Here is a 115343-nt window from a genome sequence, read left to right as displayed (position 1 = left end):
CGGGCAGGCTGAACAGCACCTCGTGCAGGAAGCGCTCGTAGTGCTTCATGTCCGGCACAGTCACGTTGAGGATGTAGTCGGCGGGCCCGGTGGCCGACACGCAGCGAATGATCTGCGGGCTCGCGGCCACGGCTTCTTCGAAGCGTTGCACCATCGCCTCGCTGTGCCGGTCGAGGTTCACTTCGGCCACGGCCGACACATGCAAACCCACCAATTCGGGATCGACGAGCGCGGTGTAGCCGCGAATGACGCCGGCCGCTTCCATGTCCTTGATGCGCTTCCAGCAGGGCGTGGGCGACAGGCCCACGGCCTCGGAAATCTGCTGCACGGTCTGCCGCCCGTCATGCTGCAGTGCAGAAAGAATCTTGAGGCAATGCTCGTCAAGAGAAACAGAACCGACGTTCATCGTGATTTTCGAGTGGATTCTTCTTCAAACAAGGGTCTGCGCCAGTGTATTGAAGAAACACTTACTCGGGGGGCGGCAGAACAATTCCGGGCATGAACGCCCCACACCCAGCGACCGCACTCAGACGGCCCGACTACCAACTGTCCGACAACCTCTGGGCCAATGCCGGCTCGGTCTTCCTCACCGGCACGCAGGCGCTGATCCGCATCCTGGTGATGCAGAAACAGCGCGACGCGGCGCGCGGCCTGCACACGCAGGGCTTCGTGAGCGGCTACCGCGGCTCGCCGCTGGGCATGGTCGACCAGGCCATCTGGAAGGCCGGCGAGCGCTTCAAGCAGACCGGCATCCGCTTCGTGCCCGCGGTGAACGAGGAGCTCGCGGCCACGCAGGTGCTCGGCACGCAGCGTGTGGAGTCCGACCCCGAGCGCACCGTCGATGGCGTGTTTGCCATGTGGTACGGCAAGGGCCCGGGCGTGGACCGCGCGGGCGATGCGCTCAAGCACGGCAACGCCTATGGCTCGTCGCCGCACGGCGGTGTGCTGGTGGTGGCGGGCGACGACCACGGCTGCGTGTCGTCGTCGATGCCGCACCAGAGCGACCATGCCTTCATGGCCTGGCGCATGCCGGTGATGCAACCTGCCAGCGTGGCCGAGTACCTGGAATTCGGCTTGTATGGCTACGAGCTGTCGCGTTACTCGGGCGCGTGGGTCGGCATGGCGGCGCTGTCCGAAATCGTCGAAAGCGCGGGCACGGTGGACCTCGACGCGGTGAACGCACGCGTGGCCGCCTGGGAAGACGCCGATGCCGTGCGCGCCGCCACCGGCCACGCCGCGCCGCCCGACGGTCTGCACTACCGCTGGCCCGATCTGCCGTCGCTGCGCATCGAGTCGCGGCTGGAAGACAAGCTCGCGGCCGTGGCCGCGTTCACCCAGCGCAACAGCATCGATCGCCACGTCATCGTGAGCCCGCACGCGAAGGTCGGCATCGTCACCTGCGGCAAGGCGCACCACGATTTGATGGAGGTGCTGCGCCGGCTCGAACTCTCGCCCGAGCAACTCGCGCGCGCGGGTGTGCGGCTGTACAAGATCGGGCTGAGCTTTCCGATCGAGCAGACGCGCCTCAAGGAATTCGCGCGCGGGCTCCACGAGATCCTCGTCGTGGAAGAGAAGGGCGCGGTGGTCGAGACGCAGCTACGCGACATCTTCTACAACGCACCGCCCGATGCGCGCCCCGTGCTCGTGGGCAAGCACGACCACGCGGGCCAGCCGCTGGTGTCGGCGCTCGGCGAGCTGCGGCCTTCGCGCCTCATCGAACTGGTCGCGCACTGGCTGGCGGTGCATTTTCCCGAGAACCACGACCTGGGCGATCACCTGCAGCATGTGCGCGACTTCACGCCGCCCGAGCTGCTCGGCAACGCGAGCGATGCGGTCAAGCGCGTGCCGTACTTCTGCGCCGGCTGTCCGCACAACACCAGCACCAAGGTGCCCGAAGGCTCGACGGCGCGCGCGGGCATCGGCTGCCACTTCATGGCCAACTGGATGGACCGCAGCACGGCAGGCCTGATCCAGATGGGCGGGGAGGGCGTCGACTGGATCTCGCACGCCATGTTCACCAAGACGCCGCACGTGTTCCAAAACCTGGGCGACGGCACCTACTACCACTCGGGCTACCTCGCGATCCGCCAGGCCGTCGCGGCCAAGGCCACGCTCACCTACAAGATCCTGTTCAACGACGCGGTCGCGATGACCGGCGGGCAGCCGGTCGACGGCGTCATCAGCGTCGACGCCATTGCGCGGCAGGTGGAATCGGAAGGCGTCACCAAGGTGGTGGTCGTGAGCGATGCCATCCATCACTACGATGCCATCAAGAACAAGTTTCCGGCCGGCACCGAGTTCCACGACCGCGCCGCGCTCGATGAGGTGCAGCGCCGCCTGCGCGAAATGCCCGGCGTGACCGTGCTCATCTACGAGCAGACCTGCGCCGCCGAGAAGCGCCGTCGCCGCAAGAAGGGCGAGCTGGCCGATCCGCCCAAGCGCCTCTTCATCAACGAGGCCGTGTGCGAAGGCTGCGGCGACTGCACGGTGCAGAGCAACTGCGTGGCCGTGCTCCCGCACGAGACGTCGATGGGCCGCAAGCGCAAGATCGACCAGACCAGCTGCAACAAGGATTACTCCTGCGCCAAGGGCTTCTGCCCCAGCTTCGTGGGCGTCACCGGCGGCAAGCTGCGCCGCAAGAGCGGGGCGCTGGCGGCCGGGCGCGATGCGTTCCTGCACCGCGTGGGCGCGCTCGCGCATCCCGCGCCGCACGCGTGGACCGGCCCGTACGACCTGCTCGTGACCGGCGTGGGCGGCACCGGCGTGGTGACGGTGGGCGCGGTCATCGCGATGGCCGCGCACCTCGAAGGCAAGTCGGCCAGCGTGCTCGACTTCATGGGCTTCGCGCAGAAGGGCGGCTCGGTGCTCAGCTTCGTGCGGCTGGCCGACACGCCCGAGCGGCTGAACCAGGTGCGCATCGACACGCAGCAGGCCGATGCCATTCTCGCGTGCGACGTGGTGGTGGGTGCTTCGGCCGATGCGCTGCAGACCGTGCGGCACGGGCGCACGCGCGTGCTGGCGAACATCCACGAGATTCCCGTGGCCGAATCACTGCGCAACCCCGACGCCGACCTGCACGTCGACCTGCTGCTGGAGAAGATGCGCTTCGTCGCGGGCGAGGAACAGGTCGAGACCTTCGATGCGCAGAGCCTCGCGGAAGAGTTCCTCGGCGACACGCTGGCCGCGAACATCGTCGCGACCGGCTACGCGTGGCAGCACGGCCTGGTGCCGCTGAGCCTCGAGGCGCTCATGCATGCGATCGAACTCAACGGCGTGGCCGTGGCGGCCAACCAGTCGGCGTTCTCGCTGGGGCGGCTCGCGGCCGGCGACGCTGCGGCGCTCGATCAACTGCGCGCAGCGCCGGTCGAGGCAGCCGCGCATCAGGTCGACGACCGTCCGTTGGACGCGCTGCTGGCCGATGCGCACCGCCACCTCACCGGCTACCAGAACGCCGCATGGGCGCAGCGCTTCGACCAGCGCATTCGGGCACTGCAGGCGGTCGAGTCCGCATTGCCGGGCGGCGACGCGAGCCTGCCTTTCACGCGCACCGCAGCGCGCAGCCTGCTGAAGCTCATGAGCTACAAGGACGAGTACGAGGTCGCGCGCCTGTACACCGACGGCGCGTTCCTGCAGAAGCTGAAGGACCAGTTCGAAGGCGACCTGAAGCTCGAGTTCCACATGGCCCCGCCGCTGCTCTCACGCCCTGCGCACGGTCAGGCGCCGGCCAAGATTCGCCTCGGTGCGTGGATGCTGCCGGCGATGAAATGGCTGGCCCACGGCAAGCGCCTGCGCGGCACGCCCTTCGACCTGTTCGGCCACACGGCGGAGCGCCGCACCGAGCGCGAGCTGATCGATCACTTCGACCGCTTGCTGCAAGAGATGGCCACCGAACTGACGCCCGGCAACCAGTCGACCGCCGCACGCATCGCGGCCCTGCCGCTGTCGGTGCGTGGCTTCGGCCATGTGAAGCTGGCGAACCTGGATGCGGCGCGCATCCGCGAGGCCGAGCTGCTGCACCGCTTTGCGCCAACGCGCTACGCGAAGCCGGTGGATGCGCCCAGCGCCGGGCAGATCCGCGGCATCGCCATCGTGGCCAGCGCGCGGTAGCGGGGGCGCGCGGTCGGGCGGAGAAGGGGCTTCGCTCGGCTACGATCCTTGCCGAAGCACCCACTCCCGCCACACCCCGACGACCCCCGACATGCGCACCTTCTTCTACTACGCTCTGATGCTCCTGCTCGGATACGCTTGGTACAGGGCCGGCCAGAACCTGCTCCGCAAGGGGTACCGCGACGAGAAGGGCGAACTCACCCAGGGCATCGTGGGGCCCGTCGGATTCCTGATGGCCGGTGGCGTCACCTGCTACCTCTTCTTCGCCATGCTGCGCGCCTTGGTTCGGGGCGAAATTCCTTGCGTCGGCAAAGGCTGCGCGGGGCAGGTCTACACGCTGGCGGCGCATGCGGGCGACTACTGGGCCAACCTGTTTTTCATCGCGTGGTGCGTCCTGGGCCTGGGCTACGCGATGTACGTGACGCTCAAGGTCTGGTTCCGGGCTTAGCGCGCGCAGTGCGCGCAGCCGGCTCCCGCGCCAGCATCTCGACCACCAGGGCAATGAACCACTGGTGCAGCGCCGAAGTCTCGTGCCGCTCGTGCCAGGCCAGCTCGACGGTGCGCGCCGGCGCCGCGAGCGGTGGCGCCACGCGCTTCAGGCCCGTCATGCGCACCGTCTCCAGGCCCTCGGACCAGGGCAGCACGGCGATCAGGTCGGAGCGGCGCACGGCTTCGTAGGCCGCCGAATAGTGGCTCACCGTAGAGACCAGGTTGCGCTGCAGGCCGCGGCTTTGCAGCACGCGGTCGTAGATGCCGCCGACGCGGCCCGCCAGGCTCACGTCGAGGTGGCGTGCGGTCAAAAATTTCTTCAGCGGAATCTTGTCGAGCTTCGCCAGCGGATGGTCGTTGCGCATGAAGCAGGCGAAGTCGACGGACCACAGCCGGCGTGAGCGCATGAAGCCGGGGCGCTGCACGTCGTCGTTGTAGGCGCCGATGGCGAAGTCGGCCCGGTTGTCGTCCAGCGACTGCCCGAAGTCCACCACCGTGCCGGGGTGCGTGTGCAAGCGCATGCCCGGCGCAAGTTCGCCGAGCCGCTCGAGCAGGCGCGGGGCGACGATGCAGGCCACGTAGTCGGTCATCGAGACCGTCAGGCGCGCGTCGCTTTGCGAGGCATCGAAGCTCTCGCCCTCGAGCGTGCCGCGGATGGTGCGCAGCGACCGCGCCAGCGGCGCCCACAACTCCGTCGCGCGCCGCGTCGGTCGGATGCCCGCGCCGTTGCGCACGAACAGCGGGTCGCCGTAGGTCTCGCGCAGCCGGCGCAGCGCATTGCTGACCGTGGGCTGCGTGAGCGACAGCTTCGACGCTGCGCGCGTCACGTTGCCTTCGTTCATGAGGGCTTCGAAGACCTTCAGCAGGTTGAGATCGGCGTTGCGGTAGTTCATGGGCGGGGGGCTGAAACCATTCACGCGGTCAATGGAGTGGATTCAGCATATAAATTTTTCGGAATTGTGACGCGATCCTACGATCCCGTCATTCCTCACCGCCCATGCCCCGGAACCCGGCAGACAGACTCCATGACCCAGACCATCCTCGTCAAGAACGCCCGCCTGCTCGATCCGCTGAAGCCCGAGCTGCAGGACCGCCATGACATCCTGATCGAAGGCGACACCATCCGCGAGGTGTCCGACCGGCCGATCGTGGCGCGCGATGCACGGGTCATCGACGCTGCCGGCAAGACCGTGATGCCCGGCCTGATCGACCTGCACGTGCACGTGGTGGCCATCGACCTGAACCTGCAGCGCCAGGCGCAGATGCCCAATGTGCTGGTGACGTTGCGCAGCCTGCCGATCCTGCGCGGCATGCTGCGCCGCGGCTTCACGACCGTGCGCGACGCGGCCGGCGCGGGCGACGCGTTCAAGCAGGCGGTGCAGTCGGGGCTGGCGCAGGGGCCGCGCCTGTTCGTCTCCGGCCGCGCGCTGAGCCAGACCGGCGGCCATGGCGACGGCCGCGCGCGCTCCGACTACCTGATCGCCAACGGCGTGTGCCCCAGCTGTGCCCGCGTGGGCATGCTGGCTCGCGTGGCCGACGGCGTGGACGCCGTGCGCAAGGCCGCGCGCGAAGAACTGCAGATGGGCGCCGACCAGATCAAGATCATGGCCGGCGGCGGCGTGGCATCGCCCACTGACCCGGTCGACGCGCTGGGCTACAGCGAGGACGAGATCCGCGCCATCGTCGGCGAAGCAGCGGCCCGCAACACCTACGTGCTGGCCCATGCCTACACCCCGGCCGCGATCCAGCGCGTGGTGCGCTGCGGCGTGCGCACGATCGAGCACGGCAACCTGGTCGACGCGCCCACCGCAGCATTGATGGCCGAGCACGGCGCCTACGTGGTGCCCACGCTGGTGACCTACGACGCGCTCGCCAACGAAGGCGCGGCCCTGGGGCTGCCGCCGGCCAGCGTGGTCAAGGTGGAAGACGTGCGCGGCGCCGGGCTGCGCTCGCTCGAGATCTACAAGTCGGCCGGCGTGAAGATGGGCTTCGGCACCGACCTGCTGGGCGAGTCGCACCGCCTGCAGAGCGACGAGTTCCGCCTGCGCGCGCAAGTGCTGTCGCCGGCCGAGATCATCGCCAGCGCCACGCTCATCGGCGCCGAGGTGCTGGGCATGAGCGACCGGCTCGGCCGGTTGATCCCGGGCGCGCTGGCCGACCTGCTGCTGGTCGATGGCGATCCGATGCGCAACCTCGATTGCCTGATGGGGCAGGGCGAGCGCATTCCCCTGGTGATGAAGGCCGGCGTGGTCGAGTTCGACGCGCTGTAGCCCGCACCCCCGAGCTGGTCAGAACACAACCCGCCGGAGGCCTCCGGCTCTTTCAAGGAAACGACACATGCCCAAGCTGACGCAAGCCGTCTGGCGGTACCGCCACGACCAGATGGTCCGGTTGATGGACGAACTCGCCGTCGATGCACTGGTGTTCAAGACTGCGGATTTCTTTCAGTTTGCGACCAACTTCCACACCGACGTGCAGCCGTGGGAGCGACCGATCTTCGCGGTGGTGCCGCGCCAGGGCGAGGGCTTCCTGGTCATGAACGAGCTGTCCACGAACCACATGCGCTTCTCGATGGAAGCGCACAAGGTGTGGATCACCGACGTCACCTTTTATGCCGAGCATCCGATGGTGAGCAACCGCCTGCCGCTCGTGTCGCAGCTCCCCGAAATCCTTGCCGAGCGCCTGAGCCGCGCCGGCCTGCGACGTTCGCGCATTGCGCTGGATGCCGGCAGCGGCGTGATGGCCGCCGTGCAGCGCCTGCTGCCCGATCTGAACGTGCGCGTCGCCACCACGGAAGTGCGCAGCCTGCGCTGGCAGAAGCATGCCGAGGAACTGGCCGTGATGCAGGCCATGGCCGGGCTCACGGACTGGCTGCAGGACCGCTACCGCGAAGCCATCAAGCCCGGCCGCCTGGTGCAGGAGATGGACTGCGCCATGGCCAGCCTGTTTGTGCAGGAGGCCGCCGAGCGCTTTCCCGGCGAGCAGTTCGAGGTCGTGCGGTGCTGGACGCTCAGCGGCCCGGCGTCGGCCTTGCCGCATGGCGACGGTGCCTCTTGCGGCGCGCGCATCAAAGAAGGCGACGTGCTCGTCAACATCATCATTCCCCGGCTCAACGGCCTGACGATCGAGAACGAGCGCACCTGGTTCTGCGGGCGTCCCGACGACCAGAAGAAGGCGCTGTGGACGGCCGCGCGCGACGCGACCGATGCGGCCATCGGCGCGGCCGTGACAGGCCGGCCCGTGTGCGCGATCGACGCCGCTGCGCAGGCCGTGATCGAGCGCGCCGGCTTTGCCGACTGCATCCGCCACCGCACGGGCCACGCCATCGGCATCGTGCACCACGAGTACCCGGAGGACATGGCGTTCAGCCAGCGCCCGCTGCTCGACAACGAGGTCTATTCGGCCGAACCCGGCCTGTACGTCTACGGCGTGGGCGGCTTTCGCATCGACGACACGGTCGTGGTGGGCGCGACGCCGCGCGTGCTCACCGCCACGCCCAAGTCGCTCGAGTACGCCACCGTGGGTTGAGACCGCCCACTCCTGCTTTCGCAACCCATCGAACTGACCTCCCCATGACCACCCGCCGCACCATGCTTTCCGCGCTGGCCGTTGCAGCTTCGCTGCTCGCCGCACCCGCCTTCGCGCAGGGCTTTCCTTCCAAGCCGATCAAGGTCGTGGTTCCGCAGCCGGCCGGCTCGGGGCCGGACACCTTGGCGCGCACGCTGGCCGACGTGCTCGGCAAGAGCCTGGGGCAGAGCGTCGTGGTGGAGAACCGCCCGGGCGCCAACGGCACGCTGGCTGCGGCCTACGTGCTGTCGCAGCCCGCGGACGGCTACACGCTGTTTTTGGCCGGCGTCTCGAACATGTCGTGGAACCCGCACCTGTACAAGTCGCTGGGTCACCAACCGGCGCGCGACTTCACCGGCGTCGCCGTCATTGCCAACACCCCGTTCGTGACCGTCGTGTCGCCGAGCCTGGGCGTGAAGACGCTGCCCGCCCTCATCAGGATGGCCAAGGCCGAGCCGCAGCGGCTCAGCTTCGCATCCGCTGGCATCGGCAACTCCACGCACCTGGCGAGCGAGCTGCTGAAGTCGCGCACCGGCATCCAGATGCAGCACGTTCCCATCAGCGGCGCCGGTGGCCCCAACGCGCTGACCAGCGTGATGGCGGGCGACACGCCGGTGATGACGACCGTTCCCGTCGGCGTCGTGCCGTTGGTCAAGGGCGGCAAGCTCGTGCCGCTGGCTGTCACCGGCGAGCGGCGGCTGCCGCAGTTGCCCGACGTGCCCACGTTCAAGGAGCTGGGCATCGACATGGACGTGCCGGGCTGGTACTCGCTGGTCGCGCGCACGGGCACACCCGGCGACGCGGTCGCGCGGCTCAACGCCGAGATCAACAAGGCCCTGGACACGCCCGAGATGAAGGAGCGCCTGGCCGGCCAGATGCTGATCGCGGTCAAGTCGGCGCCGGCCGATGTCCTGAAGTTCACGCAGCGCGAGTCGGCTGCTTGGGGGCCCATCATCGACAAACTGGGCATCGCGCAGTGAGTGACATGGCGCAGGTTTCCTTCGAGGCCCTGGACCACGCGTTGCGGCGGTCTCCGGGGCACCGGCTTTTCACCGTGCTGGCGATCGACCCCGGCCTTGCGGTGTCGCGGCGCCTGTACACGAGCGACCCCGTGGCCTATCCGTGCGGCGGCACCAAGCCGCTGCACCACGACAACGACTTCTTTCGCGAGGTGGTGCAGGGCGGTCGCGCGCGCATCTGCTCCGATCAGGAAGCCTGCCGCCGTGCGTTTCCCGACCACGCGCTGATCGACACGCTGGGCTGCCGGTCTGCCATCAACGTGCCGATCCGGCACGGCGGCTGCACCATCGGTTCGCTGAACCTGCTGCACGAGGAACACTGGTACCAAGCCAACATGGTCCCCGCGTTGATGCGCTTTGCCGAACAGGCTGCGCCCTTGCTTCTTTCGCTCCGATACGTTGAGATGCCCGCATGACGATCCCTCGCCGAACCTTCGTGCTGAATGCCGCCGCGTCTTTGTGTGCGGCATCGCTCGCCACCGCGGCGCGCGCGGCCGGGCCGGGCTATCCCGGCAAGCCAATCACCATCGTGTTTCCCTACGCGGCCGGCGGCGCCACCGACGCCATGACGCGCCAGATCGCCGACCTCATGGCCAAGGCGCTCGGTCAGCCGGTCATCGTCGACGCGAAGCCGGGCGCCGGTGGATCGATGGCGTTGCAGCAGGTGGTGCGCGCCCCAGCGGACGGACACACGCTGGTGCTCATGGCCAGCGGAACGATGGCCGTCAACCCTTATCTCTACGACCTTAAGTACAAGCCGGTCGAAGACCTGGCGCCGATCACGATCCTGGTCGACATTCCTTTCGTGGTCGTGACGAAGCCGGACTTCCCCGCGCGCACCCTCAATGAGTTCATCGCGCATGCCAGGGCGAACCCGGGGAAGGTTTCGTTCGCGAATGCGGGCGTCGGCACGCAGGCCCACCTGACGCAGATGATGTTCATGAAGGAGGCCGGCATCTCGGCCAACGTCGTTCCCTACAAGGGCGGCACCGGCGCCATCGCCGACCTGCTCGGCGGCCACATCGACGCCATGATCGACAACGCCGCCGCGCAGGTTGCGAACGTGCAGGCCGGCAAGGTGCGTGCGCTGTTCGTCACGACGCGCGAGCGCAGCGAATCGCTGCCCGGCGTGCCGACGGCGCAGGAGGCAGGGCTGCCCGGCTTCGTGACCTCGGGGTGGTTCGGGCTGGCCGCGCCCAAGGGCACGCCGCAGGCCATCATCGACAGGCTCAATGCGGTGATCGTGCAGGGCATGGCGCGGCCTGAGATGCGGAAGAGGTTGATCGATGCGGGGTGGATGCCGATGGGCAGCTCACCCGGCGAGGCGCTGGACCGCGCCCGGTCGGACCTGGCGCGCTTCGGGCAGATCGCGCAGCAGATCGGACTGAAGAAGGAGTGACGGCCTGCGTGGCCCCGCCTTCGAGCGTCTAGTCGGATGACCGCAGGCCGTCGAGCGACAGCACCTTCAACCCGCCGTACTCCACGCGGATCAGGCCCTTCTTCTGCAGCGCGGCGAGCGCCGTGTTGACCCGGGGGCGCGACAGGCCCGCGATGGACGCGAGTTCCTGCTGCGTGATGCGCAGCATGTCGCCCACGCCGGGATACAGCACCGGATTGAAAAGCGCGCTGAGGCTTCGGGCCACGCGCGCGTCGATGTCGGTCATGCGGTCGATCTCCAGTGCGCCGATGAACTGCCCGAGCCGCTCGTTGAGTTGTCCCATCACGAAGCGGTTGAACCCGATCGAGTGATCCAGCAGCCAATGGAAGGTGTCGACAGGAAGCGCTCCGACCAGGCTCAATCGCAATGCCAGGGAATCGTAGCGGTAGGGCTCCCTCTTGATCATCGTGCCTTCGCCAAACCATCCGCCCGGCGGAACGCCGAGGAAGGTCATGGTCTGGCCGGCCTTGTTGTTGCTGCTCATCTTGAGCAGGCCGTGCAGCACGCCGAACCAGTAGGTCGCCGGACGGCCGAGGCGGCACACGTGCTCGCCGGGAAGAACCTCTCCGACCACCAATTCGGCCACCGCGCGCTCGCGCTCCGCCGCCGACAGCGACGGCAGCCATGGGATGCCTTGCAGTTCTGCTGTGGTGGCAGGACGCCGTCTTGCGGGGAGACTTTTGCTGGTGCTCATGAGAGATGGGGACGTACGGATAGGGAACTTCCCTTGGATTGTTATCGGCATGACAAGTCCCCGTCAAAGCGGTTTCTACCATCGGCCCGAATTTCGATGCGCAGGCACTTCGCGCCATCGAGATCTCGCAGATCCGGTACCCAGGTACTTCACAAGGAGACAGCCATGACACTGAAATCGCTCGCACTGACCACCGCCTTGCTCGCCGGCGCCTTCGGCAGCGTGCTCGCAACGCCGCCCGCGCATGCGCAAGCCAAGGAGCAGTTCTTTCCGCTGCTGGTCTACCGCACCGGCCCCTATGCACCCAATGGCACGCCCCTGGCCAATGGCAAGCAGGACTACATCAAGCTCGTCAATGCCCGCGACGGCGGTGTCAACGGCGTCAAGCTGACCTACGAGGAATGCGAAACCGGCTACGCGACCGACAAGGGCGTGGAGTGCTACGAGCGGCTCAAGGGCCGGCCCGGTGTCGCGCTCTTCGAGCCGCAGACAACGGGCGTCACCTTCGCCTTGACCGACAAGGTGCCCGCCGACAAGATGCCGCTCATCACGCCCGGCTACGGCCTCTCGATCTCTCAGGATGGCCAGTCCTTCAAATGGAACTTTCCGCTGATGGGCAGCTACTGGACCGCGGCCGACATCATCGTCCAGGGCCTGGGCAAGAAGGAAGGCGGCATGGACAAACTCAAGGGCAAGAAGATCGCACTCGTCTATCACGACTCGCCGTTCGGCAAGGAGCCGATTCCTCTGCTGCAGGAGCGCGCGAAGATGCACGGCTTCGAGCTGCCGCTCATTCCTGTCACTGCGCCGGGCATCGAGCAGAAGTCGGCATGGCTGCAGGTGCGCCAGCAGCGGCCCGACTACGTGATCCTCTGGGGCTGGGGCGTGATGAATTCGGCCGCGCTCAAGGAGGCTGTGGCCACGGGCTATCCGCGCGAGAAGATGTACGGCGTGTGGTGGTCGGGCGCCGAGCCCGACGTCAAGGACGTGGGGCAGGGCGCGAAGGGCTACAACGCCCTCACGCTGCATGCCTCGGGCCAGCAACTGAAGGTCATGCAGGACATCCTCCAGAAGGTGCACGACAAGGGCAACGGCAGCGGGCCGCGGGACGAGGTCGGCTCCGTGCTCTACGTGCGCGGCATGCTGATGCAGATGCTCGCCGTCGAAGGCGTGCGCCGCGCACAGGAACGCTTCGGCAAGGGCAAGGTCATGACCGGCGAGCAGGTGCGCTGGGGCCTGGAAAACCTGGCGCTGGATGCGAAGCGCCTGGAAGCCCTGGGGCTGGCCGATGTCATGCGTCCTCTTGCCACCAGTTGCGCCGATCACATGGGTTCGGCCTGGGCACGCGTTCAGACGTGGGACGGCGGCAAGTGGAACGCCAGCTCGGAGTTTGTTCAGGCGGACGAACAGATCATCAAGCCGCTGGTCAAGGCGAATGCCGACAAGTACCTGTCGGACAAGAAGATGACGCGCCGCGAAGCGGCCGATTGCCAGTCGTGACCCGATCCGCTGCGCCATGAAAACGCCCGAGCACACGAGGGGTGGCGACACCATCGCGATGTGCTTCGTGCGCGAAGCGCTGCACGACGCCATGCAGCGCGGTGTCGACATCGGCGCCATCCTCGGCGCGGCCGGCATTCCGCTCGGACTGCTTCACCAGGACCAGGCGCGCGTGTCCCCGGAAAGCTATGGCCGCATGTGGCACGGGGTGGCTGAAAGAACGGGCGATGAATTCTTCGGCATGGACGCCCATCCGGTGCGCTACGGAAGCTTCGCGCTCGCATGCCGCTGCGCGATGGGCGCGAAGAACCTGGAGCAGGCGCTGCGCCGGATCATGCGGTTCTACGGCGGCGTGATGGATGACATGCAGCCTTCCATCGAGCGGCAGCCGCACGAGGCCGCATTCCGGTTGAACGAGCGGCCCGGCGCGCAGCGCCTGTTCGCGCACGGCACGATCCTGGTGATCTTCTTCGGCGTGGCCTGCTGGCTGGTCGGCAGGCGCATCCCCATCCTGCGCGCCGAGTTCTCGCCCGAGGCGCCCGACAGCCCCGAGGAATACCGCCTGCTGTTCGGCCAGGAAATCCGCTTCGGCGCCGACCGCACGGCGCTGGTGTTCGAGGAGCGATTTCTCGACCTGCCGGTGGTGCAGAACGAAGAGACGCTGCAGCGCTTCCTGCGCGGCGCACCCACGAACTTTCTCGTCAAGTACCGCGACCAGGACAGCGCCGCCGCGCGGGTGCGCAAAGTCCTGCGAGGCACCGACGCGTCGGCGTGGCCGGATCTGCCAGACATGGCGCGAAAACTCCGGCTCGCCGAGAGAACGCTGATACGGCGCCTCGCGATGGAAGGCGAGCCCTTCCAGGCCATCAAGGACACGCTGCGGCGCGATCTTTCGATCAGCCTGCTGAGCGATTCAGGCCTCAGCGTCAGCGAGATCGCCGCCAGGGCCGGGTTCGCCGAGCCCAGTGCGTTCCATCGCGCCTTCCGCAAATGGACCGGGGCCAGCCCTGGGGCCTACCGAGCCACGCTGCCCGAATAGCCCGCTGCGCGCGCGGACATGGCAAATCCCGCCAATCACATTGGCGGGAACGCGCAATGCGCAATCGAAACCCGCGGCATAAAGTGCGGCCGAATCGGCCTCTCAAGCGCCGCATGAACACCACGAGAGACAAAGGACGCACCGTGCCATCGCCCCATTCTTCTTCGCCAGTCGCCGCCCCGGACTACGCGTCCTTCGTCGAGGCCTTCGACCTCGAAGACTTCAAGACATCGTTCGCAGGCAGTTTCGAGCACGGCATCAACGCCTGCGTCGAGGCCTGCGACCGGCACGTTGCGCCGGGCCGCATCGCCCTGCGCTGGGAGGACAAGGACGGCAACACCTGCGAGCTCAGCTACGAGGAACTGCAGGCTCAATCGGCGCGCTTCGCCAACCTGCTCGCAAGCCGGGGCGTCAAGCCCGGCGACCGGGTCGCGGGCCTGCTGCCGCGGATTCCCGAACTGCTGGCAGTGATCCTCGGCACATGGCGTGCGGGCGCGGTGTACCAGCCGCTGTTCACGGCCTTCGGCCCGAAGGCCATCGAGCACCGCGTCACGGCCTCCGAAGCGGTGCTGATCGTCACCGACACGGCCAACCGCCACAAGCTCGACGACAGCGCGACGTGGCCGGGCATCGTCACGATCGCGCGCGGCGCGGACGACCACCTGCCGCCGGGCGATGTCGACTACCTGCGCGAAATGGCGCGGCAACCGCCATCGTTCGAGCCCATCATGCGCGGCGGCGACGACGCCTGCATGATGCTGTTCACCTCGGGCACGACGGGCCTGGCCAAGGGCGTGGCCGTGCCGCATCGCGCGTTGATGGCCATCGGCATGTACATGCGGCTCGCCGTGGACCTGCGCGACGGCGAGTCCTACTGGAACATCGCCGATCCGGGCTGGGCCTACGGGCTCTACTTCGGCGCCATCGGGCCGCTGCTGAGCGGCAACACCACGCTCTTCTACGACGGCCCGTTCTCCGCAGAGACCGCTTACCGGCTGATCGAAAAATACGAGATCACCAACCTCGCCGGCGCGCCGACCGCCTTCCGCCTGATGATGGCGGCCGACCCGCAACTGGCCGCACGCATTCGCGGCAAGCTGCGCGTGGTCAGCAGCGCGGGAGAGCCGCTCAACCCCGAGGTGATGCGCTGGTTCCGCGACGCACTCGATTGCCCGATCGGCGACCACTACGGCCAGACCGAGATCGGCATGGTGGTGTGCAACTTCCATGGGCTGAAGCACGCGGTGCATCCTGGCAGCGCAGGCTTTCCGTTGCCGGGCGTGCGCGTCGCGGTGCTCGACGACGAGGGCAACGAACTCGCACCGGGCGTGCCGGGGACGCTGGCCATCGACCGCAGCCGCTCGCCGCTGTATTACTTTCCAGGCTACTGGAAGCAGGCGACGCAATCGTTCACCGGCGTCTACTACCTGACCGGCGACACCGTCGAGCTGAACGAGGACGGCAGCATCAGCTTCGTCGGGCGCGGCGACGACATCATCACGTCCGCCGGCTACCGCATCGGCCCCTTCGATGTCGAGAGCGCGCTCATGGAGCACCCAGCCGTCGCGGAAGTGGCCGTCATCGGCAAGCCCGACCCCGAGCGCACGGAGATCGTCAAGGCCTTCGTCGTCCTGCGTGCCAAGGTGCAGGCGAGCGAGGCGCTTGCGGGCGAGCTGCAGCAACTGGTGAAGCGCCGGCTGGCCGCGCATGCGTATCCGCGCGAGATCGCGTTCATTGCCGAACTGCCGAAGACGCCGAGCGGCAAGATCCAGCGGTTCATCCTGAGAAAGCAGGAAGCCGATCGGGCTTCGGCCTAGGAGCGCGGAACATGCTGCCCCGACTGCATCGCCATCGCTGGATGGACGAAGAAATCGACGCGTTCCGCGACCAGGTGCGCCGCTACATCGCCGGCGAGCTGTCGCCGCATCTCGACGGCTGGCGCCGCCAGGGCTTCATTCCGCGCGAGGTCTGGCGACCGTTCGGGCAGATGGGTTTCCTGCTGCCCGAACTCGATGAAGCCTACGAAGGCGCCGGTGCCACGCTGGCCCATCAGCTGGTCGTGCAGGACGAGCTGGCCAGGGCCGAGTTTCCGGCCAACGTGGCCGTGCATTCGATTGCCGCGCACTACATCCTCGACTACGGCACCGAGGCGCAGAAGCAGCGCTGGCTGCCCCGGCTCGCCAGCGGCGAGCTGCTGGCCGGCATCGCGCTCACCGAGCCCGGCTGCGGCTCGGACCTGAAGGCGCTGCGCACGCGCGCCCGGCGCGAAGGCGGCGACTACGTGATCGACGGTGCCAAGACCTTCATCACCAACGGCTTCACCGCCAACCTGCTGGTGGTGGCGGTGCGCACCGGCGATGCCGGCAGCCGCGGCGTGTCGCTGGTGGTGCTGGAAACCGAAGACCTGCCGGGCTTTCGCGTCGGCCGGCGTCTCGAGAAGCTGGGGCAGCATGCGTCGGACACGGCCGAGCTGTTCTTCGACGGCATGCGCGTGCCGGCTGACCAACTGCTGGGCGAAAAGGAAGGCGACGGCTTCGTGCAGCTGATGAGCCAGTTGCCCTTCGAGCGTTTGCTGCTGTGCGTGCCGGCGGCGGCCGTGATCGAGCGCGCGCTGGAGCTGACGGTGGCGTACACACGGGAGCGCAAGGCCTTCGGCCAGACGGTGTTCGACTTCCAGAACACACGCTTCAAGCTGGCGGAGTGCGCCACGATTGCGCATGTGGTGCGCAGCTTCGTCAACGACTGCACCCAGCGCATGCTCGACGGCATGCTCGACAACGAGGCCGCCTACATGGCCAAGTGGTGGTGCACCGAGCAGCAGGGCAAGGTCGTCGACGAATGCCTGCAGCTCTTCGGCGGCTACGGCTACATGGCCGAGTACCCGATCGCCCGCCTGTACGCCGACGCGCGCATCCAGCGCATCTACGGCGGCACGACGGAAATCATGAAGGACCTGATCGCGCGGAAGCTGGCCGCCTGACGCCGCGGCCTGCGAAGCCAACCGCCGATCCCCCGCCCGCGGCAGCTTGCGCGCCGGCGAGTTGACTTTCGTCACTATCAGCCGGCGCCGCATGACCCTAACATGCGCGCCATGAGCATTCCTGTGTCGACCCGGGCATCAGCCATCCTGATCGTGGACGACCACGACCTGGTGCGCCTGGGTGTGCGTGCCTTGCTCCAGGCGCAGGCCTCGCCCCACGGGCCTGCGGTCGAGGTCTTCGAAGCCAGCAGCATGGCGCAGGCACTGGCTGTGTATGAGCGCTCTCAGGAGCGCATCGGGTTGGTGTTGCTCGATCTGGGACTTCCCGACACACGAGGTCTGAGCGGCGTGTCCGTTTTTCTCGAGCGTTATCCCCAGGCCCGCGTGGTCGCGCTGTCGGGCGCCGGCGCCACCGCGCTGGCCCAGAACGCCATTGCCCAAAGTGCGTTGGCCCAGGGCGCCAGCGCGTTCCTGCCGAAGTCGGCCAACCTCAAGGAGGTGGTGAGCTTCATCCGTGCCTGCGGTCTGCTCGGAAGGGACGTGGTCGATGGCCTTCCACGTGCTTCCAGGTGGGTCGACCGGGCGCCCCGCCGTTCCGCCAGCGGTGGCCTGGGCGCCCTGACAGGAAGCCAGGCGCGTGTGCTGCAGATGATTCTCGAAGGCAAGTCCAACAAGGAGATCGCCCAGTTGGCCGAGTTGCGCGAAGGCACGGTGAAAAACTATGTGTCGACGATTCTCTTGCTGTTCGGCGTGCAATCGCGGGCGGAACTGATCAGCAGCCTGCGTTGATTCACCGGGGGAGGCGCAACGCGATCACCGAAGCAAAACGAAGGAAGGGGCCCAACTCATGAATGACGCTGCGCGATCGGTGCATCAGGCCACGGCGGCCACCGATATGGACCAGCGGGTGCTCCGCGAACACGTGGCCTCGGTGTATGCCGCGCACACGACGGCCACCTGTGCGCACATCGGCTTCGCCATTGCGATCGGCATCTTCGGCTACCTGAACATCGATTCGAACCACCACCTGCTGGTGATCGGCATGGTCGCCGCCGTCGTGTCGATGAACCTGTATGCCTTGCTCGCGCCGCGGTGGACGCCGGAAGTCCCCTTGTCCGAAAGCCGCGATTGGGCGCGCCGGTACACGTGGATCGTCACGCTGGTCAGCGTGACCACAGCGCTGCCCTGCGCCTTGTTCCTTGTGCTCATCCAGAGCCCGGCGATGACGACCGTGGTGATCGTCGTGATCATGGTCAGCTGGACCCGGGCCATTCAGGCGCGTTGGCCGATCAAGGGAGCCATGTTCGGCTGCGGCATCCCCGTGATGGGCGGGCTGATCCTTGCCTTGATCTGGCACGGCGGCACGCTGCACTGGTTCCTGGCGCTTTTCAGTTTTGCCAATCTGGTCCTGACTCTGCACGAAGGCGTGAAGCAGAACAGGCGGCTGACAGCCTCCTTGATGCTGCAGTTCGAGAACGAGATGCTGGCTGCACAGTTGCGCGAACGCATCGCCGCCGTGGAGCGAGCCAGCGCAGAAAAGACCCGCTTTCTTGCCGCGGCCAGCCACGACCTGCGCCAGCCCATGCATGCCATTGCACTGTTCGGCGCGGCCATGGAAACCGCACTGCACGACCATCCTGAAAGAACGAATGCCAAACGCCTGATGCGCGCCGTCGATGCGCTCGGCGCGTCGCTGGACACGATGCTCGACGTGTCGCATCTGGACGCGGGCGTTGTCGTGTCCGAGCCGCAGGCACTGGAACTCGATGCGCTGCTTCTTGTCCTCAACCAGACCTTCACCCCCTACGCGGAACAGAAGGGTCTGCAATTGCGCATCCGTGCCAGTGGCATGTGGGTGCGCAGCGACATTCAGCTGCTGTTTCGCCTGCTTTCCAATCTGGTCGACAACGCCTTGAAGTACACCCATGAGGGCGGCGTGAGCGTGGTCGCCCGGCGGCGGGGAGACAAGGTGTGGCTGGAGGTTCGCGACACCGGCGTCGGCATTGCACCGGAGCAGTTGAGCCGCATCTTCGAAGAGTTCTATCAGATCGACAATCCGGGCCGCGACCGGGCGCGCGGACTCGGGATCGGGCTGTCGATCGTCAAGCGCCTGTCGCACCTGATGTCCCACCCGATCGAGGTGCACTCGCGGCCGGGGCGCGGCACGCATTTCCGCGTGGTCCTGCCGCAAGCCGATGCAGCGCTGGCGCCGCCGGCCGAACTGTTGCTCGATGAACTGGAGATTCCCGCGCATCGCAGCCTTGCCGCGCCGAACCTGCACGGGCCCGTGCTGCTGATCGATGACGAAGCGGAGATTCGCCTGGCCATGGCGGCACTGCTGCGTGCACACGCCGTCGATGTCGTGGCGGTGACCGACGAATCGCATGCGGTCGAAGCCCTGACGCACCCGGATGCGAGAAGCCGTCCGTTCTCGATGCTCTTGTGCGACTACCGGCTGGCCGACGGGGGAGATGGACTCGAGGTCGGCCTGCGCCTGCTCGAGCGCTTTCAGCTCGACATTCCCCTGCTCCTGATCACGGGCGAGACGGCCCCGCAACAGCTGCGGCGTGCGCAGTCATCGGGGGTGCCGATGCTGTTCAAGCCGGTGAGCGCCGCCGCGCTTTTGCAGGCGATGGCGGAACTGACATCCGTCACCGGGAAGGGCCGGATTTTTTCTCCGGCGACCCGGTACTTCAGGGACCCATCGCCGGTTCCCTGAGTGCCTGCCGCGCCATTGCCGTTGCCGTTGCCACCATCCCGTCTAGAAGGTGCCGCGCAAGGTCACCATGGCGCTGCGCGGTTCGCCGTAGACATTGCCCCAGGCCGGCGCGCCGACGGTCTGGTAGTAGGTCTTGTCGAACAGGTTGTTCACGTTCAGCGCGGCCGACCAGTTGCGGTTGACCTGGTAGGAGACACGCGCGCTCCAGACGGCGTACGAGGCCTGCTCCAGCTTGATGGAGCCCGTGGTGCGCGAGCTCGCGGTCTGGAAGTTCACGCCGCCGCCCAGTGTCCAGGCGTTCAGTTCGCCGGGCAGGCGGTATTCGGTCCACACGCGCAGCATGTGCTTGGGCGAGTACGTGCTGGCGAAGTCGATGCCGGCGTTGGCCGTGTCGTTCATGTACTTGAAGTGGTTGAACGTGTAGCCCGCGAACACCTGCCAGCCGCGCGCCACTTCGCCGCTGATCTCTGCGTCGAGGCCTTCGCTGCGCACCTTGCCGGTCGACATGTAGCAGTAGGTGCTCCGCGTGCAGACGTTGACCAGGTCTTCCTGCGCCCGGTTGTTCTGGTCGAGGCGAAACAGCGCCACCGAGGCGTTGACCTTGCCGTCGAGCAGCTCGCCCTTCAGGCCCGCTTCGAAGTTGCGGCCCTTGACGGGCGGCAGCATGTCGCCGGCGGCGGTCATCGCGTTCTGCGGCTGGAAGATGTCGGCATAGCTCACGTACGCCGACCATTGCGGGTTGAGCGCATAGATCAGTCCGCCGTAAGGCGTCAGCACGCCGTTCTCGCGGTACGGCTCGGTGGCCGGCTCGCCGGTGATGCGGTCGCGGTCGTTGGCCCTGTAGCGCGTGACACGTGCGCCGGCGACCAGCGTCAGCGGGTCGGTGAGGCTCAGGCGTGCCACGCCGTAGGCGCCCGATTGGGTGATGCTTGTTTCGGTGTCGCCGCCGCGATAGCGCCTGGCGACGAAGGTCGCGTCGCTCGGTTCGGGGATCGCCGAGACCGGACGGAAGACGTTGTTGGCCACGCCCGGCAGCTGCATCAGCGAGAAGTCGCTGTGGTTGAACATGCGCCCGGTGTTGGCGCCGAAGCTCACCGCGTGCCTTCTGCCGAAGGCGTCGAACTTGCCGTCGACGGCGAGGTCGAGCGTCTTGTTGTCGGTCTTGAAGTCGAACAGGCCGCCGTACATGACATTGCCGGCCCCGGTCACCGGGTTCACGGCCCCGAGCGGAAAGGCGTACTTGATGTCCTGCGCCTCGCGCACATAACCCGCCGTGACCTTGAGCGACCAGTCGGCGTCGAAGCGGTGCGCGAGTTCGGCAAACGCGGAGGTCTGCGCGCTCTTCCAGCGGTTCCAGTCGGCTGCCAGGTAGGTCGACCGGCGCAGGTGCAGGTCGGCGCCGTTGCTGTAGCTCGGCAAGCCCTGGAAGAACGGCGTGGCGCGCAGCGTTTCGTGGCTGGCACCGATGGTGAGCACGGTCTTCGGCCCGAGGTCGGCGGCGAGCACGCCGTACAGCACGCCGGTGCGACTCTTCGCGGTGTCGTAGAAATAGTCGCGGTCGTTGCCGCTGGCGACGACGCGGCCGCGCAGCGTGCCGGCTTCGTTGAGCGGTCCGCTGGCGTCGATCTCGGTGCGGTAGTTGTTCCATGAGCCCGCACTGGCCGACACCTGCAATTGCTTGTCGGCCGTCGGGCGCTTGCGCACCATGTTGATGGTGGCGCTGGGCGAACCTGCCCCTTGCAGCAGGCCCGTGGCGCCGCGCACCACCTCGACGCGGTCCAGCGTGGCGGCATTGCTCGTGAAGCTGTTGGCCTGGGGGTAGTAGAAGGCGCGGTTCACGCCGTCGAACTGGTAGGTGTCGACGCGAAAGCCCCGGGAGTAGACATAGCGTCCGCCCATCGGGCTGTCGTACATCGTGATGCCGGTGGTCTGGGCCAGCACGTCGTCGACGGTGTAGAGGTTCTGGTCGTCCATCTTCTGGCGCGTGACCACCGTGACGGATTGGGGAATCTCCTTGAGCGTCTGCTCGCCCTTGCCGACGGTGACGATGCGGCTCGCATACGACCTCGAGCCCTCGGTGATCGCGCTGCGCTCGGCCTGCGCGGTCACGCGCACTTCGCTGAGCAGGTTGCTCTGCGCGTCTGCCGGTGCGGCAGAGGTGGCCGCGTTGGGCGCCGGCTGGCGCAGCGTGTAGCCGCCGCCTGCGCGTGCGACCGCTTCGAGGCCGGTGCCCGCGAGCAGCCGCGAGAAGCCTTCGCCGACCGCGTGCGTGCCGCGCAATCCGCCGGTGCGGCGGCCTTCCGTCAGCGAGGGTTCGAAGGACAGCGTGACGCCGGCCTGTGCGGCGAAGCGCGACAGCGCGGGGCCCAGCGCGCCGGCGGGGATGTCGTAGGCCGCGGTGGTGGCTGCCGGCGGGTTCGCCTGTGCGGTCGCGGCGCCCGAAGCGGCGAGCGCGAAGGCCAGGCAGAGGGTGCGCACGCCTTGGCTTACGGCGCTCGGGCGCGGGGGCATGCAAGGGGAAAGTGGGCGCAGGCGCGCGGTGCGGGAGGAGGGCAATGCCATGGTTCGGTGGTCCTGTTCTTGCCGTACTCACAGCACGGCTCCATGGCTTGCCCGACGAAGCTTCAAAAAGGGACAGGGATTGGCGAGAAATTTCTGCGTCAGGCCGGCACCACCGTCACCCACCAGCGCGTGCGCGTGAGCACCTGCACGGGCAGCGTGGTAGCCACCATCGAGAGCACGTAGTCGGTGTCGCGCAGCTGGAACGCACCGGAGATGCGCAGGTTCGCCACCTCCGGGCTGCAATGCAGCAGGCCGGGTCGGTAGCGCGACAGCTCGGTGCAGAAGTCGGCCAGGCGCATGTTCTCGGCATACAGCACGCCTTGCGTCCACGCCTGGCTCTCGGGCGAGACGGCGGCCAGCGTCGAGGCACCCTGGGCGCTCAACACGGTCTGCTGGCCGGCCGGCACGATCCCCGCGGGCGACGACGCGCCGCGCAAGGTGATCTCGACCGCGCCCTCGGTCACGGCCAGTCGCACATCGGGCGATGCGCTCTCGAGCGCGTCGTGGTCCTGGCGCACCGTGAAGCGCGTGCCGAGCGCACGCAGCCGGCCCTGCACCGTCTCCACGATGAAAGGCCGTGCATCGGCGGCGGTCGTGACGCGGATCGCGCCCGCGCGCAGCCGCACCGTGCGTTGCGTGCCGTCGATGCGCACATCGATCGCGCTGCCGGTGTCGAGCAGCACGCGGCTGCCGTCGGCCAGCTGCACGTCGCGCCGTTCGCCGGTGGCGGTGGCGTGGTCGGAAGCCCAGCTGTCCCACGGCGCCAGGCGCCAGCCGATCCAGGCGGCCGGTGCGGCCGTCGCCAAGACCGCTAGCGTGCGCAGCGCGGCCCGTCGGTTGCCGCGCGCCTGCCGGGCCAGCACCGGCACGCCGACGCTCGCCGGCACGGCGCCGAACTTCTGCGAGAGGCGTTCAGCACGCTGCCATGCGCGTTCGTGCGCCGGGTCCGCATGGCGCCAGGCTTCGCAGGCCGCGCGGTCCGCTTCGCCTGCGCGGCCGGAGTGCAGCCGCACCAGCCATTGCGCGGCTTCGCGCAGCACGGCGGTGTCGGGTGCGGGTACGGGTGGCAGTGCGCTCATCATTCCACCAACGCCAGGCAATGCTCGAAGCCCAGGGCCATGTGGCGCTTGACGGTGCGTTCGCTGATCGCCAGGCGCTCGGCGATCTGTGCGTAGGTCAGGCCTTCGAGCTGCGACAGCACGAAGGCTTCGCGCGCCTTGTGCGGCAGGCCGTCCAGCATCGCGTCGATGGCGTCCAGCGTCTGCAGCAACTGCAGGCGCTCTTCAGGCGACAGCGCCAGCGCCTCGGGCGCCAGCGCGAGCGCCTCGATGTACGCGCGCTCCAGCGCCTGGCGGCGCCAGTGTTCGCTGACCACGCCCTTGGCCAGCGTCGTCAGGTAGGCGCGCGGCTCACGCAACGTGGGCAGCACCTGTGGGCGCAGCAGCACGCGAACGAAGGTGTCCTGCGCCAGGTCGGCGGCGCTGTGCGCACAGCCCAGGCGCCGGCGCAGCCACGTGCTGAGCCAGCCGTGGTGCTCCGTGTAGAGCGCCTGCACGGTGCGGGTGTCGGCGGAAGGCATGAAGAGGGGAAGCGATGCAATTGAGAATTACTCGCATTTTAAGAGCATCGCGGCCTGGCGTGCTGCGCGAGGGTTCGGCAGGCTGCGCAACGCAGCGGGGTGTCTTCCAAAGGGCTGATCGCGACCTCCGCGATCCGCCTGACCTCACCGCAACCCCGACTGCCGATCCGCCGCCCCCACCAGCTGCACCAGCCCCGGCCCGATCGTGTCCAGCAACTGCGACCTCTTCCAGTGAAACCCCGGCACCGCGCAGTTGAACAGCAGCCGCCGCGGCCCGTAGCGAACCCGCGCCGCCACACCCGCGGCAAGCACGCCGAACCCTGAATCGCCCAGGTTGATCGCGAAGCCGCGCTTGCTGTAGTTCGCCACGCTCTCGCGCACGCCCTCGAGGCAACGCGCGTGCTCTTCGGGCCGCTCGCGCTTCACGCGGGCAAGGAACTCCTGGCGCTCACCGGCGGGCACTTGCGCCAGCCACGCCCGGCCCATGGCGGTTTCGACGATGCCGCGCACGGCGCCGACGCCGGGGCGCTTGAGGGTGCCGCCTTCGTGGGCACAGGTTTCCAGGTAGACCACGTCGAGATCGCTGGTCACGCCGACCGACACCGCGCCCTCGATGCGGTCGGCCAGCTGCTGCATGGCCGGGCGCAGCATGGCAAGCAGGGGCGTGTTGATGACGTAGGGATAGCACAGCGCGACGGCGGCGGGGCCGATGAAGTAGCGGTCGAGCCGTTCGTCGTGGTCCAGGAAACCCATGGCCAGCAGGGTGCGGCACAGGCGCGAGACGGTGGGGCGCGGCAGGCCCAGCTTGGTGGCGAACTCGCTGTTGGCGTGCGCGCGCGGGTCGCTCACAAAGGTCTGCAGGATGAGCAGGCCTTTGGCCAGGGTGCCGGCAAAGTACGGGTCTTCGTCCCGTACCCGGCGCAGGTCGTCGGAGTCCTTCATGGGATGGCGGCGATTCTGGACAGGGCGGGGCATGGGTGTGAATCGCAGTTTCAATAATTGAAATTCAGTGCCGGTGATTGTGGACCTGCTTCCTACAGTCGCGCTCACCATGATCCGAGACACCCCCCACTTCGAGGCCCTGCGGGCCGACATCCGCGCCTTCGTTCGCGAACGCTGGCATCCGCTGGAAGAACAGGTCAGCCGCGAGAACGACATCCCGCCCGATGTGGTCGACGAGCTGCGGCGCAAGGGCTACTTCGGCTGGAGCATTCCCGAGGCCTACGGCGGCCTGGGCCTCACGACCGAAGAGCTGGTGCTGTGCGCGATGGAGCTGTCGCAGTCGTCGGTGGCGCTGCGTGCCCGCGTGGGCACCAACACGGGCATCGGTTCCGAAGCGCTGGTGGCCGACGGCACCGAGGCGCAGAAGCAGCGCTGGCTGCCGCGCATGGCGACCGGCGAACTCACCGGCTGCCTGGCGCTCACGGAGCCCGAGGCAGGCTCGGAGGCGAGCAACGTGCAGACCACCGCGCGCCGCGAGGGCGACCACTATGTGCTCAACGGCAGCAAGCGCTTCATCACCAACGCGCCGGTGGCCGATGTGTTCACCGTCATCGCCCGCACCGAAGAGGGCTCGAAGGGCAGCAAGGGCGTGTCGGCGTTCCTGGTCGAGCGCGGCCCGGGTCTCACGACGGGCGAACCCTACCGCATGATGGGCCAGGCCGGTTCGTTCGTGTCGGACGTGCATTTCAACGAGTGCCGCGTGCACGCCGACCAGCTCATCGGCGGGCGCGAGGGCGCGGGCTTTCAGACGGTGATGAAGGTGCTCAACAAGCAGCGCCTGCATCTGGCGGCGCTGTGCACGGGCCCGGCGATCCGCATGCTGGACCTGGCCATGGCGCACACCAGCAGCCGCAACCAGTTCGGCCAGGCGGTGGCCGACTTTCAGCTGGTGCAGGCCATGATCGCCGACAGCCGCACCGACATCTACGCGGCGCGCTCGATGATCCTCGAAGCGGCGCGTGCACGCGATCGCGGCGAGGACGTGGCCCTGTCGGCCTCGATGTGCAAATACTTCGCGTCGGAGATGTGCGGTCGCGTGGCCGACCGCGCGGTGCAGATGTTCGGCGGCTCCGGCTACGTGGCCGACTTCAGCCCCATCGAGCGCTACTACCGCGACGTGCGCCTGTTTCGCCTGTACGAGGGCACGAGCCAGATCCACCAGCTCAACATCGCCAAGCTGGCATTGCGCGAAGCGGGCACGCGATGAACCTGCACGCGGACCTCATGGAACGGGTGCGCGACTTCGTCGAGCGGCACTGCATTCCGCTCGAATCGAACGCCCATGTGCACGATCCGTTGGCACTGGACGCCGTGCTCTCGCAACTGCGCCCCGCCGCACGCGAGCTGGGCCTGTACCTGCCGCAGATGCCGACGGAGGAGGGCGGGCTGGGCCTGTCGTGGGTCGAGCGCGCCGCGGTGTTCGAAGAGGCCGGACGCAGCTACCTCGGCCCGGCCGCGCTCAACTGCGCGGCGCCCGACCAGCCCAACATGATCAGCCTGCTGCGCCGGGGCACGCCCGCGCAGCAGCAGCGCTACCTGCGGCCGCTGGCCGAGGGCCGCATCCGCTCGTGCTTTGCGATGACCGAGCCGGCGCCCGGCGCGGGCTCCGACCCGTCGATGCTGCGCACCACCGCGCGGCGGGAGGGCGATGGCTGGGTCATCGACGGCCACAAGTGGTTCATCACCGGCGCGGTGGGCGCGGCCTTCTGCATCGTGCTGGCGCAGACGGACGAAGGGCCCACGCAGTTCATCGTGGACATGGACCACCCGGGGCTTTCGCTGGTGCGCGCCATCAAGGCCATCGATCCGTTCGCCGTCGGCGGCCACGGCGAGTTGCGCTTCACCGCCTGCCGTGTGGGCGGCGACGCGGTGCTCGGCGAGGTGGGCTCGGGCTTCGCCGAAGCGCAGCAGCGGCTGGAGCCTGCGCGCCTGTCGCACTGCCTGCGGCTCATGGGTCGCGCGCGGCGCGCGCTCGAGATCGCGCAGGCCTACGTGTGCGAGCGAACCTCGTTCGGCGATCGGCTGGCCGACCTGCAGCAGATCCAGGCGATGGTGGCCGACTGCCACATCGACCTGCATGCCAGCCGGCTCATGAGCCTGGATTGCGCGCGCCGCATGGACGAGGGCGTGTCGGTGAAGACCGCGTCGGCGATGACGAAGGTGTTCGTCTCCGAAGCCCTGAACCGCGTGGCCGACCGTGCGGCGCAGATGTGCGGTGCGCTGGGCATGTCGGAAGACGCGCCCATCGCCCTCATCGTGCGCGAGCTGCGGCCGTTCCGCATCTACGACGGCGCCTCCGAGCTGCACCGCGCCACGCTTGGCCGTCGCTTCCTCGCGCACTGACGCGCTGAATACACACACAGAAACCGGAGACTGACGATGACGCCCTTGACCAAGAAACTTTCACACGTGGCCGCAGCCCTTGCGCTCGGCCTGGCCGGCTCGCTGGCCGTGGCTGCCTTCCCCGACCGCCCCGTGAAGCTGGTGGTGCCATTCCCCGCTGGCGGCAGCACCGACCTGGTGGCGCGCGAGGTCGCGCTGGAACTGGGCCAAGCCCTCGGCCAGCCGGTCATCGTGGAGAACAAGCCCGGCGCCGGCAGCCTCATCGGCTCCGAGCTTGTCGCCAAGTCCACGCCCGACGGCCACACGCTGCTCATGGCGGGGCTGACCAACATCTTCCTGCCCTACGTGCACAAGGGGCTCAACTGGAACCCGGTGGACGACTTCGTGCCCGTGGGCCTGGTGGCCGACCTGCCGAACGTCATCGCGGTCAACGCGAAGACGCCGTACCAGAAGCTGTCCGAGCTCATTGCCGCCGACAAGGCCAAGCCGGGCCAACTCGCCTTCGGCTCCGCGGGCCCGAGCACGCCGTCGCACCTGGTGTGCGAAATGATCAACCACCAGGCCGGCATCAAGATGCAGCACGTGCCCTACAAGGGGAACGCGCCGGCGGTGAACGACCTGATCGCCGGCCACATCCCCGTGATGTGCAACAACCTCGGCGGCACGCTGCCCTACATGAGCAGCGGGCAGATCCGCATCCTGGCGCAGACCGGCCGCACGCGCTCGCCCTCGGCGCCCGACGTGCCCACCTTCGCCGAGCTGGGCCTGCAGGGCTTCGACAGCGGCCTGTGGGTGGGCATCGTCGCGCCCAAGGGCACGCCTGATGCGGCAATGCGACCGCTGCGCGCGGCGCTGGCCAAGGCCTTGCCTGCGGTGAAGGACAAGCTGGCCAAGCTGGGTGCGGCCACGCTCGATCCGTCGCTGCCCGCCTACGGCCAACGCATCGCCGCCGACCGCAAGCTGTGGGACCCCGTCCTCAAGCGCGTGGACCTGAAGGGCAACTGATGAACTTGCACGCTGACCACGCCCCCTTGCACGGGGTGCGCATTCTCGACATGGCGACCGTGCTCGCGGCGCCGTTCTCGGCCACGCTGTGCGGCGACATGGGCGCCGACGTCGTCAAGCTCGAGCTGCCGGGCGGCGGTGATCCGCTGCGCGGGCTCACGCCGGTGCACGAAGGCCATCCGCTGTTCTGGAAGACCGCGAACCGCGGCAAGAAGGGCATCTCGCTGGACGTGCGCAAGCCCGAAGGCCGCGCGCTGTTCCTGCAGCTCATCGCCGGCTTCGACGTGCTGGTGGAGAACTTCCGCACCGGCACGCTCGATGCGTGGGGCCTGGACATCGCCACGTTGCACGCGGCCAACCCGCGCCTCATCGTGCTGCGCCTCACGGGCTTCGGCCAGACCGGGCCGTATGCGCGACGTCCGGGCTTTGCGCGCATCTTCGAAGCGATGAGCGGCTTCACGCACCTGACCGGCGAACCCGGGGGGCCGCCGCAGCACATGAACTATCCGCTGGGCGATGTGGTGGCCGGGTTGTTCGGTGCCTTTGCCATCAGCACCGCGCTGGCCGAGCGCAACGCGTTGCCGCGCGAACAGCAGCGGGGCGCCGAGATCGACCTGTCGGCCACGGAGGCGATGTCGCGCCTGCTCGATCCGCTGGCGGCGGAGCACCGCATCGGCGGCGTGGTGCGCGAGCGCACCGGCTCGCGCGCCACCTACACCGCGCCGTCCAACGTGTTCCGCGCGCTCGACGGCGTGTGGTTCACGCTGGTGGGAACGGGCGGGCCGATCTTTGCGCGCATCTGCCGCGCGATCGGTCGCGAAGACCTGCTCAGCGACGTCCGCTTTGCCGACAACGCCGCGCGCATCCGCCACCTCGAGGCGCTCGACCGCATCATTGCCGACTGGTGCGCCAGCCTCCCGTTCGCGGAGCTGGTCGTGCGGCTGGACCGCGAAGACGTGCCCTACAGCAAGGTGTATTCGATCGCCGACCTGCAGGCCGACCCGCACATGCAGGCACGCGGCGCCTTCATCGACGTGCCCGACGAACAGTTCGGCACGGTGCCGGCACCGGCGGCGGTGCCGCGCTTCGTGGGGCGCGAAGGCGTTCGGCCGGCCGGCACGGGGCCGCGCACCGGGCAGCACAACGCTCAGGTGTATGGCGAACTGGGCTTGGGCGAGGCGCAGCTCGCGGCGCTGCGTGACGCGCAGGTGATCTGAAGCGCGCCTGCGCTGTCGCCTTGCCTGTCGCCTGCCCTGTCAGGTAGTCGTTTTGTCATGCCCGCCCCCGCGCCGTCGCGGGGCGCCTGACTCCCCCAGAAAAGGGCGCTCCGCTCATGTGCGGACGCGGCCCGGTTCCTACAGTCATCCCCATGCCGAACGCTTCTTCCCACGCCGGGAAGGCCAGCGGTTTCGGCCGGTCACCACCACCGGGGAAGTCGCATGGAACCGCTCGAAGTTCTGCCGAGAACCGCCCTGAGCCTGCTGCGCGAAGACGCCGGCATGTCGTTCATGGAGTTCGCGCTGATCGGTGCGCTGGTGATGGTCGTGGCCCTTTTGCTGGTGCTCGCCTTGCGGCGCAGCGCCTGAACACGGGGAGCCCGCCATGCAGGAATTCAACGCTCTCCTGGAACTGCTCGCGATGCTGGCGACCGACGTGCGCATGCTCGTGCTTCTCGCGCTGCTCGCCACGGCCGCCTTCAACGACTGGCGCTTCTATCGCATTCCCAACTGGCTGACCTTCGGCGGCGCGTTCTTCGCGATCGTCTACGGAACCATGGCGGCACGCACGCCGTCGTCGGGCGCACTGAGTGCGTTCGGTGGCCTGGCCGTCGGCTTCGCCGCGATGCTGCCCTTCTATGCGCTCGGAATCATGGGCGCGGGCGACGTCAAGCTGATGGCGATGACGGGCGCGTTCCTCGGGCCCCAGCAGACGCTGATGGCCTTGCTCTTCACTTTCATTGCAGGCGGTGTCGCGGCGCTGGCCTTCGCGATCCATCGCCGCCGCCTGGTTCACATGCTCGGCAACGTCAAGGCCGCGGCGCAGGGCATGGTCATTTCCAGCATCGCGGGCGTTCGGCCCGACGGGCGCCTGCAGGCGGGCCAGTCCGTGGGCAAGTTGCCCTACGGCATCTGCATCGCGGCGGGCACGGTGGTCCAAGTGCTGGCGCACCAGCTGGGCTTTGTCTAGCTCCTACATGTTTCACCCCTGGCGGAGGTTGGTATGAAGAACATCAAGGCGATCGGGCTGATCTTTCTGGCCCTGCTCTTCGGGCTGGCGGCCGCGGTCTACGCGACCGGCTGGGTCTCGCGGCAAAGCGGCATCGCATCCAACAAGGTTGTGGTGGCCGCCGTCGACATCGACCTGGGCAGCCGCGTCAACGCGCAGATGCTGTCCACGGTCGACTGGCCCAGCGGCTCGATACCGAACGGCGCTTTCAGCGACATCAAGGCGCTGAACGACCGGGTGGTGAAGGTCGGCGTGTTGCGCGGCGAAGCGCTCATGGAGGGCAAGCTGGCGCCGGTGGGCACGCAGGGCGGGCTGTCGGCGGTGATCGCCAGCGGCAAGCGGGCCATGACGGTGCGCGTCAACGACGTCGTCGGCGTCGCCGGCTTCGCACTGCCGGGCAACTACGTCGACGTGATGGTCAACGCCCAGCAGGACAAGGGGCGCGGCGAAGACGGGCTGCAAATCAGCAAGACCGTGCTCGAGAAGGTGCTGGTGCTGGCCGTGGCCCAGGAGGCCAACCGCGACGACACCAAGCCGAAGGTCGTGAGCGCGGTGACGCTCGAGCTCTCGCTCGAAGACTCCGAGAAGCTCGACCTGGCACGCAGCGTGGGCACCCTGTCGCTGGTGCTTCGCAACCAGATGGACAAGACCACGGTCGCCACCCTGGGCATCACCAAGGGGCAGCTGTTCGGCGAGAAGAAGGATCTCGTGCAGGTCTCCACCGCAGCGGCACCGGCCCGTCCGCGTGCACGGCCGGCAGGACCCGCCACGCCGCGAGCCTCCGAGTGCGTGGAAGTGATCCAGCACGCCGGCCGTTCGCTCACCTGTTTCTGATCGATCGCCAGGAGGAACACCAAGTGCGCCCACTCACAACAACCATCGCCCGTCTGCTGGCGACCTTCGCGACAGTGGCGACCCCCGCCATGGCCGCGGACGTCGTGGCAACCGCCCCGGTCACGGCCGCCGCCATGCCTGCGCCTGCGGCACTGGCTGCGGCAGCGCCTGCGGCCCCGGCCAGCCGGCGCTGCACCGCCATCATCCCGGACAGCGAGCCGACCTATGCCGTGCTCGGCAAGTCGGTGGTCATTCCGTTGAGGGTGCGTGCCGTGCGCATCGTGGTCAGCGGCCAGCCTCAGGGCCAGGCGGCCGCGCAGGCGGCAACGCCGCAGGGCGCGGCGGCGCCCCCCGTGCCCAAGAGTGAAGGCGTCGGCGACATCGAGGTCACGCTGCTGAGCCCGACCGACCTGTTCTTCCGCGGCCGCCAGGCCGGCTCGATGAACGTGGTGCTCCAGAGTGCCGACGGCACCTGTCACATCAAGGACGTGATCGTCACCATCGATCCCGGCGCGCTGCAGGCCAAGCTGGCCGAGTTGATGCCCGAAGAGCGTGGCATCCGCGTGCGCAGCGCCGAGCGCTCCATCGTGCTCACCGGCGAGATCAGCGACGCGCTGAAGCTGGACGACGTGATGAGCCTGGCCTCGGCCTACGGCGCCGACGGCAAGAAGGTGGTGAACCTGCTGCGCGTCGGCGCACCCCAGCAGGTGATGCTCGAAGTGAAGATCGCCGAGGTCAGCAAGACCCTGCTCGATCGGCTGGGTGCGCGTGTCGGCATCTCGCGCATGAGCGGCGGCGGCCTGCACAACTACTCGCTGATCTCCAACTTCCTGAGCGCGGGCGGCGGCCTGGTCGAGGCGCTGCGCATCGGCCGCGGCGCGGTGACCATCGACGGCCAGAAGGACGACGGCCTGGTGCGCGTCCTGGCCGAGCCCAACATCATGGCCATCAGCGGCCAGAACGCCAGCTTCCTGTCGGGCGGCAAGATCTTCATTCCGGTGTCGCAAACCGGCAGCGGCGCCAACGGAAGCACCATCACGCTGGAAGAGAAGGAGTTCGGCATCGGCGTGAAATTCATGCCGACGGTGCTCAACGGCGACCGCATCAACCTGAAGATGGTGTCGGAGGTGTCGGACCTGACGCAGACCGGCTCGCCCTTCACCACGGTCGGCGGCGTGACGTCCGTGCTGCCGTCGCTCACGGTGCGGCGCGCCGACACCACGGTGCAGCTCAACGACGGGCAGAGCTTCGTCATCGCCGGCCTGATCAAGAGCAACGCGACGGAGGCGGTCAAGCGCTATCCGGGCCTGGGCGAAGTGCCGGTGATGGGCGCGCTGTTTCGCAGCACCGAGTTCCAGAACGAGCAGACCGAGCTGATGTTCGTCATCACGCCGCGCCTGGTGCGTCCGCTGGCCGAGCCGCCGCGCGTGCCGACCGACAACCACGTGCTGCCCAGCCGCGCCGAGATGTACCTGAACGGCGCCCTCGAAAGCAGCACCCCGGCCCCGGCCGCCCCGGCCAGCCAAACCCCGTGAGGAGCCCCGCCATGTTCATCCGATCGACACCCCTCGTGCTCGCATGCCTCCTGGCAGCCGGCTGCTCGAGCGTCACGCCCCACTACGACGCGCGCTTCGGCGACGCCGTGCGCGACGCCAGAAAGAAGATGACGCTCAACCCGAACGCCGGCAAGAACGGCGATCCGGTCACAGGCATGGACGGCCGCGCGTCGCGCGAGTCGATGGTGCAGTACCACGAGTCCTACAAGAAGCCACCACCGGCAGTCAATGTCATCAACATTGGCGGGCAGATCGGTGGCCAGGGCGGCGGCTCGGGGAAATGAAAGACCGCGACTTTGCGGACCCGTTCCACATCAGCTTCCACATGGAAAGGAGAACGCCACGACACGCATGACATTCGATCTCCCTGTTTTTTCTCAATCTGATTTTTTGTAGTCCATCCCTTGAAAGGAAAGAGCCATGAACAAGTTTTTCAAAACCATCGGGAAGTCCGCGAGCGGTTTGCTGCGCGACGAAGAAGGCGCTCAGGTCGTCGAGTACGCCCTGATCATCGCGGTCGTTTCGATCGCACTGGTTGTTGCCCTGAAGGCCCTCACGGCCGACGACGGCAGCTTCGGGACCTTCATCGAGCGTGTCGGACTCTGCCTGACGTCGACGGACGGCGGCTGCGTCTGAAGCGTGTGGGGAGGGCGGAAGAAGGTGGGCTTTACCTCGAGGCTTGCTTTCTTCCGCAATTCCGATGCCTTGCGCAATTTCCGTCCACAACGAAATGGGGTCATCACCATGTTCAAGTCATTGCTGACAGATGAGGACGGCGCTCAGGTGGTCGAGTACGCCTTGATCATCGCCGTCATCTCCATCGTGCTGGTGATCGCGCTGCAACCGGCCACGATCGCGGCGAGCATCGACGGCTTGCACGTGCGGTTGGTCGCCTGCCTGAGCGGCAACGGCTGCGCCTGACGCATCCGGTGTTCTCATTTTTTATCGTCCATCCCGAGGACCCACCATGAAAGCCAGCCGCACCCCTCGCCACCAGCGCGGCGCGATGATCATCACGGTCGCGCTGTTCATGCTGTTCCTGCTCGGCTTCATGGGCATCGCGCTCGACTTCGGCCGCCTCTTCGTCGCCCGCACCGAACTGCAGACGGCGGTGGACAGCTGCGCGCTGGCCGCCGCGAATGAACTCAACGGGGAAAGCACGGCCATCAGCAGGGCGCAAAGTGCGGGTCAAACCGCCGGCAATGCCAACAACGTGAACCTGCAGTCGGCCACCTGGAGCGGCCAGGGCAAGCTCATAGCGGCCGACATCACGTTCCGCGATGCGTCCTACGTGGTCACCACCGCGTCGGCCAACGCACGCTATGCGCAGTGCACCCACACCCAACCCAACATCCAGATCTGGCTCATGAAGGCCATGGGCGCGTTCTCCGGCGATTACGCCGGCAACCCGTCCACGCGCAGCGTCGCGGCCAACGCCGTGGCAACCCGTGGCAGCGCCCAGACCACGTGTCCCATTCCGGTCCTGGTCAAGCCCAGGCCCGGTGGGACCGCACCCGACTACGGCTTCGTCCGGGGCGAGTGGTTGACGTTGATCAGGGCCCAGAACGCCGCGGTCGGCGGCCAGATCGGCTGGGCCAACCTCAACGGCACCAACAGCGCCGACGAAACCCGGGATGAATTGAGCGGCAACGACTGCGAGACCCGGATCGGCGACCCGATCGGCACGCCCGGCGTCCAGGCCGTGATTGCGGAAGTGTGGAACCAGCGCTTCGGTGTCTACAAGAACAGCGGCGGTCCGAGCGCGGGGCGTCCGGACTACACGGGCTACGCCTACACCACGACCAACTGGCCCGCGCGTTCGGACGGTTCGCCACCCAATGCCTACGACGGCAGCCCGCCTGCCGGTGCGCCCACCAGCGCGCAGAACTTCGTGACCAAGCGCGCGGCCTTCGCGTCGTGCGACGACACCGGCATCAGCCTGGGCGGCTGCGAAGCGCGCACGGGCCTCACGCTCAACAGCTTCCAGAAGCTCGCGGCGCCCGGCAATGTGGCGGGGGGGCACAGGCAGTACGGCATGGACCGCCGCATCGTCACGGCGCCTGTGGTCGATGGTTCTTCTCACGTCATCGACTACCTCTGCTTCCTGATGCTGCAGCCGCTACAGATTCCCATGGGCGACACGCAGCTCGAGTACCTCGGCAACGCCGGCGTAGTTTCGCCGACGGCGAGTCCCTGCACCACCAGCGGTCTGCCCGGTGGTTCGGTGGGCCCGCTGGTTCCGGTCCTTGTGAGGTGAGCGCCATGACGAAGAAGACAACCTCTCTTCACCGGCAACGCGGCGCCGCGCTGATCGAGCTGGCGCTGATCATGCCGCTGCTGCTGCTGCTCACCTTCATCACCACCGAGTTCGGGCGCGCCATGTACGAATACAACACGGTCACCAAGTCGGCACGCGACGCGGTGCGCTATCTCTCGGTGCAGACGCCCGGCACGAACATCGACCAGGCGCGCAACCTGATCGTGTACGGCAACACCGCCGGCACCGGCGTGCCGTTGGCGCGCGGCCTGACCCTGGCGAACGTGCCGGCCGGCAGCTGCTGCACCTGGCAACTGGCGGGGGCGGACCCGATCATCAACACGGTCACGGTGCGCATCAGCGGCTACACCTTCCACTCGCTGTTTCCGTCGGTGTTCGGCGTGCAGTTCGCCGATGCCAACGGCAACATCGTCTTCAGCACCATCACCGCCACCATGAGGGCGCCATCATGAGACACCACGTCAAGGGCGCGACCACCATCGAGTTCGCGCTGGGCCTTCTGATCTTCCTGATGCTGGTGCTGGGCATCGTGGACTTCGCCCGCATGCTGTTCACCTGGAACGCGGCCAACGAGGCGACGCGCGCCGGCGCGCGCTATGCCGTGGTGTGCGACGACACCATGCAGCAGGCCCTCGTGCTCGCCCGGATGAAGGCCCTGCTGCCGCAGGTGCAGACGGTGAGCGTGGCGTGGGTTCCCCTGGACTGCACGGCGAGCACCTGCCAGGGTGTCACGGTCAGCATCACCGGCCTGAACTACCAATGGATCTCCCCCATCGTGGGGGCCGTGGCGCCGCTCATCCCGATGCCGGGCTTCTCCACCTTCCTGCCCCGCGAGGTCATGCGGCAAGACCCGCACAGCGCGGACATCTGTTCCTGACAGCACACCGGACACGACCATGAAGATCGCCATCGTTTCTCCCAATCCGAACCACCTGCAGGACATGCGCAAGGTGCTGGAGCCGCGCGGCCATGCCGTGTCGCTCTTCGAAGGCGGCAAGAGCCGCATGCAGGCGGTCGTCGAGAAGGTCGCGCCGGACCTGATGCTGGTCGACGGCATGTGCTGCGACCCGCAGGAGCTCTCGTTGGTGGAGGCGCTGACCTTGCGGCATCCGACCGTGGCGGTGGTGCTGCTGTGCGCGATGCAGACGCCCGAGTTCCTGATCCATGCGATGCGCGCGGGCGTTCGCGAGGTGCTGCCGTCGCCGTCCGACACCGCCGCGCTCGAGGCCGCCGTCGACCGCATTGCCCTCAAGATGGCCGGCTCGCAGGCGCGCAGTCCGGGGCGGGTGGTGGCGTTCATGCCCTGCAAGGGCGGCAGCGGCGCGACCTTTCTCGCGACCAACATCGCGCACCAGCTGTCGCGCGAGCGCTCGGTGCTGCTGATCGACCTGAACCTGCAGTTCGGCGATGCGCTGTCGTATGTGAGCGACCTGCGCCCGACCGCGACGATGGCCGACGTGGCGCGCGACATCGCGCGCCTCGATGCCTCGTTGCTCGCGGCGAGCGTGGTGCGCGTGTCGCCAAGCTACAGCATCCTGCCCGCGCCGGAGGACTTGGCGCGCGCGATGGACGTCAAGGCCGAGCACGTCGATGCCATCCTGCAGGTGGCGCTCGCGCAGTACGACTTCGTGATCTTCGACCTCGGCACGCGCATCGACACGCTCACGCTGCGCGTGCTCGACCGCGCCGAGCGCATCTTCCCCGTGCTGCAGGCCAGCCTGCCGCACATCCGCAACGTGACGCGCCTGGTGCAGGTGTTCAAGTCGCTGGGCTACGCGCCCGGCAAGGTCGAACTGCTGGTGAACCGCAGCACCGGCGGCGGCGAGATCGGGCTGTCGGACATGCGCCGGTCGCTGCCCGGCGCGACGTTCACCACGGTGCCGGACGGCGGCAAGGATGTCGACGCGTCCATCAACCGCGGCGTGCCGCTGGCGGAGATGTCGCGCGGCAGCGCCCTAGCCAAGCGCCTCGACGAGATTGCTCACACGCTCAGCCCGCGGCCGGAGGCGGCGCCCGGCTTCATGGGGCGGCTGTTCCGCCGTGCCTGACGCAGGGCGAGGACGGATTCCATCAATACCCAGGCGGAGGTGCCAACCATGTCATTCAGGGACCAACTCAATGCGATCGACGGCGATGCCGGCGCCCGGCCGGCGGGGCCTGTCGTCGAGCTGACCACGTCGCCTTTCGCCTCGGACACCTACAAGCAGCTGAAGGAGCGCATGCACCTGAAGCTGCTGGAGCGCTTCGACCTGGCGGCGCTCGAAACCCTGAAGCCCGACGCGCTGCGGCAGGAAATCTCGACCATGGTGGGGCGGCTCCTGCAGGAGGAGCCCGAGGCGCTCAACGACATCGAGCGGCGCACGCTGATTCGCGACATCCAGCACGAGATGCTGGGCTTCGGTCCCATCGAGCTGCTGATGGCCGACCCGACCGTGTCGGACATTCTGGTGAACTCGCCCACCAGCATCTACGTGGAGCGGCGAGGGCGGCTGGAGCTGACCAACGTGAGCTTCACCGACGAGAAGCACCTGCTGCGCATCATCGACAAGATCGTCTCGCTGGTCGGGCGCCGCATCGACGAGTCCAGCCCCATGGTCGATGCGCGGCTGCCAGACGGGTCGCGGGTCAACGCGGTCATTGCACCGGTGGCGCTGGACGGTCCGATGATGTCGATCCGTCGCTTCGCGAAGATCCCGCTGCGCATGACCAACCTCGTGAACGACCTCAAGTCGCTCACGCCGCCGATGGCGCAGATGCTCGAAGGCCTGGCCCAGGCCAAGGTCAACATGCTGATCTCGGGCGGCACCGGGGCAGGGAAGACCACGCTGCTGAACATTCTCTCGGGCTTCATTCCGGAGTCCGAACGCATCATCACCATCGAAGACGCGGCCGAGCTCCAGCTGCAGCAGCCGCACGTCGCGCGCATGGAGACGCGGCCGACGAACATCGAGGGCAAGGGCGAGATCACGCAGCGCGCGCTGGTGCGCAACGCGCTGCGCATGCGGCCCGACCGCATCGTGATCGGCGAGGTGCGCGGCGCCGAGGCGGTCGACATGCTGCAGGCCATGAACACCGGCCACGAAGGCTCGCTCACGACCATCCACGCCAACACGCCGCGCGATGCGCTGGCCCGGCTGGAAAACATGATCGGCATGGCGAACCTGAACCTGCCGCACCGCACCGTGCGCCAGCAGATCGCCTCGGCGATCACGGTGGTGGTGCAGGTGTTGCGGCTGATCGACGGGCGACGCAAGATCACCAGCATCCAGGAGATCACGGGCATGGAGGGCGAGATCGTCACCATGCAGGAGATCTTTACGTTCCACCAGACGGGCATGGGGCCTGATGGCCAGGTGCGCGGCCATTTCCACGCGACCGGCGTGCGGCCGAAGTTCATGGAGCGGCTGCATGCGTTCGGCGTGGTGCTGCCCGACAACATCTTCGATCCTGAAAAGCACTACGAATAGGAGCACGCCATGTTCGACAACCTGGGGGGTGACACGCTCATCACGGTCACGGTGCTGGTCTTCGTGACCGCGCTGCTCATGATCGAGGGGCTCTACCTGCTGTGGCGGTCCTACAAGGGGCCCGACGCACGCAAGATCGAGAAGCGGCTGCAGGCGATGTCCGCCGCGGCCGACCGCACCTCGCAGGCCCATCTCGCCAGGGAGCGCATGCTCAGCAACGTGCCCTGGATGCAGCGCCAGTTGCTGGCGCTGCCGCGGGCGCACCGGCTGGACCGCTTCATCCTGCAGGCCGGGCTGGACTGGACGGTGTCCAGCTTTCTGCTGGCCTGCGGTGCGCTGGGCGTGTTCGCGTTCTGCGCCGTGTGGCTGGCGCACCAGCCCGTGATGCTGGCGCTTCTGGCCGGGGCCGTGGCGGCGGCGCTTCCCGTCTTGTACCTGCAGCATCAGCGCAGCCAGCGGCTGGAGCGCCTCGAAAAGCAGCTGCCGGACGCGCTGGACCTCGTGACGCGCGCCCTGCGCGCGGGCCACTCCTTTGCCAGCGGCCTGCAGATGATCGGCGAGGAAATGCCCGACCCGATCGCCGGCGAGTTCCGCCTGGTGGCCGACGAGGTGAACTTCGGCGTCTCGCTGCAGCAGGCGCTGACCAACCTCAGCGAACGCGTGCCGCTCACCGACCTGCGCTACTTCGTGGTGTCGGTGCTGATCCAGCGCGATTCGGGCGGCAACCTGACCGAGGTGCTGGGCAATCTGAGCCGGCTCATCCGCGCGCGCTTCAAGCTGCTCGCGCGGGTGCGGGTGCTGTCGTCCGAGGGGCGGCTGTCGGCCTGGATCCTGGGCGTCATGCCGTTCGCGCTGGCGGCGCTCATGAACATCTTCAATCCCGAGTTCATGTCGCCGCTGTGGACCGATCCGATCGGCCAGTCGGTGATGCGCTACATGCTGGTGCTGATGCTGGTGGGCATCGTGCTCCTGCGCAAGATCGTGAAGATTCGCGTCTGAAGGAGAAGCGCCATGGCCCTGCTGTTCCCCATTCTGGTTTTCTTGTCCGTGTCGCTGGCGGTCATCGGCCTGGCGGTGTGGTGGTCCCCGACGCGTGCCGCGCAGCGGCTGCAGGCGGTGGCGCTGCCGGCCGGCAAGACGGCCTGGACCGAGACCGCCGTCAAGCTCGTCGGTCCGTTCGCGCAGCTGTCGTCGCCGACCAGTGATGCCGACCTGTCGCCGCTGCGCGTGCGCTTCCTGAACGCCGGCATCCGCCATCCGGATGCGTCCCTCATCTACTTCGGCCTGAAGACGCTGCTGCCGCTGGGCTTCGCGGCGGTCGCGTTCCTCATGCTGCGCGCGACGGGGTCGGAGAGCGGCATGACGATGCTGCTGTGGCTCGCGCTGGCCGCGCTGGCGGGCTGCTACCTGCCCAACCTCGTGCTGCGCCTGTGCATCCGTGCGCGGCGCCGCGAGATCTTCGAGAACTTTCCCGACGCCGCCGACCTCATGCTGGTGTGCGTGGAAGCGGGACTCGGACTGGACGCGGGGCTGGCCAAGGTCACCGACGAAATCCAGATCAAGAGCCGGGCGCTCGCGCAGGAGCTGCACTGGACCAACCTGGAGATGCGCGCGGGCGGCACGCGCGAGAAGTCGCTGCGCAACCTGGCGCTGCGCACGGGCGTGGAAGAAATAGGCACCTTCGCCACCATGCTGACCCAGGCGGACCGCTTCGGCACCAGCATCGGGGAGTCGCTGCGCGTGTTCTCGGACGACCTGCGCCACAAGCGCCAGGTGCGCGCCGAGGAGCTGGCGGCGAAGGTGCCGACCAAGATGCTGCTGCCGCTGGTCGTGTGCATCTTCCCGTGCATCTCGCTCGTGATCCTGACGCCGGCGGTGATCCGCGTGATCCGGATGATCGGGCCGATGCTGGCCGGGCACCAATGAAGGGGCCCGCACGCGGCGCGCCGCGTGCGCGGTTGCCGCGTTCAGTCCGCCAGCGTGTCGAGCTGGTGCTTGACCGCGTAGATGTACAGCTCGAGCCGGTTCGTGACGCCCAGCTTCTGGTAGATCGCGCAGAGATGGTTGCGCAGCGTGTGCTCGGCGACGAAGACCCGCTCGGCGAGCGCCTTGTTGGAGGCGCCGCAGCCCGTCGCGACGATGCGGATGATCTCGCGCTCCTTGTGCGTCAGCGTGGCCTGCCGGGCCGCGTCGGGGTCGGCCTTCTGCGGCTTCTTTGCCGCCGTGAGTTCGGAGAAGACGCGCCCCATGGCCTGCGCGTCGACGCAGAGCTCGCCGCGGGACACGCGCTCGATGGCGTCGAGCAGCTGCTGCGCCGAGGCGTCCTTGCCCACCACGCCGCGCGCGCCGCGCAGCACGGCCAGGTCGAGCGTGCGCTGCTCTTTCTCCGCCGTCAGCACCATCACGCGCGACCTCTCGTTGGCCAGCAGCCGCGGCAGGATGTCCAGCGCGCTATGGCCGTCCAGGTCGAGGTCGAGCACGATGACGTCGGGCGCGAGGCTTTGCGCCGTGGCCACCGCTTCGTCGCAACAGCTGGCCGTGCCGACCACCTTCATGCGCGGCTGTTCGCCGTCGATCAGCTTCGACAGGCCCCACAGCATGGTCTTGTGGTCGTCCACGAGCAGGACGGCAATAGGGTGGTCAAGGTGGTCAAGGGTTTGCATGACGGACTCCTCCAGTGTCTGCGGCGCGGTCAGATCGGGATTTCGATCCGCACCGCCGTGCCGCCATTCGCGCATCGGTCGACATGCGCCTGGCCGCCCAGGGCCGTGGCGCGCTCGGTGAGGGAGCGGGGGTGGAAGGCGGTGAAGCTTTCCTGGCAGGCGTCGTTCTCGATGCACAACGCCAGCTGGCCGTTCTTGCAGTCGATGCGCACGCTGCCATGGCGCGCATGGGTGTGCTTGCAGATGTTGTTCAGCCCTTCGCTCACCATCTGCAGCAGCTCCGCGGTCACGCGGTCGTCCAGGTGCAGCGGGGCGTCGATGGCCATCACGATGTCGATGTCGATGCCGTACAGGCCCTTGATCCGCGCGGCCTGGCGTTCGAGGTGGGGCCGCACGAGCCCGCCGGCATCGTCGGCGCCGTGCCTGACTTCGCCGGCATAGCGGCGCAGGTCGGCGATCACGCCGTCGGCCACGTCCGAGAGTTTGTCGAGGTCTTCGCGCAGCGGGTTGTCGGCGCCGGCCCGTTTGCGCAGTGCGCACAGGCCCATGCGCAGGCCGATGTAGGGCTGGATGGCCGTGTCGTGCAGGTCGAGTGCGATCTTCAGGCGCTCGGTCGATGCGGCTTCCGAGGCCATCCGGTCGAGCACCTCGATGGTCTCGATGACCGGGAAGATCTGCGCCATGAGGTGGGCGAGGAACAGCGCGTCGGACTTGCCGAGCCGGCCGTCGCGCGACGAGATGAACACCCGGCCTTCGCCCAGGCGCATCGGCAGCGGTGCGCTGATGAAGGCGCGGGCCTCCAGCATGGCGGCGATGGTGGCGCAACGCTGTGCGCCTTCTTCGTCGGCGCTGCGCCAGGCGGTAGTACCCGCTTCGAAGACTTGATGCTGCGCGCGAAAGTGGTTCAGCGGCCAGGGCAGGCGGTTGCTCCGCACGATGCTGTCGGGCGCCAGGGCCATGAGCGGCGATGCCGTGAGGCGGCCGATGGTCTCGATGCGCACCTGCTCGCAGTCGTCGTCCTCGTGCAGCGTGCGCAGCAGCCACGTGCCCGTGGCGCGGTCGCGCGTGAGCAGGATGCAATGGCTGGCCTTGAAGAAGGCCAGCGTGCGCTCCATCGTGCGGGCGATGGTGCGGCCGGCGCCGAAGCGCGGGTTCGACAGCTGGCTCACGTCGCCCAAGAGCGCGAGGCGCCGTTGCAGCGCGAGCTTGGAGCCGCCCCAGTACACGATCATGTGCCCGAGCGCGAGCAGGAAGGCGGTGCGCATCAGCAGCTGCGGCGTGTCGTCGGTGCCCGCGGCCAGCCCGCAGGCAATGAACGAGGCGACCGACGCGATCGTCACGCGGGCGCCTTCCTCGAAGCCCCAGCGGAACGAAGAGGTGAGGATCGCGAAGAAGTAGAAAAGGAAGAACAGGCTGCGGGTGCCGTCGGTCACCGCGAGGATCAGCGTGAACCACAGCACGTCGGACCAGTGGATCGCCTTGCCCTGGAAGTGGGGCTGTCCCACCGCCGTGCAGACGTGGATCAGCAGGCTGTGAAGGATGTAGCCGAAGAAGGCCAGCCAGACCGCGGGGGGAACCTGCTGCCGGCTATCGGCGGCGTCGACCGTGATCGCCAGCAGGGCCGAGATCGACAGCACGAGCCGCATGCGTCCCACCATGAGCGCGTCTGCCGCCAGGCTGGCGTCGATGCGGGGGGCGGAGTCGTGGACTCGCATGGGGACGCATCCGGTGCATGGACCATGTCAGGCACCGCGAGACATCGCGGTACAGGCGGGAGCGCTCGGCAGTGACAGCTCGGAATACATTTTTCTTACCAAAGACCACAACGTGTGACGAGTTCACATTACTACTTTGGTGTTCATAAGCAATTGAAATCGCATTCCGTTAACATTTGGTAACTATATTTGCATTGGATTGCATACGGATAGATTGGCCCCCTGCAAGGGCGGCGAATGGGCATGGGGCAGGTTCGGAAGCTTCTGGAGAGGGTGAGGTACCTCACCGAGGCGTCTGACTGCCTGTGCGAAGGCGCAGACCCTGGGTAACCCGGCCACACGCTGAAGCCAGGGGGCCGGCGGACTCAGGGCCGCAAAAGCAGCATCCCCCGCCGGAGCCTCAGGTGCATGGGGCCGTGGATCGGCGGCGAGGCGCACTGCCCGCGGCAGGAATGGCAGGCAAGCAACCGGCGGGCGCCTTCAGCCGCCGCGTGCGCGCACCTGGGCCGCGTGCTGAAGGCGGGCGTTGTCTACCTTCTGCTTGGACAGGAGCCGGGGCTTGTTGCAACGGGAACAGCGGTACAGGCGCAGCCAGGGCAGCAGGCGCATCCACGCGGTGCGCGGCTGGCGATCCATGTCTGCGAGATGGCAGGGGCAGGCGGAAACCGATTGCGATGACGACATGTGTCCAACGACCAGGCTGTCCAGACCCCACCCTCACCGAGCTCTGCGGCTCTTCGGCTTTCTGGGAAATGAAAGTATTCATTCTTGCGACAAATGTAAACATGCGCACTCACCTGTTTCGGGTATTCGGCGTGCGCCGGGAAGGAAATGGTTGATGCCGCAACGCGGCCCCGATTTCTCGGATTTCTGTCGCAGACTGTTTCACTTCCGGATGCCTTCCGTGTACCAGTTCACAGAGGGAAAGCCGCTTGTTGACCGGTGTAAACTGCCCGGTTTTCTCCCCCCTCTCTCGGTATGGTGCAAGTGTCACGGCGCACAGGCTTCACCGGCTCGGCGCTCACTCGCTTGCTCGCTCAATTGAGCGACACCGACGTTCCCGAATCCAGGCAAGCCCTCGCGGATCGTTTGAGTCAGTGGTTCAGTTGGACCGATGCCATCTCCTTGTCAGCAGCTTTGGATTCCGATCTGGGCGTCGCCGTGTCCGGCGCCCGGGCGTCCGAGGGCGCCGAGGAAGCGCAGGAGTGCGCGCGCCTGAAGGCGGCGCTGGCCAAGGGCAATGCCGACGGCGGCGTGGCTTCGGTGCTGCCGGGCGCGAACGACGACTTTCCGCCGTACCGCCGCCGCTATTTCGCGCGGCAGCAGGCGATGGAGACCGCCCTCGAACCGCTGCGCGCCCGCCTGCGGGCCCGGCTCGCGACCCGCTCGCCCGAGCTGGCCCGGCTGGCCGCGGTGGACGCCATCCTGGAACAGGTGGTGGGCGCCCGCGAACGCAGCCTGCTGGCGAGCGTGCCGGCGCTGCTGGAGAAACACTTCAAGCGCCTGCGTGAGGCCAACCAGGCCACGCAGGACGCCAACCCCGACACCCCCCAGCCGCCACCGACCGCCGCCGGCGGCTGGCTGAACGTGTTCGGCCGCGACATGCAAAGCGTGCTGCGGGCCGAACTGGACATTCGCATGCAACCGGTCGAAGGCCTGCTCGAAGCCCTTCGCGATCGCTAGCCTGCAGCCCCCCAAGAGACAACAAGCTTTCATGAACAGATTTTTCCATTACGCCGTCTTCCTCGTGGGCCTGGCCGTCGTGTGCTGGGTCGGTGCCAGCTACGTGGGCCACAACCCGCTGGCCCTGGTGATCACGGCGCTGATCGGCGCGTTCTACCTGATGGGCGCGCTGGAGCTGCACCGTTTCCACCAAGCCACCAACACGCTGTCGCGCGCGGTGGACGACCTCTCGGCGCCGCCGTCCAGCCTCGGCGATTGGCTCGCGAATCTGCATCCTTCGCTGCGCAACGCGGTGCGCCTGCGCATCGAGGGCGAGCGCGTCGGACTGCCGGGCCCGGCGCTCACGCCGTACCTCGCGGGCCTGCTGGTGCTGCTGGGCATGCTGGGCACCTTCCTGGGCATGGTGGTCACGCTCAACGGCACGGGGTTGGCGCTCGAAAGCGCGACCGACGTGCAGGCCATCCGCAACTCGCTGTCGGCGCCCGTGCGCGGCCTGGGCCTGGCCTTCGGCACCTCGGTGGCGGGCGTGGCCGCATCGGCGATGCTGGGCCTGGCCTCGGCGCTCTGCCGGCGCGAACGCCTGCTGGCCGGGCAGGCGCTGGACGCGCAGATCGCCACGTCGCTGCGCGGTCATTCGCTGGCGCACCGCCGCGAAGAATCGTTCAAGCTCATGCAGCAGCAGGCGCACGCAATGCCCGCGCTGGTCGACCAGCTGCAGGCCATGGTGGCCGCGATGGATCGCCAGAGCCAGTCGCTCAACGAACGCCTCGTCGCCAGCCAGGACAACTTCCACCAGAAGACCGAGGCCGCCTACACGGGGCTCGCCGCATCGGTCGATCGCTCGCTGAAAGACAGCCTGGCCGACAGCGCCCGCATCGCCGGCGAAACGATCCAGCCCGTGGCGAAGGTGATGCCCGAGCTGGTCGGCCAGCTGCGGACGATGATGGCCGCGATGGAGCGCCAGACACAGTCGCAGAACGACCGCCTCGTCGCCAGCCAGGACAGCTTCCACCAGAAGGCCGAGGCCGCGTACAGCGGCCTGGCCGCCTCGGTCGATCGTTCGCTGAAGGACAGCCTGGCCGACAGCGCCCGCATCGCCGGCGAAACCATCCAGCCCGTGGCGAAGGTCATGCCCGAGCTGGTCGGCCAACTGCAGACGATGATGGCCGCGCTGGAGCGCCAGACCCAGTCGCAGAACGACCGCCTCGTTGCCAGCCAGGACAGCTTCCATGAGAAGGCCGAGGCCGCGTACAGCGGTCTGGCCGCATCGGTCGATCGTTCGCTGAAGGAAAGCCTCACCGACACCGCCCGCATCGCCGGCGCAACGATCCAGCCCGTGGTCGAGGCGGCCATGCTCGGCATCGCGCGCGAAGCCGCTTCGTTGCAAGGCGGCATGGCGCAGGCCGTCGAACGGCAGCTCGAAGGCCTCACGGGCCGCTTCGAGGCCTCGACCGCTGGCGTCGCCGACACCTGGAAGGCCGCGCTGGCCGAACACGAGCGCGCGAGCGGGGCGCTGTCGAGCGACCTGCGCGGCACGCTCGAACGCTTTGCCGAGACCTTCGAGCAGCGCTCGGCTGCGCTGGTCGATGGCGTGTCCGCCCGCCTCGAGAGCACCGTGGGCAGCGTGTCCGACACCTGGGGCAGCGCGCTCGCGCAGCATCAGCGCGTCAGCGAAAAACTGTCGGGCGATTCGCACCAGGCGCTCGCCGCCGCGGCCGCCACGTTCGAGCAGCACTCGGCCGCGCTGCTGCGCACCGTGGGCGAAGCGCACACCAGCCTGCAGACCGAACTGGCCGCGCGCGATGCGCAGCGCCTTTCGGCCTGGAGCCAGTCGCTCGAAGCCATGGCCGCGTCGCTGCAGAAGGAATGGCAGCAGGCCGGCGCACACACGCTGAGCCAGCAGCAGCAACTGAGCCACACGCTGGCGCAGGCCGCGCGCGACGTGTCGGCGCAGGCCGAGGCGCACGCCAAGCAGACCGTCGCCGAAGTCGCGCAGCTGCTGCAGGCCGCGTCGGACGCGCCCCGCGCCGCCGCGTCGCTGCTCGACACCGTGCGCGAGGCGCATGCCAACCTGCAGACCGAACTCGCCACGCGCGACGCGCAACGCCTCGCGGCCTGGAGCGGCTCGCTCGAGACCATGGCCGCGTCGCTGCAGAAGGAATGGCAGCAGGCCGGCGCACACAGCCTGAGCCAGCAGCAACAGATGAGCGAGACGCTCGCGCAGACCGTGCGCGACATGTCGGCGCAGGCCGAGGCGAATGCCAAGCAGACCGTCGCCGAAGTCGCGCAGCTGCTGCAGGTGGCGGCCGAGGCACCGAAGGCCGCGGCCGACGTGATCGCCGAGCTGCGCCAGAAGCTGTCCGACGGCATGGCGCGCGACAACGACATGCTCGAAGAGCGCAGCCGCATCCTCGGCACGCTCGAGACCTTGCTGGGCGCGGTGAACCATGCCTCGACCGAACAGCGCAGCGCCATCGACGCGCTCGTCACGGCTTCCGCCGACATGATGGAACGCGTGGGCAGCCGCTTCACGGAGAAGGTCGAGAGCGAGACCGAGAAGATGGCCGGCATCGCCGCGCAGATCACCGGCGGCGCGGTCGAGGTGGCGAGCCTGGGCGAGGCCTTCGGCTTTGCCGTGCAGCGCTTCGGCGAGTCGAACGACAAGCTGGTGGCGCATCTGCAGCGCATCGAAGGCGCACTCGGCAAGTCGCTGGCGCGCAGCGACGAGCAGCTGGCCTACTACGTGGCGCAGGCGCGCGAGGTGATCGACCTGAGCATCATGTCGCAGAAGCAGATCGTCGAAGACCTGCAGCAGTTCGCAAGCCGCCAGACGGCCGTGGGCAGCGAGGCATGACGTGATGCGCGACGAGATCGACCTCGACGCCGGCCTGGAGCCGACCGTCCCCGTGTGGGCGGTGTTCGGCGACCTGATGGCGGGCATGCTGGGCGCGTTCGTGCTGATCCTGGTGTGCGTGCTCGGCATGCAGCTGGACCTGGCGAGCCGCCTCGAAACCGAGGTGCAGCAGCGCCGCGCCGAATCGCAGCGGCGCGAGGCGCTCGAACAGGCACTGGCCGGCCCGCTTGCCGCGGGCCGCGTCACGCTCAACAACGGCCGCATCGGCATCAGCGGCAGCGTGCTGTTCGCCTTCAACTCCGCCGACCTGCAACCCGGTGGCCGCCAACTGCTGAAAAGCCTGGCCGGCCCGCTGGGCGCCTACCTGAAGACGCGCGACGAGATCCTGATGGTGAGCGGCTTCACCGACGACCGGCAGATGCGCGAAGGCGCGCGCCTGTTCGCCGACAACTGGGAGCTGTCCGCCCAGCGCGCGCTCACCGTGACGCGCGCGCTGATCGAAGAGGGCGTGCCCTCGTCGTCGGTGTTCGCTGCCGCGTTCGGCGCCGAGCAGGCGGTGGCTTCGAACGGCGACGCCGAAGGCCGTGCGAAGAACCGGCGCGTGGAGATGGCGCCGACACCCCGGCCCAAGAACATGCCCGACGCTGCGAAGCCCCGTGAGTAACGACGACACAGCGCCGGACGATCAGGTCGACGCCGTCGCAGCGCTCGACGCCTGGCGCGCGCGCGGCGACGACCGCTTCGACCCGGTGCGCTTCCGCTTCATCGAGGCGATGGCGCAGCGCGCGGCGGCGCACGAGGGCGAGGCGCGGCGCCTGCTGGATGCACGGCTGGCCAGCCTCATGGCCGCCTACCGCGCCGATCTCGACAAGGTCGCTCCCGAGGCAGACGCACCGGCCGATGCACCGCTTCACACCGCGCTCGCAGAGTTGATGGTGCACATCGCCCAGCTCGCGCCGTTGCCGCCTCCAACTGACGCAACAGCGACCGACGGCGATGCAGTGCCCAGCCTGTCGACCGCGCCCGAACTCAAGACGCTGAGCTATTTCCGCAGCACCTGGTCGAAGCTTGCCGCCGACCAGCGCGTGACGCAATCGCTCGCCAAGGTGCCGAAGAACGCCGGCCCGCTCAACACGCACCACCTCGTGCAGCGCGCGCTCACGCTGATGCGCGACCTGTCGCCGCAGTACCTGCAGCGCTTCATGGCGCACGTCGATGCGTTGTTGTGGATCGAGCAGGTGAACGCCGCCGCCGAGGCCGCACGCGTGGCGCGCACCGAGAGCCCGCGCAAGAGTTCGCGCAGCCGCGCCGCCTGACGGCCGCTCAGCGCGTCCAGAGCCACCAGGCCAGTCCGGCCGCCACCAGCACCCAGATGCCGACGACCAACGCCATGCCGACCCGGCTCGTCGGCTGGCGGCCGTTGCGCACCATCCAGTCTTCGGCGCGCTCGCGGCTGCGCACGATGACCTCGGCCGGCAGCAGGCGCACCGCGAGCCAGATCAGCGCGGGCAGCAGCAGCACGTCGTCGAGGTAGCCGAGCACGGGAATGAAGTCGGGAATCAGGTCGATGGGGCTCAGCGCATAGGCCACGGTGAACCAGCACAGCGCCTTCGGCAGCCACGGCGTGGCGGGGTCGCGGCAGGCGAACCAGAGGGTGACGGCGTCGCGCTTGATGCGGCGCGCCCAGTCCCGAAGATTCAGGGTGAACACGAAGCCATCAAGCCGCGTGGCGCGGCCCGAACATGATGATGCCCATGCCGACGAAGCACACGGCCACGCCGACCCAGTCGCTGGTGGAAGGCGTCACCTTGTCCACGGCCCAGAGCCACAGGATTGCCACGCCGATGTAGACCCCGCCGTAGGCCGCATACACGCGGCCGGCAGCCGTCGGGTGCAGCGAGAGCAGCCATGCGAAGAGCGCCAGGCTCAGCGCCGCGGGCACCAGCAGCCAGATCGACTGGCCCTGCTTGAGCCACAGGTAGGGCAGGTAGCAGCCGACGATTTCCGCGAGCGCGGTCGCGATGAAGAGGCCGAGGGTCTTGAGCAGGTCCATGCCGCCATTGTGGCGGCCGACCGTTGACGTCAGGGCTGTCGTCCGGGCCCCGTGCCCGGGCGCGACGAGGGCTCCCACACATCGGGCGTGGTGGCGACCAGCGACTTGAAGTCTTTCCACGGCCGCGCGCCCGGCACGGTGCGCCCGCCGACGATCACGACCTTGGCGTAGGCCACCATGCGCTCGCGCAGGTAGCGCCGTTCGGACTCGGGCCAGGTCTCGATGGCGTGCGGCCCGCGCGACAGCACGATCTCTTTCACGCCGCGGATGCGGTTGTAGGCGGCGAGGGTGCCTTCGAGCGATTCGGCGCGGTCCCACAGGCCCTTGCCGAAGAAGGCGGCGGGCCAGCGGTCCATGCCCGCGAGCGTGGCGGAGTTCGGATAAAAAAGGATGTGGTGCTCCGCCGCCATGCCGCCCAAAAACAGGTTGCGGTCGGCCAGGTCGGGCGCATCGGGCAGGTAGCCCGCGCCGCTGGCGAACGACGACAGCAGGATGGCGCCGCGGATGTTGCGCCAGCCGCGTGCCGGCGTGCAGTTGGGCACGGGCATGTCGAAGCTGCAGGCGGCCACGTAGTTGCGCGTGAGGGCCCAGGCGGTCGACATCGAGCCGCGCGAGTAGCCGCCGAGCACCAGCGGAATCTCGCTGGCCTTCTGGCCCGCGAGCAGGCGCCCGCGCGCAGCGTTGCCCTCGAGCAGCTGGCCCGAGGGCGTGAGCAGCCGCAGGCCCTGGCCGTGTTCGAGCTGGGCGAGCACGCGGAACACGTCTTCGCCTTGCTCCAGCGTGTTGGTGTCGCTCACGCCGCCCGACAAACCTTCGCCGCGCCGGTCGTAGGCCAGCACGTCGAAGCCGGCCTGGTTCAGCGCGTGCAGGTTCTCGCGCCACCAGCGCTGGCCCATGGCCTCGGTGGTGCCGTTGGGGAACGACACCGGCACGGCCTGGCCGCTCGCGCCGTCGATGCGGTAAGCCACTTCGTCCGGATGCTGGATGGCCGTGAGCTGCCCGCCGCCGCCCGCCGCCATGACCGCGAGGGCGCGCACCTTGCGGCCGCTGCCGTCGTCCACGCCCGCGCCTTCGAGGTACCAGCCGCGCAGCTTGATCGGGTCGCTGAGTTTCAGGTCGAGCCGCTCGAAGGTGTCGCGCGGCACGGTGAATTCGACGATGTGGGTGCGCGCGTCGGCTTCGGCAATGCCTTCGCGGTAGGGCGCCTTCGCGAAGAAGGCGGGGCGACGGATCTGCTTCAGGTCGACCTTGGGGCTGTCGGCATCGATGCGCCCGGCCGGATCGACCGCGCCGGTCACGCGCGTGGCGCGCGCCTTGTTGGGCGGCAGCCAGCGCTGCATCTGCGCGTTCACCCGTGCGAAGCAGTCCGGCTCGGCCTTGCAGGTGCGCCAGCGCGCCTTGAGCTGGTCGTCGGTGAACTGGCCCACGTGGTAGTCGCCGCCCGCGTAATTGCTGGGCACGGGGTAGGCGCTCATGAGCACGGGCACGCACACGCGCGGGCCGCCGGCGTTCACCGCGGTGCCGGCCTGCGGCAGCAGGTAGCCGCCCACGCGCGCATTGCGGTCGGCGCCGACCCATGCGACGCAGTCGGTCGGGGGCGGCTTGCTCGCGGCGGCCAGCCGCTGGGCGGCGGTGGTGCCGGTGGTGCAGGCCGACAGGCCCAAGAGGGTACCCAGCAGGGCGAGCGAAAGGGTGGCACGGAATGGGCGCATGTGGCGGAGAACGCTCGCGGAAGGAAGGACCATGCAATTGGAACGCAGCCGGTGCGCAAAACAGAGCCGCGCAGGGCAAGACGTGAACAAATGGATGCCGATACTGTTGCAGAAGACATGCCGGCGCGGCCGGTGCGAAAGCCGCCTTCTGGCGCAGGAGGGGTCCTACTGTTTGTTACCGCGTGACGCTTCCCGAAGCATCGGCTGGCGCGCCAGCACCTCGTCGCGCGGACCGTGGTCGCGCACGTGGCCGGCTTCCATGAGGATCACCGTGTCGAAGCGGTCGAGCAGGCTCAGCCGGTGCACCGACGCGATCACGCAGGCCTGCGGAAATGCGGCCGCAATGCGCTCCAGCACGCGCGCCTCGGTGGCGGCATCGAGCGCGCTGGTCGGCTCGTCGAGCAGCAGCAGCGAGCTGCCCTCGGCCGCGAGCACGCCGCGCGCCAGGCACAGCCGCTGGCGCTGTCCGCCCGACAGGTTGAAGCCGCGCTCCGAGATCGCGCTGTCGAGGTCGCCGCGCGTGGCCTGCAGCACCTCGTCGAAGGTGCTCGTGTGCAGCGCGGCGCGCAGGCGCTCGTCGTCGCAGGGGCGACCGAAGGCGAGGTTTTCGCGCACGCTGGCCTCGAACAGCTCGGTCTCCTGCGGGATGAGCGTGGCGAGCTGGCGCAGCCGCGCCCAGTCGGTCGGCACGCCGTCGAGCGCCAGCGTGCCGCCGTGCGGCGCATACAGCCCCGCCAGCACGCGCAGCAGCGTGCTCTTGCCGCCGCCGCTCGGGCCCACCAGCGCCACGCGTTGACCCCGGCGCAGCGAGAGCGCCACGTCGTGCAGGCCGCTGCGCGTCGGTGCCGCCGGGTCGTCGGCGACGGTGCCGCGCGGTGCGTAGCGCCATTGCAGCTGGTCGATCTGCAGCTGCGTCCACGGCGCTGCTGCATCAATGCGTTCATGTGCTGGCACTTCTTCGGGCGGGGCCTGGAGCGTGGCGCTCGCCGGCGCGTGCCAGATCGGCTCGGCGCTGCTGTAGTCGGTGTGCATGCGCGCGAAGAAACTGAAGTTGGCGGCGACCGAGGTGACGACACCCGCCGCCTGCTGCGCGTACTGGTAGATCATGAACACCGCGCCCAGCATCACGGCCTGGCCCGGCGCGCGCGCCTGCCACACATAGATCACCACCAGGCCCCAGGTCAGCGCCAGCCCCATCAGGTCGACCGCGAACCACTTGCCTTCGTTGAGCACCACGGTGCGCTTCAGCGGCAGAGAAACCGCCGCCATGCGACGGCGCAGCAACAGGCGCGACGCGCCCTGCAGCCGCAGGCCGATGACGGTCGAGGCGTTGCCCAGAAAGTCGAGCAGCGCGGCGACGTAGCGGCGGTCGGCGTCGTTCTCGGCGCGCGCGAGCTTCATGAGCGCGCGGTCGATGCGCACGATCACCACGCCGATCAGCACATAGCCCGCGAGCGCCGTCACACCGCTGGTGCGCGACAGCAGCGCCAGCGCCACCAGCGGCCCGACGAAGTTGACCGCGTTGGTGAGCCAGATGAACTGGTTCTGCGCGAAGTCCGCCAGCGCGCGGCTGGCCTGGTGCACGCGGTGCTGCAGCTCGCCGGAGTGGTGGCTGTCGTGCCAGGCGAGCGGCGCGGCGGCGATGCGCGCATAGAGCTGGTCGGCCAGCGTCTCGCGCACCTTCAGGCCCACGTTGCGCTCCAGGATGCGGCCCGGCCCGTGCAGCGCCCACGCGCCGACGTACACGGCCGCGAGCGTCGCGATCCAGCGGCCCGCCGTGGGCAGGTCGCCGCGTTGCAGCGCGTTGATGGCCTGGCCCGCGAGGTAGGGCAGCGAGAGGCGAATCAGCTGCGAGCTTGCGAGCAATGCGGTGGCGCCGAGCAGCTGCGCGCGTGCACCGGCGGCGAAGTGCCACAGCGCGGCGTAGAGCGCGCGGATCGCGCGGCCGGGGGATTCGGTGGTGGAGGTGGTCGTCGTGTCTGTCATGCGTGCGCGTCAGCCGGCCTTGCGGAAGGTGAGGTTGATGCGCTGCGCGCCGAGTTGAGCTTCCAGTGGATGCGGCATGTCTTTCAGCGGCAGCACGCCATGAAAGCGCAGCCGGTCCACGCCGCCCCACACCACCACGTCGCCGTGCGTCAACGGAATGCGCGCGGTCTTGTCGCCGCGCGCGAGCCCGCCGAACTGGAACACCGCCGGCATGCCCAGCGACACCGACACGATGGGCGCGCCGTGGTCGCGCTCGTCGCGGTCCTGGTGCAGTGAGAGGCGGCTGCCCGGCTGGTAGCGGTTGACCAGGCAGGCGTCGGGCGCAAAGCCGTCGAAGCCCGCCAGCGCCGCCGCGTCGCGCGCGAGCCGTGCAAAGGCCTCGGGCATCGCGGGCCAGGGCGCGCCGCTGTCGGGATCGACCGCGCTGTAGCGGTAGCCGCGCCGGTCGCTGGTCCAGCCGAGCGCGCCGCAGTTGGTCAGTGCGACCGACATGGTGAAGCCGCCCGGCGTGACCAGGTGGCGGAACGGCGCGCGCGCGGACACGTCGGCGATGGCGGCGAGCAGCGCGTCGACGCGCGGCAATGCAAAGCCCGGCAGCACGAAGGCGGCCGGGCCGATCGGCTCGCGCGCGGCGCGTGGCGGGGCGTCGAAGAGGTCGAACGTCATGGGCTCATTGTCGCCAGCGACGGGTGCGGTTCGAACCGTTGCTCGCGGCTGCATTGCATTCAAGCTGTCACAAAGCGTCACTAGCATTCCGAGCACCAAAGCAGTACCCGGCACCGCCCCGGCGCCTGCAATTCCTCCTTCGTCACAGGACCCGGCATGTCTCGCGTTGCTCGGTCACGGTGGGTGTGTGTCTTGACCCTGATCCTCGGAATTCTGTCCCTCGCGGCCGTGTCGCATGCCGGCGAACCCGCGCCATCGCCCGATGCGGCGGGGCGCATCGCCTTCGACCTGCCGGCCCAGCCGCTGGCCACCGCCGTGCAGGTCTATGCGCAGGCGACGGGGCAGTCCGTGTTCTTCGATGGGCAGCTCACCGCCGGCCTCGAATCCGCGCCGCTGCACGGCGTGTTCACACCGCGCGAGGCGCTGCAGCGCCTGCTGGCCGGCACGCGGCTGACCGCGCGCCACACCGATGCGCGCACCTTCACGCTGATCCAGGACGAGAGCGCGCCGCCCGTGGTTGCGACGGCACCCGCCGCACCTGCCGCGCCGGCGATGTCGTCGCGCGACGCCCGCGTGGTGCAGCAGGCGCTGGAGCGCACGCTGTGCCGCTGGCCGCATGCGCGCCCCGGCACCTACCGCGCGCTCGTGCAGCTGTGGGTCGGGCCCACCGGCCACGTGCGACGCACGCGGCTGCTCAGCTCCACCGGCCTCGCGCAGCGCGACGCCGCGCTCGAAGCCGCGATGAACACGCTGGTGCTCGACCGCCCGCCCGAAGGCGAGGCCGACCAGCCGCTCACGGTGCTGCTGCTGCCGCGCACCGGCGACCGCCCCGACGTCTGCGACGCAGCAATCTCTCCCTGAGCACGCCGTGGAACAGGACACCCCCGGCTTTCTGCGCAGCCTGCTGACCAGCCGCTACATCGAGTTCCGCAACCGGCTGCGTCGCCGCCTGGGCTCGGATGAGCGGGCCGACGACGTGCTGCACGAGACCTGGCTGCGTGTGCAGCGCATGAGCGACCCCGGCCCGGTGCAAAGCCCGATGGCCTACCTGCTGCGCATCGCGTCGAACGTGGCGGAAGACCGGCGCATCTCCCACGGGCGCCTGCTCGACTTCGTCGAGGTTGAGGAGCTGCTGCACTTTTCCGACGACAGCCACGACCCGGCCCGCGTCTCGGAGGCGCGCAGCGAAGTGCAGGCGCTGGAACGCGCACTCGAGGAGCTGCCGCGCCGCCGCCGCGACATCTTCATCGCCTCGCGCGTGGACGAGACGCCGCACGCCGACCTCGCGCGCCGCTACGGCGTGTCGGTGCGCATCGTCGAGCGCGAGGTGAAGGCCGCGCTGGTGCATTGCGCCGGCCGTTTGGGGCGCGATGTGATCCAGCGGTTCGGTCCCGGCGCGGGAAAACAGTCTGAGAAGACATGATGGCTGTTCCCACCCCGACCGATCGCGACCGCGCCGCGCTGGACACGCAGGCGCACGACTGGCTCGTGCGCCTGACCTCCGGCCGCGCGACCACCGGCGACGCGCAGGATTTCCGCCGCTGGTGCGCCCGCAGTCCGCAGCACGCGCAGGCGATGGCCGAGGCGACGCGCCTGTGGGATTTGACGCGTCCCGCGGCGAAAGCCCTGGCGCAGCGCATGCCCGCGATGGACGTGCCGCCGCGCGCGGCCATCGCCGTGTCGCGCCCGCCCGCGTTCGGCCGCCGCCAGTTCCTCGGCGCCGCGCTCGCGGCCGGCGCCGTCGGTTTCCTCGTGGTGCGCCCGCCCGCCGGCCTGTGGCCTGGGCTGTCCGACATGACGGCCGACTACCGCACCGGCACCGGCGAGCAGCGCCGCGTGGTGCTGGCCGATGCCGCCGCGGTGGTCGAGATGAACACCCAGACCAGCCTCAACCTTGCGCGCGGCGCCGAGGGCGAGCCGCCGGTGCTCGACATGCTCGGCGGCGAGGCGCAGGTGCTGCTCGATGCGGCGCGCCGCACGCCCTTCACCATGACGGTGGGCGGCGCGCGCCTCGTGGCCGCGGCGGCCAGCCGCTTCAACGTGCGCGCCACCGGCGGCGAGGTGTGCGTGACCTGCTTCGCGGGCTCGGTCGAGCTGCGCGATGGCGAGCGTGTGCTCATCGCCGGCGAGGCGCAGCAGATCCGCTACGGCGGCCGGCGCGAGGCCGAGGTGGCGCGCGCGCCCGACCTCGCGGCAGTAGGCGCCTGGCGCGAGCGCGTGCTGGTGTTCGACGACACGCCGCTTGCGGCCGTGGTCGACGAAATCAACCGCTACCGCCCGGGCCGGCTCATCGTCACGCGCGCCGAGCTCGGACAGCGCAAGGTGCAGGCGCGGCTGCGGCTGGACGAGCTGCCGCACGTCGAAACGCTGATTGCCGTGAGCTACGGCGCGAAGCTCACCTCGCTGCCTGCGGGCATCGTGCTGCTCGGGTAGCCGTGCTCTGTGACGCCGCTGTGAAAAAAGCAGCGCTTCGTCTTCGTTCGCAAATTCTCCCGAACTTTCGTGCCGCGCGTGTCGGTCGCATCCCGTGAGCCCGGTCTCTTCTCCAGAACGGTTTTTCTCTGGGGTATGACATGAGCAACAAGACATTCCGCCGCGCGCCGGTCGCGCACGCCGCCGCCCTCGCGCTGGCCATGGCGGGCCTGGCGGGCAATGCCCACGCGCAGCGCGCCTTCAGCGCCGCATGGATGGCGCAGAAGAACGTGGCGCAGGGCACGGCCACGGTCACGGGCTACCTGCCGAACGGCACGCCGGCCTCGATGCTGACGAACCCGCTGGCGCAGCAGCAGAAGGCCAACGAGCAGCTGCGCCAGTCGCTCGGCAACCTGGGCCTCGCGGCGCAGGCGATTGCCGCGCAGCAGGCCGCACAGGCCGCGGCGCGCGCCGCCGCGCAGAACGATCCCTCGGTGCCCGACGGCCTGGCCGACGGCGGCCTGAAGGTCGACACGAACTCGCTCAGTGCCGGCTGGCTCAACGCCCGCGCGCTGAACCGCGATTCGCAGCAGCAGGTCGACGGCCGCACCGTCGTCACCGTGGAGCAGACGGCCGACAAGGCCATCCTCAATTGGGAGACCTTCAACGTCGGGCGCAACACCACGGTCGACTTCAAGCAGCAGGCCGACTGGGCCGTGCTCAACCGCGTCAACGACCCGAAGGCGCGGCCGTCGCAGATCCAGGGCCAGATCAAGGCCGATGGCACGGTGCTCATCGCCAACCGCAACGGCGTGGTGTTCAGCGGCACCAGCCAGACCGACACGCGCAACCTCGTGGCCGCTGCCGCCCACATCGGCGACGACCAGTTCAAGGCGCGCGGCATCTATTCGAACGACACCGCACCGAGCTTCGCCACGGCCAAGGACGACCTGGGCAAGGTCGAGGTGAAGGCCGGCGCGCGGCTGACCACCAAGGAGCCCGGCTCCGTCACGCAGGGCGGCGGCTACGTGCTGCTGCTCGGCAAGGAAGTGGCCAACGCCGGCGAGATCGCCGCGCGCAAGGGCCAGGTGCAGCTCGCGGCGGGCGACAGCTTCGTGATCCGCAAGGGCGTGGGCACCGAGGCCAACGCGTTCTCGACCACGCGCGGCAACGAGATCGCGCCGCAGTTCGCGGCCGACAGCACCTCGGGCAAGGTGCGCAACACCGGCCTGCTCATGGCGCGCGAAGGCGACATCACGCTCGCGGGCCGCGAGGTGCGGCAGGACGGCGTGGCGCTTGCCACGTCCACCGTGGCCGCGCGCGGCACGGTGCACCTGCTGAACTCGGCCGCCGACACGCGCGGCAACGTGGCGGTGGGCCAGGGCGCGGTCACGGCCGTGCTCATCGAAGACGACGGCAAGGCCAGCGCGCTCGACAGCCAGCGCGATGCGCTCCTGAAGGAATCGGCCGCGCAGGACGCCGCACGCGCGCTCGTGCCGCCGGGCCTCTTCGACAACCTCTCGCGGCTGTCGGACCGCCGCGACCAGTCGCGCATCGAGATCGTCTCGGGCGGCGACATCCGCTTCGAGGGCGAGTCGCTCACGCTGGCCACCGGCGGGCAGATCGCGGCCAGTGCCACGCGCCGCAGCTTCGTGGCCGACAGGGCGCGGCTCGATGTGTCGGGCGCGGTGGGCGTGAACGTGTCGATGGCGTCGAACAACGTCAAGGTCAGCGTGCAGGGCAACGAGACGCGCGACGCACCGCGCAACCGCGAGAGCGGCGCGCTCTTCAACAACGACGTGTGGATCGACCGGCGCAAGCTCGTGCGCGTGGCGCCCGGCGTGGGCGGCTACGAGGGCGAGCGCTGGTACGCGGCGGGCGGCCTGCTCGAGGTCGGCGGCTACCTGGGCAACCAGGGCCACGGCATCGGCGAATGGGCCGCGCAGGGCGGCACGGTGGTGCTCGGCGGCAGCGAGGTGGTCACGCAGGCGGGCTCCAACGTCAACCTGTCGGGCGGTTCGCTGAACGTGCAGACCGGCTTCATGAACCAGACCTGGCTCAAGGGCAGCGACGGGCGCCTCTACAGCCTGGACAAGGCCCCGTCGGACCTGCTGTTCGACGGCGTCTACAAGGGCTTCGAGGCGGAGCACGTGCGCTGGGGCAAGGCGAACACCGACTACTTCTACAACCCGCTGATCGCGCCGCAGCGCGTGCTCGAAAACGGCTACACCGTCGGGCGCGACGCGGGCCGGCTGGTGGTGAGCGCGCCCACGGCCGTGCTCGAAGGCGAGATCGTGGCCGAGGTGTTCAACGGCGCGCAGCAGACGCGCGCCCGCGACGCCGCGCTGGACGACGGCTACCGCCAGTCGCAGACGGCGGTGGCGCGCGGCGGCGTGCTGGCGGTGGGGCACTACGGGGCGCTGGGTCGCATCGACCTGTTCGACACCGACGTGCGCTTCGGCGACGTGGCGGCGATCACGCAGCAGATGGCCGCGGCCGACGCGCTGGCCGACGAGCGCATCAACACGCTGTGGCTCGACGCGGCGCACCTGAACGCGCAGCACCTGTCGGTGCTCGACGTCGGCACGCGCGGCAGCGTCAACGTCGACAAGGCACTCACGCTCGCCGACGGCGGGCGCCTGAACCTGCTCGGCGCGTTCATCGACATCGGCGCCGACGTCACGGTGCGCGGCGGCACGCTGGAGGCCGGCAATGTGTTCACGTCGCCGGTGGCGGGCGCCCAGCCGCGCGCGCTGGTGAAGGACGCCGACTCGTCGCTCACCGTGCGCGACGGCGTCACGCTCGACCTGCGCGGACGCCGCGTCGACATCGGCACGTCCCCTGAAGACACGGCCACGCTCGCGGTCATCGACGGCGGCACCGTGCGCATGGAGCCGACGCACGGCATGACGATCGGGCAGGGCAGTCTCATCGACGTGTCGTCGGGTGCCGCTCTGCTGGCCAAGGGCAAGCAGAAGGGCGGCAAGGGCGGCAACGTGACGCTGGTAGCCGACTCGACCGCCACCAGCACCGATGCGCAGGGGCGCCTGTCGCTGGGCGGCGAGATCCGCGGCCACGGCGTGAACGGCGGCGGCACGCTGAAGCTCGAAACGGGCAACGCGCTGGTCATCGGCCTCGACCCCGCGCTGTCGGATGCGACGCAGCTCGTGCTCGACGCATCGCGCCTGCAGTCGGGCTTCTCGAGCTACGATTTCAACGGCCATGCCGGGCTCACGGTCGCGCCGGGCGCGCAGCTCGACGTGGTCATGCCGGTCTACCGCATCGCACCCGGCGCCGGTGCCGACCATGAAGGCGGCCTCGCGCTGCAGCTGTGGACCCCGCCGCTGCTGCAGCAGGACGCGGTGAACCGCCAGGTCGTGCAGCGCCAGGGCGCCGACCTCGTGCTGCGTTCGCAGCGCCGCAACACCGAAGGAGGCAACCTCGCCATCGGCGCGGGCGCGGTGGTGACCGTCGACGCGGGCCGCTCGATCCAGTTGCTCGGCAGCGGCAAGAGCAGCTTCGTGATCGACGGCCGGCTCAACGCCTGGGGCGGACGCATCGGCATCGACATCGAGGCCCCGGCCTTCACGATGCCCGAGAGCCCGTCGCTGCAGCCGCACCAGCGCTCGGTGTGGATCGGCGAAGGTGCCGTGCTCGACGTGGCGGCGCGCGCGCAGACCGGCATCGACAGCGACGGCCGCCGCTACGGCACGGTGCGCAACGGCGGCACCATTTCGATTGGCGGCGGGCTCGACTGGGAAGCCAAGGGCGCGGCCCACGCCCCCGACCTCGCGATCGTCATCCGCCCCGGCGCGGTGCTCGATGCCTCGGGCAGCCACGCGCGCATCGACGTGCCGGCGGTCGGCTCACTGTGGCGCGAACTCGACGTGGCCAGCGACGGCGGCAGCATCGTGCTGAAGTCGGCGCACAGCCTGTACCTCGACGGCACGCTGCGTGCCCATGCGGGCGGCGCGAATGCGGCCGGCGGCACGCTCGCGGTGGCGCTCGAAGCGCCGGTGTTCTCGAGGTTCTTCGCCCCCGACGACGCCGTGCGGCAGTCGCGCGAGCTGGTGCTGTCGCAGACGCAGCAGCCCAGCGGCTTGCCGGCCACGCTCAGGCCGGGCCATGCCGATGCGGCACTGGCCTACGGCAAGGGGCGCCTCGGCGTCGACCAGGTGCGGGACGGCGGCTTCGGCAACCTGTCGCTGCTGGTCAACGGCCTGCTGAGCTTCGACGGCAACGTCGACCTCACCACGGCGCAGAGCCTGCGCATCTACGCGGGCAGCTTCGCGCTGGCCGACAGCGCGGCGACCGACTCGAACGTGCGGCTCGCCTCGTCTTATCTGCGGCTGGCCGGCGTGACCGGTGCGCCGACGAAGGACGGCGAGGTGGTCTACACCACGACCTGGCGCCACGGCGCATCGACCCGCACGAGCGAGGCGGTGTTCACGGCCGAGGCCGACCACATCGACATCCGCGACCGCGTGGGCTTCGGCGCGCACGGCGAGATTGCCCTGACGGCCGGCCCCGCGGTGGTGGTGGACCGCCGCGGCTTCGACACCGTGAACATGACGAGCCGCGGCGACCTGCGCCTGCTCGGCGGCACGCCCGCGCTCGGCCTGCTCGGCGCGACCACGACCGAGCTGGCGACGATGGGCGACCTCACGCTCACCGCCGCGCAGATCTACCCCGCCACAGGCGCCAATGCGCAGATCCGCGCGGGCTACGACACGGGCCGCGTGCTCGACATCCGCCGCCAGGTCGAGGGCGACGTGGCCATGCCGCAATCGGCGTTCGGCATCCTGGCGCTCGGCGGCGACACGGTGCGCCAGGGCGGCATCGTGCGCGCCCCGCTGGGCAACCTCATCCTGGGACAGGACGGGCGCAGCACCTACGAGGCGCGCGCCAGCCTGGTCGACCTGCTGCCGGGCAGCATCACCTCGGTCAGCGGGGTCGGCCTGCTCATGCCCTACGGCGGCACGACCGACGGCATCGGCTACAGCGTTGCGGGCAATGCCATCGACAAGCGCGCCATCGGCAGCAGCGGCATTTTGCTCACGGGCGACAGCGTGGTCGGCCAGGCCGGTGCGCTGCTCGACCTGTCGGGCGGCGGCGAGCTCACGGGCGCGGGCTTCGTGAGCGGGCGCGGCGGCTCGGTCGACGTGCTGCGCACGCCGCTGGCCAATGCCAACCCGGCCAACACCTTCAGCCAGGCGGGCAACGGCGTGTACGCCATCGTGCCGGGCTTCCAGGGCGGCTACGCGCCGGTGTCGCCGGACGCGGGTGCGGGCGAGCCGGCCATCGGCCGGCAGGTCACGCTCGACCACGACGTGGGCGGCCTCAAGGCCGGCACCTACACGCTGCTGCCTTCGACTTATGCGCTGCTGCCCGGTGCCTTCCGCGTGGAAGTGGGCGCGCCCAGCGCATTGCCCGCCGCGCCGCTGCCGGCCGGCTACGGCTCGTACGTGGCGAGCGGCTACCTCGGCGTGGCGAACACGGCGGTGAAGTCGTCGCTGGCCAGCCCGCTGGTCGTCACGCCGGCGGCCGTGGTGAAGCAGCACGCCACCTACAACGAGATGGGCTACGACGCCTTCGTGGCGGCCGATGCGGCACGCCGCGGCGGCGTGCGCGGCGAGATCGCGGCCGACGCCCGCAACCTGCAGCTCGACTACTTCTATTCCAAGCCGAAGGACGGCGTGTCGATGCTGCAGTTCGACGGCACGGCGCGGTTCAACCCGGCGGCCGGCAGCGCAGGCTTCGGCGGCACGCTGTCGGTGACGGCCGTCGCCCTCGAGGTGACGGCGCCGGGCGCCGGGCGCACGGCCGGGTTCGGGGGCGCGTCGGTGCAGGCCGACCAGCTCAATGCCTTCGGCGCGCCACGGATGATCGTGGGCGGCCGCATCGATCTGCCCTATGCCGACAACTACGCGACCTTCAAGTCGAACACCGGTCACATCGTGGTGCGCAGCGGCGCGACCTTGCGCGGCGCGGAAATCTTCCTCGTGGCCGGCGGCTACGGCGACGGCATCCAGGTGGAGCAGGGCGCGTCGCTGAACACGCTGGGCGCCGGTGCGCCGGCCTATGACTCCACCGACGGCGTGGTGTTCTCGGCAGGCCGTACCGCGGTGCTGGGGCTGTCGAACGGCTGGATCAACCTGATGCCGCCCGTTGCCGAGGCCACGCCGGTCACGATCCAGGTCGGCATCTGCCCGAGCGGTGCGTGCAGCGGCCAGACCACGCTGTACGGCGAGGGCACGCTGGCCGTGGCCACGAACCGCTCGTTCACGATGGCCGACACCGTGCGCTACGGCGCGAAGAACCTGCTGCTGGCCGTGTCCTCGGTCAACCTGGGCAGCGACGCGGCGCTGCAGCAGGCCTCTGCCAACGGCCAGCTGCCGTCGGGCCTGTCGATGAACCAGGGCATCCTGGCGAACCTGCTGGCCGGCAACAAGGGTGAGGGCGTGCCCGCGGTCGAGACGCTGGTGCTGAACGCGCGCGAGTCGGTGAACATCTACGGCGCGGTGTCGCTGGACACGCTCGACCCCACCACCGGCGTGTCGTCGATCGAGCGGCTGGTGCTGGGCACGCCGGCCATCTACGGCTACGGCGGCGCGGGCGACACCGCGAAGATCACGACCGGCGAATTCATCTGGACCGGCCTCACGCCGCGCCCGCCCGGCAGCGGCGAAATCTTCCCGGGCGAGAACGCACCGGGCGGCGCCATCGGCAGCCTGCTGGGCCACGGCACGCTCGACGTATCGGCCACGCGCATCGTGCTGGGCCACGCGCCGAACACGCAGCCCGACGCGGGCTTCTCGGCCGACCGTCTCGCGCTGGGCTTCGGCACCGTCAACCTGAACGCGAGCGAGCGCATCACCGCCAACGCCAAGGGCACGCTGGGCGTGTACGAGCAGCAGGGCGCGTACGTGACCGGCAAGGGCTACGAGTACACGGGCGGTCAGTTGAACCTGCGCGCGCCGCTGCTCACGGGCGAGGCCGGCTCGAACAACCGCATCACGGCGGGCGGCGACATCGTCGTCAGCGCACCGGCAGGCGCACAGTCGGCCGGCGACGTGCCGCTGGGCGCGCAACTGGCGCTCACGGGCCGCCACATCACCATCGACGGCACGGTCGGCCTGCCCTCGGGCAAGCTGCAGCTCACGGCCAGCGGCGACGTGACGCTCACCGCGAACTCGCGCATCGACCTCGCGGGACAGCCCGTGAAGTTCTTCGAGCAGACGCGCTACAGCCGCGGCGGCGACCTCGAGGTGACCAGCACCGCGGGCAACATCGTGCAGGCGGCGGGCTCGGTGATCGACCTGTCGGCCACGCACAACCGCGGCGGCACGATGCAGGCAACGGCGCTGGGCGCGGGCGCGGGCCGCATCGACCTGGGCGGGCGCATCCTCGGCACGGCCAGCGGCGCCTATGACGCGGGCGGCACGGTGGTGCCCTACGACGCGGCCGAGATCAATGTGCGCGGCCAGACCGTGGCCGACTTCGCGGGCCTGAACACGCGCCTGAACGAAGGCGGCGTGACCGGCGCGCGGCGCTTCCAGATCAAGCAGGGCGACCTCGCCATCGGCGACGAAGTGAAGGCGCGCGTGGTCGAGGTCGCGGTCGACGGCGGCAGCCTCACGGTAAACGGCCGCATCGACGCGAGCGGCTTCCAGGTGGGCGCGATCCGCCTCGCGGCCAAGGGCGACCTCACGGTCAACGGCACGCTCGACGCGCACGCCACCGGCCTGCGCGTGGACAGCTACGGCAAGATCATCGACAGCCCGAACCGGGCCATCGTCGACCTCACCAGCACGCACGGCACATTGACGCTGGGCAGCGGCGTGGCCATCGACCTGCGCGCGGGCACGGGCGTGAGCGCGGCGCAAGGCAACGACGGTGCGGCGCGCGGCACGCTCGCGCTGAACGCACCGCGACGCGGCGACAACGATGTGGCGATCGGCGTCAACGGCACGCCTGCGATCCAGGGCGCAAAGACCATCGCGGTCAACGCCTTCCGCACCTACAGCGACCTTGCATACGCCACCGAGCCTGACGTGACCGGCCGCACGCCGCAGCTGATCACGCAGAAATTCTTCGATGAAGTCGTCGACCCGGAGAACAGCGCCTTCATCGACAAGGCGCTGGCCAACACCTCGCTGTCGGCGCGCCTCGCGGGCCTGGGCAGCTATCACCTGCGCCCCGGCGTGGAGATCGTCAGCCAGACCGCCGACGGCGACCTCAGCGTGGTCGGCGACATCGACCTCTCTGGCTACCGCTACGGCCCGGGTGCCGATCGCAACGACCCGGCGCGGCGCGGCTTCGGCGAGCCCGGCGTGCTGGTGATCCGCGCGGGTGGCAACCTCAACGTGTACGGCAGCATCAACGACGGCTTCGCGCCGCCGCCGGCCACGCCCGACGACAAGGGCTGGTACCTCGCCGAGCAGCGCACGAAGTTCGGCACCCCGTTCACGCCCGACGGCGGCGACATCGTCGTGCCGATCGACGGCGTGGTGCTCGACAAGGGCACCGTGTTCCCGAAGGACGCGCTGCTCAACTACGACGTGCCCGCCGAAGCCATGGTGCTGCCGACCGGCACGGTGCTGCCGGTGACTGCGACCCTGGGCGCGGCCTACACGCTGCCCGCCGGCACGGTGCTGCGCGCCAACGTCTACTACGCCGACGGCAGCCTTCGTCTGAAGGCGGGCACGGTGCTGGGCGAGGCCGTGACGCTCGACAGCGGCATGCAGCTGGGCGCAGGCACCGCGTTGCGCGGCGAGGCCAGCGTGCAGGCGCTGGTGTGGCCCAAGGGCGTGCGCCTGCCGGTCGCGATGAAGGCCGACGGCACCATCGCACTGGCACGCGGCGCACTGATTCCGTCGATGACCGATGTCCAGCTGCCCGGCGACGCGGCCGTCAACCTGCGGCCCGAAGTCGACGGCGTGCAGGGCCGCAACTGGGCCGTGGCGCCGATGCTGGGGCAGGGCGCGACGAGCTGGAGCCTGCAGCTCACGGCCGGCGCCGACCTGGAGTCGGCCGACCGCCGCGCGGTCGACCCCGCCAAGCACGGCGCGCTCATCCTGGCCGACAGCCACGCGATGTACAACGTCAGGCTCATGCCCGGCGGCACCGGCTTTGTGTGGGGCCCAGGCGGCCCTGCACTCGGCTACGAAGAGGGAACACCGGTGGGCGAGCTCGAGTTCTCGGTGGGCTACTGCGATTGGGGTGGTCCGGATGCCTGCAAGGTCGATCCGACGCGCCTCTCCTATTTCTGGGGGCCCGGGGGCGTCGACCTGGACCCGAGCTTCGTCGAGGGCACGCCAGTCCTGCCCGATTACGTCACGCTCTGCGAATGGGGGCCGAGCATCTGCACGACGGTCATCAACCCCGTCAAGGACGTCACCAGATACACGCCGCTGTCGCCGATGTTCAGCGTGCTGCGCACCGGCACCGGCGACCTGGGCCTGGCGGCGGCCGGCAATTTGGTCATGGAGTCGCCGTTCGGCGTCTACACGGCCGGCACGCGCTCGGCGCCGCTGCGCGATGCCAACGGCCTCGACCCGTTCAACCTCGCACGCGGCAACGCGGTCGGCGGCTCGGTGATCGGGCCGCAGACGGCGGACTACAGCGCCGCGCTCGCGGCCTACCAGGCCTGGTATCCCGAGCACGGCGGCAACCTCGACATCACGGTGGGCGGCAATGTCGTCGGCGACGTCTGGGGCCACTTCGCGGGCGAGCGCGCACAGATGCCGAGCGCCGCGGTGGGCAACTGGCTGTGGCGCCAGGGATCGGGCACGGCCCTGGCCGGCAGCGACCGCATCGCCACGTCGTGGTGGATCAACTTCGGCACCTACGCGCTGCCGGCCGGCGTGGAGTTCAGCACCGACAGCAGCCCGGAGCCCTACCTGGTGGGCTTCACCGGCATGGGCACCTTGGGCGGCGGCAACCTCACGCTGCGCGCGGGCGGCGACGCGGGCCTGACCACGCGACTGGGCAACGCCCCGCTGTGGCAGCGCAGCGAAGCCATCGTGGCGGCGGTCGGCAGCACCGGCCGTGTCGATGCGAACGGCCAGCTGACGCTCACCGGCGGCGGTGACCTGCAGCTGCGCATCGGCGGCGTCGTCAATCCGAACCTGGCCGCAGCGCAATACGCAAGCTATGGCGTCAACGCGCAGTACCAGGACCTCAATGGCGCCCTGGTCAACCTGCGCGGCGCGGCCACCGTGTCGGCCGCCGCCATCGGCGGCATCGAGCTGCGCTACCGCAAGGCCGAGCGTTCGATTCCGGGCCAGGAAGGCGATGCGATGGACACACGCCCGATCGACCCCTTCGTCCCGACCATCGGCATCGGCAACGCGGGCATCGTGCTCGTGCCGGGCGACTCGGCGATGTACCTGGACACGCCGGGCGACCTGGTGCTCACGAGCGTGGCCGACGCAGGCCGCGCGCGGGTGCCGAACAGCTCGGCCTTCAAGCTCGGCGGCACCGAGTACGGCATCGGCCAGGGCTGGTTCACGCTGTGGACCGACCGCACCGCGATCAACCTGTTCAGCGCCGGCGGCAACCTCACGCCCGGCACCGACCTGGCGAACCTGCAGCCCAGCGGCCGGTACCTCGGCAGCATCAACATGAGCGACAACGTCACGGTCTATCCGTCGATCCTGCGCGCGACGGCGGCCTCGGGCAGCCTGTACCACGGCTTCTCGGCCACGCCCGGCACGCAGGCGCCGGGCCGTGCACTGGTGCTCGCGCCGTCGGCTTCGGGCGCGCTTGAGTTCCTGGCCGGCAACTCGCTGTTCGGCGGCGGCTATCCGGTGGGCATGTCGGGTGCGGTCACGCCGCTGCCCACGCCATGGGCGCCTGCGTTCGTCGGCTACGACGCGATGCAGCGGCCGGTGGTCTACAACACCAGTTCGGAGGGCTCGTTGACCGGGTCGCTCGGCGTGCCGAACTATGGGGAGGTCGACCGCCATCCGTTGTTCGCCTTCGGACCGGACACGCTGGGCAGCCGCGCGCTGCACGCGGCCGATGCGCCGCCCTCGCTGTTCTACGCGGCCAAGGGCGACATCCTGGGCCTGGCCAGCGGCACGGCGCGCAAGGTGGATTCCAGCGGCCAACCCGTGCCCGAGACCTGGTACCGCTCGGCCGCACCGGCACGCATCCGCGCCGGGCGCGACATCGTCGGCACCGAGGCGCTGATCGTGAACAACGACCCGCGCGACGTGTCGCTGATCGAGGCTGGGCGCGACATCCTGTATGCGAACGTGCAGGTCGCGGGCCCCGGCGCGCTGGAAATCTCGGCCGGCCGCCACATCACGCAGGACGACCGCGCCAGCGTGGTCAGCCGCGGTGCACTGGCCGAGGGCGACACGCGCCCCGGCGCGAGCATTGCGATGATGGCCGGCATGGGCGCCGCAGGTCCCGACTTCTCGGCCATCGTCGACCGCTACCTCGACCCCGCGAAGCGCGCCGAGTCGGGCCCCGGCCAGTCGCTGGCGAGCCAGCCCGGCCGCGTGGTGAAAACGTATGACGCCGAGCTGGCCGCATGGCTCAAGGAGCGCTACGGCTTCGTCGCCACCAGCGCCGACGTGAAGGACCCGGGCAGCGCGCTCGCGTACTTCAAGGCGCTGGCACCGGAGCAACAGCGCGTGTTCCTGCGCGGCGTGTACTTCGCCGAGCTGCGTGCGGGCGGACGCGAATACAACGACGTGGACGGCCCGCGCTACGGCAGCTACCTGCGCGGTCGCGGCATGATCGCCACGCTGTTTCCCGACCTCGACGCGGCGGGCCAGGAGATCGTGCGCACCGGCGACATCATCCTGTACGGCCCTTCGGGCGTGCACACCGATTTCGGCGGCGACATCCAGATGCTCGCGCCGGGCGGCCAGATCGTGGTGGGCGTGCAGGGCGCGGTGCCGCCGGGCAGCGCGGGCGTCATCACGCAGGGCAGCGGACACATCCAGCTGTTCAGCGAAGGCAGCCTGCTCCTGGGCCTGTCGCGCGTGATGACCACCTTCGGTGGCGACGTGCTGGCCTGGTCGGAGCAGGGCGACATCAACGCCGGCCGGGGTTCGAAGACCACGCTGGTCTACACGCCGCCCAAGCGCGTGTACGACAACATCGGCAACGTGAAGCTCTCGTCGCAGGTGCCCAGCTCGGGCGCCGGCCTGGCCACGCTGGCGCCCATCGCCGAAGTGCCGGCGGGCGACATGGACCTCATCGCGCCACTGGGCACCATCGACGCGGGCGAAGCGGGCATCCGCGTGTCGGGCAGCGTGAACCTCGCGGCCTTGCAGGTGGTGAACGCGGCCAACATCCAGGTCAAGGGCCAGTCGGCCGGCCTGCCGGTGGTGGCGTCGGTGAACGTGGGCGCGCTGAGCAATGCCAGCGCCGCGGCCTCCCAGGCCACGGCGGCGGCGCAGGACGTGATGCAGCGCGAACGTGCGGCGGCGCGCCAGAGTCTGCCGTCGGTGTTCTCGGTGCGCGTGCTGGGCTTCGGCAACGAGCCCGCCGACGGTGCGGCCGCGCCGTCCGATGCGGGCCGCGCCACGGCGCGCCCGGTGGGCTACGACGAGAGCAGCCCCGTGCAGGTTCTGGGCCGCGGGCCGCTGGGCGATGCGCAGAAGACCAAGCTCACGGCGCAGGAGCGGCGCTTGCTGGGGCAGTGACAGGGAAGGGCGGCAGGCGGCGGCAGATGAAGTTTTTGTGACAAACGACATTCCCGGGCGCGCTGTTCCGTCTTGGTTTCAGAGCTTTCGTGACTGTCCGATGCCCCTTCTGTTGTTGTCTTCTCCCGGTCCCCGCCTGTCCTCGTGGGCGCCGTTCCTGCTCGTCCTGGCGTTCGCTGCCCTGGCGGGTGCGGCGCATGGCGCGCCGCCCGAGGCCACCGCGAGTGGCGTCTTCCTCAACGCCGCCGGCGACGTGCTGACCGCGCGCCATGCGGTGGCGGACTGCCGTTCGCTGTTCGCCCTCAAGGGCGCGCAGGTGGCGCAGGCCCGCGTGATCGCCGAGAGCGAGGCGCTCGACGTCGCGGTGCTGCGCACCACCCTCACGCCGTATCTGCACGCGACGCTCGCGACAAGCGAGCGCACGTCGGCAGCGGGCAGCGTGGGCGTGTTCGCCGAGGCCTACGCGGTGCTGCAGCGCATGCCCGACCGCACCGCGTTGCTGAGCAACGCTCTGACCGTGCCCGCCGTGTCCGGCGCAGAAGGCCTGCACCTGCTGTCGGGCGTGCAACCCGGCGCCAGCGGCAGCGCGGTGCTGGGCGCCGACGGCCTGCTGCTCGGCGTGGTGGTCGAGCGTGTCGCCGCCGCGCCGCATGCGTCGGGCATGGTGCTCAGCCGTGCGGCCTCGGCCGCGGGCGTGGGAGGCGGCGTGACGCGGGTGCGCGCGGTGCCGGCCTCGCGCCTGCGCGACTTTCTGGACACCCACGGCATCGCCTACACGCACAGCCGCGAACCGCAGCTCAGCCCGCAGCAGTCGCCCGGCGCGCGGGCCTCGACCCTGTCGGTCGGCGTGCTGTGCGGTTGAGCGTTCTTCTTTCGACTTTCCCTGGAACCTCCATGACCTCTTCTTCCGACACGACCCGCGGCTGGCGCCGCCTGCGACTGGCGCTCGGCTGGCTCGGCCTCGGGCTGTCGGCGGCCGCCGCGCCGCTCGCGGCATCCGCGCAAACACAGCCGCAGGTGCCGCAGCACTGGATCAGCTACGCCAACCTCGCGAGCAACCAGCTGCAGTCGTCGCTGAGCGACCCGGCCAGCGACACCGTGGTGCGCCTGCACACATGGATGCAGGACCGCGTGCTGAAAGAAGGCCAGCCCGTGCCGCCCGCGCCCGTGGTGGTGCGCGTGTGGGTCGCAGGCAGCGGCAAGGTCGAGCGCGTGGCCTTCGATTCGCTGGGCGATGCGCAGGCCGACACCGACCTGCGCGCGCTGCTCACCGCGCAGCCGCTGGCCGAACCGCCGCCGCGCGACATGCGCCAGCCGATGGTGCTGCAACTCACGCTGAGCTTTGTCGCGCGCACCTGAGCGATCGCGCCGGCGCCTTTGTACGGCGCTGCTGGGCCTTGCGGCCGTCGCGCCGCTGCACGCCGCCATGCCGTGGCCCGTGCCGGGGCTCGCGGCATTGGTCAAGGCCTACGGGCCGGCTGTGGTCCACATCGGCGTGGAGCGGCCATCGGTGCCGGCGCGCCGCTTCAGCGACCGCTGGCTGCTGCGCGCGCCGCCGGCAGAGGCCGACGACAGCAGCCTGGGCAGCGGCTTCCTCGTGAGCGCCGACGGGCTCATATTGACCAACGCGCACGTGGTCGCGCACGGCACGCAGATCCGCGTGAAGCTGCCCGACCGGCGCGAGTTCCAGGCGCGGCTGATCGGCCTCGATGCGCTGGCCGACGTGGCGCTGCTTAAGATCGACGCGACAGGCTTGCCCACGGTGCGCATCGGCGACCCGGCAGGCGTGGAACCGGGCGACGGCGTGGCGGCCATCGGTTCGCCCTACGGCTTCGGCAACTCGGTGACGGCCGGCATCGTCAGCGCCAAGGGGCGGCTGCTGCCGGGCGCGGAGTCGATGCAGTTCCTGCAGACCGACGTGCCGATCAACCCCGGCAACTCGGGCGGGCCGCTGTTCAACCTGCGCGGCGAGGTGATCGGCATCAACTCGCGCATCTACAGCCGCAGCGGCGGCTACCAGGGGCTGTCGTTCGCCATTCCCATCGACGCCGCCATGCGCATCAAGGACCAGCTGCTGGCCACCGGCACCGTCACGCGCGGGCGCATCGGCGTCGCGGTGCAGGAGGTGGGGCAGGCGCTGGCCGACACCTTCCGCCTGCCGCGCCCGGCCGGCGCGCTGGTCACCGACGTGGAGCCGCGCGGCGCGGCGGCGCGCGGCGGGCTGAAGACCGGCGACGTGATCCTGTCGGTGCAGGGCCGCGAGGTGGTGCAGGCGGCCGATGCGCTCGGCTTCATCGCCGAGCAGGTGCCGGGGCAGCGCGCGCGCCTCATGGTGTGGCGCGACCGCGCCGAGCATGTGGTCGAAGTGAAGGTGGAGGGCTACGACACGCCGCGCCTGCAGGGCGATGCGGCGGCGGCTTCGATGCCGTCGCGGCTGGGCTTCGCGGTGCGTCCGCTGGCACCGGCCGAGCGGCAGTTTCTGCGCGTGGAGGGCGGGCTGCTGGTGCAGCGCGTGAACGTCGCGGCATCGCGCGCGGGCGTGCAGCCGGGCGACGTGATCCTGGCGCTCAACGGCCAGCCGATCGACAGCGCCGAGGCGTTGGCGCAGGCGCTCGATGGGGCCGACGGTTCGGCGGCCTTGCTGGTGCAGCGCGCGGGGGCGCGGATCTTCGTGCCGATCTGCGCGCGGCCGGGGTCGCCGAAGTGCTGAGAAGGCGTCGCGCTGACCGGCCAAGTCATCCGAACGTCATGCAGCGAACCTAGCATCCGCTTCGACATGCCCCCGGGCCGTGGCTTTCGCCGGGCGTATCGAACTCATGCGGCATGCCCCTCTTTCTCTTCCCCTTGTCTCCCTGGCCCTCCTTGCGCTGGTCGCCTGCATGACCGCCCCGTGGACGACCGCCCGCGCGCAGTCCGACGCGGCGCCCCGTCGGCCGCACGAAACGCGCATCGCCTTCGACATCGCGGCCCAGCCACTGGCCGCGGCGCTGGAGCAGTACGGCCGCGTGACGGGGCTGCCCGTGTTCTTCGATGCCGAACGCGTGGCCGGACGCCATGCCGCGCCCGTGCACGGGGTGTTCGATGCGCAGGCCGCACTCGATGCGCTGCTCGCAGGCACGGGCCTGGTCGCCGACGACGCCGGTGTGGGAGCGACGACCGCCTTCGTGCTCAAGCTCGCGCCTGCTGTGCCGAAGCCGGCACAGCCGATCGACGCGGTGCGAACCGCACCTGCGACTGTTGATCGCGGCTACGACGGGCTGGTCCAGACCCGCATCTGGGAGGCCCTGTGCGCCCACCCGCGCGCGGCGCCGGGCGGCTACCGCGCCGCGATGCGTTTCGTGATCGATGGCACCGGCCGCATCGCCCATGCCTTCCTGCTGCACACCAGCGGCGACCGTGTGCGCGACGACGCGATCCTCGACACCCTGCGGCAGTTGCGCATCGACCGCGCGCCGCCGCCGGACATGGCGCAGCCGCTCACGATGTTGATCCTGCCGCGCTCGCAGACGCCCGGGCTCGAATGCCCGGTGCGGCACTGACGCCATCGCCATGCCCGAGAACGCGCTGCCCGCATTGCGCGACTTCCTGGTCGCGCGCTACGACGAGCTCAAGCAGCGGCTCGCGCGGCGGCTGGGCAACGCCGAGCGCGCCGGCGATGCGTTGCAGGACACCTGGCTGCGCCTGGAAAGCCGCGACGACATCGACGGCGTGCAGGACCCTGCCGCCTACCTGTTGCGCGTGGCCGTCAACCTGGCCTACGACCAGGTCGCGAAGCAGGGGCGCCTGGCCACGTCCGACGAGATCGAGGCGCTGCTCGACGAAACGCCCGACCCCGCGCCGGGGCCCGCGCAGATCGCGCAAGACCGCGCGGAACTGGCCGCGCTGCGCGCGCTCATCGAGCGCCTGCCGCCGCGGCGCCGGCAGGTGCTCGTGATGGTGCGCTGGCAGCACCTGCCGCAGCGCGAGGTGGCGGCGCGGCTCGGCATCTCGCTGCGCACGGTCGAAAAGGAACTCAAGGAGGCGCATGACCACATCGCCGCCCGCATGGGCCGCGCGGACCGCGTGCCCGACGCGAAGGAGCGGCATGAAAAATAAACTGCGGTTCACCGCCTCGAGAGCCGTCTCTTGGGTATGCCAAATCTTTCAACGCGCACGGGTTGACGCCCCGATGACCCCGCCCGATGCACACGCCCAGGCCTTGCGCGAAGCGCAGGCCTGGCTGCGCCGGCTGTCGTCCGGCGCGGCCACGCAGCACGACGTCGAAGGCTTTCGCCGCTGGCGCGACGGCGACCCGCTGCACCAGCCCGCGCTCGCGCAGGCCCGGCGCCTGTGGCAGGCGCTCGACCCGGCCATCGGCGGCATGCCGGCCGAAATTCAACGACCTTCCGTGTCGTCGCCGAGGCCCGTGGCCGCGCGCCGCGCATTCCTCGGCGCGGCCGTGGGCGCGGCCGGCGCCGCGGGCGTGGCGGTGGTTTCTCCGCCGCTGGGCCTGTGGCCGTCGCTCGGCGAATGGAATGCCGACTACCGCACGGCCACCGGCGAGCAGCGCGCGGTGCAGGTGGCCGAGGGCGTCGACCTGACGCTCAACACGCAGACCAGCGTGCAGCGGCGCAGCGTCGAGGGCCGCGTCGTCGGCATCGACCTGATCGCGGGCGAGGCGGCGGTCGATCTGGTGGCCGGGCCGCAGCCCTTCGGCGTCGTGGCGGGCGCGGCCCGCAGCGAGGCGCAGGCCGGTCGTTTCGAGGTGCGCTATCTCGCGGGCCGGGGCTGCGTGACCTGCCTCGAGGGGCGCGTGCGTGTCACGCACCCGAGCGGCACGCGCGAGTTGCAGGCCAGCGAGCAGGTGCTGTACGACGCGGGCGCGCTCGGGCCGGTGGCGGGCGTGGCAACCGGCCAGGCCTCGGCCTGGCGCAGCGGCGTGCTGGTGTTCCGCCAGACGCCGCTGGCGCATGTGATCGACGAGATCAACCGCTACCGGCCGGGCCGCGTGGTGCTGCTGGCGCAGCGCCTGGCGGGGCGCGAAGTCAGCGGGCGTTTCGCCATCGCTTCGCTCGACACGGTGCTGGTGCAGATCCAGCGCTCGTACGACCTGGAGGCGCGCGCGCTGCCGGGCGGCGTCCTGCTCCTTAGCTGATGCATGTGACAGCCTGATTGGCCCTCGCGTGCGCTCAGGATTGCTTCAGAAAGTTAGCGGTTTTGTTTGCGTTCCCCGGTCTGTCCCGTAAGGGGCACGGATTCCGTGCCTGTGCATTTCATTCTTTACGGGTCGCCAGATGAACACACACGAGGGACACCGCAGCCGCCGCCAGGGCGCTGCCGTGCATGCGAGGAGCTTCCGGATTTCGCCGCTGGCGCAGGCCATGGCGCTCGCGCTGGCCGCCGGCGCAGCCACTGCGCCGGCCCACGCGCAGCGCGCCTTCAGCCCGACCTGGTTCAACGCCAAGGGCGCGGCGCAGGCCAACGCCACGGCCACCGGCCTGATGCCCAACGGATCGCCGGCGGCGTACCTCACGAGCCCGCTCGCGCAGCAGCAGCGCGCCGGCGAGCAGCTACAGAAATCGATCGGCAACCTGAACCTCGCGGCGCGCGGCATTGCGGCGCAGCAGGCGGCACAGGAGGCCGCGCGGCGCGCCGCGCAGAACGACCCTTCGGTGCCCGACGGCCTGGCCGAAGGCGGCCTGAAGGTCGACACGAATTCGCTGACCGCCGGCTGGTCGAATGCGCGCGCGCTGACCGGTGAGTCGCAGAAGCAGGTCGATGGCCGCACGGTCGTCACCGTCGAGCAGACGGCCGACAAGGCCATCCTGAACTGGGAGACCTTCAACGTCGGCAAGAACACCACCGTGGCCTTCGCGCAGCAGAAAGACTGGGCGGTGCTCAACAAGGTGAACGATCCGCAGGCGCGGCCTTCGCAGATCCAGGGGCGCATCAAGGCCGACGGCACGGTGATGGTCGCCAACCGCAACGGCATCGTGTTCAGCGGCAGCAGCCAGGTCGACACGCGCAACCTCGTGGCCGCGGCGGCGCAGATCGACGACGCGCAGTTCCAGGCCCACGGCGTGTACGCCAACGGCAACGCGCCGAACTTCAAGAACGCGCAAGGCCGTGTCGAGGTGCAGGCCGGCGCACGGCTTTCGACGCCCGCGCCGGGCTCGGCCACGCAGGGCGGCGGCTATGTGCTGCTGCTGGGCGCCGAGGTGCACAACGCCGGCGAGATCGCTACGCCCGGCGGGCAGGCGATGCTGGCGGCGGGCGACAGCTTCACGATCCGCAAGGGCGTGGGCACCGACGGCAACCTGGGCTCGACCACGCGCGGCAACGAAGTCGCGGTGACGCTGGCCACGAACAGCCCGGCGGGCACGGTGCGCAACACCGGGCTGATCCAGGCGCCGACCGGCGACGTCACGCTGGCCGGCCGCGAGGTGGTGCAGGGCGGCGTCGTTCTTTCCAGCACCTCGGTCAACACGCGGGGCACGGTGCACCTGAACGCGATCGGTGCGACGGGCCAGGTCACGCTCGGCGAAGGCAGCACCACGGCCATCGTGCTCGACACCAGCGGCGCGACCGCGCTCGACAGCCAGCGCACCGGCCTCATGGCGCCGGCGGTCCAGCTGGGCGCCGGCAACATCATGCTGGCGGGCAACGACCGCCGCGACCTCTCGCGCGTCGACATCGCCAGCGGCGGCACGGTCGAGTTCCAGGCCGACTCGCTCACGCTGGCCACGGGCGGCCAGGTGGTGGTCGACGCGAAGCAGCGCAGCCTCGTGCGCGAACGCGCGCGCATCGACGTGTCGGGTGCGGTGGGCGTGAAGCTCGCGATGGAATCCAACAACATCAAGATCAACGTGCAGGGCAACGAGCAGCGCGACGCGCCGCTCAACCGCGACACCAGGAACCTCAACAACAACGACCTGTGGATCGACCGGCGCTCGCTGGTCTTCGTGCCCGGCGGCACCGGCGGCTACCAGGGCGAGCGCTGGTACACCGGCGGTGGCCTGCTCGAGGTGGGCGGCTACCTCGGCACGCAGGCGCACGGCGTGGGCGAATGGATGGCGCAGGGCGGCGTGGTGGGCTTCAGCGGCGGCGAGCTGGTCACGCAGCGCGGCGCCAGCATCAACATCTCGGGCGGCACGCTCGACGTGCTCACGGGCAAGCTCAACCAGAGCTGGCTCAAGGGCGCCGACGGGCGGCTGTACGAAGTGTCGAAGGCGCCGGGCGACCTGCGCTACACGGGCGTCTACAAAGGCTTCGAGGACGAACACGCGCGCTGGGGCAAGAGCACCACCGGCTTCTTCTACAACCCGCTGATCGGCCCGCAGACGCGGCTGGAAAGCGGCTACACCGTGGGCCGCGATGCCGGCCTGCTCGTCGTCGGCACGCAGGCCGCGGTGCTCGAAGGCGAGATCGTCGGCGAGACCTTCCAGGGCGACCGGCAGACGCAGGCGCGCCAGGCGGGGCTCGACGGCTACCAGCAGTCGACCGGCGCGGTGGCGCAGCGCGGGCAGTTCGTCGTGGGCCGCTACGACGCCTACTACGACAAGGCGACCGGTGTGATCCACCGGCGGCTCGACAGCGCCGGCATCAAGCACGTCGTGCTCGGCGATGCCGCCGACGGCATGGCCGCGGGGCTCGACCTCGCGACCGCGTTGCCCGTCGAAGGCCGCGACACGCTGGTGCTCGACGCAGCGCAGCTCAGCGGTTTTCGCCTGGGCGCGGTGCGCCTCGCGGCCACCGACAGCATCGCGGTCGACACGGCGCTGCAGGCGGGCGACGGCGGCAATATCACGCTGTACAGCCCGGGCGTGAAGGTCAACGCCGACCTCGTCGCGCGCGGCGGCAGCATCCAGCTGGGCAACGTGCTCGAACAGGTCAGCCTCAACTACCTGAAGGACACGAGCACGCTCACCGCGCCCCCCGGCGGCACGACATCGGTGGTGCTCGCGGGCGGCGCGACGCTCGACACCCGCGGCCTGTGGACCAACCTGCTGACGAACCCCGTCGATGCGGGCGGCGTGGCGTATCGCAACGGCGGCAGTGTGTCCGTGCGCAGCACCGGCGACGTGGTGCTGGGCACCGGCAGCGTGGTCGATGTGTCGTCCGGCGCGGCGCTGCTGGCCAAGGCCAAGCCGCAAGGCGGCAAGGGCGGCAGCGTCACGCTCGAGGCGGACGGCGCCAACAACGCCGGCAGCGGCCATGTCGCGCTCGACGGCGCGGTGCTGCGCGGCCATGGCGTGGACGGCGGCGGCGCGCTGACCGTGCAGACGATGCGCATCGCCATCGGCGACACCTCGGGCATGGCGCAGGCCGACACGTTGATGCTCGACGCCGGCTTCTTCGACAAGGGCTTCAGCCGCTATGCGCTCATCGGCAACCACGGCCTGGCCGTGGCCGACGGTGCGCAGGTCGACGTGACGATGCCGGTGTACCGCTTCGGCGCGAACGCGCAGGACATCGTCACCGGCAGCCGTCCGGCCGACGCGCTCGAGGTGTGGACGCCGCCGCTCTACCAGGAAGACGCCACCAAGGCCGTGCTCACGCAGCGCAAGGGCGCGAGCCTGTCGCTGCAGGCCGGCACGCCGACCACGCTCGCCCAGGAACTGCCGACGGTGCAGGCCGTGGTGGGCAAGGGCGCGGCGATCCAGGTCGACCCGGGCCAGGCCATCGAGCTGCGCAGCGCCGGCCAGCTCACGGTGGACGGCACGCTGCGCGCGAACGGCGGGCGCATCGTGCTGAAGACGGTGGACATCGCCGACCTCGAGGCCGACATTGCCAACGCACACGCCCATGCCCGCTCGATCTGGATCGGCGGGCAGGCGGTGCTCGACGCATCGGCGCACGCGGTCGCCGCCACCGATGCCAACGGCAAGCGCTACGGCCTGGTGCGCGACGGCGGCAGCATCGTGGTCGGCGGCGAGATCGATGCGGTGTCTAGCAAGACCACCGCGTCGCAGAACTTCATCGTCGTGCGGCCGGGCGCGCTGCTCGATGCCTCGGGCACGCATGCAATGCTCGACGTGCCCGGCCTGGGCGCCACTGACGTGGCCAGCAACGGCGGCAGCATCTCGCTCGCGTCGTACAACGGGCTGCACTTGGACGGCACGCTGCGCGCAGTCGCAGGAGGTGCACGCGCGGCCGGCGGCACGCTGGCCGTGGTGCTCGACACGCCGGGCCTGCGCCTGCACCTGGACCCGCTGCAGCAGGCGGAAGACCGGGTGCGCCGGCACCGCGTGCTGGTGCTGGGCGTGGAACAAGGCGCACCGCTCGCGCCCGACACCCTGCAGGCCAGCGTCGACGACGGCGCCCTTGCCTACGGCCAGGGCCGGATCGGCACCGACACGGTCCGCCGCGGCGGCTTCGACAACCTCTCGCTGTTTGCCGGCTCCACGCTGGCGTTCGAAGACGGTGTCGATCTGCGCATGCGGCAGAGCCTGCAGATCTACGCCGGCGGACTTGCGCTCGGCACGGACGCGCCCGACGACGCACAGGTGTCGCTGGCGGCCGCGCAGGTGCGGCTGGCCGGCGCAATGCCGTCGTTCACGCGTGAAGTCCAGTCCTCGCCGGTCGCCAGAGGCGGCATGGTGCGCGTGCCCTCCGGCGCCCGCCTCGACGTGGCGGGCGACCTGATCGACATCCGCGACGGCATGGGCTTTGGCGTCAGCGGCCAGGTGGCGATGCGCGACAGCGCCAGCGAATCGCCCGTGGTCGACTTGGCCGCCTTCGGCCACGTCGCGCTGGCCAGCACCGGCGACCTGCGCTTGCTGCAAGGCGCGTCCGACGTCGGCATTTCCACCAGCCTGGTCGTGCCCGGCAGCTTGACCCTGCGCGCTGCGCAGATCTACCCGGCCACGGGCGTGGTGGCGCTCGTGTCCGCGGGCATGGCGCCCGACGGCACCTACCGGCCCGACACGGTGCTGCGCATCGAGGGCACGGGCGCCATTCCGGAGGTGCCGTACTCGGCGTTCGGCAACCTGTCGCTGCGCGCCGACGTCATTGAACAAGGCGGCGTGGTGCGGGTGCCGCTCGGGCAACTGACGCTCGGCGACGAGCGCACCACGCAGGTCAGGCTGCTGCCCGGCAGCCTCACGTCGGTGAGCGGCGCGGGGCTGAACATGCCCTATGGCGGCACGGTCGACGGCATCAACTACCTGTACGACGGCAAGCAGGTGAAGCTCACCGGCGTGGGCGCGGGCGACGTCTACAAGCGCAACCAGACGATCGGCCTCACGTTCATGGGGGCCAGCGTGCAGGGCCAGGAAGGCGCCACGCTCGACCTGTCGGGCGGCGGCAACCTCACGGGCGCGGGCTTCGTGAGCGGACGCGGCGGCTCGACCGACGCGCGCTTCAGTCCGCTGATGCAGGTCGGCACGCACGGCGGCTTCACGCTGCCGGGGCTCGCGACCAACCCGGTGTACGCCATCGTGCCCGGCGTGCAGCCGGCGGTGGCGCCCACGGGCGCGGAGAAGGGCGCGGTCGATCCGCTCGTCGGCCAGCACATCACCATCGGCGCGGGCGTGCCGGGCCTGCCCGCAGGCACGTACACGCTGATGCCCTCGACCTACGCGCTGCAGAAGGGCGCCTTCCGCGTGGAGTTGAACGGCGCGGCCGGCCGGGGCGCGCCCACCGGCACGCTGGCGATGCGCAACGGCTCGTGGCTCACGGCCGCGCAGCTGGGCGTGGGCCGCACCGGCATCGGCGACACGCTGTTCCGCCAGGCCATCGTGACCTCGGGCGACGTGCTGCGCAGCTACTCGCAATACAACGAGATGGGCTACGCCGACTTCGTGCGCGCCGACGCGCTGCGCGTGGGCGTGCCGCGCGCCATGCTGCCGGCGGACGCGCGCAACCTGCACCTGAATCTCGCACCCGGTGCGGGCGCCGACGCCTTCCGCTTCGACGGCACGGCGCGCTTCCGGGTGGACGCGGGCGGCCGGGGCGGTTCCGTGGTGGCCACGGCCAGCGAGGCGCAGCGCGGTCTCGAAATCGTCGCGGCCGGCACGCCGGCGACGGCGGGCTTCCAGGGTGTCACGCTCGACGCCGGCGCGCTCAGCGGCATGGGCGCGGCGCGCCTCGTCATCGGCGGTCTGCAGGGCGCCGACTACGGGCAGGGCGGCAACGTCATCCAGACCGGCGACGGTACGTGGAGCGTGGTGCTGCGCCAGGGGGCGGTGCTGTCCGCGCCCGAGGTATTCCTGGCCGCGGTGGGCGTGACCGAGGGCTCGCCGCTCAGCGTGGTGGTCGAGCAGGGCGCGCGCATCCACACGCTCGGCCGCGGCAAGGCCGCGTATGACGCCGACGACGGCTTCGTCTATGCCGCGAACGACCAGATGCTGATGGTTTCCAACGGCCGGGTGAGCACGCTGCCGGTGCCGCAGACCCAGTCCACGTCGGACAACCGCAGCCTGCAGATCGGCGTGTGCGCCAGCGCGTCGTGCAGCGGGCAGACCGAGCTGTATTCCGAAGGCACCATCGCCATGGTGACGCCCGACCGCTTCGAGATGAACGAGGCGGTGCGCTACGGCACGCGCCACCTCACGCTGGCAGTGCGCGGCATCAACGTGGGCGACAGCGCCGCGCTGGCTGCCGCCGCGCAAAGCAACACGCTGCCGCCGGGCTTGGCCATGAGCCAGGCCCTGCTCGACCGCCTGCTGCGCGGCGACCGGCAGTACGGCGCGCCCGCGCTCGAGACCCTGGAGCTGAGCGCCAGCGGCGGCGTCAACTTCTTCGGCACCGCGGCGCTGGACACCATCGACCCCGCCACCGGCAAGGCGACGATGGCGCAGCTGGTGCTGGCCACGCCCGCCATCTACGGCCAGGGCGACGCGGGCGACGTGGCGACCATTCGCACCGGTCGCCTGGTGTGGCAGGGCGCGACCACGGCGCCTTCGGCCGTGGTGCGCGGTGGCGCGGGCACCGGCAGCGGCACGCTGAACATCGAGGCCGAGCACATCGAGTTCGGCTACGGCCCCAACAGCCAGCCGAGCGGCCTGGATGACACGGCGCGCCTGGTGCTGGGCTTTGCCGATGTGAACCTGAAGGCCAGCGAGCGCGTGAGCGCCAACCACAAGGGCAGCCTCTCGGTCTACCAGTCGCAGGGCGCGTACGAAGCCGGCAAGGGCTACGCGTACAGCGGCGGCAACCTGAACATCTTCTCGCCGCTGCTGACGGGCGAGGCGGGCTCGGTGAACCGCATCACGGCGGGCGGCGCGTTGCGCGTGGCCGCACCCGCGGGCGCGCCGGCGGCGGCCACCGGCGATGCGGCGCTGGGCGCCGAACTGAGCCTGCGCGGACGCGACGTGACGCTCGACACCGCCGTGGCGCTGCCCAGCGGCAAGCTCACCGTGAGCGCCGAGCGCGACCTCACGCTGACCGACCGCGCGGTGCTCGACCTGTCGGGCCGCACGGTGGCGTTCAACGACGTGAGCAAGTACAGCGCCGGCGGCGACGTGGTGCTCGAAAGCCTGCACGGCAACCTGCGGCAGGCGGCGGGCTCGGTGATCGACATGTCGGCGCAGAACAACCGCGCGGGCACGCTGAAGGCGATGGCGCTCGACGATGCCGGCGGCGCGGGAGGCACCGTCGACCTGCAGGGCCGCATCCTCGGCGCGAGCGGCGGCCACTACGACGCGGGCGGCACGCGCGTGCCGTTCCTGGCGGGCAGCGTGGAAGTGCGCGCGCGGCAACTCGGCGACGCCGAGTTTGCGGCGCTCAACCAGCGGCTGAACGACGGCGGCGTGTTCGGCGCGCGCAGCTTCCAGCTGCGCCAGGGCGACCTTGCCATCGGCGACGGCCTGAAGGCCGGCGAGGTGAACGTGTCGCTCGACAACGGCAGCCTCACCGTCACGGGCACCATCGACGCGAGCGGCGAGCGCGTGGGCCGCATCAGCCTGGCGGCAAAGCACCACCTCACGCTGGCCGGCAGCGCGGTGCTCGACGCGCACGGCCGCACGCTGCGCGTGGACAGCCACGGCCAGATCATCGATTCGCCGAACCGCGCAATGGTCGAACTCACGTCGAACGACGGACAGCTCATGCTCGCTTCGGGTTCGCGCATCGACCTGCGCCACGGCACCGACGCCAAGGTGGGCGGCGAGCCGGGCCAGAACGACGGCCGCGCGCGCGGCACGTTGGAGCTCAACGCGGGCCGCACCGGCGAGACCGTCGGCGACCTCCGCATCGACGCCAGCGGCAACATCGCCATCGACGGCGCGCGCTCCATCGCCGTGAACGGCATGTGGCGCTACGACGATGCGCGCTTCGGCACCGACGTCGCGGCCACCGGCCGGCCCTACCAGGTCATCGACCAGGCGTACCTCGACGCCAAGCACCTGCAGAGCACGGCCTTCATCGACCATGCGCTGGCCAACGGCGCGCTGATGAACGGCAAGCTCGCGGGCCTGAACAACGCGCGCTATGCCGATGCCTTCCACCTGCGCCCCGGCGTGGAAATCGTCAGCAAGACCGCCGACGGCGACCTGGTGGTGCAGGGCGACATCGACCTGTCGGGCTACCGTTATGCGAGCGCCAACCTGCACACGCCAAAGACCGGCGTGTACGGCTCGGGCGAGGTGGGTGCGCTCGCCATCCGCGCGGGCGGCAACCTCGACATCTTCGGCAGCATCAACGACGGCTTTGCGCCGCCGCCCGCCACGCAGGACGACGGCGGCTGGCTGCTGTTGCCCGGCGTGAACCTGCTGCGCGGCGACACCGTGCTGCCGCGCGGCGGCGTGGTGCTCGCCGACGGCACGACCTTCGAAGGCGGCGCCGGCACGCTCAACTACGACCTGCCGCTCAAGTCGACGCTCTTCGTGACCGGGCAAGTGATGCCGGTGGCCGGCGTGCTGGCCAAGGCGCTCGAACTGAAGGTGGGCACGGTGCTGAGTGCCGACGTGCGCAACGCGTCGGGCGCGCTGCTGTTCGCGGCGGGCAGCATCGTCAGCGGCGCCGACGTGACGCTGCCGGTGGGCACACGCCTGGGGGCCGGCATGCGCCTGCCGTCGGCGGCCACGCTGTCGGGCGTGGTGTGGCCCAAGGGCGTGCCGCTGCCGGGCAACGGCAAGAAGTTCGTGCTGAACGGCGCCCTCACGCTGCCGCTGGGCGCGCTGCTGCCGGCCGCCACCAACATCAAGTTGCCCGCCGGCGTGACCTCGGTGAAGCTGCGCCCGGACGGCGCCGGCAGGCTGTGGGCTGCGGCGGCGATGCTGCCCGAAGGCTCGCAGTCGTGGTCGCTGCGGCTGGTGGCGGGTGCGGACCTGAACGCGGCGGACAACCGCATCGTGCAGGTGCATCCGGCGGCGGGCCAGGGCGACCTGCGGCTGGCGGACAGCCACTACGGCATGTTCGGCAAGCTGTTGCCACCGAAAGGCGGATTCGGTTGGTCTGCGCAAGCGGTCGAGGAACTGTCCTGGAGCGGGATCACCGTCAAGGTAGGCGACCCTGTCGATCCGGCCATCGTGGGCGACGTGGAGTCCTTCTGCAAGGACGTGCCGGACTATTGCGTGTCCAACAGCAAGCCTGAATACGCGATGGTCCCTGGCAGCGCGCGCTTCAGCGTGGTGCGCACCGGCGCGGCCGATCTCGACCTGCTGGCCGCCGGCAACCTGCGCATGGATTCACTGTTCGGCGTGTACACCGCCGGCGCCTCGTCGCAGGCCACGCATGCCGGCGACCCCTACAACCTGTCGCGCGCGGTAGGCGCCAACGGCACGGTGCTCAACGACGCGAACGGCGGCTACGAGAAGTTCGTCGACGGCGGCGCGCAGAACCTGGCACGCGCCTGGTACCCGGCCTCCGGGGGCAACCTGACGCTCCAGGCTGGCGGCGACCTGACCGGCGACATGACGCTGATCGCCGGGGGCACGGGCTCGAGGCGACCGAATCCCGCCGACAAGGGCTTCAGCAGCGGCGCCATCGGCAACTGGCTGTGGCGCCAGGGCACGGGCGAGAGCCTCGGTGGCGGGCAGGACCAGCCCACGGCGTGGTGGATCAACTTCGGCTCCTATGTCGGCGCGAACGGAGCGGCCGACACCTTGCTCGGCTTCACCGGCTTCGGCACGCTGGGCGGCGGTGACCTGCGCGTGGACGTGGGCGGCAACGCAGGCCTGCTGGCGCGGCGCGGCGCCAGGATCGATTCGTCCACCGACAGCCGGCGCAGCCAGGGCCTCGTGCTGGCGGTGGGCGGCACCGGCCGCGTGGCGGCCGACGGCCGCCTGAGCCTCACGGGTGGCGGCGACGTGCAGGTGCGCGTGGGAGGCGCCCTCAATCCGCTCGACACGCCCTTCGTCGAGGGCACCGGCGGCGACGCCGACGCGGGGCTCAACGGGCTCATCGTCAACCTCCGGGGCGACGTGCAGCTGCAGGCCGGCACCCTCGGCAGCCTGCCCCTGATCTATGGTCTCTCCGAGCGGGCACAGTCGCCCCGCGAGGCCCGCGCCTACGACCTGTACACCGCGACCCGCGGCATGGCGCAAGGCGGCATCGTGCTGGCGCCGGGCGATGCGAACTACACGCTCGCCACGCGCGGCGACCTGGTGGTCAAGGGCGTGATCGACCCCACGCGCGTGGACCTCGCCAATGCCACGCCGTTCAGCGCGAACGGCCTCGCGGGACAAGGCCAGAGCTGGTTCACGCTGTGGACGCCGCACACCGCCCTGGGCCTCTTCGCTGCGGGCGGCAACCTGGTACCGGTGACCGGCGGCGCGGGCGTGCCCGCGACCGACTCGGCATTCGTATACCCGTCGATCCTGAGCGCGGTGGCCGCCAGCGGCAGCCTGTTCTACGGCGACGCCGCGACCTTCCAGGGCACCGGCACGGGCACGCCGCTGGTGCTGGCGCCGTCAGCCCGTGGCGCGCTCGAGTTCCTGGCCAGCGACTCGATCTATGCGGGCGGCAACACCGTGAGCCCATCGGGCGCGGCCGCCTCGGCGCTGGCGACGCCGCTGCACCCGGCCTTCCAGGGCACGACCGGCGACGGCACGGTGCTCGGCAACCTGTCGGGTGGCAACAACCTGGACGGCGGCGGCATGCGCCCGCTGTTCGCCTTCGGCCCCAACACGGTGTCGGGTGAAGCGGTGGGCACGCAGCCGGCGCGCTTCTACGCCGTGCACGGCGACCTGGTCGGCGTGAGCAGCGGGCGCATCCTGCGCTTCGGGCCTGACGACGCGACGCGTGCCGGCCAGACCTGGTACGAGGGCGCGCAGCCGGTGTGGATGCGGGCCGGGCGCGACATCGTCGCGAGCGGCACGCCCGTCGGGCAGACCGAGGCCTCGGGCGGCCAGGCGCAGACCTCCTACGAGAGCACGGGCAACCTGTTCGCGCACGCAAGGCCGGGCGACATCTCGGTGGTTTCGGCAGGCCGCGACATCCTGTTCAGCACCTTCAACGTGGCCGGCCCCGGCACGCTGGAGATCACGGCGGGCCGCGACATCCGCATGGAGAACAAGGCCTCGGTGAGCAGCCTCGGCGCGGTGGTGCCGGGCGACAGCCGGCCCGGTGCGGGCATCGCCATGCTGGCCGGCGTGGGCTCAAGCGGGCCCGACTACAGGGGCTTCGCGCAGCGCTACCTGGACCCGGCCAACCTGATGCAAAGCGGCCAGCCGCTGGCCGACCAGGCCGGCAAAGTGGTGAAGAACTACAACGGCACGCTCACGCTGGGCGACTGGCTGCGCGCCGAGCATGGCTACAGCGGCGACGAGAACGGCGCGGCGGCGTGGATGGCGCAACGCCAGGCCAGCCTCGACGCGGACACCGGAACGCCGCGCCGCGTGCTCGCCAACGACTACCGCCAGGCGAGCCAGTTGTACCTGGTGAACTGGCTCGAAGCCTCGCAGGGCTACAGCGGCAACGGCGGTGCACAGGAGGCGCTCGTCTTCTTCAACGCGCTGCCGTCCGAGCAGCAGCGCAGCTACCTGCGCGGCGTGTACTTCGCTGAGCTGAAGGCGGGCGGCCGCGAATACAACGACGAGGCTGGTGTGCGCTACGGCAGCTACCTGCGCGGACGCAACGCCATCGCGTCGCTGTTTCCGGGGACCAGCTACAGGGGCGACATCACGCTGTTCGGCTCGGCCGGCGTCAACACGCTGTTCGGCGGCGACATCGCGATGCTCACGCCGGGCGGGCGCCAGGTGTTCGGCATCGAGGGCACGGCGCCCCAGGCCGTGGGCACGCTGATTCCGGGCGTCATCACGCAGGGCGCGGGCGACATCTCGCTCTACGCATTGGGCAGCATCCTGCTGGGCCAGAGCCGGATCATGACCACCTTCGGCGGCAGCGTGCTGGGCTGGTCGGCCGAGGGCGACATCAACGCGGGCCGCGGCTCGAAAACCACCGTGGTCTACACGCCGCCCAAGCGCGTGTACGACCGCTGGGGCAACGTGGTGCTGTCGTCGGACGTGCCGAGCACGGGCGCGGGCATTGCCACGCTGAACCCGATTCCCGAAGTGCCGGCCGGCGACATCGACCTGATCGCGCCGCTGGGCACCATCGACGCGGGCGAGGCCGGCATCCGCGTGTCGGGCAACGTGAACCTGGCGGCGCTGCAGGTCGTGAACGCCGCCAACGTGGCGGTGCAGGGCAAGAGCACGGGGCTGCCGGTGGTGACGTCGGTGAACGTCGGCGCGCTGACCAACGCCAGCGCCGCGGCGTCGCAGGCCACCGCGGCGGCGCAGGACGTGATGCAGCGCGAACGCGCGGCGGCGCGGCAGAGCCTGCCGTCGGTGTTCTCGGTGCGCGTGCTGGGCTTCGGCAACGAGCCCGCGTCCGGCGCGCCCGAATCGCCGGAGGTGCGGCGCAAGCCGGCGGAGCAGGCGAGCTACGACCCGTCGGGGTTCGTGCAGATGGTCGGGCACGGTGCGCTCACCGACGCGCAACTCGCCCGTCTGAACGAGTCCGAACGGCGCGGCCTGCCGCGCGGCCGTTGAGCGGCGACACGCCATGTCGCACGCCTGCCTGCTGCCCCGCGGCGATGACGCGGGGGTCGCCCCTGCGCCGACGGATGTCCCGCAGCTGCTGGTGGCGCACTACGCGCAGCTGCACCGGCGGCTGTCGATGCACCTGGGCTGCGCCGACGCCGCCACCGAAAGCCTGCACGATGCCTGGCTGCGCCTGGCCGACGCCGCCTTCACGGACACCTTGCAGAACCCGGTGGCCTACATCTTCCGCGTGGCCTGCAATGCCGCGATGGACCGCCTGCGCGCCGAGCGGCCCTGGCAGTACGCCGGCGAGGCGGACGACACGCTCGCCGAGCTGGCCGACCACGCGCCGGGGCCCGAACTCATCGCGGAGGCGCGCTCCGACCTGAAGGCGGTCGAACGCGCGATGCAGGGCTTGCCGCACCGCCACCAGGACATCTTCGTGGCCTTGCGCGTGCACGAGCTGACGCGGCACGAGGTCGCGGTGCGGCACGGGCTGTCGCTGCGGCGCGTGGATTCCACGCTGCGCCAGGCGCTGCAGCGTTTGCCGGTGGGGCGCTGGTCGGGCCTGCATGTCTGAGGCCATGCTTTTGTGGCCGAATGTTTTTGAATTGAAAACAAAAGACCTATGATGAATTCATCATGGGCATGGTTCGACTCGATCTCCACCTGCCAGGCGGCTGGACGGGATGGTTCGAACTCACGCGCACGCCGAAGGGCACCTACGCCGGTATCGCGGCGCTGAGCCTGGACGGCATCACGCGCTGCGCCCTGGTCATCACGCAGCAGCTGTCGTGGGACTCGGCCGTGGCGCGTGCGAACGTGCGCGCGGGACACTTCGTGCGCCAGTGGACGCCCGAGCGCGCGCACTGACACGCACCGACGGGGCGTTGAAAGCGCGCGGGCGCCGCGCATGGTAGAAACCGCCACCCGTGGGCGCGGTCATGCATCGCGCCGTGCGGCAGCGGCGTTTTTTCACCTTCGCTCCCGTGCCCTTGCCCTCCCAAATCCCTGTCATTCATGCGCAACCCACGACCTCGGGCTGACGTGCCGCGCGCCCGGTGGTTCGCCTGGCTGCTGTGCAGCCTGGCGATGCTCGTGCTCGCCGGTTGCGCCGGCCTGCCGACCGAGGTGGTACGCCAGCCCTCGAGCGCCATCACCGATGGCGCGGACACCGCGCTGGGCCGATTGGTGCGCGCCGCCGCGCCGCCGGGCGAGCCGCTCAGCGGCTTTCGCCTGCTGCCGATGCCGCAGTTCTCGCTGCATGCGCGCATCGAGCTGGCGCGCCGCGCGCAGCGCTCCATCGACGTGCAGTACTACCTCGTGCAGAACGACGAGACCGGCCGCTACCTGCTGCGCACGCTGCGCGATGCGGCCGACCGCGGCGTGCGCGTGCGGCTGCTGGTGGACGACCTGTACACGGCGGGCGCCGACCCGCTGTTCACCAGCTTTGCCTCGCACCCGAACGTCGAGGTGCGGCTGTTCAATCCGTTCCCGGCCGGGCGCTCGCGCTTCGGCACGCGCTGGGCGTGGTCGATCCTGGACTTCGACCGCGTGCACCGCCGCATGCACAACAAGCTGTTCGTGGTCGACAACACGATGGCGGTCATGGGCGGGCGCAACATCGCCAACGAGTATTTTTTGCGCGACGGCGGTTCGAACTTCATCGACATCGACACGCTGGTGGCCGGCGCCGTGGTGCCGCGGCTGTCGTCGCTGTTCGACATGTACTGGAACAGCCTGTACGTGTACCCCATCGAGTCGCTGGTGCCGCGCGGCGGCGAGTCGGCGCAGGCGCTGCGCGAGCGCTTCGACCGGCTCACGGCCGGGCCCGAGACGCTGCACCCTGAAGAGCCCGAATCGACCGATCTGCTGGGCAACAACCCGCTGGCCAAGGACCTCAACGCCGGCAAGCTCTCGCTGAGCTGGGCGCGCGCCGAGGCCTATGCCGATGCGCCCGCCAAGGCGCTGGCGCCCACCGAAGAAGGGCGCGGGCTGCCGGCCGACCAGGCCACCGACAGCGTGCTCTACAACGTGCAGCGCTATCTGCGCGGCGCGCAGCACGGGGTGCTGCTGACCACGCCCTACCTGATCCCCGGGCGCGGCGGCATGGAGACGATGCAGATCGTGCGCGGCAACGGCGTGGGCTACACCATCGTCACCAACTCGCTGGCGGCCACCGACGAGTCGCTGGTGCACATCGGCTACCGCCGCTACCGCGCGCAGATGCTGCGCCTGGGCGTGGAGCTGTACGAGCTGAGCCCCAAGCGCGTGGAGCAGACGAAGCGCTTCGGCATCTACGGTTCGGCCAGCGGGCGGCTGCACGGCAAGTCGGCCGTGATCGACGGGCAGGTGGTGTTCGTAGGCTCGATGAATTTCGATCCGCGCTCGGCGCTGCACAACACCGAGATCGGCCTGTTCATCTTCAGCCCGCAGATTGCGCAGCAGCTCACGAGCCTGATCGGCTTCATGCGGCTGGACGGCGCCTACCAGTTGCAGCTGGGGCCGCGCGGCGGCATCGAGTGGGTCAGCCCGGCGTCGGGCGACGGGGCGGACACCATCCTGCACACCGAGCCCGAAACCCATTTCTGGGCCCGCTGGCGGCTGGAGCTGCTGGCACCGCTGGTGCCCGAAAGCCTGCTGTAACGGCTCTTACGTTTACTGCTGCAAACGGCCGTTGAGGTACGGCTCGGGATCGACGGCGGTGCCGTTCTTGCGGATCTCGAAATGCAGCTTCACGCGATCGGATTCGCTGTTGCCCATTTCGGCGATCTTCTGGCCCTGGCGCACCACGGTGCCTTCCTTCACGAGGATGGTCTTGGCGTGTGCGTAGGCCGTGAGGAAGGTCTCGTTGTGCTTCACGATGACCATGTTGCCGTAGGAGCGAAGTTCGCCCCCCACGTACACCACGCGGCCGTCGGCCGAGGCCACGATGGGGTCGCCCAGGTTGCCCGCGATGTCCAGGCCCTTGTTGCGCACGCCGTCGAAGCGGCCCACGGTGGTGCCGGCGGCGGGGCGGATGAAGAGCGCCTGGCGCGGCGGCTGCGGCGTGGCGCTGGGCCCCGGAACAGGCTGCTGCGGCCCGGGTCCGGGCGTGGTGCAGGCGGCAATGCCTCCAGCCACGAGGAGCGTGGCGGCGGTACGTAAAACAAAAGTCTGAAGGTGCATGACGCTGTTGGAACGGATTCGTTGCGGAGGGTTCCGTCGACGGCCGAATCCGCTGCGCAGACCGGCTGGACGATGCTAGCAAACTCGCGCGCCGTGCCCTTCAGCAGCCCTTCAGCGGCCTGTTACTTGAGCGGAATCGGCGTGCCGCGATCGACCGGCACGGCCGTGATGCTGTTCTTGGGCGAGCCGTCGATCAGCAGGTCGGAGTAGGTCAGGTAGACCAGCGTGTTGCGCTTGGGGTCGACCATGCGCACCACGCGCAGGCGCTTGAAGAGCACCGACAAGCGTTCGGTGTAGACCTCTTCGCGTTTGGGCAGCGGCTGCGTGATGCTCACCGGGCCGACCTGGCGGCAGGCAATGGAGGCTTCGGCCTTGTCTTCGGCCACGCCGAACGCACCGGCGATGCCGCCGGTCTTGGCGCGCGAGACATAGCAGGTCACGCCGCTGACCTTGGGGTCGTCGTAGGCCTCGATCACGATCTTGTGGTCGGGGCCGATGAGCTTGAAGGCGGTGTCGACCTCGCCGACCGTCTCCGCCTTGGCCGCCGAGGCCGCGAGTGCAAAGCCGAGGCTGGCGGCGCAGAGGAGGGTGGCGCGAAGGGTCTTGATCATGAAGCGTTGGGTCAAACGATGCTGAGTTCGTGCACGCGGTCGAAGCTGCCGCGCTTGCGGTCTTCGAAGAAGTGTTCGAGCGCCTGGCGCACGGTGCGAAAGGCGATCTCGTCCCAGGGAATTTCTTCCTCGGTGAACAGGCGCGCCTCGATGGTTTCGTGGCCCGGGTCGAAGGTGTCGTCGAGCAGGCGGGCGCGGTAGAACATGTGGACCTGGCCCACGCGCACCACGCTGATCACGGCGAACAGGCCTTCCATTTCGAAGTTGGCACCGGCCTCTTCATCGGTCTCGCGGGCCGCGCCTTCGGCGGTGGTTTCCTCGAGCTCCATGAAGCCGGCAGGCAGCGTCCACTTGCCCCAGCGCGGCTCGATGTTGCGCTTGCACAGCAGCACCTTGTCGCCCAGCACGGGGATGGTGCCGACCACGTTCAGCGGGTTCTCGTAGTGGATCGTGTGGCAGGCCGGGCACACGGCGCGCTGCTTGGTATCGCCGTCGTCCGGCACGCGGTAGACCACCGCCGTGCCGCAGTTCTTGCAATGCTTGATGGGTACGCGAAGGAGCATGAAGCGGACCGCGCGGGCGTCAGGCGATCTTCACGGTCAGCGCGGGCAGGCCGGCCACCTGGCCCACCAGCGTGTCGCCGGCCACCACGGCCGCGACGCCCTCGGGCGTGCCCGTGAAGATCAGGTCGCCGGGTTGGAGCTCCCAGGCGGCCGACAGGTGCTCGATGGTTTCGGCCACGTTCCAGATCAGCTTGCTCACGGTGCTGCGCTGGCGGTCTTCGCCGTTCACTTGCAGCGAGATTTCGGCCTGCTCGGCGTTGCCGGCCTGCGCCACCGGCACGATCGGGCCGATGGGTGCGCTCTGCTCGAAGCTCTTGCCGATGTCCCAGGGGCGGCCCTGCTTCTTCATGTCGTTCTGCAGGTCGCGGCGCGTCATGTCCAGGCCGACGGCGTAGCCGTAGATGTGCTTGTGGGCGTCGGCCGCTTGGATGTTCTTGCCGCCGGTGCCGATGGCCACCACGAGCTCGATCTCGTGGTGCAGGTTCTTCGTGAGCGTGGGGTAGGCCATGGTGCCGGTCTGGCCGGCATCGACCGTCACCAGCGCGTCGGCCGGCTTCATGAAGAAGAAGGGCGGCTCGCGGCCGGTGAAACCCATTTCCTTGGCGTGATCTTCGTAGTTGCGGCCCACGCAGTAGATGCGGTGCACCGGAAAGCGGGCGGGCTGACCGACGACCGGCACCGAAACGGTGGCGGGCGGGGCAAAAACAAACTCGGAAGCCATGGAAAGGTGTCCTTTTTCAGCGAAACGGGAGGGGAGACCGGCAGTGTGCCAGAGGCGGCACGCCCTTGCCGGCACGCCGGACCCGGGATTTTGCGGCGGCCCACAATAGGCGCTTCTGCGCGTTTCCCCGACCCTTTTCCTTCCCGTTCCACCTCGCTTCACCATGCCCATCCGACTCGGCAAAGCCGGCAAGGCCACCGCCTTCAACGAACTCGGTCGCGAACGCGACGATGCCGGCGACCAAGACGGCGCCCTGGCCGCCTACGCGCAGGCCAGCGCCACCCATCCGTACTGGTCGGCGCCCTGGTACAACGCTGGGCTCATCCACAAGTACCGCGGCGACTGGGCCGCTTCGCTGCAGGCCAACGCCCGCGCCGTGCAGTGCGAGCCGCGCCACGAAGGCGCGCTGTGGAACCTGGGCATCGCGGCCACCGCGCTGGGCGACTGGCCCACGGCGCGGCGCGCGTGGCGCCAGTACGGCATCGGCATCCCGGACGGTGAAGGACCTGTCGACTATTTCGTCGGCCTCACGCCGATCCGCGTGCACGGCGACGAGGGCACCGAGGTGGTGTGGGCCGACCGCATCGACCCGGCGCGCGCCATCCTGCGCAACGTGCCCACGCCCGCCTGCGGCCACCGCTACGGCGACCTCGTGCTGCACGACGGCGCGCCCAACGGCTACCGGCTGCGCGGCGAACGCGAGGTGCCGGTGTTCGATGCGCTCGAACTGATCGCACCTTCGGAACACGCGACCTACGAGGTCTCGGTGGAAGGCGTGAGCTCGGAAGACATCGAGGCCTTGGTGCAGCGCTTCAAGGCCGCCGATGGCTTCGCCGAGAACTGGACCGACAGCATGGAGATGCTCTGCCGCGCCTGCTCCGAAGGCCGTCCCTTCGGCGAGGGCCGGCACAACCACGGCGCCGACGAGGCGCCCGGCACGCTCGGGCCGTGGCGCCTGGGCATTGCCTCGCGCGAAGAAGCCGCGGCGCGCGAGCTGCTCGACACGTGGCAGCAAGAAAACCCCGACGCCCGGCTGCACGATTTCCGCTGCGTGCTCCCGGCCACACCCCGCTCCTGAAGGTGAAGTTCAAGGGCGCTATCCTTGAGAAATCATGAAGCTGCATAACTACTTTCGCTCCTCCGCCTCGTTCCGCGTGCGCATCGCCCTTCAGCTGAAGGGCCTCGATTACGACTACGTGCCCGTGCACATCGCGCGCGGCGACCACCGCACCGGCCCGTTCTCGGCGATCTCGCCCGACATGCTCGTGCCGCTGCTCGAAGACGAAGGCGAGCGCTTCTCGCAGTCGATGGCCATCATCGAATACCTCGACGAAGTGCATCCCGAGCCGGCGCTGCTGCCGACCGACCCGGTGGGCCGTGCGCACGTGCGTGCGCTGGCGCAGTCGATTGCCTGCGAGATCCATCCGCTGAACAACCTGCGCGTGCTCAAGTACCTCGTGAAGGAACTGAAGGTCGACGACGAAGCCAAGAACACCTGGTACCGCCACTGGGTGCGCGAAGGCCTGCTGTCGTTCGAGCGCCAGCTCGCGCAGCACCCGGGCGGCACCTTCTGCTGGGGCGACACGCCCACCATGGCCGACTGCTGCCTCGTGCCGCAGATCTTCAACGGCCGCCGCTTCGACTGCGACTTCAGCGGCCTGCCGCGCACCATGGCCGCCTTCGATGCCTGCATGAAGCTCGACGCCTTCCAGCGCGCGCAGCCTTCGCAGTCGCCCGACGCCGAGCCCTGAGCAGGCAACTCGCGATGAATCCGCAATGGCTGGTGCCCGAGTGGCCCGCGCCGCCGAACGTGCGCGCGCTGTGCACCACGCGCGACGGCGGGGTGTCGGCCGGGCGCTATGACAGCCTGAACCTCGGCGACCACGTGGCCGACGATGCCGCGCACGTCGCCGAGAACCGCCGCCGGCTGCAGCAGGCGATCGGCACGCAGCCGGTATTTCTGCAGCAGGTGCATGGCACGGGTGTCGTGTCGCTCGACGATGCCGTGCAAGACGGCACCGTCGCCGATGCCTGCACCGCCACGACCACCGCGCGCGCCTGCACGGTCATGGTGGCCGACTGCCTGCCCGTGCTCTTCACCGACGCACGCGGCCACCGCGTGGCAGCTGCGCATGCGGGCTGGCGCGGGCTGGCCGGCGGTGTGCTCGAACAGACCGTGCGCGCCTTCGCGCAAGACGACGATGGCGGCGCGCCGCGCCTCATGGCCTGGCTCGGCCCCTGCATCGGCCCGAAGGCCTTCGAGGTCGGGGCCGAGGTCAAGGCCGCCTTCGAGGCGCAGTCGCCCGAGGCGGCGTCGTGCTTCACGCCGGCAGCGGCCGAAGGCAAGTGGCTGGCCGATCTGCCTGCGCTCGCGCGGCAGCGGCTGCGTGCGGCGGGTGTCGAGTCGCTCCATGGCAACGACAGCGGCGATGCGTGGTGCACCGTCGCGCAGCCGTCACGGTTCTTTTCGCACCGGCGCGACGGCGTCAGCGGGCGCTTCGCCGCGCTGGTCTGGAAGGTCTGAACCTGCGGCTTCCGCGGCGGCGCGGCGCGCGGCTTCCTGGGCCTGTGCCTGGGCCTGCGCCTCGCGTTCCTTGATTGCCCGCCGGCGTGCCGGCGTGGCCATCAGGTAGATCACCAGCGCCACCGGCGCCAGGCCGTAAAGAAGGAAGGTGACGAGGGCGCCCAGCACCGTGCCCGTGGTGTTGGTAGCCTCGGCCACCGCCATCATCACGGCCACATAGAGCCAGCCGATCACGATCAAATGGATGAACACAGGCAGAGACGTTTCGTTTCAATGGATTAGTGAAAGCGCGGCGTTGTGAGTGCCTTGCGAATGCAGCATACTCAAAACACGCAAGCCATCCGTTCGTATCGACCCAGGCCACGGCCAGGAGACATGATGAAGCAAGAAGACACGGGGGCCGATGCGTTCGCGCCCCTTCAAAAAGCCCTCACGCAGGGCTGGACCCAGGCCATGGAGGCTTTCCAGAAAGCTGGGGGCTCAGGAGGTGCCGCCGCTTTCGACATCGGCGGCACGCCGCTATGGCAATTGCCCCAGATGCCGCAGTTTCCGGGTGCGACGGGCATGCCCGAACTGCCCAAGTTCTCCATCGATCCCGAGCAGCTTCAGTCGATCCAGCAGCAGTACCTGACCGATGCCACCGACCTGTGGCGCCGCGGCTTCGGTGCCCGCCCCGAGGGCGACAAGCGCTTTGCCGCCGAGGCCTGGGGCAGCAACCCGATGGCGGCTTTCTCGGCCGCCGTGTACCTGCTCAACGGCCGCACCATGATGCGCATGGCCGAGGCCATCGACGCCGACGACAAGACCAAGGCGCGCCTGCGCTTCGCGGTCGAGCAATGGATGGCGGCGGCATCGCCCAGCAACTCGCTCGCCTTCAATGCCGAGGCGCAGAAGAAAGCCATCGACACGCAGGGCGAGAGCATCGCCAAGGGCATCCAGAACCTGCTGCACGACATGAAGCAGGGTCATGTGAGCATGACCGACGAAAGCGCCTTTGAAGTGGGGCGCAACGTCGCCACCACCGAAGGCGCCGTGGTATTTGAAAACGAGTATTTCCAGCTGCTCGAATACAAGCCGCTCACCGCCAAGGTGTACGAGCGGCCGTTCCTGCTGGTGCCGCCGTGCATCAACAAGTTCTACATCCTCGACCTGCAGCCCGACAACTCGCTCATTCGTTATGCGAACACGCAAGGCCACCGCGTGTTCGTGGTGAGCTGGCGCAACCCCGACGAGTCGATGGCCCAGGCCACCTGGGACGATTACATCGAGAACGCAGCCATCAAGGCCATCCATACCGTGCAGGAAATCAGCGGCAGCAAGCAGATCAACACGCTGGGCTTCTGCGTGGGCGGCACCATCCTGAGCACCGCGCTGGCCGTGCTTGCGGCACGCGGCGAGAAGCCGGCCGCGTCGGTCACGCTGCTGACCACCTTTCTCGATTTCAGCGACACCGGCATCCTCGACATCTTCGTGGACGAGCCCATGGTGGCGTACCGCGAAATGCAGTTGGGCAAGGGCGGCCTGCTGCCCGGCGGCGACCTCGCCTCGACCTTCAGCTTCCTGCGCCCGAACGACCTGGTGTGGAACTACGTGGTCGGCAACTACCTCAAGGGCGAGACGCCGCCAGCCTTCGACCTGCTGTACTGGAACAGCGACGCCACCAACCTGCCGGGCCCGTTCTACGCCTGGTACCTGCGCAACACGTACCACGAGAACAAGCTGGCCAAGCCCGGCGCGCTCACCGTGTGCGGTGAGAAGGTCGACCTCGGCAAGATCGACGTCCCGGCCTACCTCTACGGCTCGCGCGAAGACCACATCGTGCCCATTGGCGGCGCCTACGCGTCCACGCAGTTGCTCACGGGCAAGAAGCGCTTCGTGATGGGCGCCTCGGGCCACATCGCCGGCGTGATCAACCCGCCCGCCAAGAACAAGCGCAGCCACTGGCTGCGCGAGGACGGCAAGTTTCCCAAGACCCAGCCCGAATGGCTGGCCGGCGCGCAGGAGCAGCCGGGCAGCTGGTGGACCGACTGGGCACAATGGCTCAAGGGCCACGCGGGCAAGCAGATCCCCGCGCCCAAGGGCTACGGCAACGGCAAGGCCTACAAGGCCATCGAACCGGCGCCGGGACGCTACGTGAAGGCCAAGGCCTGAACGGGCGCCAGCTCCCGCAAGATCGCAACCGATTTCAAATCACCTCAACGGAGAGAACCTCATGGAAGACATCGTCATCGTTTCGGCTGCGCGCACGGCGGTCGGCAAATTCGGCGGCTCGCTCGCCGGCATTCCCGCCACCGAGCTGGGCGCCCTCGTGATCAAGGAAGTGATCGCGCGCGCCAACCTTTCGGCCGACCAGGTGGGCGAGGCCATCATGGGCCAGGTGCTCGCGGCCGGCGCCGGCCAGAACCCTGCGCGCCAGGCATGGCTCAAGGGCGGCGGCACCAAGGAAACGCCGGCGCTCACCATCAACGCCGTGTGCGGCTCGGGCCTGAAGGCCGTGATGCTGGCGGCGCAGGCCGTGGCCACGGGCGACAGCGAAATCGTGATCGCCGGCGGCCAGGAAAACATGAGCATGGCGCCGCACGTGCTGCCCAACTCGCGCAACGGCCAGCGCATGGGCGACTGGAAGCTGGTCGACACCATGATCGTCGACGGCCTGTGGGACGTGTACAACCAGTACCACATGGGCATCACGGCCGAGAACGTGGCCAAGCAGTACAACATCGACCGCGCCTCACAGGACGAGCTGGCCCTGGCCAGCCAGACCAAGGCCGCTGCCGCGCAAGACGCTGGCAAGTTCAAGGACGAAATCGTCGGCGTGAGCATTCCGCAGAAGAAGGGCGACCCGCTCGTCTTCAACCAGGACGAGTTCATCAACCGCAAGACCAACGCCGAAGTGCTGGCCGGCCTGCGCCCCGCCTTCGACAAGGCCGGTGGCGTGACCGCGGGCAATGCCTCGGGCCTGAACGATGGCGCCGCCGCCGTGATGGTCATGACGGCCAAGAAGGCCGCCGCCCTGGGCCTGAAGCCGCTGGGCCGCATCGCCAGCTACGCCACCGCCGGCCTCGACCCGACCATCATGGGCATGGGCCCCGTGCCCGCGTCGACCAAGGCGCTGCAGCGCGCCGGCTGGAAGGCCGCCGACCTCGACCTGCTCGAGATCAACGAAGCCTTCGCTGCACAGGCCTGCGCCGTGAACCGCGAAATGGGCTGGGACGTGAACAAGGTGAACGTGAACGGCGGCGCCATCGCCATCGGCCACCCTATCGGCGCGTCGGGCTGCCGCATCCTGGTGACGCTGCTGCACGAAATGCAGCGCCAGAACGCCAAGAAGGGCATCGCCTCGCTGTGCATCGGCGGCGGCATGGGCGTGGCGCTGACGATCGAGCGCTGAGACTGATCACCGGTTGAACCGGTACGGGGAGGGGAGGCAGGGGCTCGCAAGGGCCGCTGCCTCCCCTCCCTTTTTTTGTGCCCGCTCTTCGCGGGGCTCGCTTGCGGATTACTTCGACCGGTCCGAATCCACGAGGTCCCAGGCCAGGCCCGCGAGCCAGCCGATGCCCACCAGCCACGCGCCGGCGTGCACGGTGTCGATGTCGGCGGGGGCCAGCCAATGCACCAGCAACGCGATCAGCAGCCCGGCGATGGCGCCGAGGCAGGACCAGGGGGAGCTGAGGGCTTCGAGCATGCCAGGGCGACTGTAGCGGCGCTCTTTCGCGCCCGCATCGGTCGGATTCGGCGCACTGAGAACCTTTGGATTCAATCGAATGGCTGGCGTCCGAGCGGCCGGCCCATTTGTTCACCGCTCAAAAAATGAGCAATGTGTCGAATCTCTTTGTAAAACAACAACTTGCATTCGTTTTACAAAGCTCCACCCCAGTTACCCCCAAAGTTGCCCACAGAAAGTGGGGATTGAAGCGGACTTCTGCACAACCGGCGGCAAGTCGTTGGTTTGAAAGGGCGGCCTAGCACAGGCAGCCCCCTGTTTTTTCACTTGACTTTCTTGTTTTGCAGCCATTTTTGGACCTCTTGGCCGCCAGAGTTGTGCACTGCAAAATTTTTAAGCAGACTAACTATTCCCCTTATAAAACAACAACTTGCGACGGCTTTACAACGCGACCCCTGACTTACCCCCAAAGTTGTGCACAGAAAATGGGGAAGACATCGGGTTTCTCACAAGCCGCCTGCAAGTGCCTGTTTTTGGCCGGAAATCGGGCCGTCAGCCGGTTTCGACCTGCGCGCTGGCGTAGTGCTGGCACAGCGTCTCGACCAGCGCCTGCGCGTACACGGGCAGGGCGGCGCGGTCGCGCACGAGCAGGTAGCGTTCGCGCACGCACCACGGGTCGCTGAGCTCGACCAGCGCGAGCTGCATGCTGTCCTGGTTGCGTCGCGCGGCCGACTCGGGCACCACGCCGATGCCCACGCCGCTGCCGATCATCCGGCACATGGCGTCGAAGCTGCCGAGCTGGATGCGCAGCTTCTGGCGCTTGCCCAGGTTGTCGGTGATCTGCCCCAGGAAGGCCTGCAGCGTGCTGCCTTGCTGCATGCCGATGGCGTCTTCGTCAAGCGTCTCGGCGAACGAGATGCGGCGGCGCCGCGCAAAGCGGTGCTGGCGCGAGGTCACGAGCACCAGCCGGTCGGTGCTGAAGTGGATGGTGTCCAGGCCCAAGGTGTCCATCTGGCCGGCGACGATGCCAATGTCGGCGCGCCCGTCGCGCACGCCGCGCGGGATCTGAGCATTCGGTTTTTCCTGAAGGTCGACGTTGATGCGCGGGTTGGCGGCCAGGAAGCCGGGCAGGATCTCGGGCAGGAAATCGGTCACCGCCGTGGTGTTGGCGAACACGCGCAGGTGGCCGCGCAGGCCGCCGCCGTACTCGAGCAGGTCGGCACGCAACTGATCGGCCTGGTGCAGCACCAGCCGCGCGTGGTGCAAAAAAGCCTCGCCCGGCGGCAGCAGCCGCACACCGCGGGCCTCGCGCTGCAGCAGTTGCAGGCCGGCCTGGGTCTCGAGCGCCTTGATGCGCGCGCTGGCCGCGGCCAGCGACAGGTGCTGGCGCTCGGCCGCCCGCGTGAGGTTGCCGAGCTCGGCCGTGGCCACGAACAGGCGCAGGTCGGTGAGGTCGAAAAGCATGGGGCGATGGTAGCCAAGCCTTCGGAATTTCAGAAGCCTGGGTTCCGAAATCGCAGATTGCGCAGGCGGGGCCGGCAGCAGACCATGCGGCCATGGAGACACACAACACCACCCCTGCCTTGCGGCTTCGCGCCAAGGCGCTGCTCGCTTTCGGCCTCACCGCCACCGCCTTGCTGGCCGCCAACCCGGCCGCCGCTCAAACCTACCCTTCGCGCCCCATCACGCTCGTCGTGCCGCAGGCCGCGGGCGGCACCAACGACATCGTTGGGCGCCTCGTGGGCCAGAAGCTCGGCGAGGTGTTGAACAACGCCAGCGTGGTGGTCGACAACCGCCCCGGCGCGGGCGGCAACATCGGCACGCAACTGGTCGCCAAGGGCCCGAAGGACGGCTACACGCTGCTCATGACGATCAGCAGCAGCCAGGCGATCAACCCCGCGCTCTACAAGAATCCGGGCTTCGATCCCGAGAAAGACTTCAAGCCCGTCGGCCTGATCGGCGCCGTGCCCAACGTGCTGCTGGTGAACCCGTCGTTCCCCGCGAAGAACTTCGCCGAATTCTTGAAGCTGGCGCGCGAGAAGGGCGCCAACTACCAGTACGCCTCGGCCGGCAACGGCACGCTCAACCACCTGCTGGGCGAAATGCTCAACAGCATGGGCGGCATCTCGATGCAGCACGTGCCGTACAAGGGCGTGGCGCCTGCCATCAACGACGTGCTCGGCGGGCAACTGCCCATCGTGTTCGCGAGCCTGCCTTCGGCGCTCGCGCACATCAAGGCCGGCAAGCTGCGCGCGCTGGCCGTGAGCGGCGAAAAACGCTCGCCCGTGCTGCCCGACGTGCCCGCCATCGCCGAGCAGGTGCCGGGCTACAACGGCACGCTGTGGATCGGCTTGTTCGCGCCCGCGGGCGTGCCCGCCGACGTGCTCGCCACCTTGCAGGACGCGACGCGCAAGGCGCTCGCGGCCAAGGACCTGCGCGACAAGCTCGACCAGCAAGGTGTCGAGATCGCGGCGCCCACGTCGCCCGAACAGTTCTCGGCGCTGCTGCGCAGCGACCTCGCCAAGTGGGCGCGCATCGTCAAGGCCTCGGGCGCCGCGGTCGATTGACCCATCGACTCATTTCTCTTCTTGCCACACACGCCATGACATCTCCACTGATCGACGCCGAAGCTCTCGCGCGGCTGCAGGCCTGGCAGGGCCGCAGCGAAACGCTGCGCGACGACCTCACCGCCGCGCCCGTGCGCGGCCTGTCCGCCACGCTCGACCGCGACGACCCGTTGCCCGAGGCGGGCACGCGCCTGCCCGCGCTGTGGCACTGGCTCTACTTCCTGCCGCACCACCGCCAGTCGGAGATCGGCGACGACGGCCATGCGAAGCGCGGCGGCTTCCTGCCGCCCGTGCCGCTGCCGCGCCGCATGTGGGCCGGCGGCCGGTTGACGTGGGAGCCGGGCAATCCGCTGCAGGTGGGCGATGCGGTCGAGCGCACGTCGACCATCGCGTCGGTCACGCACAAGGCCGGGCGCACGGGCGAACTGGTGTTCGTGCTCGTGCGCCACGAGGTGCGCAATGCGCGCGGGCTCGCGCTGACCGAAGAGCACGACATCGTCTACCGCGCCGCCGCCGCGCCCGGCGAAGCCACGCCGCCGCCCACGCCGGCACCGAAAGACGCCGCCTTCAGCCGCGACCTCGTGGCCGACGACGTGCTGCTGTTTCGCTACTCGGCGCTGACCTTCAACGGCCACCGCATCCATTACGACCGCCGCTACGTGACGCAGGTCGAGGGCTACCCGGGCCTCATCGTGCACGGGCCGCTGATCGCGACGCTGCTGGTCGACCTGCTGCGCCGCAACGCGCCGGCCGATGCGCAGCTCGCGCGCTTCGAGTTCCGCGCCGTGCGCCCGACCTTCGACATCGCGCCGTTCCGCGTGCACGGCAAGCCCGCCGAAGGCAGCACCGACGGCAAGACCTTCAGCCTGTGGGGCGAAGACGCCGAGGGCTGGCTCACGATGCAGGCGACCGCCGTGCTCGCCTGACGCAAGGAAAGAAAGACGCCCATGACAAGACCCCTGGACGGCATCACCGTCATCTCGCTCGAGCACGCCATCGCGGCGCCGTTCTGCACCCGCCAGCTCGCCGACCTCGGCGCGCGCGTCATCAAGGTCGAGCGCCCCGGCGGCGGCGACTTTGCGCGCGCCTACGACGAGCGCGTGAACGGCGAGGCCTCGCACTTCGTGTGGGTCAACCGCTCGAAGGAAAGCCTCACGCTCGACCTCAAGCAGCCCGCCGCGCTCGCGGTGCTGCAAGAGCTGGTGGCCGGCGCCGACGTGCTGGTGCAGAACCTCGCGCCCGGCGCCGCCGCGCGCATGGGCCTGGGCGCGCAGGTGCTGCAAGAGAAGCACCCCGCGCTCATCGTCTGCGACATCTCGGGCTACGGCGAAGACGGCCCGTACCGCGACAAGAAGGCCTACGACCTGCTGATCCAGAGCGAGGCCGGTTTCCTGTCGGTGACGGGCACGCCAGACGACCCGTGCAAGTCGGGCAACTCCATCGCCGACATCGCGGCGGGCATGTACGCCTACACCGGCATCCTCGCGGCGCTGATGCAGCGCGGCAAGACGGGCAAGGGTTCGCACATCGACGTGTCGATGCTCGAATCGCTCGCCGAGTGGATGGGCTACCCGATGTACTACGCCTACGACGGCGCAGCGCCGCCGCCGCGCAGCGCCGCCTCGCACGCCACCATCTACCCCTACGGCCCGTTCCCCGCGGGTGACGGCGGCACCGTGATGCTGGGCCTGCAGAACGAGCGCGAGTGGCGCGCCTTCTGCGACAAGGTGCTGCTGCGCCCCGAGCTCGCGACCGACCCGCGCTTCGACAGCAACGCGCGGCGCAACGAACACCGCGAGGCGCTGCGCACGCTCATCGTCGACACTTTCGGCGCGCTGAGCGCGGCGCAGGTGCTCGAACGGCTCGACACGGCGCAGATCGCCAATGCGCGCATGAACGACATGGCCGGGCTGTGGGCGCACCCGCAGCTGCAGGCGCGTGAACGCTGGCGCCAGGTGGGTTCGCCGGCCGGCGACATTCCGGCGCTGCTGCCAGCCGGTCGTCAGAGCGCGTTCGACTACCGCATGGACCCGGTGCCGGCGGTCGGACAGCACACGGACGCCATCTTGCGCAGCCTGGGCCGTGGCGACGACGCGATCGCGACGCTGCGCGCGGCCGGGGCGGTATGAGCGAGTCCGCAAAGCAAGCGCTGGCGTTGGCGCGCGCCTTTCTCTTCGTGCCGGCCGACCGGCCTGAGCGCCATGCGCGCGCCTTGGCGACGGGCGCGGGCGCCGTGATCATCGACCTCGAAGACGCCGTGGCGCCCGCGCGCAAGGCCGAAGCGCGCGACGCGCTCGGTGCCTCGCTCGCAGCGCTGCCCGCCGGAGGGCGAGGGCGGCTGCTCGTGCGCGTGAACGCCAGCGGCACGCCGTGGCATGACGACGACTGCGCGCGCGCAGCCGAATGGATCGCCGACGGACTCATCGCCGGCGTCGTGCTGCCCAAGGCCGAGCATGCCGACGAACTGCATCGGCTGGCCGCCACGGTCGGACCGAAGGCCGTGCTGGTGCCGCTCATCGAATCGGCCGCGGGGCTCGCCGCAGTCGATGCCATCGCGGGTGCGCCGCAGGTGCTGCGGCTGGCCTTCGGTCATCTCGATTTCCAGGCCGACCTCGGCATGGCCTGCGACGCCGACGAGGTCGAGCTGGGGGCCGTGCGCCTCGCGCTCGTGCTGGCGTCGCGCCGAGCGGGGCTCGCCACGCCCATCGACGGCGTCACGCCCGACTGGCGCGATGCGCAGCGTCTCGCCGCCGACACCGCGCGCGCCCGGCGCGGCGGCTTCGGCGCCAAGCTCTGCATCCATCCCGAGCAGGTCGCCCTCGTGCAGGCCGCGCTCGGGCCCACGGCCGACGAGGTTGCGTGGGCGCACCGCGTCACCGAGGCCGTGCGCGCGGCCGGCGGCGGCGTCGTGAGCCTCGATGGCCGCATGGTCGACGGGCCTGTGGTGCGGCTGGCCGAGCGCTGGCTGGCATTGGCGGCACCGCAAGGCCCAAGCGATTCATCGCCGGCCCACTGATTCATCGACAAACCAAAAGGAGACAAAGAAGTGAACGCAACGAAGACCTGGAAACTGAAAGCCCTCATCGCGGCCTCGGCGGGCGCCTGCCTGCTCGCCGCCGCATCGCCCGCCGCCGCGCAGGCCGCGTGGCCCGACAAGCCCGTCGTGATGGTCGTGCCGTACTCGGCCGGCGGCCCCACCGACGTGGTGGCGCGCATGCTCGCCGTGCCCATGGGCAAGTCGCTCGGCCAGACCGTGGTGGTCGAGAACACCGTGGGCGCGGGCGGCACCATCGCACCGACCCGCGTGGCCAAGGCGGCGCCCAACGGCTACACCATCCTCATCCACCACATGGGCATGGCCACCGCGCCCGCGCTGTACAAGAAGCTCAACTACGACCCGCTGAAAGACTTCGAGTACATCGGCCAGGTCATGGACGTGCCGATGACCCTGCTGTCGCGCAAGGACTTTCCGGCCAACAACTTCAAGGAGCTGCTGGCCTACGTGAAGACGAACAAGGACAAGGTCTCGCTCGCCAACGCCGGCATCGGCGCCGTCTCGCAGCTGTGCGGCATGCTCTTCGCGCACCAGATCGGCGTGCAGCTCACGACCGTGCCCTACAAGGGCGCAGGCCCCGCACTCAACGACCTGATGGGCGGGCAGGTCGACCTGCTGTGCGACCAGACCACGCAGACCGCGCCCGTCATCAAGGACGGCCAGCGCGTGAAGGTGTTCGGCGTGACCACGCCCAAGCGCCTGTCGAGCATGCCCGACATTCCCACGCTCGACGAGCAGGGCCTCAAGGGCTTCGATGTGAAGGTGTGGCACGGCGTGTACGCGCCCAAGGGCACGCCGCCGGCTGTGATCGACAAGCTCAATGTGGCCCTGCGCGCCGCGCTGCAGGACGACAACGTGAAGAAGCGCTTCGCCGAGTTGAGCACCGAGGCCGTGCCGATGGACAAGGTCACGCCCGAGGCGCTGCGCAGCCACCTGGCGGCGGAGATCGAGAAGTGGGGGAAGGTGATCCGGGCTGCGGGGGTGCAGGCGGATTGAAGACGGCAGCTTGAGAGGTTGGGGGTCAGGGGCCGCAATGCCCCGGGCTCACAGCTTCTTCTTCATGTAGGCGAGGTAGTTGCCGCGCGCGTAGTTGTCGATGCGGGCGAACTCTTCATAGCCTTGCTTCAGGTAGAAGCCTCGCGCCTGCCACTCGAAGGTTTCAAGCGCGGCATTCCCGGCACCCAGCGCCTTGCCGCGCGCTTCCGCTTCGGCGAGCAGGCGGCGGCCCAGGCCAATGCCTCGGGCTTCCTCTTCGACGAACAGCACGTCGATGCGCAGCCATTCGAGGAACACGAAACCGCGCAGGCCACCCATCAGGCGGCCCTGTGCATCCTTGGCGTTCAGCCACACGGGTTGGCTCTCGGGGTACTCGCCGACGAAACCGTAGTTGAACTCGCGCAACCGGCGGCCCAGGAGCGGACCTCTTCTTCGGAGGCGGCCGATATCACCGTCTCGGTCATGCGTCACCGGCCGTCTGCAATGTCTCCTCGAACAGCTTCAGCAACAGTCGCGCGAACACATCCATGTTCCACGGCCGGTCGGTCGCGCCGGTTTCGATCGTGCGGCTGACCACGAGGCCGTCCGCGCCGGTCACGGCGATGCAGACATGCCCGGGCGCGTCGCCGTACGGGCTGCCCGACGGCCCCGCCGCACCGCTTTCGCAGAGGCCCCACTTCGATCGATGCGCATCACGGATGCGGCCCGACATGAAGCGCGCATAGGGCTCGGTCTCGCCGCGCATGTCGCCCATGTCTTCGGGCGTGAGACCGAGCAGGGCCTTTCCGGCGCGGCGCGAATAGATGACCGCGCCGCCCAGGAAGTACGCCGAGGCGCCCGGCACCGCGAGCAGCGCGGCCGAGACGAGCCCGCCGGTCGACGATTCGGCGACCGCCACCGTCTGGCGCCGCTCGCGCAGCGTCGCTCCCACGCGGGCGGCGAGCACGGCAAGCGGTTCGAGATCGGAGAAGTCGGGCGTGGACATGGAGGTCGAAAGAAGTAAGAAAGAAGAAATGACCGACCGTTCGATCGATCCAACAAACGAAAGAAAGAACGATCAGGCGGTTGTGCCCGCACGCGACCCGGGCCGCCGCACATACGACGGCGCGCGCTCGTGGCTCGAGGTGTGGCCGTACACCGTGTCGGCCGGGTAGTACTCGGCCTGCAGCTGCACCTTGGCCGCCGCTTCCTCACCCGCGGCATGCGCGATGAAGGCCAGCATCAGGTCGGTGCCGGCCGAGACGCCGGCCGAGGTCCACACATGCCCATCCTGCACGAAGCGTTGCTCGACCACCTTCACGTCGCCGAGCGCGCGCAGGCGGTCGAGCGATCCCCAGTGCGTGGTGGCGGTGCGGCCCGAGAGCAGGCCGGCCGCATGCAGCACGAAGGCGCCGGTGCACACCGACATCAGCGCCTTGCAGCCGGGCGCCTGCGCGGCCACGAACTGCACCATCGCGGGGTTGTCGACCTCGCGCCGCGTGCCCATGCCGCCGGGCACGAGCAGGAAGTCGAGCGGCGGGCAGTCGGCAAACGACACATGCGGGTTGATCGACAGCCCCTTGGCGCAGACGACCGGGCCGTGCGTTTGCGCCACCACCAAGCAGTTGGCAGGGCCGCCAGCGAGCTTGCTCCACATGGTGAGCATTTCCCAGGGACCGATGAAATCGAGCTCCTCGACCTCGGGGAAGACGATGATTCCGAAATTCATGCGTGCGAACTCCTGGGTGGCTGGATGGGAGGGGGGCCGGCAGGGGCCGTGTCACGGTCGCGCAGCCGCAAGCATATAGAGTGCCGCCGAGGCGATGTCCGTGACAGCTGGTTGCAAGCTTGGCTCAGTGTTCTCCCTCAGGGTTGTGTGGCCTGAAAATGGCTAGAGTGAAGGCGGCCGTTCAGGCTTTTTGCTAGCTTCAATCAAGGAAATCTCATGAGCAAGAAAGTTGCATATGTCACCGGAGGCATGGGTGGCATCGGAACAGCCATCTGCCAGCGTCTGCACAGGGACGGGTTCACCGTGGTCGCAGGTTGCGGCCCCACGCGCGACCATGCCAAATGGCTGGCCGAACAGAAAGCCGAAGGCTTCGAGTTCCATGCGTCGGTCGGCAATGTCGGCGACTGGCAATCCACCGTCGAGGCTTTTTCCGCCGCCAAGGCGGCCCACGGGCCGATTGACGTGCTCGTCAACAACGCCGGCATCACGCGGGACCGCATGTTCCTCAAGATGACGCCGGAAGACTGGAGCGCGGTCATCGAGACCAACCTCAACAGCATGTTCAACGTCACCAAGCAGGTGGTGGGCGACATGGTCGAAAAGGGCTGGGGCCGCATCATCAACATCAGCTCTGTGAATGGCGCCAAGGGCCAGGCGGGCCAGACCAACTACTCGGCCGCCAAGGCCGGCATGCACGGCTTCACGATGGCGCTGGCGCAGGAGCTGGCCAACAAGGGCGTCACCGTGAACACCGTGAGCCCGGGCTACATCGGCACCGACATGGTCAAGGCCATCCGCCAGGAAGTGCTCGACAAGATCGTGGCGACCATTCCGGTCAAGCGCCTGGGCGAGCCGAGCGAAATCGCTTCCATCATTTCGTGGCTCGCCACCGATGAAGGCGGCTACAGCACCGGCGCCGACTTCTCGGTCAACGGCGGCCTCCACATGCACTGAGCATGCGCGCCGCACCCTGAAAACAAAACCCGCTTCGGCGGGTTTTTTCATTGGGGCCGAAGCCACAACCATTTCAACCATCGAAAGCACCCGAGTCGAAGATGGCGCAACAAGTCAAACGGCGGTCGGAGGCGAAAGCCCCCGACCGCCGTGAAAGCGCCCGAAGGCGCACGCTTCAAGCCAGATCGAACCGGTCCAGGTTCATCACCTTGGTCCAGGCGGCCACGAAGTCATCGAGGAACTTCTGCTGGCTGTCGGAAGCGCCGTAGACCTCGGCAATGGCGCGCAGCTGCGCGTTGGAGCCGAACACGAGGTCGACGCGCGTACCGGTCCACTTGAGTTCGCCGGTCTTGCGGTCGCGGCCTTCGTATTCTTCCTTGGTGTCCGACACCGCCTTCCACTCCGTGCCCATGTCGAGCAGGTTGACGAAGTAGTCGTTGCTCAGCGTGCCGGGCGTCTTCGTGAAGACGCCGTGGCGGGTCTGGCCGACGTTGGTGTCGAGCACGCGCAGGCCGCCGACCAGCACGGTCATCTCGGGCGCGGTGAGCGTGAGCAGCTGCGCCTTGTCGATCAGCAGCGCTTCGCCGGGCACGCTGTAGCGGCCCTTCAGGTAGTTGCGGAAGCCATCGGCCGCGGGCTCCAGGGGTTCGAACGACGACACGTCGGTCTGTTCCTGCGAGGCATCGGCGCGGCCCGGCGAGAAGGGCACCTTCACCTCACGGCCGCCGTTGCGCGCAGCCTGTTCGACACCTGCGCCGCCGGCCAGCACGATCAGGTCGGCCAGCGAGATCTGCTTGCCGCCGGCCTGCGCTGCGTTGAATTCGCCACGGATGCCTTCGAGCACCGTCAGCACCTGCGCGAGTTGCTCGGGCTGGTTGACGGCCCAGTCCTTCTGGGGCGCCAGCCGCACGCGGGCGCCGTTGGCACCGCCGCGCATGTCGGAGCCGCGGAAGGTGGAGGCCGAGGCCCAGGCCGTCGACACCAGCTGCGCGGGCGTGAGGCCCGAGGCCAGCACTTTCTTCGTCAGCGCGGCGACGTCTGCGGCATCGACCAGCGGATGGTCGACGGCCGGAATCGGGTCTTGCCAGACGAGTTCTTCGGCCGGCACCTCGGGCCCGAGGTAGCGGGCGCGCGGGCCCATGTCGCGGTGCGTGAGCTTGAACCAGGCGCGCGCGAAGGCGTCGGCGAACTGGTCGGGGTTGGCGAGGAAGCGGCGCGAGATTTTTTCGTAGGCCGGGTCCAGGCGCAGCGACAGGTCGGTGGTGAGCATGGTCGGCGCGTGGCGCTTGGTGGCGTCGTGCGCGTCGGGAATGGTGCCTGCACCGGCGCCGCCCTTGGCGACCCACTGGTGCGCGCCGGCGGGGCTCTTGGTCAGCTCCCACTCGTAGCCGAACAGGTTCTCGAAGAAGTTGTTGCTCCACTTCGTCGGCGTGGTGGTCCAGGTCACTTCGAGGCCGCTGGTGATGGTGTCGCCGCCCTTGCCGGTGCCGAAGCTGTTCTTCCAGCCGAAGCCCTGGTCTTCGAGGCCGGCCGCTTCGGCCTCGGGCCCGACGTGCGAGGCTGGGGCCGCGCCGTGGGTCTTGCCGAAGGTGTGGCCGCCGGCGATGAGCGCCACGGTTTCCTCGTCGTCCATGGCCATGCGGGCGAAGGTGTCGCGGATGTCGCACGCCGCGGCGATCGGGTCGGGGTTGCCGTCCGGACCTTCGGGGTTCACGTAGATCAGGCCCATCTGCACGGCGGCCAGCGGGTTCTCCAGGTCGCGGGTGTGCGGCACCTTGCTGTCGTCGTCCTTGACGAGCACGCCGCGGTCTTTCTCGACGCCGGGCGAGCCCTGTGCGTAGCGCACGTCGCCGCCGAGCCAGGTCTTCTCGCGGCCCCAGTACACGTCCTGGTCGGGTTCCCACACGTCGGCGCGGCCACCGGCGAAGCCGAAGGTCTTGAAGCCCATGGTTTCGAGCGCGACGTTGCCGGTGAGGATCAGCAGGTCGGCCCACGAGATCTTCTGGCCGTATTTTTGCTTGATCGGCCAGAGCAGGCGGCGCGCCTTGTCCAGGCTCACGTTGTCGGGCCAGCTGTTGAGCGGCGCGAAGCGCTGCTGGCCCCGGCCGGCGCCGCCGCGGCCGTCGCCGATGCGGTAGGTGCCGGCGCTGTGCCAGGCCATGCGCACGAAGAGCGGGCCATAGTGGCCGAAGTCGGCCGGCCACCAGTCTTGCGAATCGGTCATGAGCGCGGCGAGGTCTTGCTTCACCGCGGCGAGGTCCAGGCTCTGGAAGGCCTTGGCGTAGTCGAAGCCGGTGCCCAGCGGATCGGATTTGGCGGAGTGCTGGTGCAGCAGGTCGAGGCGCAGCTGCTCGGGCCACCAGTCGCGGCTCGTGGTGCCGGCGCCGGTGGCCTGGCTGAACGGGCACTTCGCTTCGGTCTTCTTCTCGTTGCTCATGGGGGAGGCTCCTGTGTGAGGGTGTGACGGGGGACCGCTCAAATTCTCAGTGAGAAAGATGTCGGCGCACATAGAACTGCTAAATGCTTGCGATAGGCGGCGCGAGTGGCAAAAGGGTGTAGGCGCGGGCCGCGCGAAAGCCTGCGGGCTTCAAAGGTTGGGGGTCGTTCCTGCAAAATGGACCGATGCCCCACAGCGTCTCGCTCATCAACACGATTGCCGCCGGCCTGGGGTTGGCGCTGGTGTTCGGCTTTCTCGCGGCGCGGCTGCGGCTGCCGGCGCTGGTGGGCTACCTGCTGGCGGGCGTGATCATTGGCCCGTTCACGCCGGGCTTCGTGGCCGACGCGGGCATTGCCGCGCAGCTGGCCGAGATCGGCGTGATGCTGCTGATGTTCGGCGTGGGCCTTCATTTCTCGCTGGCCGACCTGCTCGCGGTGCGCAAGATCGCGCTGCCCGGCGCCATCGCGCAGATCGTCGTTGCCACGCTGCTCGGCGGCGGCTTGGCCGTGTGGTGGGGCTGGAGCTGGGGCGCGGCGCTGGTGTTCGGGCTGGCGCTGTCGGTGGCGAGCACGGTGGTGCTGCTGCGCGCGCTGGAAAGCCTGGGCATCCTCGATTCGTTCACGGGCCGCATCGCCGTCGGCTGGCTGGTGGTCGAAGACCTCGCGATGGTGCTGGTGCTCGTGCTGCTGCCGCCGCTGGCGGGCGCGCTCGGCGGCACCAGTGCCGACAGCAACGGCGCGCCGGTCTGGCAGACGCTGGGCCTCACGCTGCTGCAGGTCGGCGGCTTCGTGCTGCTGATGCTCGTGGTCGGGCGGCGCGTGTTCCCGTGGATCCTCTGGCAGGTCACGCGCACCGGCTCGCGCGAGTTGTTCACGCTGTGCGTCGTGGCGGCGGCCGTGAGCATCGCCTTTGCCTCGGCGGCGCTGTTCGGCGTGTCGTTCGCGCTGGGCGCCTTCTTCGCCGGCATGGTGATGCGCGAGTCGCAGTTCAGCCACCGCGCGGCGCAGGAATCGCTGCCGCTGCGCGACGCGTTCGCCGTGCTGTTCTTCGTGTCGGTCGGCATGCTGTTCGACCCGTCGGTGCTGGTGGACCGCCCGCTGCAGGTGCTGGCCGTGGTGCTCGTCATCGTGCTGGGCAAGTCGCTCGCGGCCTGCGCGCTGGTGCTGGTGTTCCGCTACCCACTGGCCACGGCGCTCACGGTGAGCGCGAGCCTGGCGCAGATCGGCGAGTTCTCGTTCATCCTCGCGGGGCTGGGCGTGATGCTCGGCCTGCTGCCGGTGGAAGGGCAGAGCCTGGTGCTGGCCGGCGCGCTGATCTCCATTGCCACCAACCCGCTGTGGTTCAGCCTCATCGCGCCGCTGCAGAAATGGCTGCACGCGCATTCGAAGTTCGCGCGCGAACTCGACATGCGCAGCGACCCGCTGGCCGAGCTGCCGATGACCACCGAGGCCAGGTACCTGTCGCGCCAGGTCGTGCTGGTCGGCTACGGCCGCGTGGGCCGGCGCATCGCCGCCGAGCTCGAGACCAACGACATCCCCTACGTGGTGGCCGAGCAGAACCGCGAACTGGTCGAGAAGCTGCGCGAGGCCGGCGTTCCCGCCGTGTGGGGCGACGCCGCCGACCCGGCCGTGCTGATCCAGGCGCATGTGGCGCGCGCCCGCGTGCTCGTGGTGGCCACGCCCGACGCCATGAACGTGCGCCAGATGATCGAAACCGCCCGCACGCTGAACCCGACCATCCAGACCGTCGTGCGCAGCCACAACGAGCAGGAAGCGCGCTTGCTGGCCGACGAAACCGACGCGAAGGTGTTCCTCGGCGAACAGGAACTCGCCCAGGCCATGGCCCGTGATGTGGTGCAGCGCGCCGCGGCGATGGCGGTGCCGGCCTGAAGGCCGACGGGCCTGGCTACAGGTCTTCGATCACCAGCGTCCGGTAGCGCTGCGCCATCGAATAAGGCACGGTGCGCACCATTTCCATCACGCGCTCGGTGATCGCGCCGTCCTTGGTGCGGATCAAGAGGCCCGTGTGGCCGTCGCGTGCGAGCTTGGTGTAGGCGCGCACGGTGGCGCCGTCGGTGCCGGCGGAGGGCAGGGGGTTGTCGGAGTCCGCAACGGTGGGCGTGATCTCTTTCAGGATCGTCTCGGCGGGCAGCAGGTAGACCTCGTCGCCGCTCACGATGCCCTTGTCGATCAGGCCGTGGCCGATGCGGTTCGCGTCCTCCGCGCTGGGAAACATCACCAGGGCATGGCCGCTCGGGTAAAACGCGCCGCCGATGCTCGAGCGCATGTTGGGTTCAAGTGTGAAATGTTTCATGCTGCGTCCTTCTTCTGGTGCCGCTCCCTGCTCCTAACATAGGCGTCGCAACGGGCCGCCTCTGTAGGAGAAGCCCGAATACTGACAACCGCTGGCGCCTTTCATTCGTTCCAGGGGTGGCTCTTTCCTCTTTTCACTCCTTGCCTGCTGCCGTCATGCCTTCGCCTTCGCCTGCGTCCAGAGACATCGCACTCACCGTCCATGAACTGGAAGAGGGGGAGTTCTATTGGGTGCTCATGGAAGCCGTCGATGGCTCGCCCGGCGACATCACCCATGAGTACGCGCCACTCGAAGCCGCCCACCAGCCCTACGCCACCTATTCGAACGCGCTGGTGGCCGGCGTGGCGGTGCTGCGGCGGTTGTTCGGGCCCGACGGCAAGCCGGTCTGAGGCCGCCACGGGGAGGCGCTCCCTATAATCCCGGCGGTCGGAAACATTGGTTCACACCGGTGTGATCCGACACCCCACGGTTCGAAGGTGCCCTGCACGACCAGTCACAGGACTGGCGGCGGGGTTAAACGGGAAGCAGGTGCGAGGCGTCTATTTTTTGAACGACGCTTCCATTCCTGCGCTGCCCCCGCAACGGTCAGCGGATATCGACACCCTCAGGCCCCGGCGATCTTTCGCCCGGGCAGCCACTGCGCTTCGGCGTGGGAAGGCGAGGGTGTCGGCGCCCAGGTGCATTCATTTCGATGTGCACCCCGACGCACTCCGCGAGCCCGGATACCGGCCTTCGCAACCGCCTTCGGACGCTGCGGGAGAGCGTGTCCGGGCCTGCCGCTTTTCCCTCGCGCGAAACGGCACCGCCCCCAGCCTCTTTTCCCGCTTCGTCCTTGATCGGTCAGGAGCCTGCGGGGACGCGGGCCGGAGAAAAATCGAATGAATCAGGCATCGCCGCCTTTGCGCGATCGCCCGGGCCTGCCGGGCCTTTCAGCGCTTTCGCTGGGGCTCGGTCTCGCATGCGGGCCAGCCATTGCCCAATCGGGTGAGGGTGACGCGGCGGGCCGCCCCAGCCTCGCGCCCGTGCAGATCGAGGCCAGCCGCCACACGCCGCTGGCCCTGGACGAGCCCACGCAAACGGGCAGCCGCCTGGGCCTCACGCCGCTCGAAACGCCCGCCAGCATCGAGGTGCTCACCGGCGACACGATCCGCGCACGCGGCGACGTGTCGGTGGTCGAGGCCGCGAGCCGCGCCACCGGCATCACGGGCGCGCCCGCGCCGGGCAACGGCGGCTCGTCGCTGTCGGCACGCGGCTTCAACGGCCATGGCTCGGTGATGCAGCTGTACGACGGCACGCGCCTGTACGTGGGCGCGGGCACCGTCACCTTTCCGTTCGACACCTGGTCGACCGACCGCATCGAGGTGCTGCGCGGCGCCGCCTCGGTGATGTTCGGCGAGGGTGCCATCGGCGGCGCGATCAACGTGGTGCCCAAGAAACCCACGCGCGGCCCGATTCAGAACGAGGCGCTCGTGACCGTGGGCTCCGACGCCACGCGCCAGGTCGCTTTCGGCAGCGGCGGGGCGGTCAACGACAGGCTGTCGTACCGCTTCGACATCAGCCACCGCAGCACCGACGGCTTCATGGTGCGCGGCGAGGCCGAGAGCCTGGCGGTGGGCGGCGCGGTGCGGCTCGACGTGTCGCCGCAGCTGCAGTTCACGCTCTCGCACGACGAGGGCCGCCAGACGCCGCAGCGCTATTTCGGCGTGCCGCTCATCAACGGCCGCGTGAGCCGCCTGAACCGCGAACAGAACTACAACCTCGACGACGCCGAGGTGAAGTACCGCGACCGCTGGACCCGCCTCGATGCGCAGTGGACGCCCAACGACGCCGTCACCGTGCGCAACCAGCTGTACCGCCTGGACAGCAAGCGCCACTGGCGCGACAGCGAAACCTACACCTACAGCGCCACCACCAACCGCGTGACGCGCGGCGACTACCTGGAGATCGGCCACGACCAGGAACAGATCGGCAACCGCACCGACGCCACCTTCAGGCATGCGCTGTTCGGCCTGAAGAACCAGGTGCTGGTCGGCTTCGACGTGAACCGCATCGACTTCCTGAATGCGAGCGACACGCCCTACGGCGGGCGCTCGGTGGTCGACGCCTTCGTGTTCAACCCCGGCTCCTACGTGTCGCCCACGGCCTACCTGCCGCGCTACAAGACGGAGACCCGCACCTACGCCTTCTTCGCCGAAGACAAGCTGGCCTTCAATGAACAGTGGTCGGTGGTAGGCAGCCTGCGTTGGGACCACGCGAAGATCGTGCGCACCGATCCGCAGAACCGCGCCCCGCGCCTGGACAAGACCTTCGAATACGCCACGGGCCGCCTCGGCGTGGTCTACGCGCCCGACGCCGCGCAGTCGTTCTATGCGCAGGTGGCGCGCGCGGCCGATCCGCTGACCGGGCTCATCAGCACGTCGGCCACGCAGGTGCCGTTCGAACTCAGCACCGGCAGGCAGGTCGAGGTGGGCTACAAGCGCCAGCTGGCCGAAGGCCGCGGCGCGTGGAGCGTGGCGGCCTACCGCATCGAGAAGAACAAGCTGCTGTCGCGTGACGCGAACGACCCGACGGTCGTGCAGCAGGTCGGCAAGCAGTCGTCCGAAGGCATCGAAGCGACGCTCGACCTGGCGCTGACCTCCACGCTGCGCCTCGAAGCCAACGCCGCGCGGCTGCGAGCGCGCTATGACGACTTCAACGAACCGGTCGGCAAGTCGCTGGTCTCGCGCGCGGGCAACACGCCGGCCGGCGTGCCCGAGGTGGCGGCCAACCTGTGGCTGCACTGGCGCTTCCTGCCGCAGTGGGAGGCCGAGTTCGGCGTGCGCCACGTCGGCGCGCGGCAGGCCGATGCGGCCAACACGCGGCAGATCGGTTCGTACACCGTGGCCGACGCGGGCGTGAGCTGGCAGGCGAACCCGTCGCTCAAGCTCGCACTGCGCGCGTTCAATCTGGCCGACCGCAAATACCCGGTCTCGTTCTCGAATGGCGGCAACCAGTGGCTGCTGGGCCGGCCGCGCTCGTTCGAGCTGTCGGCGCTGGTGAGCTTCTGAATGCGCGGCCATGAAGTTCGCAGATCGATGCACAGGACCGCCGCCCTGGCGGTGGTTCCACTGACGCGGACTTGCGCAAGCCAGTCCCTCCCCCAACAATCAACTTTCGCACTTCGGTGCATTACAGGAGGTGCGTGATGCACATCGAACCCGGTCTCGTCGACGGATCCAAGATCTTTCTCAGCTATGCCACAGGGGCGGCTGCGCTGGCCTACACGGGCAAAGTCGCCTTCGATACCCTGCGCAAGGACGGCCCCATCGGCCTGGCACTGCGCTCGGTCTTCACCGTGATGCTC

The 115343-nt window shown here is 69.3% G+C and carries 91 protein-coding genes and 1 riboswitch (2 of these 92 only partly in view); of the genes, 64 read left to right on the top strand and 27 right to left on the bottom strand.

From position 1 onward, the window contains the following. Positions 1–406: the 5' portion of an Lrp/AsnC family transcriptional regulator gene (locus tag RZE79_RS19675; RefSeq protein WP_319356154.1), read on the bottom strand. Its footprint begins 116 nt before the window's first position; 406 of the gene's 522 nt are visible here — the first part of the coding sequence; its start codon is at positions 404–406; the stop codon falls past the left edge of the window. Between the two features lie 92 nt (positions 407–498). On the opposite strand from RZE79_RS19675, the gene RZE79_RS19670 reads away from it, so the two are divergent. Together RZE79_RS19670 and RZE79_RS19665 are read left to right on the top strand one after the other, a co-directional pair. Continuing rightward, a complete protein-coding gene (locus RZE79_RS19670) occupies positions 499–4107 on the top strand; it encodes an indolepyruvate ferredoxin oxidoreductase family protein (protein WP_319356153.1) in 3609 nt (1202 codons plus the stop codon). A gap of 91 nt (positions 4108–4198) precedes the next feature. After that, the gene (locus RZE79_RS19665; protein WP_319356152.1) at positions 4199–4555 is read left to right on the top strand and encodes a hypothetical protein; all 357 of its coding nucleotides are present in this window, start codon (positions 4199–4201) and stop codon (positions 4553–4555) included. On the opposite strand, the gene RZE79_RS19660 is transcribed toward RZE79_RS19665, so the two are convergent. Beyond that, on the bottom strand, positions 4533–5489 hold the full coding sequence (locus tag RZE79_RS19660) for a LysR family transcriptional regulator (protein ID WP_319356151.1): 957 nt from the start codon (positions 5487–5489) through the stop codon (positions 4533–4535). The two genes, RZE79_RS19665 and RZE79_RS19660, sit on opposite strands and share 23 nt — an antisense overlap. A gap of 132 nt (positions 5490–5621) precedes the next feature. On the opposite strand from RZE79_RS19660, the gene RZE79_RS19655 reads away from it, so the two are divergent. The 5 genes from RZE79_RS19655 (at position 5622) to RZE79_RS19635 (ending at position 10581) form a co-directional block, all read left to right on the top strand. Further along, positions 5622–6866, top strand: coding sequence for an amidohydrolase family protein (locus tag RZE79_RS19655; protein ID WP_319356150.1), 1245 nt, complete (start codon positions 5622–5624; stop codon positions 6864–6866). Positions 6867–6933: 67 nt separating this feature from the next. Further along, a complete protein-coding gene (locus tag RZE79_RS19650) occupies positions 6934–8124 on the top strand; it encodes a M24 family metallopeptidase (protein ID WP_319356149.1) in 1191 nt (396 codons plus the stop codon). Positions 8125–8168: 44 nt separating this feature from the next. Further along, positions 8169–9143 carry a tripartite tricarboxylate transporter substrate binding protein gene (locus RZE79_RS19645; protein ID WP_319356148.1) on the top strand — a complete coding sequence of 325 codons (975 nt, stop codon included), beginning with the start codon at positions 8169–8171 and terminating at the stop codon, positions 9141–9143. A gap of 5 nt (positions 9144–9148) precedes the next feature. Next, positions 9149–9598, top strand: coding sequence for a GAF domain-containing protein (locus RZE79_RS19640; protein WP_319356147.1), 450 nt, complete (start codon positions 9149–9151; stop codon positions 9596–9598). Next, the gene (locus RZE79_RS19635; RefSeq protein WP_319356145.1) at positions 9595–10581 is read left to right on the top strand and encodes a tripartite tricarboxylate transporter substrate binding protein; all 987 of its coding nucleotides are present in this window, start codon (positions 9595–9597) and stop codon (positions 10579–10581) included. The genes RZE79_RS19640 and RZE79_RS19635 overlap by 4 nt, the downstream gene beginning before the upstream one ends. 28 nt (positions 10582–10609) lie before the next feature. On the opposite strand, the gene RZE79_RS19630 is transcribed toward RZE79_RS19635, so the two are convergent. Next, positions 10610–11314 carry a Crp/Fnr family transcriptional regulator gene (locus RZE79_RS19630; RefSeq protein WP_153283494.1) on the bottom strand — a complete coding sequence of 235 codons (705 nt, stop codon included), beginning with the start codon at positions 11312–11314 and terminating at the stop codon, positions 10610–10612. A gap of 165 nt (positions 11315–11479) precedes the next feature. Between RZE79_RS19630 and RZE79_RS19625 the strand changes: the two genes are divergently transcribed. The 6 genes from RZE79_RS19625 (at position 11480) to RZE79_RS19600 (ending at position 19552) form a co-directional block, all read left to right on the top strand. Continuing rightward, positions 11480–12814 carry an ABC transporter substrate-binding protein gene (locus RZE79_RS19625; RefSeq protein WP_319356143.1) on the top strand — a complete coding sequence of 445 codons (1335 nt, stop codon included), beginning with the start codon at positions 11480–11482 and terminating at the stop codon, positions 12812–12814. Positions 12815–12830: 16 nt separating this feature from the next. Further along, a complete protein-coding gene (locus tag RZE79_RS19620) occupies positions 12831–13853 on the top strand; it encodes an AraC family transcriptional regulator (protein WP_319356141.1) in 1023 nt (340 codons plus the stop codon). Between the two features lie 143 nt (positions 13854–13996). Further along, positions 13997–15670, top strand: coding sequence for an AMP-binding protein (locus tag RZE79_RS19615; protein WP_373696492.1), 1674 nt, complete (start codon positions 13997–13999; stop codon positions 15668–15670). A gap of 11 nt (positions 15671–15681) precedes the next feature. Then, positions 15682–16833 carry an acyl-CoA dehydrogenase family protein gene (locus RZE79_RS19610; protein WP_319356139.1) on the top strand — a complete coding sequence of 384 codons (1152 nt, stop codon included), beginning with the start codon at positions 15682–15684 and terminating at the stop codon, positions 16831–16833. A 111-nt stretch (positions 16834–16944) separates the two neighbouring features. Beyond that, a complete protein-coding gene (locus RZE79_RS19605; protein WP_319356137.1) occupies positions 16945–17622 on the top strand; it encodes a response regulator transcription factor in 678 nt (225 codons plus the stop codon). Between the two features lie 58 nt (positions 17623–17680). Continuing rightward, entirely contained in the window at positions 17681–19552 is a 1872-nt protein-coding gene (locus RZE79_RS19600) for a hybrid sensor histidine kinase/response regulator (RefSeq protein WP_319356135.1), read from the top strand. A gap of 42 nt (positions 19553–19594) precedes the next feature. On the opposite strand, the gene RZE79_RS19595 is transcribed toward RZE79_RS19600, so the two are convergent. The 4 genes from RZE79_RS19595 to RZE79_RS19580 all read right to left on the bottom strand — a co-directional run bounded on the left by RZE79_RS19595 (position 19595) and on the right by RZE79_RS19580 (position 24635). Beyond that, positions 19595–22030: a TonB-dependent siderophore receptor gene (locus RZE79_RS19595; RefSeq protein WP_319356133.1), complete on the bottom strand. Its 2436-nt coding sequence runs from the start codon at positions 22028–22030 to the stop codon at positions 19595–19597. A gap of 182 nt (positions 22031–22212) precedes the next feature. After that, entirely contained in the window at positions 22213–23193 is a 981-nt protein-coding gene (locus RZE79_RS19590; protein WP_319356131.1) for a FecR domain-containing protein, read from the bottom strand. Continuing rightward, the gene (locus tag RZE79_RS19585) at positions 23193–23693 is read right to left on the bottom strand and encodes a sigma-70 family RNA polymerase sigma factor (protein ID WP_319356129.1); all 501 of its coding nucleotides are present in this window, start codon (positions 23691–23693) and stop codon (positions 23193–23195) included. The genes RZE79_RS19590 and RZE79_RS19585 overlap by 1 nt, the downstream gene beginning before the upstream one ends. Before the next feature lie 144 nt (positions 23694–23837). Beyond that, positions 23838–24635 (bottom strand): helix-turn-helix domain-containing protein, encoded by a 798-nt coding sequence (locus RZE79_RS19580; protein WP_319356128.1) that lies wholly within the window; start codon positions 24633–24635, stop codon positions 23838–23840. Between the two features lie 109 nt (positions 24636–24744). Between RZE79_RS19580 and RZE79_RS19575 the strand changes: the two genes are divergently transcribed. The 18 genes from RZE79_RS19575 (at position 24745) to RZE79_RS19490 (ending at position 40330) form a co-directional block, all read left to right on the top strand. Continuing rightward, positions 24745–25902 carry an acyl-CoA dehydrogenase family protein gene (locus RZE79_RS19575; protein WP_319356127.1) on the top strand — a complete coding sequence of 386 codons (1158 nt, stop codon included), beginning with the start codon at positions 24745–24747 and terminating at the stop codon, positions 25900–25902. After that, a complete protein-coding gene (locus tag RZE79_RS19570) occupies positions 25899–27038 on the top strand; it encodes an acyl-CoA dehydrogenase family protein (RefSeq protein ID WP_319356126.1) in 1140 nt (379 codons plus the stop codon). Before RZE79_RS19575 ends, RZE79_RS19570 begins: the two co-directional genes overlap by 4 nt. Before the next feature lie 36 nt (positions 27039–27074). Further along, positions 27075–28043, top strand: coding sequence for a tripartite tricarboxylate transporter substrate binding protein (locus tag RZE79_RS19565; RefSeq protein ID WP_153283506.1), 969 nt, complete (start codon positions 27075–27077; stop codon positions 28041–28043). Then, complete coding sequence (locus RZE79_RS19560; protein ID WP_319356125.1) at positions 28043–29260, top strand: CoA transferase; 1218 nt, start codon at positions 28043–28045, stop codon at positions 29258–29260. Before RZE79_RS19565 ends, RZE79_RS19560 begins: the two co-directional genes overlap by 1 nt. Before the next feature lie 222 nt (positions 29261–29482). Next, positions 29483–29629 carry a hypothetical protein gene (locus tag RZE79_RS19555; protein ID WP_194273913.1) on the top strand — a complete coding sequence of 49 codons (147 nt, stop codon included), beginning with the start codon at positions 29483–29485 and terminating at the stop codon, positions 29627–29629. A gap of 16 nt (positions 29630–29645) precedes the next feature. Next, entirely contained in the window at positions 29646–30230 is a 585-nt protein-coding gene (locus RZE79_RS19550; protein WP_319356123.1) for an A24 family peptidase, read from the top strand. A gap of 33 nt (positions 30231–30263) precedes the next feature. Then, positions 30264–31103, top strand: coding sequence for a Flp pilus assembly protein CpaB (gene cpaB, locus RZE79_RS19545; RefSeq protein WP_319356122.1), 840 nt, complete (start codon positions 30264–30266; stop codon positions 31101–31103). A gap of 89 nt (positions 31104–31192) precedes the next feature. Then, positions 31193–32638, top strand: coding sequence for a type II and III secretion system protein family protein (locus RZE79_RS19540; protein ID WP_319361225.1), 1446 nt, complete (start codon positions 31193–31195; stop codon positions 32636–32638). 11 nt (positions 32639–32649) lie between these two features. Beyond that, a complete protein-coding gene (locus tag RZE79_RS19535; RefSeq protein WP_319356120.1) occupies positions 32650–32943 on the top strand; it encodes a hypothetical protein in 294 nt (97 codons plus the stop codon). 136 nt (positions 32944–33079) lie between these two features. Next, positions 33080–33295, top strand: a complete 216-nt coding sequence (locus RZE79_RS19530; protein WP_319356118.1) for a Flp family type IVb pilin — start codon at positions 33080–33082, stop codon at positions 33293–33295. A gap of 108 nt (positions 33296–33403) precedes the next feature. Beyond that, complete coding sequence (locus RZE79_RS19525) at positions 33404–33580, top strand: Flp family type IVb pilin (RefSeq protein ID WP_319356117.1); 177 nt, start codon at positions 33404–33406, stop codon at positions 33578–33580. Positions 33581–33626: 46 nt separating this feature from the next. Beyond that, a complete protein-coding gene (locus RZE79_RS19520) occupies positions 33627–34916 on the top strand; it encodes a pilus assembly protein TadG-related protein (protein ID WP_319356115.1) in 1290 nt (429 codons plus the stop codon). A gap of 5 nt (positions 34917–34921) precedes the next feature. Further along, positions 34922–35389, top strand: a complete 468-nt coding sequence (locus tag RZE79_RS19515) for a TadE/TadG family type IV pilus assembly protein (protein ID WP_319356114.1) — start codon at positions 34922–34924, stop codon at positions 35387–35389. Continuing rightward, positions 35386–35814: a TadE family protein gene (locus tag RZE79_RS19510; RefSeq protein WP_319356113.1), complete on the top strand. Its 429-nt coding sequence runs from the start codon at positions 35386–35388 to the stop codon at positions 35812–35814. The genes RZE79_RS19515 and RZE79_RS19510 overlap by 4 nt, the downstream gene beginning before the upstream one ends. A 19-nt stretch (positions 35815–35833) precedes the next feature. Continuing rightward, positions 35834–36985 carry an AAA family ATPase gene (locus RZE79_RS19505; protein WP_319356111.1) on the top strand — a complete coding sequence of 384 codons (1152 nt, stop codon included), beginning with the start codon at positions 35834–35836 and terminating at the stop codon, positions 36983–36985. Positions 36986–37033: 48 nt separating this feature from the next. After that, the gene (locus RZE79_RS19500; RefSeq protein WP_319356109.1) at positions 37034–38404 is read left to right on the top strand and encodes a CpaF family protein; all 1371 of its coding nucleotides are present in this window, start codon (positions 37034–37036) and stop codon (positions 38402–38404) included. A 9-nt stretch (positions 38405–38413) separates the two neighbouring features. After that, the gene (locus tag RZE79_RS19495; protein WP_319356107.1) at positions 38414–39403 is read left to right on the top strand and encodes a type II secretion system F family protein; all 990 of its coding nucleotides are present in this window, start codon (positions 38414–38416) and stop codon (positions 39401–39403) included. A gap of 12 nt (positions 39404–39415) precedes the next feature. Next, on the top strand, positions 39416–40330 hold the full coding sequence (locus RZE79_RS19490) for a type II secretion system F family protein (RefSeq protein ID WP_319356105.1): 915 nt from the start codon (positions 39416–39418) through the stop codon (positions 40328–40330). A gap of 41 nt (positions 40331–40371) precedes the next feature. Here RZE79_RS19490 and RZE79_RS19485 read toward each other — a convergent pair whose 3' ends face one another. From RZE79_RS19485 to RZE79_RS19475, 3 genes are all read right to left on the bottom strand, one after another. Continuing rightward, complete coding sequence (locus RZE79_RS19485) at positions 40372–41067, bottom strand: response regulator transcription factor (protein WP_319356102.1); 696 nt, start codon at positions 41065–41067, stop codon at positions 40372–40374. A gap of 29 nt (positions 41068–41096) precedes the next feature. Beyond that, positions 41097–42782, bottom strand: coding sequence for a histidine kinase (locus tag RZE79_RS19480; protein ID WP_319356100.1), 1686 nt, complete (start codon positions 42780–42782; stop codon positions 41097–41099). A 480-nt stretch (positions 42783–43262) separates the two neighbouring features. Beyond that, positions 43263–43418 carry a hypothetical protein gene (locus tag RZE79_RS19475; RefSeq protein ID WP_153283522.1) on the bottom strand — a complete coding sequence of 52 codons (156 nt, stop codon included), beginning with the start codon at positions 43416–43418 and terminating at the stop codon, positions 43263–43265. Positions 43419–43760: 342 nt separating this feature from the next. On the opposite strand from RZE79_RS19475, the gene RZE79_RS19470 reads away from it, so the two are divergent. The 4 genes from RZE79_RS19470 to RZE79_RS19455 are packed head-to-tail and all read left to right on the top strand — an operon-like array spanning position 43761 to position 48635. Further along, positions 43761–44465: a DUF3348 domain-containing protein gene (locus RZE79_RS19470; RefSeq protein ID WP_319356098.1), complete on the top strand. Its 705-nt coding sequence runs from the start codon at positions 43761–43763 to the stop codon at positions 44463–44465. Between the two features lie 31 nt (positions 44466–44496). Beyond that, positions 44497–47319 carry a DUF802 domain-containing protein gene (locus tag RZE79_RS19465; protein ID WP_319356096.1) on the top strand — a complete coding sequence of 941 codons (2823 nt, stop codon included), beginning with the start codon at positions 44497–44499 and terminating at the stop codon, positions 47317–47319. A gap of 4 nt (positions 47320–47323) precedes the next feature. Beyond that, positions 47324–47983 carry an OmpA family protein gene (locus RZE79_RS19460; RefSeq protein WP_319356095.1) on the top strand — a complete coding sequence of 220 codons (660 nt, stop codon included), beginning with the start codon at positions 47324–47326 and terminating at the stop codon, positions 47981–47983. After that, the gene (locus RZE79_RS19455; RefSeq protein ID WP_319356093.1) at positions 47976–48635 is read left to right on the top strand and encodes a DUF2894 domain-containing protein; all 660 of its coding nucleotides are present in this window, start codon (positions 47976–47978) and stop codon (positions 48633–48635) included. Before RZE79_RS19460 ends, RZE79_RS19455 begins: the two co-directional genes overlap by 8 nt. A gap of 7 nt (positions 48636–48642) precedes the next feature. Here RZE79_RS19455 and RZE79_RS19450 read toward each other — a convergent pair whose 3' ends face one another. The 5 genes from RZE79_RS19450 to alkB all read right to left on the bottom strand — a co-directional run bounded on the left by RZE79_RS19450 (position 48643) and on the right by alkB (position 53736). Then, positions 48643–49029: a YkvA family protein gene (locus RZE79_RS19450; RefSeq protein ID WP_319356092.1), complete on the bottom strand. Its 387-nt coding sequence runs from the start codon at positions 49027–49029 to the stop codon at positions 48643–48645. A gap of 7 nt (positions 49030–49036) precedes the next feature. Next, positions 49037–49372, bottom strand: coding sequence for a YnfA family protein (locus RZE79_RS19445; RefSeq protein ID WP_319356091.1), 336 nt, complete (start codon positions 49370–49372; stop codon positions 49037–49039). Positions 49373–49401: 29 nt separating this feature from the next. After that, positions 49402–51084, bottom strand: coding sequence for a hypothetical protein (locus RZE79_RS19440; RefSeq protein ID WP_319356089.1), 1683 nt, complete (start codon positions 51082–51084; stop codon positions 49402–49404). Positions 51085–51249: 165 nt separating this feature from the next. Next, on the bottom strand, positions 51250–53070 hold the full coding sequence (locus RZE79_RS19435; protein ID WP_319356087.1) for an ABC transporter ATP-binding protein: 1821 nt from the start codon (positions 53068–53070) through the stop codon (positions 51250–51252). A 9-nt stretch (positions 53071–53079) separates the two neighbouring features. Continuing rightward, complete coding sequence (gene alkB / locus RZE79_RS19430; RefSeq protein WP_319356086.1) at positions 53080–53736, bottom strand: DNA oxidative demethylase AlkB; 657 nt, start codon at positions 53734–53736, stop codon at positions 53080–53082. Positions 53737–53928: 192 nt separating this feature from the next. Here alkB and RZE79_RS19425 point away from each other — a divergent pair, with 192 nt between their 5' ends. The 14 genes from RZE79_RS19425 to RZE79_RS19360 all read left to right on the top strand — a co-directional run bounded on the left by RZE79_RS19425 (position 53929) and on the right by RZE79_RS19360 (position 89365). Beyond that, positions 53929–54597, top strand: coding sequence for an STN domain-containing protein (locus RZE79_RS19425; RefSeq protein ID WP_319356084.1), 669 nt, complete (start codon positions 53929–53931; stop codon positions 54595–54597). Positions 54598–54604: 7 nt separating this feature from the next. Further along, positions 54605–55159, top strand: a complete 555-nt coding sequence (locus tag RZE79_RS19420) for an RNA polymerase sigma factor (RefSeq protein ID WP_099790409.1) — start codon at positions 54605–54607, stop codon at positions 55157–55159. Then, positions 55159–56169 carry a DUF4880 domain-containing protein gene (locus RZE79_RS19415; protein ID WP_319356082.1) on the top strand — a complete coding sequence of 337 codons (1011 nt, stop codon included), beginning with the start codon at positions 55159–55161 and terminating at the stop codon, positions 56167–56169. The genes RZE79_RS19420 and RZE79_RS19415 overlap by 1 nt, the downstream gene beginning before the upstream one ends. Positions 56170–56309: 140 nt before the next feature. Further along, positions 56310–68813: a filamentous haemagglutinin family protein gene (locus tag RZE79_RS19410; protein WP_319356080.1), complete on the top strand. Its 12504-nt coding sequence runs from the start codon at positions 56310–56312 to the stop codon at positions 68811–68813. A gap of 100 nt (positions 68814–68913) precedes the next feature. Further along, positions 68914–69675 (top strand): serine protease, encoded by a 762-nt coding sequence (locus RZE79_RS19405; protein WP_319356079.1) that lies wholly within the window; start codon positions 68914–68916, stop codon positions 69673–69675. A 32-nt stretch (positions 69676–69707) separates the two neighbouring features. Then, positions 69708–70172, top strand: a complete 465-nt coding sequence (locus RZE79_RS19400; protein WP_319356077.1) for a YbaB/EbfC family DNA-binding protein — start codon at positions 69708–69710, stop codon at positions 70170–70172. Continuing rightward, positions 70156–71523 (top strand): trypsin-like peptidase domain-containing protein, encoded by a 1368-nt coding sequence (locus RZE79_RS19395; protein WP_319356076.1) that lies wholly within the window; start codon positions 70156–70158, stop codon positions 71521–71523. Before RZE79_RS19400 ends, RZE79_RS19395 begins: the two co-directional genes overlap by 17 nt. Before the next feature lie 169 nt (positions 71524–71692). Further along, positions 71693–72352 (top strand): secretin and TonB N-terminal domain-containing protein, encoded by a 660-nt coding sequence (locus RZE79_RS19390; RefSeq protein ID WP_319356074.1) that lies wholly within the window; start codon positions 71693–71695, stop codon positions 72350–72352. A gap of 10 nt (positions 72353–72362) precedes the next feature. Beyond that, positions 72363–72908 carry an RNA polymerase sigma factor gene (locus RZE79_RS19385; protein WP_319356072.1) on the top strand — a complete coding sequence of 182 codons (546 nt, stop codon included), beginning with the start codon at positions 72363–72365 and terminating at the stop codon, positions 72906–72908. Between the two features lie 73 nt (positions 72909–72981). Next, a complete protein-coding gene (locus RZE79_RS19380) occupies positions 72982–73947 on the top strand; it encodes a FecR domain-containing protein (protein ID WP_319356070.1) in 966 nt (321 codons plus the stop codon). A gap of 139 nt (positions 73948–74086) precedes the next feature. After that, a complete protein-coding gene (locus tag RZE79_RS19375; protein WP_319356068.1) occupies positions 74087–86728 on the top strand; it encodes a filamentous haemagglutinin family protein in 12642 nt (4213 codons plus the stop codon). A 13-nt stretch (positions 86729–86741) separates the two neighbouring features. Then, the gene (locus RZE79_RS19370) at positions 86742–87299 is read left to right on the top strand and encodes a sigma-70 family RNA polymerase sigma factor (protein WP_319356066.1); all 558 of its coding nucleotides are present in this window, start codon (positions 86742–86744) and stop codon (positions 87297–87299) included. A gap of 62 nt (positions 87300–87361) precedes the next feature. Next, on the top strand, positions 87362–87592 hold the full coding sequence (locus RZE79_RS19365; protein ID WP_153283552.1) for a hypothetical protein: 231 nt from the start codon (positions 87362–87364) through the stop codon (positions 87590–87592). A gap of 147 nt (positions 87593–87739) precedes the next feature. Next, positions 87740–89365 (top strand): phospholipase D family protein, encoded by a 1626-nt coding sequence (locus tag RZE79_RS19360; RefSeq protein ID WP_319356063.1) that lies wholly within the window; start codon positions 87740–87742, stop codon positions 89363–89365. A gap of 12 nt (positions 89366–89377) precedes the next feature. Here the strand turns inward: RZE79_RS19360 and RZE79_RS19355 are convergent, their stop codons facing one another. From RZE79_RS19355 to RZE79_RS19340, 4 genes are all read right to left on the bottom strand, one after another. Then, positions 89378–89887: a peptidoglycan DD-metalloendopeptidase family protein gene (locus RZE79_RS19355; protein WP_319356061.1), complete on the bottom strand. Its 510-nt coding sequence runs from the start codon at positions 89885–89887 to the stop codon at positions 89378–89380. Positions 89888–90009: 122 nt separating this feature from the next. Then, on the bottom strand, positions 90010–90498 hold the full coding sequence (locus RZE79_RS19350) for a CreA family protein (RefSeq protein WP_319356059.1): 489 nt from the start codon (positions 90496–90498) through the stop codon (positions 90010–90012). An 11-nt stretch (positions 90499–90509) separates the two neighbouring features. Further along, on the bottom strand, positions 90510–91061 hold the full coding sequence (locus tag RZE79_RS19345; protein ID WP_192192300.1) for an NUDIX hydrolase: 552 nt from the start codon (positions 91059–91061) through the stop codon (positions 90510–90512). A 19-nt stretch (positions 91062–91080) separates the two neighbouring features. Next, positions 91081–91782, bottom strand: coding sequence for a fumarylacetoacetate hydrolase family protein (locus tag RZE79_RS19340; RefSeq protein WP_319356056.1), 702 nt, complete (start codon positions 91780–91782; stop codon positions 91081–91083). A gap of 163 nt (positions 91783–91945) precedes the next feature. Here RZE79_RS19340 and RZE79_RS19335 point away from each other — a divergent pair, with 163 nt between their 5' ends. Genes RZE79_RS19335 through pgeF form a run of 3 tightly spaced genes read left to right on the top strand, consistent with a single transcriptional unit; the run spans position 91946 to position 94306 of the window. After that, positions 91946–92860 (top strand): tetratricopeptide repeat protein, encoded by a 915-nt coding sequence (locus tag RZE79_RS19335; protein ID WP_319356054.1) that lies wholly within the window; start codon positions 91946–91948, stop codon positions 92858–92860. A gap of 34 nt (positions 92861–92894) precedes the next feature. Next, positions 92895–93533: a maleylacetoacetate isomerase gene (gene maiA / locus RZE79_RS19330; RefSeq protein ID WP_319356053.1), complete on the top strand. Its 639-nt coding sequence runs from the start codon at positions 92895–92897 to the stop codon at positions 93531–93533. Positions 93534–93547: 14 nt separating this feature from the next. Next, positions 93548–94306 carry a peptidoglycan editing factor PgeF gene (gene pgeF, locus RZE79_RS19325; protein ID WP_319356051.1) on the top strand — a complete coding sequence of 253 codons (759 nt, stop codon included), beginning with the start codon at positions 93548–93550 and terminating at the stop codon, positions 94304–94306. On the opposite strand, the gene RZE79_RS19320 is transcribed toward pgeF, so the two are convergent. After that, on the bottom strand, positions 94238–94558 hold the full coding sequence (locus RZE79_RS19320) for a hypothetical protein (RefSeq protein ID WP_319356049.1): 321 nt from the start codon (positions 94556–94558) through the stop codon (positions 94238–94240). The two genes, pgeF and RZE79_RS19320, sit on opposite strands and share 69 nt — an antisense overlap. A 126-nt stretch (positions 94559–94684) precedes the next feature. On the opposite strand from RZE79_RS19320, the gene phaC reads away from it, so the two are divergent. Continuing rightward, entirely contained in the window at positions 94685–96457 is a 1773-nt protein-coding gene (gene phaC / locus RZE79_RS19315) for a class I poly(R)-hydroxyalkanoic acid synthase (RefSeq protein WP_319356047.1), read from the top strand. 61 nt (positions 96458–96518) lie between these two features. After that, positions 96519–97697 carry an acetyl-CoA C-acetyltransferase gene (locus tag RZE79_RS19310; RefSeq protein ID WP_319356045.1) on the top strand — a complete coding sequence of 393 codons (1179 nt, stop codon included), beginning with the start codon at positions 96519–96521 and terminating at the stop codon, positions 97695–97697. A 108-nt stretch (positions 97698–97805) separates the two neighbouring features. Here the strand turns inward: RZE79_RS19310 and RZE79_RS19305 are convergent, their stop codons facing one another. Further along, positions 97806–98066, bottom strand: coding sequence for a hypothetical protein (locus tag RZE79_RS19305; protein WP_319356043.1), 261 nt, complete (start codon positions 98064–98066; stop codon positions 97806–97808). 456 nt (positions 98067–98522) lie between these two features. Then, a complete protein-coding gene (locus tag RZE79_RS19300) occupies positions 98523–99434 on the bottom strand; it encodes a LysR substrate-binding domain-containing protein (RefSeq protein ID WP_319356041.1) in 912 nt (303 codons plus the stop codon). A 92-nt stretch (positions 99435–99526) separates the two neighbouring features. Here RZE79_RS19300 and RZE79_RS19295 point away from each other — a divergent pair, with 92 nt between their 5' ends. The 5 genes from RZE79_RS19295 to RZE79_RS19275 are packed head-to-tail and all read left to right on the top strand — an operon-like array spanning position 99527 to position 104588. Then, positions 99527–100537: a tripartite tricarboxylate transporter substrate binding protein gene (locus RZE79_RS19295; protein ID WP_373696491.1), complete on the top strand. Its 1011-nt coding sequence runs from the start codon at positions 99527–99529 to the stop codon at positions 100535–100537. Between the two features lie 35 nt (positions 100538–100572). Beyond that, positions 100573–101463, top strand: a complete 891-nt coding sequence (locus RZE79_RS19290) for a MaoC family dehydratase N-terminal domain-containing protein (protein ID WP_319356039.1) — start codon at positions 100573–100575, stop codon at positions 101461–101463. Positions 101464–101484: 21 nt separating this feature from the next. Continuing rightward, positions 101485–102666, top strand: coding sequence for a CaiB/BaiF CoA-transferase family protein (locus tag RZE79_RS19285; protein WP_319356037.1), 1182 nt, complete (start codon positions 101485–101487; stop codon positions 102664–102666). Continuing rightward, entirely contained in the window at positions 102663–103553 is an 891-nt protein-coding gene (locus tag RZE79_RS19280) for a CoA ester lyase (RefSeq protein ID WP_319356035.1), read from the top strand. The genes RZE79_RS19285 and RZE79_RS19280 overlap by 4 nt, the downstream gene beginning before the upstream one ends. 30 nt (positions 103554–103583) lie before the next feature. Further along, positions 103584–104588, top strand: a complete 1005-nt coding sequence (locus RZE79_RS19275) for a tripartite tricarboxylate transporter substrate binding protein BugD (RefSeq protein ID WP_153283568.1) — start codon at positions 103584–103586, stop codon at positions 104586–104588. Between the two features lie 48 nt (positions 104589–104636). On the opposite strand, the gene RZE79_RS19270 is transcribed toward RZE79_RS19275, so the two are convergent. The 3 genes from RZE79_RS19270 to RZE79_RS19260 all read right to left on the bottom strand — a co-directional run bounded on the left by RZE79_RS19270 (position 104637) and on the right by RZE79_RS19260 (position 106296). Further along, complete coding sequence (locus RZE79_RS19270; protein WP_319356032.1) at positions 104637–104993, bottom strand: GNAT family N-acetyltransferase; 357 nt, start codon at positions 104991–104993, stop codon at positions 104637–104639. A gap of 55 nt (positions 104994–105048) precedes the next feature. Then, entirely contained in the window at positions 105049–105573 is a 525-nt protein-coding gene (locus RZE79_RS19265; RefSeq protein ID WP_319356030.1) for a CinA family protein, read from the bottom strand. Between the two features lie 72 nt (positions 105574–105645). Next, on the bottom strand, positions 105646–106296 hold the full coding sequence (locus RZE79_RS19260; RefSeq protein WP_153283571.1) for a DJ-1/PfpI family protein: 651 nt from the start codon (positions 106294–106296) through the stop codon (positions 105646–105648). Between the two features lie 216 nt (positions 106297–106512). Between RZE79_RS19260 and phbB the strand changes: the two genes are divergently transcribed. Further along, a complete protein-coding gene (phbB, locus tag RZE79_RS19255) occupies positions 106513–107250 on the top strand; it encodes an acetoacetyl-CoA reductase (RefSeq protein WP_013542260.1) in 738 nt (245 codons plus the stop codon). 175 nt (positions 107251–107425) lie between these two features. Here phbB and katG read toward each other — a convergent pair whose 3' ends face one another. Next, a complete protein-coding gene (katG, locus tag RZE79_RS19250) occupies positions 107426–109687 on the bottom strand; it encodes a catalase/peroxidase HPI (RefSeq protein ID WP_319356027.1) in 2262 nt (753 codons plus the stop codon). Between the two features lie 185 nt (positions 109688–109872). On the opposite strand from katG, the gene ybaL reads away from it, so the two are divergent. After that, positions 109873–111576 carry a YbaL family putative K(+) efflux transporter gene (gene ybaL, locus RZE79_RS19245; RefSeq protein WP_319356025.1) on the top strand — a complete coding sequence of 568 codons (1704 nt, stop codon included), beginning with the start codon at positions 109873–109875 and terminating at the stop codon, positions 111574–111576. A gap of 16 nt (positions 111577–111592) precedes the next feature. Here ybaL and RZE79_RS19240 read toward each other — a convergent pair whose 3' ends face one another. Then, positions 111593–112000 (bottom strand): hypothetical protein, encoded by a 408-nt coding sequence (locus RZE79_RS19240; RefSeq protein WP_319356023.1) that lies wholly within the window; start codon positions 111998–112000, stop codon positions 111593–111595. Positions 112001–112155: 155 nt separating this feature from the next. On the opposite strand from RZE79_RS19240, the gene RZE79_RS19235 reads away from it, so the two are divergent. From RZE79_RS19235 to RZE79_RS19225, 3 genes are all read left to right on the top strand, one after another. Further along, on the top strand, positions 112156–112389 hold the full coding sequence (locus tag RZE79_RS19235) for a hypothetical protein (RefSeq protein ID WP_153283576.1): 234 nt from the start codon (positions 112156–112158) through the stop codon (positions 112387–112389). A gap of 68 nt (positions 112390–112457) precedes the next feature. Further along, positions 112458–112749, top strand: a riboswitch (cobalamin riboswitch). Between the two features lie 129 nt (positions 112750–112878). Continuing rightward, the gene (locus tag RZE79_RS19230) at positions 112879–115047 is read left to right on the top strand and encodes a TonB-dependent receptor (protein WP_319356020.1); all 2169 of its coding nucleotides are present in this window, start codon (positions 112879–112881) and stop codon (positions 115045–115047) included. Between the two features lie 137 nt (positions 115048–115184). Beyond that, positions 115185–115343, top strand: partial view of an energy-coupling factor ABC transporter permease gene (locus tag RZE79_RS19225; protein ID WP_319356019.1) — the 5' end (the start) only. The gene runs 519 nt beyond the window's last position; the window shows 159 of its 678 coding nt (coding positions 1–159); the start codon lies at positions 115185–115187; its stop codon lies off the right edge, out of view.

Origin of the sequence: Variovorax sp. EBFNA2 (assembly GCF_033802765.1) — a bacterium.
In the GTDB taxonomy this organism is placed as follows: domain Bacteria; phylum Pseudomonadota; class Gammaproteobacteria; order Burkholderiales; family Burkholderiaceae_C; genus Variovorax; species Variovorax paradoxus_H.
Note: the sequence above shows the minus strand (reverse complement) of the source record. Positions and strands in the feature narration are given on the sequence as shown.

Coding starts and splice junctions, on each gene's coding strand:
- RZE79_RS19670 (WP_319356153.1), top strand. CDS start 499: ATGAACGCCCCACACCCAGCGACCGCACTCAGACGGCCCGACTACCAA.
- RZE79_RS19665 (WP_319356152.1), top strand. CDS start 4,199: ATGCGCACCTTCTTCTACTACGCTCTGATGCTCCTGCTCGGATACGCT.
- RZE79_RS19660 (WP_319356151.1), bottom strand. CDS start 5,489: ATGAACTACCGCAACGCCGATCTCAACCTGCTGAAGGTCTTCGAAGCC.
- RZE79_RS19655 (WP_319356150.1), top strand. CDS start 5,622: ATGACCCAGACCATCCTCGTCAAGAACGCCCGCCTGCTCGATCCGCTG.
- RZE79_RS19650 (WP_319356149.1), top strand. CDS start 6,934: ATGCCCAAGCTGACGCAAGCCGTCTGGCGGTACCGCCACGACCAGATG.
- RZE79_RS19645 (WP_319356148.1), top strand. CDS start 8,169: ATGACCACCCGCCGCACCATGCTTTCCGCGCTGGCCGTTGCAGCTTCG.
- RZE79_RS19640 (WP_319356147.1), top strand. CDS start 9,149: ATGGCGCAGGTTTCCTTCGAGGCCCTGGACCACGCGTTGCGGCGGTCT.
- RZE79_RS19635 (WP_319356145.1), top strand. CDS start 9,595: ATGACGATCCCTCGCCGAACCTTCGTGCTGAATGCCGCCGCGTCTTTG.
- RZE79_RS19630 (WP_153283494.1), bottom strand. CDS start 11,314: ATGAGCACCAGCAAAAGTCTCCCCGCAAGACGGCGTCCTGCCACCACA.
- RZE79_RS19625 (WP_319356143.1), top strand. CDS start 11,480: ATGACACTGAAATCGCTCGCACTGACCACCGCCTTGCTCGCCGGCGCC.
- RZE79_RS19620 (WP_319356141.1), top strand. CDS start 12,831: ATGAAAACGCCCGAGCACACGAGGGGTGGCGACACCATCGCGATGTGC.
- RZE79_RS19610 (WP_319356139.1), top strand. CDS start 15,682: ATGCTGCCCCGACTGCATCGCCATCGCTGGATGGACGAAGAAATCGAC.
- RZE79_RS19605 (WP_319356137.1), top strand. CDS start 16,945: ATGAGCATTCCTGTGTCGACCCGGGCATCAGCCATCCTGATCGTGGAC.
- RZE79_RS19600 (WP_319356135.1), top strand. CDS start 17,681: ATGAATGACGCTGCGCGATCGGTGCATCAGGCCACGGCGGCCACCGAT.
- RZE79_RS19590 (WP_319356131.1), bottom strand. CDS start 23,193: ATGAGCGCACTGCCACCCGTACCCGCACCCGACACCGCCGTGCTGCGC.
- RZE79_RS19585 (WP_319356129.1), bottom strand. CDS start 23,693: ATGCCTTCCGCCGACACCCGCACCGTGCAGGCGCTCTACACGGAGCAC.
- RZE79_RS19580 (WP_319356128.1), bottom strand. CDS start 24,635: ATGAAGGACTCCGACGACCTGCGCCGGGTACGGGACGAAGACCCGTAC.
- RZE79_RS19575 (WP_319356127.1), top strand. CDS start 24,745: ATGATCCGAGACACCCCCCACTTCGAGGCCCTGCGGGCCGACATCCGC.
- RZE79_RS19570 (WP_319356126.1), top strand. CDS start 25,899: ATGAACCTGCACGCGGACCTCATGGAACGGGTGCGCGACTTCGTCGAG.
- RZE79_RS19565 (WP_153283506.1), top strand. CDS start 27,075: ATGACGCCCTTGACCAAGAAACTTTCACACGTGGCCGCAGCCCTTGCG.
- RZE79_RS19560 (WP_319356125.1), top strand. CDS start 28,043: ATGAACTTGCACGCTGACCACGCCCCCTTGCACGGGGTGCGCATTCTC.
- RZE79_RS19555 (WP_194273913.1), top strand. CDS start 29,483: ATGGAACCGCTCGAAGTTCTGCCGAGAACCGCCCTGAGCCTGCTGCGC.
- RZE79_RS19550 (WP_319356123.1), top strand. CDS start 29,646: ATGCAGGAATTCAACGCTCTCCTGGAACTGCTCGCGATGCTGGCGACC.
- cpaB (WP_319356122.1), top strand. CDS start 30,264: ATGAAGAACATCAAGGCGATCGGGCTGATCTTTCTGGCCCTGCTCTTC.
- RZE79_RS19540 (WP_319361225.1), top strand. CDS start 31,193: ATGGCCGCGGACGTCGTGGCAACCGCCCCGGTCACGGCCGCCGCCATG.
- RZE79_RS19535 (WP_319356120.1), top strand. CDS start 32,650: ATGTTCATCCGATCGACACCCCTCGTGCTCGCATGCCTCCTGGCAGCC.
- RZE79_RS19530 (WP_319356118.1), top strand. CDS start 33,080: ATGAACAAGTTTTTCAAAACCATCGGGAAGTCCGCGAGCGGTTTGCTG.
- RZE79_RS19525 (WP_319356117.1), top strand. CDS start 33,404: ATGTTCAAGTCATTGCTGACAGATGAGGACGGCGCTCAGGTGGTCGAG.
- RZE79_RS19520 (WP_319356115.1), top strand. CDS start 33,627: ATGAAAGCCAGCCGCACCCCTCGCCACCAGCGCGGCGCGATGATCATC.
- RZE79_RS19515 (WP_319356114.1), top strand. CDS start 34,922: ATGACGAAGAAGACAACCTCTCTTCACCGGCAACGCGGCGCCGCGCTG.
- RZE79_RS19510 (WP_319356113.1), top strand. CDS start 35,386: ATGAGACACCACGTCAAGGGCGCGACCACCATCGAGTTCGCGCTGGGC.
- RZE79_RS19505 (WP_319356111.1), top strand. CDS start 35,834: ATGAAGATCGCCATCGTTTCTCCCAATCCGAACCACCTGCAGGACATG.
- RZE79_RS19500 (WP_319356109.1), top strand. CDS start 37,034: ATGTCATTCAGGGACCAACTCAATGCGATCGACGGCGATGCCGGCGCC.
- RZE79_RS19495 (WP_319356107.1), top strand. CDS start 38,414: ATGTTCGACAACCTGGGGGGTGACACGCTCATCACGGTCACGGTGCTG.
- RZE79_RS19490 (WP_319356105.1), top strand. CDS start 39,416: ATGGCCCTGCTGTTCCCCATTCTGGTTTTCTTGTCCGTGTCGCTGGCG.
- RZE79_RS19485 (WP_319356102.1), bottom strand. CDS start 41,067: ATGCAAACCCTTGACCACCTTGACCACCCTATTGCCGTCCTGCTCGTG.
- RZE79_RS19480 (WP_319356100.1), bottom strand. CDS start 42,782: ATGCGAGTCCACGACTCCGCCCCCCGCATCGACGCCAGCCTGGCGGCA.
- RZE79_RS19475 (WP_153283522.1), bottom strand. CDS start 43,418: ATGGATCGCCAGCCGCGCACCGCGTGGATGCGCCTGCTGCCCTGGCTG.
- RZE79_RS19470 (WP_319356098.1), top strand. CDS start 43,761: ATGGTGCAAGTGTCACGGCGCACAGGCTTCACCGGCTCGGCGCTCACT.
- RZE79_RS19465 (WP_319356096.1), top strand. CDS start 44,497: ATGAACAGATTTTTCCATTACGCCGTCTTCCTCGTGGGCCTGGCCGTC.
- RZE79_RS19460 (WP_319356095.1), top strand. CDS start 47,324: ATGCGCGACGAGATCGACCTCGACGCCGGCCTGGAGCCGACCGTCCCC.
- RZE79_RS19445 (WP_319356091.1), bottom strand. CDS start 49,372: ATGGACCTGCTCAAGACCCTCGGCCTCTTCATCGCGACCGCGCTCGCG.
- RZE79_RS19440 (WP_319356089.1), bottom strand. CDS start 51,084: ATGCGCCCATTCCGTGCCACCCTTTCGCTCGCCCTGCTGGGTACCCTC.
- RZE79_RS19435 (WP_319356087.1), bottom strand. CDS start 53,070: ATGACAGACACGACGACCACCTCCACCACCGAATCCCCCGGCCGCGCG.
- alkB (WP_319356086.1), bottom strand. CDS start 53,736: ATGACGTTCGACCTCTTCGACGCCCCGCCACGCGCCGCGCGCGAGCCG.
- RZE79_RS19415 (WP_319356082.1), top strand. CDS start 55,159: ATGGCTGTTCCCACCCCGACCGATCGCGACCGCGCCGCGCTGGACACG.
- RZE79_RS19410 (WP_319356080.1), top strand. CDS start 56,310: ATGAGCAACAAGACATTCCGCCGCGCGCCGGTCGCGCACGCCGCCGCC.
- RZE79_RS19405 (WP_319356079.1), top strand. CDS start 68,914: ATGCCCCTTCTGTTGTTGTCTTCTCCCGGTCCCCGCCTGTCCTCGTGG.
- RZE79_RS19400 (WP_319356077.1), top strand. CDS start 69,708: ATGACCTCTTCTTCCGACACGACCCGCGGCTGGCGCCGCCTGCGACTG.
- RZE79_RS19390 (WP_319356074.1), top strand. CDS start 71,693: ATGACCGCCCCGTGGACGACCGCCCGCGCGCAGTCCGACGCGGCGCCC.
- RZE79_RS19385 (WP_319356072.1), top strand. CDS start 72,363: ATGCCCGAGAACGCGCTGCCCGCATTGCGCGACTTCCTGGTCGCGCGC.
- RZE79_RS19380 (WP_319356070.1), top strand. CDS start 72,982: ATGACCCCGCCCGATGCACACGCCCAGGCCTTGCGCGAAGCGCAGGCC.
- RZE79_RS19375 (WP_319356068.1), top strand. CDS start 74,087: ATGAACACACACGAGGGACACCGCAGCCGCCGCCAGGGCGCTGCCGTG.
- RZE79_RS19370 (WP_319356066.1), top strand. CDS start 86,742: ATGTCGCACGCCTGCCTGCTGCCCCGCGGCGATGACGCGGGGGTCGCC.
- RZE79_RS19365 (WP_153283552.1), top strand. CDS start 87,362: ATGGGCATGGTTCGACTCGATCTCCACCTGCCAGGCGGCTGGACGGGA.
- RZE79_RS19360 (WP_319356063.1), top strand. CDS start 87,740: ATGCGCAACCCACGACCTCGGGCTGACGTGCCGCGCGCCCGGTGGTTC.
- RZE79_RS19355 (WP_319356061.1), bottom strand. CDS start 89,887: ATGCACCTTCAGACTTTTGTTTTACGTACCGCCGCCACGCTCCTCGTG.
- RZE79_RS19350 (WP_319356059.1), bottom strand. CDS start 90,498: ATGATCAAGACCCTTCGCGCCACCCTCCTCTGCGCCGCCAGCCTCGGC.
- RZE79_RS19345 (WP_192192300.1), bottom strand. CDS start 91,061: ATGCTCCTTCGCGTACCCATCAAGCATTGCAAGAACTGCGGCACGGCG.
- RZE79_RS19340 (WP_319356056.1), bottom strand. CDS start 91,782: ATGGCTTCCGAGTTTGTTTTTGCCCCGCCCGCCACCGTTTCGGTGCCG.
- RZE79_RS19335 (WP_319356054.1), top strand. CDS start 91,946: ATGCCCATCCGACTCGGCAAAGCCGGCAAGGCCACCGCCTTCAACGAA.
- maiA (WP_319356053.1), top strand. CDS start 92,895: ATGAAGCTGCATAACTACTTTCGCTCCTCCGCCTCGTTCCGCGTGCGC.
- pgeF (WP_319356051.1), top strand. CDS start 93,548: ATGAATCCGCAATGGCTGGTGCCCGAGTGGCCCGCGCCGCCGAACGTG.
- phaC (WP_319356047.1), top strand. CDS start 94,685: ATGAAGCAAGAAGACACGGGGGCCGATGCGTTCGCGCCCCTTCAAAAA.
- RZE79_RS19310 (WP_319356045.1), top strand. CDS start 96,519: ATGGAAGACATCGTCATCGTTTCGGCTGCGCGCACGGCGGTCGGCAAA.
- RZE79_RS19300 (WP_319356041.1), bottom strand. CDS start 99,434: ATGCTTTTCGACCTCACCGACCTGCGCCTGTTCGTGGCCACGGCCGAG.
- RZE79_RS19295 (WP_373696491.1), top strand. CDS start 99,527: ATGGAGACACACAACACCACCCCTGCCTTGCGGCTTCGCGCCAAGGCG.
- RZE79_RS19290 (WP_319356039.1), top strand. CDS start 100,573: ATGACATCTCCACTGATCGACGCCGAAGCTCTCGCGCGGCTGCAGGCC.
- RZE79_RS19285 (WP_319356037.1), top strand. CDS start 101,485: ATGACAAGACCCCTGGACGGCATCACCGTCATCTCGCTCGAGCACGCC.
- RZE79_RS19280 (WP_319356035.1), top strand. CDS start 102,663: ATGAGCGAGTCCGCAAAGCAAGCGCTGGCGTTGGCGCGCGCCTTTCTC.
- RZE79_RS19265 (WP_319356030.1), bottom strand. CDS start 105,573: ATGTCCACGCCCGACTTCTCCGATCTCGAACCGCTTGCCGTGCTCGCC.
- RZE79_RS19260 (WP_153283571.1), bottom strand. CDS start 106,296: ATGAATTTCGGAATCATCGTCTTCCCCGAGGTCGAGGAGCTCGATTTC.
- phbB (WP_013542260.1), top strand. CDS start 106,513: ATGAGCAAGAAAGTTGCATATGTCACCGGAGGCATGGGTGGCATCGGA.
- katG (WP_319356027.1), bottom strand. CDS start 109,687: ATGAGCAACGAGAAGAAGACCGAAGCGAAGTGCCCGTTCAGCCAGGCC.
- ybaL (WP_319356025.1), top strand. CDS start 109,873: ATGCCCCACAGCGTCTCGCTCATCAACACGATTGCCGCCGGCCTGGGG.
- RZE79_RS19240 (WP_319356023.1), bottom strand. CDS start 112,000: ATGAAACATTTCACACTTGAACCCAACATGCGCTCGAGCATCGGCGGC.
- RZE79_RS19235 (WP_153283576.1), top strand. CDS start 112,156: ATGCCTTCGCCTTCGCCTGCGTCCAGAGACATCGCACTCACCGTCCAT.
- RZE79_RS19230 (WP_319356020.1), top strand. CDS start 112,879: ATGAATCAGGCATCGCCGCCTTTGCGCGATCGCCCGGGCCTGCCGGGC.